Genomic DNA, 107,450 nt, shown 5'->3' with positions numbered 1-107,450 from the left:
GATCGCATCCGGCACCGCGAGCAGCGCCCGCGCGCAGGCCAGGTAGCTGAGGTCGGTGTGGTGCTTGTGCGTGAAGACCGGGTAGTACGGCAGCCCGAGTTCCTGCGCCCGCTTGATCTCGGCGTCCCAGTAGGCGCCCTTGACCAGCCGGCACATCAGCCGCAGCCGGTGCTTGCGGGCGATCCCGGCGACGTGCTCGATCAGTTCCAGTGCCCGCGTCTGGTAGGCCTGCAGCGCCAGCCCGAAGCCGCGCCACTGCGGCTTCTCGGCCGCCACCTGTTCGGCCAGCGCCTCGAAGACGTCGAGCGAGAGTTCGAGCCGGTCGACCTCCTCGGCATCGATCGTGAGGTTGAGCCGGGCGTCGGCCGCCAGCAGGCACAGCTGCCAGACGCGCGGCACCAGCTCGCGCATCACGCGCGCGTGCTGGGCGTCTTCATAGCGCGGATGCAGCGCGCTGAGCTTGATCGAGATGCCGTCGTTGTGCTCGGGCGTGCCGTCAGGGTCGGCGCCGGCGGCGATCGAGCGGATCGCGTTGACGTAGCTGTCGAGATAGCGCAGCGCATCGGCGTCGGTGCGCGCGCCCTCGCCCAGCATGTCGTAGCTGAAGCGCAGCGCGGAGTGCTTCCTGTGGGCCGAGCGGGCCTCGGCCATGCCCTCCTCGATGGTCTGGCCGAGCACGAACTGGCGGCCCAGCAGCTGTACCGCACGCAGGGTCGCGGCGACCACGGTGCGGGCGCCGAGCCTGGCCATCAGGCCCGGCTCGGCCTCCTGGCCGGGCAGGAACTTCTTCGACAGCGCGATCGCCGTGGACGACAGCCGCGCCAGGGTCGAGTCGGCGCTGCCGTCGAAATGGGCGCGCCCGAGCTGGTCGGCGGTCAGGGCGATCGCGGTCTCGGCGTCGGGCACCCGCAGCAGCGCCTCGGCCAGCCGCATCAGGGCCAGGCCCTCGGCGCTCGAGATCGGGTATTCGTGCAGCAGGCTCTCCATGGCCCAGAACGGCGGCGGGCTGTGGCGCACCGCGCGCACCCAGGGTGTGGCGAGGGGCACGATGGCCGCCCAGTCGAGGGCGCCCTTCAGCGCGGCGAGGCGGTGCGAGACGACGTCGGCTTCGGGCCGGTAGGGGCTGGGCAGGCGCATGGCGAACTCCGGTGATCCAATGCCTGCGATGCTCCCCCTTCCTTCGCCGAGTTATTCACCAAAATTCAATCATGGACCGGATAATTCGCTAGTGACGAATGAATCAACCACCGATCTCGACCGCATCGACATGAAAATCCTGAAGGTTCTTCAGGAAGACGGCCGCATCTCGAACCTCAAGCTGGCCGAGGCCGTGGCGCTGTCGCCGACCGCCGTGCTGGCCCGGGTGCAGCGCCTGGCGCGCGACGGCTTCATCCTCGGCTACGAGGCCCGGCTCGATCCGCACAAGCTGGGCCGCGGCTTCACCGTCTTCGTCGAGGTGCTGCTCGACCGCACCACGCCCAACGTCTTCGACGAATTCAAGGCCGCGGTGCAGGTGCGCGAGGAGATCATGGAATGCCACATGGTCGCGGGCGGCTTCGACTACCTGCTCAAGACCCGCATGGCCGACATGGCGGCCTACCGCGACTTCGCCGGCACGGTGCTGTGGCAGCTGCCCGGGGTGCGCGAGACGCGCACCTATGCGGTGATGGAGGAAGTGAAGAGCAGCGCGCGGATCCCGCTGCCGGGCTAAGGCCGGCCGAGCAGGAAGTCGACGAACACGCGCACCCGCAGCGGCACGAAGCGCCGGTGCGGATACAACAGGCTGTGCGGCCGCGAACGGCCGCCGAAGTCCTGCAGCAGCTCCACCAGCCGGCCTGCGCGCAGGTCCTCCTCGACGACGAAGCGATAGGCCTGGAACACGCCGGCGCCATGCCGCGCCAGGGTGGCGCCGGCGGTCACGTCGTCCGAACACGCATAGCCGCCGGCGGTCTGCAGCTCGAGCTCCTGGCCGTCGCGCCGAAACAGCCACGGAATGGCGCGCCCGCTGCTGGGCAGCTCGAACTGGATGCATTCGTGGGCCTGCAGCTGGTCGAGGGTCGACGGCGTGCCGTGGCGCCGCAGGTAGTCGGGCGAAGCGACGACCACCAGCGGCGTGTCCTCCAGATGGCGCGAGACCAGGCTCGAGTCGGCGGTCGCGCGCGCCCGTATCGCCAGGTCGTAGCCCTCCTCCGCGAAGTCGATGTTGCGGTTGCTGACGTTGACCTCGACCTTCACGGCCGGAAAGCGCTCGCGGAAGGCGGGCAGCAGCGGCAGCAGGCGGTAGTGGCCGTAGGTGGTCGGGGCACTGATGCGCAGCAGGCCGGACGGCGCAAGCTGGTGGCCGGAGGCCACCCGCTCGGCTTCGACCAGCTGGTTCAGGGCTTGCCGGCACTGCTCGAAATACCCGCGCCCGGCCTCGGTCAGACGCATCTGGCGCGTCGTCCGCGTGAAGAGCCGCACGCCCAGCCGCTCCTCCAGCCGCGAGACCGAACGGCTCACGGCCGCTGGGGTCACCGAAGCGGTCGCCGCCGCGGCCGTGAAGCTGCCCTGCTCGGCGGCGAGGCAGAACAGTTCGATGCTGCCCAGCATCACGTCGTCGAATTGTCGATTGATGGCATGTCGGTCCGTGGATGCATTGATTGATTCATTACATCATGTATTTGTAGATGTACATTGCAGATGGTTTATTCATCCAAACAACATCAATAAAGTCGAGTCCTCACTTCAAAAGGATTCGTCATGACAGAAAGCAATTCCAAGGTCGCCGTCATCACAGGCGCCTCCAGCGGCATCGGCGCGGCGCTGGTCAAGGCCTACCGCCAGGCCGGCTTCCGGGTCGTCGCCAACTCGCGGTCGATCGCCGCCAGCGCCGATCCGGGCGTGCTGGCGATCGCCGGCGACGTCGCGGACCCCGCAACGGCCGCGCGGATCTTCAGCGAGGGCGTGGACCGCTTCGGCCGCATCGACACGCTGGTCAACAACGCCGGCATCTTCACGGCCAAGCCGTTCACCGCGTTCACCAGCGAGGACTGGGCGGCGAACATCGGCACCAACCTCGCGAGCTTCTTCCACATCAGCCAGCTGGCCGTGGAGCGGATGGAAGCCCAGGGCTCGGGCCACATCGTCCAGATCACGACCAGCCTGGCCGACCAGCCGATCAACGGCGTGCCGTCGGTGCTGGCGTCGCTGACCAAGGGCGGCCTGAACGCCGCCACCAAGTCGCTGGCCATCGAGTACGCGTCGCGCGGCATTCGCGTGAACGCGGTCTCGCCCGGCATCGTCAAGACGCCGATGCATCCGCCCGAGACCCATGGCGCGCTCAGCGGCCTGCATCCGCTGGGCCGCATGGGTGAAATGGAGGAGATCGTCGACGCGGTGCTGTTCCTCGAGAACGCGAAGTTCGTGACCGGCGAGATCCTTCACGTCGACGGCGGGCAGGCCGCAGGCCACTGGTGATCCGCCATGCCCTACATCAAGATCGAGATCACGCGCGAAGGCGTGACCCAGGAACAGAAGAAGCAGCTGATCGCCGGCGCCACCGAGCTGATGGTGCGCGTGCTCGACAAGGAGCCGGCCAGCACTTTCGTCGTGATCGATGAAGTGGAGCTCGACAACTGGGGGGTGGGCGGCCGGCCCGTGGTCGAGTGGCGGCGCGAGCAGGCCGCGGCCCGGGGCGGCTGAGGGGGATCGAGGCCGGCGCCGCGCCTCAGCGCTGGCCGAAGATCGCCGTCCCGATCCGGACCATCGTGCTGCCCGCCGCCACCGCGGCCTCGAGGTCGGCGGACATCCCCAGCGACAGGGTGTCGACCTCGATCCCCGCCCCCCGGATCTGCTCGAAAACGGCCAGCGAGCGCAGGAAAAGCGCCCGCTGCGAATCGAAATCGGGCGCAGGCTCCGGGATCGCCATCAGCCCGCGCAGCCGCAAACGTGGCAAAGCCGCCACGGCCTGCGCCAGCGCCAGCGCGTCTTCGGGCGCCACGCCGGACTTGTTGGCGCCGCCATCCACGTTGACCTGCAGGCAGACCTGAAGCGGCGACAGGTGCGACGGCCGCTGCTCGGCCAGGCGCTCGGCGATCTTCAGCCGGTCGATGCCGTGCACCCAGTCGAAATGCTCGGCCACCACCCGCGTCTTGTTGCTCTGCAGGGGGCCGATGCAGTGCCATTCGAGTTCCGCGCGCAGGTCGGCCAGGGCCTCGATCTTGGCCACGCCCTCCTGCACATAGTTCTCGCCGAAGGCCCGCTGGGCGGCCGCATGCGCCGCGCGCACCGCGTCGGCATCGAAGGTCTTGGACACCGCGAGCAAGCGCACGCTCGCCGGATCGCGCCCGGCGGCCGTGCAGGCCGTCACGATCCGGGTCCGAACTTGCTGGAGCTTGTCGCCAATCATCGTCATAATCTTCAAAGTCGTATCAAAACGTCACCGAGGAACTGCGTGGACATTACCCAACTGCTCGCCTTCAGCGTCAAGAACAAGGCGTCCGACCTGCACCTCTCGGCCGGGCTGCCGCCCATGATCCGGGTCCACGGCGACGTGCGCCGCATCAATGTCGACGCGCTCGATCACAAGGCCGTGCACGCCATGGTGTACGACATCATGAGCGACACGCACCGCAAGCACTACGAAGAGTTCCTGGAAGTCGACTTCTCGTTCGAGATCGACGGCCTGGCGCGCTTCCGCGTCAACGCCTTCAACCAGTCGCGCGGCGCGGCGGCGGTGTTCCGGACCATTCCGTCCAAGATCCTCACGCTCGAGCAGCTCAACGCACCGAAGATTTTCGGCGATCTGGCGCTCAAGCCGCGTGGCCTGGTGCTGGTCACGGGCCCGACCGGCTCGGGCAAGTCGACCACCCTGGCGGCGATGATCAACTTCCTCAACGAGACCGAGTACGGCCACATCCTCACGGTCGAGGACCCGATCGAATTCGTCCACGACTCCAAGAAGTGCCTGATCAACCAGCGCGAGGTCGGGCCGATGACGCTGTCCTTCGCCAACGCGCTGCGCTCGGCGCTGCGCGAGGACCCGGACGCGATCCTGGTCGGCGAAATGCGCGACCTCGAAACCATCCGCCTGGCGATGACCGCCGCCGAGACCGGCCATCTGGTGTTCGGCACCCTGCACACCTCGTCGGCGGCCAAGACCATCGACCGGATCATCGACGTCTTCCCCGGCGAGGAGAAGGAAATGATCCGCGCCATGCTGTCGGAGTCGCTGCAGGCCGTGATCTCGCAGACGCTGTGCAAGACCAAGGACGGCCAGGGCCGCGTGGCGGCGCACGAGATCATGCTGGGCACGCCCGCCATCCGCAACCTGATCCGCGAGGGCAAGGTGGCGCAGATGTATTCGTCGATCCAGACCGGCAGCGGCCAGGGCATGCAGACGCTCGACCAGAATCTGACCGACCTGGTGAGGCGCAGTGTCATTTCCGCCGCCGAAGCGCGCGGAAAGGCCAAGATACCCGAGAATTTCCCCGGCTGACCCAGCCCTTTCGCAGCCGCACCGGAGCACCCTCATGGAACGCGATCAAGCCAGCCAGTTCATCAACGACCTGCTGAAGCTCATGGTGAGCCGCAACGGCAGCGACCTGTTCATCACGGCCGACTTCCCGCCCGCGATCAAGGTCGACGGCAAGGTCACCAAGGTGTCGGCCCAGGCGCTCGGCGCCCAGCACACGCTGGCGCTCACGCGCTCGGTCATGAACGACCGCCAGACGGCCGAGTTCGAGCGCACCAAGGAGTGCAACTTCGCGATCTCGCCGACCGGCATCGGCCGCTTCCGCGTCAACGCCTTCGTGCAGCAGGGCAAGGTCGGCATGGTGCTGCGGACCATCCCCGCCAAGCTGCCGACGATCGACGGCCTCGGCATGCCACAGGTGCTCAAGGACGTGGCGATGACCAAGCGCGGCCTGACCATCCTGGTCGGCGCCACCGGCTCGGGCAAGTCGACCACGCTGGCCGCGATGATCGACTGGCGCAACGAGAACTCCTACGGCCACATCGTGACGGTCGAAGACCCGGTCGAGTTCGTGCACCCGCACAAGAACTGCGTGGTGACGCAACGCGAGGTCGGCATCGACACCGACAGCTGGGAGGCGGCGCTCAAGAACACGCTGCGCCAGGCGCCCGACGTGATCCTGATGGGCGAGATCCGCGACCGCGAGACGATGGAGCACGCGGTGGCCTTCGCCGAGACCGGCCACCTCTGCATGGCCACCCTGCACGCCAACAGCGCCAACCAGGCGCTCGACCGGATCATCAACTTCTTCCCCGAGGAGCGCCGCGCCCAGCTGCTGATGGACCTGTCGCTGAACCTGCGCTCGCTGGTCTCGCAGCGGCTGATCCCGACCGAGGACGGCCACGGCCGCATCGCGGCGGTCGAGATCCTGCTGAACACGCCGCTGATCTCCGACATGATCTTCAAGGGCGAGGTCGGCGAGATCAAGGAGATCATGAAGAAGAGCCGCAACCTGGGCATGCAGACCTTCGACCAGGCGCTGTTCGACCTCTTCGAGGCCAACGCGATCGGCTTCGAGGACGCGATCCGCAACGCCGACTCGGCCAACGACCTGCGGCTGCAGATCAAGCTGAACAGCCAGCGCGCCCGCACCACCGACCTTTCGGCCGGCACCGAGCACTTCGCGATCGTCTAGGGCCGAGGGGCGCTAAGCTAGCGCCCATGAGCAGCCTCAACCCCAAAACCTACGACCCCGTCCCTTCGCAGAAGGTCGCCTTCCTCGGCCTCGGCGTGATGGGCTATCCCATGGCCGGCCACCTCGCGCTCGCCGGCCACCACGTCACGGTCTACAACCGCAGCGCGGCCAAGGCCCACGACTGGGAGACCGAATTCGCGCCCCAGGCTTCGGCGTCGGTGAGCCACTCGGCCACGCCGCGCGGTGCCGCGTCCAATGCCGACATCGTGTTCTGCTGCGTCGGCAACGACGACGACCTGCGCTCGGTGGTGCTGGGCGAGAACGGCGCCTTCGCGGGCATGGCCCCGGGTGCGGTGTTCGTCGACCACACGACCGCCTCGGCCGACGTGGCGCGCGAACTGTCGAAGGCGGCGCTCGAACGCGGCCTGCAGTTCATCGACGCCCCGGTCTCGGGCGGCCAGGCCGGCGCCCAGAACGGCGCGCTGACCGTGATGTGCGGCGGCGATGCCGCCACCTTCGACAAGGTCAAGCCCGTGACCGCCGCCTTCGCCCGCGCCGTCACGCTGCTGGGCGCCAGCGGCGCCGGCCAGCTGGCGAAGATGGTCAACCAGATCGCGATCGCGGGCCTGGTGCAAGGGCTGTCGGAAGCCATCGCCTTCGGCCAGCGCGCCGGCCTCGACATGAACGAGGTGCTGGCCGTGATCGGCAAGGGTGCGGCCCAGAGCTGGCAGATGGACAACCGCGGCAAGACCATGATCGAAGGCAAGTTCGACTACGGCTTCGCGGTCGACTGGATGCGCAAGGACCTGGGCCTGGTGCTCGACGAAGCCAAGCGCAATGGCGCCCGGCTGCCGGTCACGGCGCTGGTCGACCAGTTCTATGCCGACGTGCAGCAGGCCGGCGGCCGGCGCTGGGACACCTCGAGCCTGATCACGCGGCTGAAATAAGGGCTTCGCTTCAGCGCACCGGCGAAGTCGTCACGCCGCCGCCAGCCGGCGGCGTCGACGACGAAGGCACCGGGGCCAGTGGCTCCATCGGCGGCAGCGGCACGTTCGAACGCGAAGCCGGCGCGCTGCTGCCCGAAGCGCCGGTGCCGCCGGGCTGGGATTGCTGCTGTTGCTGTTGCTGCTGCTGCTGCAGCTCGGCCTCGCTGACGATCTCGACCACGCGCACCACCTTCGTCACGCCGGAGACGCCGCGCGCGATGTCGGTCGCGCGATCGGTCTCGCGGCGGGTCGCGATGCCCAGCAGGTAGACCGTGCCGCGCTCGGTCACGACCTTGAACGAGTTGGCGAAGATGTCCTTGGCATCGAGCAGCGAGGCCTTGACCTTGCCGGTGATGAAGGTGTCGTTGGAGCGTTCCTGGAAGGTGCTCGGCGGCCCGACCACCAGCTCGTTGACCACCGAACGGACATTGTCGACGCGCCGCACCACGTCCTCGACGCGGCGCTTGTCGGCCTCGCTGCCGACCGTGCCGGTCAGCAGCACCTGGCGGTTGAAGCTGGTGATGCTCACGTACATGTTGTCGTTGGCGATCTCGCGCACGCGGGCGGCGCCACGCAGCTCGATCGCCTGGTCGTCGACCTGCGCGCCCGAACTGCGCCGGTCGGTGGCCACCATGCCGACGCCGGCCGCTGCCGCCCCGCCCACCACCAGCGGCACGCAGGCAGTGAGGCCGGCGACCAGTACGGCGCCTGCGGTCAAAGCCATCGCGATGCGTTGAGTGGATGTGGTCTTCATGGGTGGTGGCCTTCCAGTGCGTTGTGTCCGCGGCGAGTTTAGCCCAGGGTATTGCGCCCTCCGTTACCGGCTGTCATGGCCGAGCGTCCCATCGGCAGGTCGCGCCTCTTGCCTACAATTCGCCGCGGTGGATGGCGCATATGTTGCATGGTCCGCATCCGGCATTCGAATTCGACCCGCTCGAGCAAGGAAGGCATCGTGATTCAATCCATCGCGCAATCAGCATCCCTGCGTCGGATGGCGACCGCCGTGGCCGCCCTGCTGCTGGCCGGGTGCAATGCGCTGGCCCCCGTCAACCCGCCGATCGCCAAGGTCGACTTCGACAGCGGCTACCGGGTCAGCCAGTTGCTGAAGCGCCAGCACGAGGGCGTCACCAACGACCCGCACACCCTGTTCATGCTGACCTTCTCGGGCGGCGGCACGCGGGCGGCGGCCTTCTCGTACGGCGTGCTCGAGGAACTGCGGCGCACCGATGTCGTGGTGCAGGGCGTGCAGCGCAATCTGCTCGCCGAGGTGGATGCCATCTCGGGCGTCTCGGGCGGCAGCTTCACCGCCCTGGCCTACGCGCTCTACGGCGACCGGCTGTTCACCGAGTACGAGCCGCGCTTCCTGAAGCGCGACGTGCAGGGCACGCTGACCTGGCGCGCACTCAATCCGCTCAACTGGTTCAGCCTCGGCAGCGGCCTGTATGGACGCTCCGAACTGGCGGCCGACTACTACGACGAGATCCTGTTCAACGGCGCCACCTTCGCCGACCTGCTCAAGCTGCCGACGCCGGTGACCGCGGTCACCGGCACCGACCTCTCGACCGGCGCCCGCTTCCAGTTCTCGCAGGAGCAGTTCGACCTGATCTGCTCCGACCTCGGCACGGTGCGGCTGGCGCGGGCGGCCGCGACCTCTTCGGCGGTGCCCGCGGTGCTGTCGCCGGTCACCTACTACAACTACGGCGGCCAATGCGGCGCCACCATGCCGCCCTGGGTGCGCGACGTCACCCGGGCCGACTCGCCCGCGCGCCCCGCCGGGCGCGCCCTGCTGCGCTTGCGCGACATCAAGAACTTCGAGGACAGCAAGAACCGGCCCTACCTGCACGTGGTCGACGGCGGCGTCTCCGACAACCTGGGGCTGCGCGGCCTGCTCGAGGCCCTCGAGGAGCTCGAGGCCAGCCCGTCCTTCCAGCGCCAGGCGGGCTTCGACGAGATCCGTCGCATCGTGGTCGTGGTGGTCAATTCGCGCTCGGCGCCGGCCACCGACTGGGACCGCAAGGCGCGCGCACCCGGCATCGTCGCGCAGCTGCTGCAGTCGTCGAGCGTGCCGATCGACCACTTCTCCTACGAGTCGGTCGAGCTGCTGAAGGACATCGCCCAGCGCTGGGCCGACAAGCGCGACCTGAAGGTGGCCGAGCTGCGGCTGTCCGGCAAGTCGCGCGCGCAGGCCGAGGCCGCGGTGCCGACGCTGAGCTTCGATGCCATCGACGTCAGCTTCGACGCCATCGAGGACCCCGAGGAGCAGCGCTACTTCATGAACCTGCCGACCAGCTTCGTGCTGTCGGCCGAAGAGGTCGACCGGCTGCGCGCCCTGGGCGGCAGGCTGCTGCGCGAGTCACCGACCTATCGCGAGCTGATGGACCGCCTCAGCGACCCCAAGGCGGCCGCCAAGGCCGGGGCGCAGCCACAGTAGCGCAGCGGCCGGGCGCGCTCAGGGCGACGAAGAGTCGCTGTCCTGGTCGCCGAGCAACTGCGCATCGACGCCGTCGCACAGGCAGTGCAGCACCAGCAGGTGGATCTCGTGGATGCGCGCCGCACGCTCGTGCGGCACGCAGACCTGGACGTCGGTCTCGCGCAGCGCCCGGCCCACGGCACCCCCGGTGCCGCTGCCCGAAGGCGCGGCATTGCCGAGCAGGGCCACCACCGTCATGTCGCGCGCATGCGCGGCCTCGACCGCCGCCAGCACGGCGGCGGACTGGCCGCTGACGCTCAGCACCAGCAGCACGTCGCCGGCCTGGCCCAGGGCGCGCACCTGGCGCGCGAAGCGGTCGGCGCCCAGCGATTCGGCCGTGTCCGCGGCGGGGTCGGTGGCATCGCCGGGCAGCGCGATCGCGGCCAGCTCGGGGCGGTCGCGCTCGAAGCGGCCGACGAACTGGGCCGCGAACTGCGCCGCCAGGAAGCCGGACACGCCAGCCCCGCAGGCGAGGATCTTGCCGCCGCTGGTGACGCAGGCCAGCAGGGCCTGCATGGCTTGGGAGATCGGTTTGCCGAGCAGTGGCCCGGCCTGGTATTTGAGGTCCGCACTGTCGATGAAGTGCTGCTGAATCCGTTGCTCTAGCATTTGGCCCGGATGATAACTGCGGGTTTGCACCCCACGACTGAAACAAAACGTGAGCTGCCGCCGGCTCAGCCGGCATCGAACGCGGCCTGGATCCACTCGACGCGTTCTTCGACCAGCACGACATCGAAGCGGCAGGGCGGCAGCGTGCGCAGGCGGCTGATGTAGTGTCGGGCCGCGAAGACGATGCGACGCTGCTTCACGCCCGTGATGCTGCCGCCGGCGCCGCCGTGCGTGGCGCTGGCGCGCCCGCGGACCTCGACGAACACCAGCGTGCCGTCGCCCGGGTCGCGCATGATCAGGTCGATCTCGCCGCCGCCGCGGCCGGGGGTTCGATAATTGCGCGCGACCAGCCCGAGGCCGGCCGCCTGCAGGTGTTCGAGTGCGGCGTCTTCGGCCGCGTCGCCGCGCTGCTTGGTCGTCGGCAGCGATGTCCGCCCCGCCGCCTTGTTCTGGAGATAAGCCATTGACTTCCATCGCTCCCGCTTCGTTCGGCGCCGCCCTGCTCGCCGCGCGCGATGCCGCGGGCTCGCAGCATTATCCGCAGGCGACCCTGTACGTGGTCGCGACGCCGATCGGCAACCTCGCGGACATCACGCTGCGCGCCCTGCACGTGCTGCAGCTGGTCGATGCGGTCGCCTGCGAGGACACGCGCCACACGCAGAGCCTGCTGCGGGCCTATGGCATCGACCGCCCGGGCGCGCAGCTGCTGGCGCTGCACCAGCACAACGAGAGCGAGGCCGCGCAGGCGGTGATCGCGCGGCTGGCCGCGGGCGAGCGCATCGCCTACGTCAGCGACGCCGGCACGCCCGGCGTCAGCGACCCGGGCGCGCGACTGGTGGCCGCGGCCCGTGACGCCGGCCATCGCGTGCTGCCCCTGCCGGGCGCCAGCAGCGTGACCACGCTGGTCGGCGCAGCCGGGCTGGTCGCTGCCGGCGATGCGGGGAGTGCCTTCGTGTTCGGCGGCTTCCTGCCGAGCAAGGCGGGCGAGCGCGATGCCGCGGTGCTGCTGCTGGCCGACGAGCCCCGCAGCGTCGTGCTGCTCGAGGCGCCGCACCGCATCGAGGCCCTGGCCGGCGCGCTGGCCCGCCTCGGCGAGCGCAAGGTCACGGTCGGGCGCGAGCTCACCAAGCAGTTCGAGGAGATCGCGACCGTCGCCGCCGCCGCCCTGCCCGCCTGGTTCGCCGCCAGCCGCGACCGCACGCGCGGCGAGTTCGCGCTGGTGCTGCATCCGAAGCCCGCGGCGGTCGACGACGGCATCGAGGGCGAACGCGTGCTGCGCCTGCTGCTGGCCGAACTGCCCGTGAAGACGGCGGTGCGCATCGCGGCCGAGATCAGCGGCGCACCGCGCAATGCGCTCTACGAAGCCGCGCTGCGCCTGCGCAAGGCAGGGGACGCGGCCATCGAGCCGTGACGCGCGCAGGCCGCCCGGCGGCGCCTGCGCTCAGCCGTCGAGCTCGGGATAGGCGCGGAAGATCCCATCCTCGTTGAAGGCGATCCGGCGCGGGCTCTGCAGATAGTCGTGCACCCGCTGCCGGCGACCGACGTTGGCATGCAGCTTCGCGACCGCCGGCGTGTCGGCCAGCGCCCGCGCAGCGGCCTTGGGGAAGGCATAGCGCAGCCCCGCGACCAGCTGGAACAGCGAGAGGTCGGCGTAGGTCAGGACATCGCCGACCAGGTGCCGGTCGCCGGAGGGATTGCGCCTCAGCACCGTCTCGAACCAGTTCAGAAATTTCGGAATGCGCTCCTCGCGAAAGGCGGTGGCGCGCGCCAGCGCGGCTTCGCGCTGGTCTTCGTAGTAGCGCCCGGTCGACAGCGGATGGTGGGTGTCGTGCGCCTCGGCCACGCAGTCGGCGATGGTCAGCTGCAGCTGGTGCGTCCAGAGCCCGTCGGCCTCGCCCACGCCCGCGAGCCCGAGGCGCGGACCGAGGTACAGCAGGATCGCGGCGGTCTGGCCGACCACGACGTCGCCATCGACCAGGAAGGGCGGCGCGAACGCCGGCCGGGGGTTGTCCGGATCTTCGAGCCGGCGCCCGAGATTCGATTCGCCGCCGCCGCGGGCCGGCGGCTCGCGCGCCACGTCGACATAGGCGGCGCCCGCGGCCTCGAGCGCCAGGCGGACGAATTCGCCGCGGCCCTGGATCGTGGGCCAGTAGTGAAGCTGATAGGCCAAGCGTCCTCCGCATGAAGGGGGTGGAACTCGAAGGATACGGGAGTCGCGCGCGTCCCCCTGCCGCTACACTGCCGCCCATGCGTCCATCGACCGTGATCCGCCCGCCAGCCGCAGATTCCTAGGCCCGGCAGTCCGCTTCTTCCCTTTTCAGCGCACCTTCTCGACCGCCGGGCATCCAAGCCGCGCATCAGCGACCGTCTCCCCCGGAAGGCGGTCCGCGTTCGAATGGAGAAGCTCCCGTGATCCTCACGCTGCCCATCGGCCTGCCCCCCTGGCTGTCACGCCTGGCGGAACTGCGCATCGACGTCCACCATGGCCCGAAGCGCCTCGACGGCGAGATCAGTTCGATCTACGACCGCATCCAGACACCCGGCGACCGGCTGCACGGCATGCCGCGCATCGCGCTGGGCGACCCCGAACTCGTGGTCCGCCATCGCGAGGCCGACGGCGAGTTCTATGTCTATGTCGAAGACATCCGCCGCCGGCAGCTGGCCGGCTACACCGTCTTCAACCGGCTGATCGAAGTGCACCGCCGGGCCGATCGCTACGTGCGCGCCCCGCATTCCAAGTACGACCCGCAATACCAGCGGCGCGGGCTGGCCACGGCGATCTACCGCTGGGGGCTGGACGCGGGCCTGTGCCTGCTCACCGGCGCCCGCCAGTCGCCCGCCGCCCACGCGCTGTGGCACAAGCTCGCCGCGAACTACCCGCTCGGCTACGTCGACCTGCGCGACAAGACCTTGACCTGCCTCGGCAGCGAAGTCTCTCCCCAGGTGCTGGGCGAGCTGCACACGCGCATGCTGCTGCTGGGCCGAGGCTGGACGCTCGGCAAGTTCATGGCGGCCACCGGCATGCGCTGAGCCGCACGGCGCGGCCGGCGCCTGCCGCCCCTCAGTTGCGAACGATCGCGTAGGCCGCCACCCCCGCCACCACGCCGGTGCGGCGCGCCCGGTCGCGCGCGCGCATCTCGTCGTCCCAGCGGCGGCGGTCGCACTCCCAGGTGTTGCCGGTGATCCAGAGGCAGTCGGCGTGGCGCTGGTCGGCGCGCTGGCGCTCCGCCGAACCCGCGACCCCGCCCGCCAGCACGCCCGTCACCACGCCGGCGCGCTGGGCGTCGCGGCGGTTGTGCCAGTCGTTGTTCCAGTGGTTGTTGTTCCAGCCGCTGTTCCAGTGGTGCGGCGGCGGGCGGTGGCGCGAAGTGTGGCGCTGCGCATCGGCCGCGCCTGCCGCCACCAGCAGCGCGGCGGCGACCAGCGCCTGCAGCGTCTTCATGGCTTCTGCACCAGGTCGACGATGCGCGTCGTGGCCGGGTTGGCGGCGGCCGCGCATTCCTTGCCGAGGCGGGTGACCTGGGTGCTGATCCAGTCGCGGGTCAGCTTGCCGACCGCCGGGCCGTTGCGCCCGGTGAGATAGCCGTGCAGCCAGACCATGCCGCTGCCGAGGTAGTCCTGCGCCTCGACGGCGCGCCGCCGCTGGGCCTCGGTGGCGCTCTGGCCGGGCAGCACCTGCGACGCGGCGGCATTGAAGTCGGCGCACGACAGGGCGGACGCATCGTCCGGCTCCCGCGGCGCCTGCGCCAGCGCGGCCTGCCCCGCGACGAAGATGCCGATCGCTGCCAAAGCCTTGAGTCGATGCATGTCTGCTGCTCCTTGGGCGGCTGCCGCCTTCGCGAACATCCTAGGAAGTTCGGCCGTGCGCGTCCACCACTTCGACTTGGCCGAGAATCCGGACCGATGCGCGTGACGACGATTCGAATCCTGGCGGCCCTGATCGGCGGGCTGGTGCTCGCCGGCCGCAGCGCCGCGGCGCCGGCCGATCAGGGCCTGGCGCTGGCCCGGGACAATGGCTGCATGGCCTGCCATGGCATGGTCCACAAGCAGGTCGGCCCCGGCTTCGCCCAAGTGGCGGCGCGCTACCGCGACGACCCGGCCGCGCCGGCGCGGCTGGCCGGCAGGATCCGCAGCGGCAGCGTGGGCACCTGGGGCCGCGTCATCATGCCGCGCCAGTCCCGGGTCGACGAGGCCCAGTCGAAGCTGCTCGCCGACTGGGTGCTGTCGCAGCCAGCGCCCTGAAGAAAATCGACCCTCCCGCGCCTCCCACTTATTGAGGAGGAACCGAAGCCCCGGGCCCGTGCGCGCTTGCCGGCCGCAATCGGTCCATCACACAATGCCAGCCACACCATGGAGGCGAAGCGATGAGTAGCGGGGCCGATGCGAAGGTATCCATCGAATACGACGCATCCCCCGATGCACTGTTCCATCCAGAGAAGCGGCCCACGTCGTTCGTCGGGCGCCCGGATGTCACATTGCCCGGACTGGCGGTCGAAGCAGCGCGCCTGGCCTACCTGCATGCCGAGTCGGATCCGGCCGAATCGCGCAGGCTGGCGGACGCGCTGCGCCTGGCGGGTTTTGCGCAACCCGCCCATTTCGTCGACCGCGCCACCGGGGCCTATGGGTACGCGTCGCTGCGCGCCCGGGATGGCCTGGCGATGATCGCCTTTCGCGGCACCCAGCCCGACGATCCGAAGGACCTGATGGCCGACCTGGCCTTGCTGCCGACGCCCTGGGCCGGGGGCCGCGTGCATTCGGGATTCGGCCGGGCGGCCGAGTCGCTGGAGACGCAGGTGCTGCAATGGCTCTCGAACGGCGCCCCGCAGCGCAGGCGGCTGCTGCTTTGCGGCCACAGCCTGGGAGCCGCCCTGGCGACGATATTCGCCGGGCTGGTCGAGCCCACCGACGTCGTCACGATCGGTTCGCCGCGCGTCGGCGACATCGACTTCATCGATTCGCTGCCGGCGCGCGCCATGACCCGCATCGTCAACTGCGCCGACGTCGTGCCGACCCTGCCGCCCGGCATCACCTCCTACCACCATGTCGGCAGGCTGCTCTACATCGACAAGGACGGCGTGCTGCACGACAACCCGGAAACCCCGTTCGTGCTCAAGGACCGGCTCACGGGACAGGCCGCGCACGCCGCGCGCGTGCTTGCGCAGCCGCGCCCGGATGCCCTCCCGGCCCGGGCCCTGACCGACCACGCGCCGGTCAACTACCTGCGCGCCTTCTTCTGACCCGCCATGCTCGCCGCCTACGCCCAGGCCGCCCCGTCCGACACCCTTCAGCTGTGGATCGGCATCTTCGGCAGCCCGGCGCCGGCGCAGCCGTCGATCGCGATCAAGGCGCTCCCGAACCCGGACATCGCGGTGATCGACCCGGTGCGGCCGATTCGCGACGGCATGACCGACGCCCGGGGCAATGACCTCAACCATCGGACCATCGTCCGGATCACGGGATTGACGCCGGGCCAGCCCTACAGCCTGGTGGTCAGCCTGGCCGGCGAGACGCCCGTGCCGCTCGAGCTCAAGACCCTGCCGCAGCAGTTGCCACAGAAGCTCGACGGCTGGTTCAACATCCTGCTGTGCTCCTGCTATTCGCAGCCCGAGGATGCGGCAGGCCGGCTCGGCAAGGTGGTGCAGAACAAGATGGCGCGCCCCGACCTGACGCTGATGCTGGGCGACCAGATCTACGGCGACCTGCCGCTGACCGAAGACCTGCCCGGCGACCCGGTCGGCATCGCGCGCAAGCTGGGCACGAAGTACCTGCGCAACTGGGCATCGCGCGACCTCGAATCGGGCGGGCTGGCCGCGGTGCTGGCGCGGGCGCCGGTGCTCTGCGTCGCGGATGATCACGAGTACTGGAACAACTACCCGTTTTCGCAGGCCCAATTGCCGCTGACCTACACCGACGACGGGCGGCGGGCATGGACCCGGGCGGCGCGCGAACTCTACGAGGACTACCAGCTGGCCACGGCGGCCGGCTCGGCGCAGCGCCTGACCATCGGCGCGCTCGAGATCCTCAGCGTCGACATGCGCAGCGACCGGGACGACGACTGCCAGACGCTGATGAATCCCGCCACCGCGCTCGAACTGAAGGCCTGGGCCGATGCGCTGAAGGCCGCCCGCGCGCTCGGCAAGCCGAGCTTCGGGCTGCTGAGCTCGGGGCAGGCCCTGTTCGTCAAGCCGAAGCCGCCCGCGATGCGCAAGATCACGGATGCCGAGATGGGCAACTACCGGCAGTTCGACGAGCTGGTCGTTCCCCTGCTCGAAGAACTCGCCGAGGCCGGCATCCCCGTGCTGTACGTCACGGGGGACGTGCACTGGGGACGCATCTCCCAGGCCGTCAACCGGCAAAACGGCCAGCCGATGATCTTCGAGGTCATCTGTTCGCCTTCGCGCCTCATCCGCAGCCCGGGGGATTCCTTGAAGGAACTGAAGGCCGGCGCGGCCGGACTGTTCGGCCAGCGTCCGTCGTGGCCGCGGCATTCGGATGCGCAGCCGGTCCCGGACAAGCTGGGCAACAGCACCCGCTTCCAGTTGATGTGCAACCTGCAGACCCGGCAGGGCTACGGGCGCCAGGGCGACCAGGTGGCCATGCTGTCGCTGTGCAATGCGGGTGGCGGCATCGACTTCAAGGTGACGTACTACGCGGTGGCGGACGACGGCGCCCCCGACAGTCCGCACGTCAGCCGCGACTACCCGCTGCGCAACCTCTAGCGAAACGCCAAGGAGAAGCCCCATGGTCTACACCACCCGCTCGAGCGCCGCCAAGCCGAACCCGGACTTCACGGCGTTCGCGCGACAGCCCGGCGAGGGCAACCTGGCCTGGGGAGAGCGTGCGGCCGTGGACATCGGCCAGGTCGACCCCGACGAATGCACCTACCTCGTGCTGCTGGGCGGCGCCGACACCCTGGCCTTCAGGGTGCGCGTGGCGCAGGCGCACCTGCGGCCCGACATGCTGCCGTCGCTGTGGTCGCATTCGCTGCTGGTGAAGCTGCGCGGCCCCTCCCTGCGCAACGCGCAGGCGATCTCGGTGCCCCTGGTCCAGCCGGGCGGCCCGGCCTACCCGCCGTACGAGAACGGGGTCGTCGAAACCCGGCTGACGGACTTCGACGACCCCGAGCGCTTTCCGAACATCGCCATTGCCGCGCTGCCCATCCCCCAGAGCCGCATCCTCCAGCGGGTCGACGTGTTCCGCAGCGCGCGGTCCTCGCTCGACGGCCTCGAGCACGTGCTGCGCTGGCTGGCGTTCTCGTGGGGCGTGGCCCGCACCGGCAATCCCCTGCACGAGAACTACGGCCTGCCGTCGGCCTGCATGCTGGAGATCGTCTGTGCCGCCGAGGACTTCGAGCTCACGCCCGGCCTGGAGTCGCGGGTGTCATGCCCCGAGGCGATCTGGGCATCGCTGCGCCACTGGCACGAGTACTACGAGAAGACCGGCGACAGGAAGGTGCCCTACGGCAGGTACTCGGCCGATCACTGGTACCCGATCCTCGAGCCCCGGGACCGGCATCCGCCAGCGCCCCCCCAAGGGCCGCGGCGCCGGGCGAAGAAGCCGCCCCGCTGAGCCTCAGCTTTCGTTGTGCGCGACCTGCACGCGGCGGCGGGTGCGCGCCGCGACGTCGTAGATGTTGAAGTCCTTCATCGTGCGCCCGTACAGGTGCAGGCTGACGGCCCGCGCGCGCTCGGCGGGAACGCCCGTGACGTGGATGTGGTCGGGGTTCGGCACGAAACTCGTCACCGCGCCGCGCGTGAGCAGCTGGAGGCCGCCGCGCGCCAGGTCGATGTCTTCATCGCCGCCCTCTGGCGAGACCCGCAGGTAGCTGCGCTCCTCGAGCACGCCTTCGACGATGCCGACCACGCCCCAGCTGCCGTGGTCATGCACCGGCGTCCATTGGCCGGGGCGCCAGACCAGGGCGTAGAGAGACAAGCCGTGGTCGGGGTCGTCGCGGATCAGGTTGCGCGTGTAGCCCTGCGGGTCGCTGCGGTAGTGCTGCGGCGCCAGGAAGCTCGCGGCTTCCTCGACCAGGTCCAGCATCAGCGGCGCCAGCGCGAGCACGCGATCGGCGGCGAGCGAATGGGCGCGCGTGCAGGCCGCGGCTTCGGCGATGAAGCGATCGAGGGCGGGCGAGGTCATGGGCGGATTATCGGGCGCACGAGAACGCGGCCCGGAGACCTCCGCGCCGCAGGCTCACTTCGACGCTGCCGGCGTCACCCGCAGCGCCACGGATTCCGTGATGTTGGCCACCACCTGGTCGCCCACCTTCACGTCTTGCAGGGCCTTCGGATCGCGCACGTGGACATCGACCAGCTGGCCGCTGGCGCCCCGCAGCGTGACGATGTTCTTCTTGCGATTGATCGAGAAGACGTTGGCCACGAGCGTGGTGCGGTTGACGGCGACGCCGCCCGGCCGCGCGCCCTTCTCGGCCACCGCGGCCGCATCGGTCTCGACCCGCTGGCGAATGCCGTCGCCGCCCTTCACCAGCGCCACGGCGACGCCGATGCGGTAGCTCAGGCGGACCCGGTCGCCGACCTTGACCTGCTCGAGATTGCGCACCGCCGGGTCGACCCGCAGGTCGTTGATGTTGCCCCTCGGACCCTTGATCGAGACGATGCGGTTGGCGACATCCACGGCGGTGATCTCGCCGGTGACGGAGAGCACCGCCGAGCCGCCCCGGGCGTCCTCGACCTCGATGCTCCTGCGGGGAGCCTCGGTCTGCGCGCTGGCGACGCCGGCGCAAAGAGTCAGCGCGGCGCACGCCGCGAGCAATGCCTGTCTTTGGAGGGTGTTCATGTTGGACCTGCGTTGTTGGAGGAAGCCGAAGCGACCATACGCGGGCCGAGGCCGGCTGTCACTTGCACTTAAGTGCAGTGCGGGCCGTGGCGTGCCTCACTTCTTGGGTGCGGGATTGGTCTCGGCCGAGGTCTGGTTGGAGCTCGGCGGCGAAGCGGCGGTGGTCGCCGGCGAATGGGCGCCCGAGGCTTCGATCGGCTTCACCTCCTCGGTCGGCGGCGCGAAGGCGAAGGGGCCCGGGTCGGTGCACGGCGGCGTCGGCGTGGCCGCCGGCACGGGCTTGCCGGCGGCAACCAGGCCTTCACGGACATGGTCCGCGACCCGGGTCTGCGCCTGGCAGAGTTGGAAGCTGTCGACCTTGGCGCTCCAGGCGGTCCTGGCCGCCGTCTCGGCCGCCTTGGCCTTGGCTTCGGGCGTGGCAGGCGGTGCGGGCAGCTTGGCCAACGCAGAGGATGCGAATACCAAGGCCAGCAAGAGGCCGCAAAGTTTCAGCGCGTTGTTCATGAGGGGCTTCCTTCGACGCGGACGTTCGGGACCGGCGCCTGGGCGCTGCGCTGCGCCGGGATCTTGCCGGCCGCGATGTCGTCGTACCAGAGCGGATGATGTTCCTTGGCCCAGGTCTCGTCGACCGAGCCCTCGCGCATGGCGGCATAGGCGCCCTTCATGCCCAGGGTGCCGATGTAGATGTGGCCCATGATCAGCGCCATCATGCACAGCGTCGCGACGGCGTGGATCATGTGGGCGATCTGCATCTCGCCGCGCGTGTAGACGAAGCCCGGCAGCAGCTTGTCGAGGAACAGCCCCGAGCCGATGACCAGGCTGCCGAGAAACAGCACGCCACCCCAGAACACCAGTTTCTCGCCGGCATTGAATCGATGCGAAGGCGGCTCCTTGCCGCCGAACAGGCCGCCCCCGTGCCTGAGCCAGGTCAGGTCGTCCTTGCTGGGCCAGTTGCTGCGCATGAAGGTGAAGATCATGAAGATGGTCGTCACCACGAACAGCGGACCCACGAAGTTGTGCACGGTCTTGAGCACGTAGGCCAGGTAGCCGAACAACGCGCCGCCCAGCACCGGCAGCAGGAAGAACTTGCCGAAGGCCATCACGAGGCCCGAAATGGCCAGCACCACGAAGGCGCCCGCATTCGACCAGTGCGTGGCCCGCTCGAAAGGCGTGAAGCGCTCGATCTTGCGGCCGGTCTCGCGGCCGTGCAGCCCGATCGTTCCGCGGGTGACATAGAAGATCGCCAGGGCGAGCAGGGTCACGAACAGCAGCGCGGCGCCGTAGGGAATGATCCAGTTGTTGCGCACCTGGCGCCAGGCTTCGCCGGCATTGGTGTAGTGCGAGCCCGGATACTGGACGAAGCGCTGGATCAGGTTGCCGGCCTCCGGCGCTTCGCTGGCCGGCAGGCTGCTGAAGCCGGTCACGCCGCCGCTCACCTGGCGCCACATCGGCGCGTTGTTGCCCGGCTGGACCCGCTGGCGCTCGCCGTTGGTCTGGTTGAGGTAGTTGGCGTCGGCGCTGGCTTCGGGCTTGACGTCGAAGATGTTCTGGCTGCGGATGCCGCCCGCGGCCGGCGCGGGTGCAGCGGCGGCCGGTGCGGTGGCGGCCGACGGGTCGGGCGTCTGGGCATGGGCCATGCTGCAACCCAGCACAGCGGCCATCGCCAGGATTTGAAGCGCTTGTCTCATGCAGCCTCCGGCTTCAGTTGATCCGGTTGTATTCGTTCTGGTTCTGGGCGCGCGTCTTGAGGTGCTGCTCCCAGGACGACCGGTCGCCGATCTGCCAGCCGCCGGCGGTGAACGCCGTTCCCGTGTCGGGCTTGGTGCCGGTGCCGGTCCACGGGGCGGCATCCAGGCGCACGCCGTGGGCATTGGTCTGCGGCTTCTCGCCGCAAGCCGCCAGCAGCACCAGGGCCGAGACCAGCGCGACCGTGCCGAGTGCGCGCCTCATTTCGTGACCCCGTTGGTCGGCGTGCCGGCCGTCTGCGAGCCGTAGGCGGTGCCCCAGCCCCACACTTCGGCGCCCTTGCCGCGATGGACCACGCGGGTGCGGAAGATGTCGGCGACGACGTCGCCATCGCCCGCCAGCAGGGCCTTGGTCGAGCACATCTCGGCGCAGGCCGGCAGCTTGCCTTCGGCCAGGCGGTTGCGGCCGTACTTCTCGAACTCCGCCTGGGAGCCGTTTTCTTCCGGGCCGCCGGCGCAGAAGGTGCACTTGTCCATCTTGCCGCGGGCGCCGAAGGTGCCTTGCGACGGAAACTGCGGCGCGCCGAACGGACAGGCGTAGGAGCAGTAGCCGCAGCCGATGCAGACGTCCTTGTCGTGCAGCACCACGCCTTCTTCGGTGCGGTAGAAGCACTGGACCGGGCAGACCGCCATGCAGGGCGCATCGGAACAATGCATGCAGGCCACCGAGATGGAGCGCTCGCCGGGCACGCCGTCGTTGAGCGTCACCACGCGGCGGCGGTTCACGCCCCACGGCACCTCGTTCTCGTTCTTGCAGGCCGTGACGCAGCCGTTGCACTCGATGCAGCGTTCGGAATCGCAGACGAACTTCATTCTTGCCATACAGACTCCCTTATGCCTTCTCGACGTTGCAGACCGTCGTCTTCGTTTCTTGCATCATCGTGACGCTGTCGTACCCGTAGGTGGTGCTGGTGTTGATCGCCTCGCCGCGCACGATCGGATGCGCCCCCGCCGGGTAGTACCCGAGCATGTCCGCCCCCTGCCAGTGGCCGGAGAAGTGGAAGGGCATGAAGACCGTGTCCGGGCCGACGCGCTCGGTCACCAGGGCCTGCACGTTGAGCCGCGCCCCGGTCGGCGTGTGGACCCAGGCGCGCTCGCCGTTGCGGATGCCTTTCTCGGCCGCCACCCGCGGATGGATCTCGATGAACATCTCTTGCTGCAGTTCGGCCAGCCAGGGGTTGGAACGCGTCTCCTCCCCGCCGCCCTCGTACTCGACCAGCCGGCCGGAGGTCATGATGAACGGGAACTTCTCCGCGATCTTGTCCGCGATGTTGCGCTGCTGCACGCTCTTGTAGAGCGTGGGCAGGCGCCAGAAGGCCATCTTGTCGTCGTGCGTCGGGTACTTCACCGCCAGGTCCGGCCGGGTCCCGTAGAGCGGCTCGCGGTGCTGCGGAATCGCATCGGGGAAGTTCCACACCACGGCGCGCGCCTTCGCGTTGCCGAAGGGATGGCAGCCGTGGTTGCGCATGAACACGCGGATCATGCCGCCCGAACTGTCGGTCTTCCAGTTCTTGCCGTCGGCCTTGGCTTTTTCCACCTCGGTGAGCTCGTCCCACCAGCCGAGCTTCTTCAGCAGCAGGTGGTCGAGTTCGGGGTAGCCGGTCGTGATGGCGGCGCCGAGCGAATGCGATCCGTCCTCGGCCAGCAGGTTCTTGCCGTTGCGCTCGACGCCGAAGTTGGCGCGGAAGTTGCCGCCGCCGTCCATGACGTGCTTGGAGGTGTCGTACAGGTTGGGCGATCCGGGGTGCTTCAGCTCGGGCGTGCCGTAGCAGGGCCAGGGCAGGCCGAAGTAGTCGCCCGCGATGTCGTAGCCGTTGACCTTGTCCTTGACCGAGCCCTTCGCCCGGAGCGTGCGCACGTCGAAGGCCGCCATGTTGCGCATGTGCGCCTGCAGCCGTTCGGGGCTCTGGCCGGTGTAGCCGACCGCCCAGCAGCACTTGTTGATCTCGCGCAGGATGTCGTCGGGCACGGGCTCGTCCATGCCCTTGACCTTCTGCATCCTGTAGTTCTTGGACAGTTCCTTGCCGAAGCCGAGACGGTCGGCGAACTGCTGCATGATCATGTGGTCGCTGCGGCTTTCCCACAGCGGCTCGATCACCTTCTCGCGCCACTGGATCGACCGGTTCGATGCTGTCACCGAGCCGCTGGTCTCGAACTGCGTGCAGGCCGGCAGCAGGTAGACCGCACGCTGCGGGTTGAGGTCTTCCGCCCGGCCGGGCATGGCGGCCATGGCCGCGGTCGCCGACGGGTACGGGTCGACCACCACCAGCAGGTCGAGCTTGTCCATCGCCCGCTTCATCTCGAGGCCGCGGGTCTGGGAGTTGGGCGCGTGGCCCCAATAGACGACGCCGCGCAGGTTCGAGTCCTGGTCGATCAGCTCGTTCTTCTCGAGCACGCCGTCGATCCAGCGCGAGACGGTGATGCCGGGCTTGCTCATCATCGCGGGCGAGGCGAAGCGGCCTTTGATCCAGTCGAAATCCACGCCCCAGGTGGCCGCGAAGTGCTTCCACGATCCTTCGACCAGGCCGTAGTAGCCGGGCAGCGAATCGGGGTTCGGGCCCACGTCGGTGGCGCCCTGGACGTTGTCGTGGCCGCGGAAGATGTTGGTGCCGCCGCCCGCGGTGCCGACGTTGCCCAGCGCCAGCTGCAGGATGCAGGAGGCGCGCACGATCGCGTTGCCGATCGTGTGCTGCGTCTGGCCCATGCACCAGACGATGGTGCCCGGACGGTTCTCGTTCAGCCAGGTCGCGACCTTGAGCACCTGCGCCTCGTTGACGCCGCAGGCCTCCTCGACCTTGTCGGGCGTCCACTTGGCCATGACCTCCGCGCGCACCTCGTCCATGCCGAAGACGCGGTCGTTGAGGTACTTCTTGTCTTCCCAGCCGTTCTTGAAGATGTGGTGCAGCACGCCGAAGAGGAAGGGGATGTCGGAGCCGGAGCGGATGCGCACGTACTCGTCGGCCTTGGCCGCGGTGCGCGTGAAGCGCGGATCGACCACGATCATCTTGCAGCCGTTTTCCTTGGCATGCAGCATGTGCAGCATGCTCACCGGATGGGCCTCGGCCGCGTTCGAGCCGATGTACAGCGCGACCTTGGCGTTGCGCATGTCGTTGTACGAATTGGTCATGGCGCCGTAGCCCCATGTGTTCGCAACGCCCGCGACGGTGGTCGAGTGGCAGATGCGCGCCTGGTGGTCGCAGTTGTTGCTGCCGAAGAAGCTCACGAACTTGCGCATCAGGTAGGCCTGTTCGTTGCTGTGCTTGCTGGAGCCGATCCAGTAGACCGCGTCGGGGCCGCTGGCCTTCGAGAGCTCCTTGAGCTTGGCCGTGATCTCGTCGAGCGCCTGATCCCAGCTGATGCGCTCGTACTTGCCGTTGACCAGCTTCATCGGATAGCGCAGGCGGTATTCGCCGTGGCCGTGCTCGCGCAGGGCGGCGCCCTTGGCGCAGTGCGCGCCGAGGTTGATCGGCGAATCGAACACCGGTTCCTGGCGGACCCAGACGCCGTTCTCGACCACGGCGTCGGACGCGCAGCCCACCGAGCAGTGCGAGCAGACGGTGCGGCGGACCTCGACCTTGCCCGCCCCCACGGCGGTCGGCCGGCCTTCGGCCGCGTTGGATTTGCGTACCAGCGTGAGCTGGCCGGCCGCGAGGCCGGCGCCGACGCCCAGGCCCGAACGGCGCAGGAAGGCGCGTCGGTCCATGGTCGGCAGCGCGTTCGAGAGACCGCGCCGCAGGCTGTGGACGAGGGACGACGCGGCGGCAGGGGCGCCGCCATGCGCGGCACCAGGTGCTTTTTTGGTCAGTAGCATCGCAGTTGCCTTCGTTCTCAGTCCGACGTGGTCTTGTAGTAGCGCTTGACGTGTTCGCTCAGCGAATAGCCGCCCCCGTTGCGGGGCGGCGGCGGCAGCTCGGGCGCCGCCGTGGCGGCGGGCGCCGGGGCGACCTTAGGCAGCACGGCGACGGCTGCGGCGGCGGCGCCGACCGTGGCGGCGCCGAAAAAGAATCCTCTTCGCGACCCCGGCTGGGGGGCGGCGGTTTGGCTGTCCTGCATGTCAACTCCAGGAGTGGCTGGGCGAACCCACATATGAAACCAGTTGCGTACGTCTGGATACTAGTCCTGACCCTAATAAGCTCGAAGTCTATGTCCTTGGATCTCAGTCCAGCATGTCGAAGCCCTGTCGTTCGACCTCCGCGAAGGCCAGGGTCAGGCCGGCCAGGGCGGCGTAGAAGCGCGCCTTGGGGTGCTGCGCCACGGCGTCGCACACCGCCGGCAGCCAGGGCTGCACGTGGGTCGAAAAGAAGGCCTGCTGGGCCGTGAGGTTGGCCACTTCGACGTCTTCGCCGGCGATCAGATAGCGCATGACCTCGAAAAGACAGGCGATGTGGTCTTCGGTCTCGGGCATCGATTCGTCGCGCGCGAGCCCGATCCGCGCGAGATCGCGGCGCAGGGTCACCAGCGGCTTGTCGTTGAGGAATCCGCTCAGGTAGTGCGAGCCGAACAGATAGACGTCCGGCTTGCCGATGCCGCCGAAGAGCGCGTCGTATTCGTTGCGAAGCGCCGCCGCGTCGGTGCCGCGCGCCGCGCCGACCAAGGTCCGCCACGGCTCCTCCAGGAAGCCGCCCGCGGCCGGCGCCTCGGTCGGCGCGACCTGCACGGCGGCCAGCAATTCCGCGTCCGGTGCGGCGTACCAGAGGCGCGCCAGCAGGCCGTAGAGTTCGGCGCGGGCGATCTCTTCGTCGAGCGCCGAGGAAGCGGGGAAGCGTTGGCTCATAGGTCGGTGATCTTCGTTTCGCCCTGCGCGCTGTACAGGTCGATCACCCGGCAGTCGCTGCACATCTTGAGCCGCTCCAGGGCTTCGCCCTGGAACATGGCATGGCCGGCCAGCTTGCCGAGCATCGCTTCGATCGCCTTCTGGGTGCCGAAGGGCTTCGCGCAGCGGATGCACGACCAGGGCCTGGCCTCGTTGAGCACGACCGGCTGCTTGCGCTCCGGCGCCACCAGAAGCCGCGGCACCAGCGAGATCGCGCGCTCGGGACAGGTGGTTTCGCACAGCCCGCACTGGACGCAGTTCTTCTCGATGAAGCGCAGCTGCGGCGCGCTCTGGTTGTCCTGCAGGGCGCCGGCCGGGCAGGCGCCGACGCAGGCCAGGCACAGGGTGCACTTGTCCTTGTCCACCGCGAGGCTGCCGAAGGGCGAGCCGGGCGGCAGCGGGATGGCGATCGGCGTGTCGGACTGCGTTTTCAGCGCCGGGGCCGCCGCCACCAGATGATCGAGCGCCAGTTCGAGCGTGCTGCGCTTGTCGCCGCCGACCGCGAACCGGGCCGCCTTGGCGGGCACCTGTGCCCGCGCGTCGCGCCACGCGCCGAGCGCACCGTCGAGCGCGGCGACCGACGCCGCCTCGACGATGCGAAAGTGGGTGCCCGCATAGCCCAGACCGTGCAGCAGCGACTGGGCGAGCGCCGCCTGGGTCTTGAGCGCGGCGAGGTACTGCGGCGCCTCCTCCCCGGTGACCAGCACGCCCACCTGCGACGCGCCGAAGGCGACGGCGCTCAGCCACAGGTCGATGCCGGTGCTCGCCGCGTGGAAGAGCCCGACCGGGATCACGTGCGCCGGCACCCCCCGGGCCTTGCCGAGCTGGGCCTGGCGCCCCAGCTGCGCCACCAGCGCCTGGCCGCCCGCCTCGCTGTGCAGCAGCAGCGCCCCGTCGCGCCCGCCCGCAGCCGCATAGGTGGACAGCAGCGTGCGCAGCCTGAGCCCCTGGTCGGGCGCGCGCGGATAGGCGTAGCCCAGCGCGCCGGTCGGGCAGACGGTGGTGCAGGCGCCGCAGCCGACGCAGAGGTGGGGATTGACGACGATGCGCTGGCGCTTCGTGTCGCTGCCCACGGCGTGGGCCGAGCAGACGTCGATGCAGGCGCTGCAGCCGACGACCTCGTTGCGGCTGTGGGCGCAGAGCTTCTGGTCGTAGTGGAAGAACCTGGGCTTCTCGAACTCGCCGACCATGTCGCGCAGCCGCAGCAGGGTCTGCAGGCCCTGCGGATTCGCCATGCCGCCCGGCAGGTGGAAATAACCCTGCGGCGGCGCATGCCAGTCGATCCGCGGCGCCGCGCCGAGATCGAGCACGAGGTCGAAATCGCCGTCGAGCGATGCCGGCGCCCGGTCGAAGCGGATCGCACCGGCCGCGCTGCAGACGCGCTCGCAATCGCGGTGCGAGGTGCATCTGGCGTTGTCGATCTGGTAGTCCAGGCCGATGGCCTGTTCGGGGCACGCCGCCACGCAGGCATTGCAGCGGGTGCAGAGGTCGAGGTCGATGGCGTTGTCGCGGGTCCACTGCAAGCGGAAGGCGCCGAGCCAGCCCGCCAGCGAATCGATGCGCCCGGCGACCACCGGCCAGCGCCGCTCCTGCGCGCCGCCGGCCGCGCCGGCGCCTTGCGAGAAGATCGTCACGTCGAGGGTGTCGGCGAGCAGCGCCGCCGCCTTCTCGGCCTCGTCCAGCGGACCGACGATCAGCAGCCGGCCCTGGCTGGCGTAGCTGACGGTCGCGACCGGGTCGGGCTCGGGCAGCCGGGCGGCGGCGAGGAGGGCCGCGATCTTCGGCATCGCGCTGCCGGCCTCGCGGCTCCAGCCGCCGGTTTCGCGGATGTTGACGAAGCGGATCGGCGACGTGGCCGCCGGCACCTGCGCCGCCAGCTCCGCGAACAGCCGCTTCTCCTGCGTGCAGGCGACCACCACCTCGTCGCCGGACTGGATGGCTTGCTGGAAGGAAGCCGCCTCGCGGCGGCAGAGCGCGGAATGAAGGGGCAGTGACTCAGCCAGCGCTGTCCCGAGCGTCTTCGGCTCGAGCGGCATCGTCTTGTTGCAGTCGCAGATCAGCGTGGTGGTCATCGGTCGCTTGGCTGGCAGGTTGCGCATCGGCAACCGGCTGGCTGGAAAGGTCTCCTGGATCACTCGACTGTGCCACGTCTTGCGATCCCTCATCCCGAGGTGTTGGATCGGGGCTTTCGTCGAATAGATTCAGAAATTTCGCGCTCGCCATCTGGCGCAGCACGCTCTCGGGCAAGGGCGAGGGCTTGGAATAGTCGTCAATGTAGGTGTCCAGGCCGTCCATCACGTTGAAGTGGGGATCGGCGAACAGCTTCTTGAAGGCGGCGTTCTTGACTTCGGGCGCCACGTCCCCGGCGACGAAGGGCCTGAAGTCGGAGTGGATGGTGAGCGCCTGCGCGTCCGCCAGCGTGAGCGGCGGCGGTTCCGGCGCGGGATCGGCGGGCGTCGTGCCCGCGACGAGCGGCGCAGGCGCCGCGTCCGGCGGTGGCGCCTGCGGTGGCGCCTGCGGTGGCGCCTGCGGCTCTTCCGGCACCTGGCCGGCGCGCTCGGCCTGCTTGCGCCGCGACCACCGCCCCAGGAATCCCTCAGACATCGCCGGCTCCCGGTCCTCGTTTCTTCTCGGTCGTCACGCTGGCGGCGTTGCCGAAGCGATCGACCAGCGGCCGGAAGCTTTCGGGGCGCCGGCGGCGCTTGGGCTCGATCACGTAGTGCGCGTCCACGAAACCGCGCACCCAATCGACCACCTCGGGCGGGGCCGGCACCTGTTCGACGGTTTCCTGCGCATCGAGCCAGCGCCCGGCTTCGTAGTAGCTGAGCGTGACGACGACCGGGCGCGGAATCGGCTCGGGCCCGAGCGTCGCCTCCTCGTCCATGCGCCAGAGCACGAACCAGCAGGGGGCCGGGGTGGTCGCGTTCAGGTGGTAGCCCTCGGCTTCGTCGCGGAACAGTTCGACCTTGTAGCCGGGATGCAGCCATCGCTGCGCGCCGTCGTCGTCGTGCAGCAGCCGCGGCCCGGTGCCGAAACCAGGCTCGTCGGGGATCACGCTGTCGAGCGTCCAGCGCCAGGGCTGCCAGTGGCTCGACGGGCCGTGCAGGCGCTCGCGGCGCATCACGACCGCCACGTCGAGCGTCGGGCGGCCGCTGGCGCCAGGCGCAGGGAAATCGGAAGAAGGCATGTGCGCACCATAGCGGATTGCTTCGCACCGTGGGGTAGCATGGCGCTGGTCAGGGCCTTCACCTGCGCGATCGAGCCTGCGCGGCACCATGCAGACGTCCGCCGTGGTGCCCCTGGACGCGAGGGCAGATGATCGCCACCATTTCCGCCGTCATGCGCGAACGCCTGCGGCGCTTCGCGCGCATCGTGGCCATGGCCGCCGTCATCGGTGCGGGCGTCGGTGCCGTCTACGGCGGCGCGATGGCCGGACCGGGCGCTCGCTCCCTGCTCGCCTCGCTGATGGTCTCCATGCCGATCGGCGTCATCTCCGCCCTGCTCATCGCGCTGTCGATCGCCGGCATCGAGATCTTCCTGCTGCCTCGTGCGTCCATGCGATGGCTCGACGCGCTGCCGTTCGCCGCGGTGTTCGTCCTGAAGACGCTGGTCTACGGCGCCATCGCAGGGGCGGTCCTCGCCGGCCAGCCGGGAGAGCGCTTGATGGGCGTCGTCAGCGTCTACAGCGCGCGCACCGGGCTGATTGCGGTTTGCCTCGCGCTCGTGCCGGTCGCCGTCGTGGTGATGATGTTCCAGGCCGCGGGCCTCGTCGGCTACCGCACGTTCATGGCCCTGCTGCTTGGAAAATACCGCCGGCCCTACGCCGAACGACGCTTCTTCCTCTTCGTCGACATCGTGGGCTCGACCGCGATCGCCGAGCGGCTCGGGGCGCTGGCGTCACACCGCTTCCTCGCCGCGGTGTTTTCGGCCGTCGCCGAACCGATCGAGATGTGCCGCGGCGAAATCTACCAGTACGTCGGCGACGAGATCGTCATCACCTGGGTCGAGGCCGGCGGCGTTGCCGATGCGCGCGCGCTGCGCTGCTTCTTCGCGATGCGCGCGGCGCTCGCCGCGGACGCCAGCCGGTTTGCCCAGCGCTTTGGCGTGCAACCGGCGTTGCGTGCGGCCCTGCATCTGGGCGAGGTGATCGCCGGCGAGGTCGGCCAGGTGCGCCGTGCGATCGTCTTCCACGGCGACGTCATGAACACGACGGGGCGCCTCGAGCAGGCGACCCGCGACGTCGGATGCTTGTTCATCGCGTCGGCGGAAGCGCTCGCCGCCCTGGGGCCGCTGCCCGAAGTGCGTACCCACGACCTCGGGGTGCTGGCGCTGCGCGGACGCGTCGAGCCCATCCATGCGTTCTGCGTCGAGCCCTCGGAAATCCGGGTTTCGGCGGCTGGCGATGCTCGGTGACCGTGCCCGGAAAACGAAAAAGGCCGGAAGCACTTGCATGCTTCCGGCCTCGAATTTGGTCCCGCCGCCAGGAATCGAACCTGGATCTCAGCCTTCGGAGGGCCGAATTCTATCCGTTGAAATACAGCGAGAGGAGCTTCCGAAACATCGGAAGCCCTCCATTATCGCCTATCGGACGGCGTCTGGCGAAGATGGTGTAAATCCGAGCCCGGAGAGGTACACCCGGAAGGTCTGGCGCCCGGTCGCCACGAGGTCGAAGGCGGCCGGGTCCAGCAGCCAGTTCTGGATCAGGCCGCTGATCAGCGCATGCAGACCCTGGGCCGCCGCCGGCGCCGGGATCGGCAGGCGCTTGCGGGTGCGGCGGGCGTCGGCCACCATGGCCTTCTCGAACTCGGTCACGCAGCCGTTGCGCGCCGACAGGTGGCGCTGCTGCACCGATTCCATGTCGTGGGTGTACTCGACCTTGTGGGTCGCGATATCGAACACCCGGCGCACCTGCATGTCGCTGGTCATGAGCTTCAGCGCCTCGATCATCTGGTGCTCGACCTCGTCCATCGGCTCGGCGCCGCTGCCGGCGGAGGCCCGGGCCACCTCGGCCTCCAGCGGCAGCGTGACGCGGTCCATCATGGCGTTGAAGAGCGCCGCCTTGTCCTTGAAGTGCCAATAGATCGCGCCGCGGGTCGCGCCGGCCTGGTGCGCAATTTGCTGCAACGACGTCTGCGACACGCCCTGGGCCTGGAACAGGACCTCCGCCGCATCGAGCAGGCGGTTGCGCGTCTCCTGGGCCTCTTCCTTGGTTCGTCTGACCATTTTTAGAGACTCCCTTCTTAAAATCCATCGGCTGGGAAAGGTCACACTATACATTCATGAATGTATGTAAGATAGAGCCCTTTCCCCGATAGTCAAGATCGCCCCGATGCCGTAGGCACCCGCGCGGTCGCGCCAATCTCCCGTCCTCCCTTCAAAGGAATCACATGCCCGACCTGCATGTCTCGCGCCATTCGTTGTTCTCGCCGCGCCCCGCGACCCTTGCCGCCGCCGTCATGCTGCTCGCGCTGACCGCCTGCGGCAAGGGCGAGGCCCCGAAGGCCGCCGGCGGAGGCGGCCATCCCGCGCCCGAGGTGGGCGTGGTGGTCGCGACCCCGACCAACGTCGGGCTGGTGACCGAACTGCCGGGCCGGCTCGAAGCCACGCGGGTGTCCGAGGTGCGCGCCCGGGCCGCCGGCATCCTGATGCAGCGCGTGTTCCAGGAAGGCAGCGACGTGAAGGCCGGCCAGGTGCTCTACCGCATCGACCCCGCCCCCTACGCCGCTGCGGCGGCCAGCGCCGAGGCCAGCCTGGCGCGCGCCGAGGCCAACGCGGTGCAGGCCCGGGCCCTCGCCGAGCGGTACAAGCCGCTGGTCGAGGCCAATGCGGTCAGCAAGCAGGAATACCTGAACGCGGTGGCGGCGGCCAAGACCGCCGACGCCGACATCGCGGTCGGCCGCGCGGCGCTGCAGACCGCCAAGATCAACCTCGGCTACGCGACCGTGACGGCCCCGATCTCGGGCCGCATCGGCCGCTCGCTGGTGACCGAGGGCGCGCTGGTCGGCCAGGGCGACGCCACGGCGCTGGCCGTGATCCAGCAGATCGATCCGCTGTACGTGAACTTCACGCAGTCGGCCACCGAGGTCCTGCGGCTGCGCCGCGCGCTGCAGGACGGCCAGTTCAAGCGCGCCGCCGGCGGCGAGGCCGCCAGCGTGCGCATCGCCCTCGAAGACGGCACCGAATACGCGCACCCGGGCCGGCTGCTGTTTTCCGACCTGACGGTCGACCAGACCACCGGCCAGATCACGCTGCGCGCCGAAGTGCCGAACCCGAAGGGCGACCTGCTGCCGGGCCTGTACGTGCGCGTGCGCCTCGAGCAGGCCCAGGCCACCAACGCGATCACGGTGCCGCAGCAGGCGGTCACGCGCACCCAGCAGGGCGACACCCTCACGGTGGTGGGCGCCGACGGCAAGCTGAGCAAGCGCACGGTGAAAATCAGCGCCGCCCAGAACAACCAGTGGGTGGTGCTCGACGGCCTGAAGGCCGGCGAGCAGGTGATGGTCGACGGCTTCCAGAAGCTGCAGATGATGCCGCCCGGCACGCCCGTGAAGGCGGTGCCGTGGACCGGGCCGCAGGGCGCCGCCGCCCCGGCTGCGGCTGCTTCCGCTGCGGCCGCCCCGGCTGCGGCCGCGAAGTAAGGAGCCCGCCCGCATGGCCAAGTTCTTCATCGACCGTCCGATCTTCGCGTGGGTGATCGCACTGTTCATCCTCGTGGTGGGCGGCGTGGCGATCACGCAATTGCCGATCGCCCAGTACCCGCCGGTGGCCCCGCCGGCCATCGTCATCAACGCCGCCTACCCCGGCGCTTCCGCCCAGACGCTCGAGGACAGCGTGCTGTCGGTCATCGAGCGCGAGATGAACGGCTCGCCCGGCATGATCTACATGGAGTCGGTGGCGCAAGCCGACGGCACCGGCGCGATCACCATCAGCTTCGCGCCCGGCACCGACGCCGACCTGGCGCAGGTGGACGTGCAGAACCGGCTCTCGCGCGCCACGCCGCGGCTGCCCGCCGCGGTGACGCAGCAGGGGGTGCGGGTCGACAAGTCGCGCTCCAACTTCCTGCTGTTCACGATCCTCTCGTCCGACAACCCGGCCTTCGACCCGATCGCGCTGGGCGACTATGCGTCGCGCAACGTGGTGCCCGAACTGCAGCGCGTCAAGGGCATCGGCCAGGCGCAGCTGTTCGGCACCGAGCGGGCGATGCGGGTCTGGATCGACCCGGCGAAGCTGCAGGGCTTCAACCTGTCGTCGAGCGACGTCACCAACGCCATCAAGGGGCAGAACGCGCAAGTGGCCTCGGGCACCATCGGTGACCTGCCGAACGTGGCCGGCCAGGCGATCGCGGCCACGGTGGTGGTCAACGGCCAGCTCACCAATGTCGAGCAGTTCGGCAACATCGTGCTGCGCGCCAACACCGACGGCTCGGCCGTGCGGCTGCGCGACGTCGCCCGCATCGAACTCGGCGGCCAGGCCTATTCGACTTCGGCACGCCTGAACGGCGAGCCGGCGGTCGGCATCGGCGTCCAGCTGGCGCCCAGCGGCAACGCGCTCGAATCGGCCAAGCTGGTGCGCGCCAAGATGGAGGAGCTCTCGCGCTTCTTCCCGCAGGGCGTGAAGTGGGAGATCCCGTACGACAGCTCGCGCTTCGTCAAGATCTCGATCTCGCAGGTGGCCGAGACGCTGGTCGAGGCCGTGGTGCTGGTGTTCCTGGTGATGTTCCTGTTCCTGCAGAACTGGCGCTACACCATCATCCCGACCATCGTGGTGCCGATCGCGCTGCTGGGCACCTTCGGCGTGCTGCTGGCGCTGGGCTTCTCGATCAACGTGCTGACCATGTTCGGCATGGTGCTGGTGATCGGCATCGTGGTGGACGATGCGATCGTGGTGGTCGAGAACGTCGAGCGCATCATGAGCGAGGAAGGACTCCCACCGCTGGAGGCCACGCGCAAGGCGATGAAGCAGATCTCGGGCGCCATCATCGGCGTGACCGTGGTGCTGATCTCGGTGTTCGTGCCGCTGGCCTTCTTCGCCGGCTCGACCGGCAACATCTACCGCCAGTTCTCGGCCGTGATGGTGGCGTCGATCGGCTTCTCGGCCTTCATGGCGCTGTCGCTCACGCCGGCGCTCTGTGCGACCTTGCTGAAGCCGGTCGAAGCCGGCCACCACCACGAAAAGGGCGGCTTCTTCGGCTGGTTCAACCGCGGCTTCTCGCGCACCGCCAAGGGCTACGAGGGCCTGGTGGCGCGCATCCTGCGCCGCGCCTTGCGCTACCTGGTGATCTACGCGGCCATCATCGGCGTCGTCGTGATCGCCTACCTGCGCGTGCCGACCTCCTTCCTGCCGCAGGAAGACCAGGGCAACATCATCGTCAACGTGCAGCTGCCGCCGGGCGCGACCCAGGAGCGCACGCTCGACGTCATGAAGCAGGTCGAGGGCTTCATCCTCAAGCAGCCCGAGGTGCAGAGCATGGTGGGCGTGATGGGCTTCAGCTTCTCGGGCCAGGGCCAGAACGCCGGCCTCGCCTTCGTGACGCTGAAGGACTGGAAGGACCGCAAGGGCGAGGGCGAATCCGCTTCGGCCCTGGCAGGCCGCGCCTTCGGTGCGCTGTCGGGCGTCCGCGATGCCTTCATCTACCCGCTGAGCCCGCCGCCGATCCCTGAACTGGGCAATGCCAGCGGCGTGACCTTCCGCCTGCAGGACCGCTCCGGCGCCGGCCACGAGGCGCTGGTCAACGCCCGCAACCAGTTGCTGGGCATGGCCGCGCAGAGCAAGATCCTGACGCAGACCCGGCCCGACGGCCTGGAGGACGCGCCGCAGCTGCAGATCGACATCGACCGCGACAAGGCGAATGCCCTGGGCGTGACCTTCGATGCCATCAACGCGACGCTGTCGACCGCGCTCGGCTCGAGCTATGTCAACGACTTTCCGAACCAGAGCCGCCTGCAGCGCGTGGTGGTGCAGGCCGACGCCCCGGCGCGGATGCAGCCCGACGACCTGCTCAAGCTGAACGCGGCCAATGCGCAAGGCAAGCCGGTGCCGCTGTCGGCCTTCGCGACCACGCGCTGGATCACCGGCGCGCAGCAGACCGTGCGCTACAACGGCTACCCCGCGATGCGCATCAGCGCCGACGCGGCGCCGGGCTACAGCACCGGCGCGGCGATGGCCGAGATGGAGAAGCTCGCCGCGCAGCTGCCGCCCGGCTTCGGCTACGAATGGACCGGCCAGTCGCGGGAAGAGAAGCTCGCCGGCTCGCAGGCCATCATCCTGTACGGCTTCGCGATCCTGGCGGTGTTCCTGTGCCTGGCGGCGCTCTACGAGAGCTGGTCGATCCCGCTGGCGGTGATCCTGGTGGTGCCGCTGGGCGTGCTGGGGGTGCTGCTGGCGACGATGCTGCGGGCCTACTCCAACGACGTGTACTTCCAGGTCGGGCTGATCACCATCATCGGCCTGTCGGCGAAGAACGCGATCCTGATCATCGAGTTCGCCAAGGACCTGCAGGCGCAGGGCAAGGGCGTGGTCGAGTCGGCGCTGGCGGCCGCGCACCTGCGGTTCCGCCCGATCATCATGACCTCGCTGGCCTTCGGCCTGGGCGTGATGCCGCTGGCCTTCGCCACCGGGGCCGGCTCGGCGAGCCAGCGTGCGATCGGCACCGGGGTGCTCGGCGGCATGGTCACGGGCACCACCCTGGCGGTGTTCTTCGTGCCGGTGTTCTTCGTGGTCGTGCGCGGATTCTTCAAGGGCAGCGCCCGACAGCACGAGGCCGACAAGCGGCACGCCCAGGCCGCCGGCATCGAGGAAGACAAACATGACTAAGCGATTCATCACCACCGCGCTGGCAGGCGCCGCCGCCCTGATGCTGGCGGGCTGCTCGCTGATCCCGACCTACGAGCGTCCGGCGGCCCCGGTGCCGGCGACCTTCCCGAACGCGGCGGCAGCGCCGACCGCGCCCGGCCAGCCGACGGCCTCGACCGTCGCCTGGCAGGACTACTTCACCGATCCGCGGCTGCAGAAGCTGGTCGACACCGCGCTCAAGAACAACCGCGACCTGCGGGTGGCGATCCTCAACATCGAGCAGGCGCGCGCGCAGTTCCAGATCACGCGCTCGGCGCTGTTCCCGGCGCTCGACGCCAGCGCCAGCGGCTCGCGCCAGCGGCCCTCGCTGCTTGGCGATGGCGTGGCTTCGAGCTATTCGGTCGGCCTGGGCGTCACGGCCTGGGAGCTCGACTTCTTCGGCCGCGTCGCCAGCCTGAAGGACGCCGCGCTGGGTCAGTACCTGGCCACCGAGGAAGCCCGCAAGGCGACCCAGATCAGCCTGGTGGCGGCGGTCGCCAACGGCTGGCTGGCCGTGCTGGGCGACGACGAGGCGCTGGAGATCACACGCCGCACCATGGTCACGCGCGACGATTCGCTCAAGCTGACCAAGCTGCGCTTCGACAACGGCGTGGCGTCCGAGATCGACTACCGCTTCGCAGAGGCACAGGCCGAGACCGCGCGCGCCGCCTATGCCCAGCAGCGCCGGCTGCGCATGCAGGACGAGAACGCGCTGGCCTTGCTGCTCGGCGCGCCGGTGCCGCCCGAGGCCACCACCGGCAGCGAGCAGGGCCTGCAGGCGCTGGCGCCGATGCAGGATCTGCCGGCCGGCCTGCCGTCCGACCTGCTGGCCGAGCGGCCCGACATCCGCGCCGCCGAGCAGCAGCTGATCGGCGCCAACGCCAACATCGGTGCCGCGCGGGCGGCCTTCTTCCCGCGCGTGACGCTGACCACCTCGATCGGGACCACCAGCACGGAGTTCTCCAACCTGTTCAGCAGCGGCACCAAGGCCTGGGCATTCGCGCCGCAGATCACGCTGCCGATCTTCAACGCCGGCGCCAACCAGGCCAACCTGGATTCGGCGCGCGCCGGCCAGCAGATCGCGGTCGCGCAGTACGAGAAGTCGATCCAGACCGCCTTCCGCGAGGTGGCCGATGCGCTGGCCGGCCGCGCGACCTACGACGAGGAGCTGCGCGCGGCGACGGCCCAGTCGCAAGCCGAGCAGACGCGCTTCCAGCTGTCGGACATGCGCTACCGCGGCGGCGTCTCCAGCGGGCTCGACCTGCTGGATGCCCAGCGCTCGCTGTTCACCTCGCAGCTCGCGACCGCCCAGATCCGGCAGGCGCGGCTGCAGAACCAGGTCGTTCTCTACAAGGCGCTGGGCGGCGGCTGGGCCACCAAGTAAGGCCGCGGGACGCCCCGGGTCCGGCCTGCGGCGGCCGGGCCCGGGGGCCTCTCTATAATCCGCCGTTGATCCGAATAAAGCCCCCGATACTGAGGACGCAATGAGCGACGACCCGCACTACCAGGCCACAGAAGAAGCCCACACCGGCCCGATCAAGAATCCGAAGCAACTGCTGCTGGCGGTCTTTTTCTCCTTCATTGCGCCTATCCTGATCATCGTCGGCCTGGTGTCGTTCGTCGTCTCGGGCACCCATCCCTCGGGTTCGGCGCAAGGCGACAGCATGTCGCTCTACGGCGTCTCCAAGGACACTCGCGACCGCGACATCGCCGACCGCCTGAAGAAGGTCGGCTCGATCGAGATCCGCGACGCCAACCGGCCGCTGGCCACCGGCGAGGCCGTGTTCAAGGCCCAGTGCGTGGCCTGCCACGGCGCGCCGGGCATCCCGGGCGCCCCGCACTACGGCGACGCCGCAGCCTGGGGCCCGCGCATCGGCCAGGGCTACGCCACGCTGGTCGAGCACGCGCTCAAGGGCAAGGGCGCGATGCCGGCCCAGGGCGGCGGCGACTTCGACGACATCGAGATCGGCCGCGCGGTGGTCTACATGGCCAATGCGGGCGGTGCCACCTTCCCGGTGCCCGACCGGCCGGCCGCAGCGGCCGAAGGCGCCGCGCCCGCCGACGCCGCCCCTGCAGTGGCCAGCGGCAAGTAGCCCGCCCAACCCCGACCCGAAGCCCGCGCGATGCGGGCTTTTTTCATGGTCAGCGCGCCGGCTGGCCGGCGGCCGGACTCAGCACATGGCCGAAGCGGGCCGGCAGGTCTTCGGCGCGGACCTCCTCGGGCACCCAGCGCCCCTGCTCGACTGCCTCGGCCGCCAGCCCGACGTCCTGGGTGTGGACCAGGCCGAGGCCGATGTCCGCCACCAGGTAGAGCCGGCCTTCGCCGTCGAGCAGGCAGGCCGTGGGCTCGATCGGCAGGCCGGAATGCGAGCGGACCGACAAGTCCTCGGACACCCGCCAGATCCACGGCGCGGCCTCGAGTTCGACGTAGACCCGCTGGGGCCCGTTCTGGAAGAACCACTGGCCCTGGTCGTCGTGGTCGTAGTTGCGCTGGATGAAGTCGATCAGCTTGTCGTGCCGCAGCTGCGAGCCCCTGGCCTGGCGAAACGGCCCCAGGGCCTGGGTGCGGTCGTCGCGCAGGAACCAGTTGCCGCGGGCGTCGAGCCCCAGCCAGCCGTAGCAATGGGGCACGTTGGGCCACTTGGCCAGGGCCTTCAGAACGATCTCATCCATGGCGCCATTCTGCGCCGTGCGGGGCTGTGCAATCAGCGGTGGTCGTCGAGCCAGGCCACCACGCGCTCGGGCATGACCCGCACGTGACCCGGGGGGGCGCCGAGCGGGAAGCCCACGTGGCCGCCGTGCGCCGGTTGCCAGAGCGTCACGTGGCGGCCGACCTCGCCCTGGCGCGGCAGGCTCGCGGCCGGCACGAACGGGTCGTTGGCGGCATTCACCACCAGGGCCGGGATCCGGATGCGGTGCAGGTGCGGCTTGGCCGAGCCCCGCGACCAGTAGTCGTCGGTGCCGCGAAAGCCGTGCAGCGGCGCGGTGAAGACATCGTCGAAGGCGTACAGGTCGCGCGCCGCGAGCAGCTTGTCGCGGTCGAACAGGCCCGGGTGCTGGGCCAGCTTGGCCAGGGCCTTGGGCTTCATGGTCGACAGGAACATGCGCGTGTAGACCAGCCGGTTGAAGCCGCGCCCGATGGCGGCGCCGCCGGCGGCGAGGTCCAGCGGGGCCGAGATCGCGGCCGCCGCGCTGGCCAGCTTCGAGGCCTCGGACCCGGCCTCCTCGGCCCAGCGCATCAGCGCATTGCCGCCGAGCGAGACACCGGCCGCCAGCAGCGGCTGGGCCGGGTCGCGCCGGGCGCGCAGGCGGGCCAGGATCCAGCCGATCTCCTCGAAGTCGCCCGAGTGGTAGGCCCGCGGCGCCAGGTTGAGTTCGCCGCTGCAGCCGCGGAAATGCGGCACCGCATAGTCCCAGCCCCGGGCATGGGCGAAGGCGCCGAAGACTTCCGCATAGTGGCTTTTCGACGACCCCTCGAGGCCGTGGAACAGCACCAGCAGCGGCTTCGGGCCCGCCACCGCGGCATCCAGAAAGTCGACGTCCAGGAAGTCGCCGTCGGGCGTGGCCCAGCGCTCGCGCCGGTAGGCCGGCAACGGCGCCTGGGCGCGCCGCGCGTACAGCGCGGGCCAGATGGTCTGGAGGTTGCCGCCGGGCAGCCAGCGTGGCGCGACGTACTGCATGGGCGCGGTCAATGCAGCGTCTGCGGCGCCTCGCTGGCGTCGCCGGGCTCGTGCGCGCTACCCGGGCTCGCGTGGTGCGCGACCATGCGCCACCCCTGCGCCGTGCGGTGATAGACGTTGGTGGCCAGCACGAAGGCATGGCGCGGCCCCTCGGCGGTCAGCACCTCGATGCGCTCGAGCACATTGTGGACCGCACTGGCGAGCGATTCGACCTTGCGCACCCGCGCCGGCGTGGCCTGAATGGCGCCGTTGCCGAACATGTGCTCGAAGGCGGCACGGATCGCCTCGGCCCCGACCAGCCGCGGGCCGCCCGGATGGACGCAGAACACCTCTTCCTCGTCGGCCCAGCAATCCATGAGGGCGTCGACGTCGCCCCGCTGCAGGGCTTCGTAGAAGGCGGCTTCGACATCGTCGGCGGTGCCGCCGATGGTGCTGGCGCGGAGTTTGGCTTTGGTGGACATGGTGGTGCTGCCGGAGGGAGCGATTTTGCCTCGGTCGCGTGTCGCCTCAAGGGCTGGCGGCCACCCAGCCCTGCACCACCGCGCGCAGCTCGCCCTGGGTGGCACGCCAGACCAGATCGGGCGCCGCCACGTGCACCCCGGGGGGCGCCAGCGCCAGCGCGACGTCGACCAGTTCGGCCACCTTGGAGGCCCGCGCCGGCTGCTCGCTGGGAGGCACCATGAAGCGGGTGATCGACAGCATCCAGGCCGCCAGCCGCTCGCCGGGATGGGCCAGGCGTCGCGCCACCGGCTTCTGCGCCGAACGCACCAGCAGCACGCGCTCGAAGCCCAGCGCCACCACCGCCTGCTCGTCGAGGCTGGCCAGGCCGCGCTTGAGCGCCTCGGGCAGCCGGCCCTGGTCGTGCGGCAGCACCACCGCCAGCGTCTGCACGCCGCACGAGCGCAACCAGCCGGCCAGCGCCGGCAACTGCGCCGGCTCGGGTGTCCACAGCGCCCGCTCGCGGTCGTAGAAAAGCCGCGGCGGCTCGAACAGCACCAGCGCCGTGCCGGCGGCCACCGGCGGCCATTGGGCCATCGGCAGGTCCGGCACCTGCACCGTCTCGACGCCGGGCAGGCCGTCGCGGATCGGTTCGCGCGCGAGCACGTAGGTATGGTCGAAGCGATGCCGGCCCGCGAGCCGCCGCACCAGCTCGTGGCCCAGCACGCCGGTGGCGCCGGCGATCAACAGCGCGCCCCTCGACGGCCGGCCGTCGAAGGGTCGCCGGTTCGCGGCCTGCAGGGCCTGGAGCGGATCGGGCGCCATCCTTCTATGCTACCTTTGTCGACTTCGCACAGAGAGGACTCGGACATGATGAAACGCTGGCTACTGATCTTCATCGCGGCGCTGTCGCTCGCGGGCTGCGGCTACAACGACTTCCAGCGCCTCGACGAGGCCAGCAAGTCGGCCTGGAGCGAGGTGCTCAACCAGTACCAGCGGCGCGCCGACCTGGTGCCCAACATCGTCGCCACGGTCAAGGGCGAAGCCAACTTCGAGCAGGAGACGCTCACCAAGGTGATCGAGGCGCGGGCCAAGGCGACCTCGATCCAGGTCTCGCCCGAGACCCTCAACAACCCCGAGGCCTTCGCCCGCTTCCAGCAGGCGCAGGGCGAGCTGTCGGGCGCGCTGTCGCGGCTGATGGCGGTGTCAGAGCAGTATCCGAACCTGAAGGCCAACCAGGCCTTCCGCGACCTGCGCGTGACGCTGGAGGGCACCGAGAACCGCATCACGGTGGCGCGCAACCGCTTCATCCAGACGGTGCAGGAGTACAACGTGCTGGCGCGCAGCTTCCCGACCAACCTGACGGCCAAGGTGATGGGCTACCCGCCCAAGCCCAACTTCACGGTCCAGAACGAGGCCCAGATCTCGGCGCCGCCGACGGTCGATTTCAGCGCCCCGAAGAAGTAGGCGCGGCGGCCAGGCGATGACGGCGGCCCGCATCCGGCAGGCACTGACGGCCCTCCTCCTGATGGCGGCGGCGCTGCTGGGCGCGCGGGCGCAGGGCCTGCTGCCGGTGCCCGCGCTCGATGCCCGCGTGATCGACCAGACCGGCACCTTGAGCGCCGCGCAGCGCAGCGCGCTCGACGCCAAGCTGGCCGCCTTCGAGCAGAAGAAGGGCTCGCAGATCGTGATGCTGATGGTCCCGACCACGCAGCCCGAGGACATCGCGAGCTACGCCAACCGGGTCGGCAACGCCTGGAAGATCGGCCGCAAGACGGTCGGCGACGGCATCCTGGTGGTGGTCGCCAAGGACGACCGCAAGATGCGCATCGAGGTCGCCAAGGCGCTCGAAGGCGCGGTGCCGGACCTGGCGGCGGCCCACATCATCGACGAGGCGATGAAGCCGCGCTTCCGCCAGAACGACTTCGCCGGCGGCCTCGATGCCGCGGCCGACCAGCTGATCGCCCGCGTCAACGGCGAGGCCCTGCCCGAGGTCGACGCCCGCGGCGGCGACTTCGGCGAAGTCCAGCGCGGCGGCAGCGGCTTCAACTGGCAGGATCTGGGCATCTTCCTGTTTGCGGTGGTGCTGGTGGGTGGGCCGATCGCGCGCCGCATCCTGGGCAAGATCCCGGGCTCGCTGGCGCTCGGCGGCTTGACCGGCGTGGTGGTGATGGTGCTCACGTCGAGCCTCGTGATCGCGGTGCTGGCCGCGCTGGGCGCCCTGCTCTTCACGCTGTTGTCGACCGCCTTCGGTGCCGGGCCCGCGATCGGCCGCAGGGGCGGTGGCGGTTTCGGCGCCGGCCTGGGCGGCGGATTGGGCGCCGGCGGCCTGGGCGGCTGGGGTGGCGGATCTTCCCGGGGCGGCGGTGGCTTCGGCGGCGGTTTCGGCTCCGGCGGCGGTGGCGATTTCGGCGGCGGCGGCGCCTCGGGAGACTGGTAGCCATGACTTTGTTCGCACGTCTCGCCCGCATCTGGCGCCATCGCTGGACCGACGAAGCCGATGTGCGCCGCGCACTGCCGGCCGACCTGCTCGACCGCCTGACGCGCCGCGTGTCGGCCAGCGAACGGCGCCACACCGGCGAGATCCGCATCTGCGTCGAGGCCGGCCTGCCGCTGTCCTACCTGTGGCGGGATGCGCCGGCACGCGAGCGGGCCATCATGCTGTTCGGCAAGCTGCGGGTCTGGGACACCGAGCACAACAACGGCGTGCTGGTCTACCTGCTGCTGGCCGAGCACGCGATCGAGATCGTCGCCGACCGCGGCATCGATGCGCGGGTCGACGACGCGCAATGGGCCGCGCTGGCGCAGCGCATGGGCGCCGCCTTTCGCGAGCAGCGCTTCGAGGATGGGCTGACCCAGGCGCTGGAAGAAGTGTCGGCGCTGCTGGTCGAGCACTTTCCGCTGGCCGAGGGGCAGGCGGACCGCAACGAACTGCCCGACGCGCCGGTCGTTCTCTAGGGCTCCAGCAGCATCAGGCCCGAGGCCGTGTTCGAGATCGGCAGGTGGTAGTTTCGATGCAGGCAGCGGGCGCTGGCACCGAGGGCACCGCGGGTGGCCAGCCACATCAGCAACTCCACGCCCTGGGTGCCGGCTTTCTCGACCAGCTCATGGGTCGTGAACTGCGTCGCCCATTTGGGGTCGTGGACCAGGCTCTCCATGAACTGCAGGTCGAAGTCCTTGTTGATGAAGCCGGCCCGCTGGCCATCGAGCTGGTGCGACAGGCCGCCCGTGCCCATCACGGCGACCCGGGCGTCGCTGTCCCAGCTGCGGATGGCGCGGCCGACCGACTCGCCCAGCGCGTAGCAGCGCCGGGCCGAAGGCAGCGGGAACTGGACCGTGTTGATGCACACCGGCACCACCTTCACGGGCCAGGCCTGGTCGGGCCACAGCAGCGCCATCGGCAGGGTGAAGGCGTGGTCGACCTGCATCTCCTGGCAGCTGGTGATGTCGAACTCGTCCTGCACCAGCGCGTCGATCAGCTGCCACGACAACCCCTGCTCGCCCTCGAACGAGGCCATGACCGGGAGGCCCCAGCCTTCGTCGGCGCCGCTGTAGACCGCAGCGGCGCCGACCGCGAAGGTCGGCATCTTGTCGAGGAAGAAGTTGAGGCCGTGGTCGTTGTAGAAGACCACGAGCACGTCGGGCCGGGTCTGGGCCAGCCAGCGGTGTACCGGCGCGAAGGCCTCGAAGAAGGGGCGCCAGTAGGGCTCCTGCTGCAGGTTGCGGGCGATCGCGCGGCCGATCGCCGGCACGTGGGAGGTGGTGATGGCACCGACGAGATTGGCCATGGCGGGGGTCTCCGGGCGGGTCAGCCGGCGGCGGCAAGGAGCCGGGCCTGGAACTCGGCCTTGGTCAAGCCGGTCTGCTGGGCGCCGATGTCCTGCATGTCGAGGCCGAAGATGCCGGCGAACTTGGCCAGGTAGTAGGCGTTGCCGCCGGCCTCGATCAGCTGCAGCACATCGCGCGCGCGGATGGCTTCGCGCTGCGGCGCGGTCAAGCCGTAGCGGGCGCAATAGGCGTCCTCGTCCCGCACGAAGGCCTCGCGGTTGGCGGCTTCGTTGAAGGAAAAGCACATCTTGTTGAGCGCGTAGCCCTTGCGGGCCTGGCGGCCGTCGAACAGCGTGGTGCCGGGAATGTCGGGGGTGCACATGGGGGTCTCCTGGAGGGGTCGGGGCGAAAGCTTGATCTGGATCAATCGCGTGCGCTCCAGACCGGCACCCGCAGTGTTCCGGCAATCGACACACCGATAAAGCCCGACATACTCATCGCATCCATGAGCGGAATCGATCATTTGGACCTCGACGGCCACCTGCTGCGCCTGCTGCTCGCGGTGCACGAGGAAGGCTCGATCACGCGCGCGGCGCAGCGCCTGGGCGTCACCCAATCGGCCGTGAGCCATCTGCTGGACAAGCTGCGCGCCATCGTCGGCGACCCGCTGTTCGTCAAGTCCGGCCGCGGCATCGTCGCCACCGCGCACGCCGATCTGCTGGCCGCGCGCGCCCGCGTTGTGCTCGACGAATTGCGCGCCTTCAGCACGGCGGCCGGCTTCGAGCCCGCCCGGCTCGCGGCCTGCTTCACCGTCGCCGCCAACGACCTGCAGCGCGACCTGCTGGTGCCGGCACTGCTGCGCCGCCTGCGGGCCGAGGCGCCCGGCGTGACCCTGCGCGTGATCGCATCGGGCGCGCCGGTGCCCGCGATGCTGCGCGAACAGGCCTGCCAGTTGATCATCACGCCGCGTCCGCCCGAGGGCTCGGACATCCTGCAGAAGCGGCTGTTCGAGGACCGCTACCGCGTCTACTTCGACGCCGACTGTCGCGCCGCGCCGGCTACCGAGGCCGACTACCTGGCCGCCGAACATGTGACCGTGCTCTACGAACCGCGACGGCGGCTCGACATCGACGACTGGTTCGTGCAACGCCATCTGGAGCGCCGCATCGTGGCCAGCGTGCCCGGCATGGCCGGGCTGGGCGCGCTGGTGCGCGGGGGGCCGTGGCTGGCCACCGCGCCCTCGCTGCTGGCCGAGGGCGCGCTGCGCGGGCTGGCATCGGCGGCCGTGCCGCTGCACACGCCGGCGATGCCGATGTACATGGCGTGGCACCAGCGCCACCAGGTCGATCCGATCCACCGCTGGCTGCGTACGCAACTCGAGGCCGTGGTGGCGGCCACCCTGGCGGGGACCCCGCACCTGTCCTGAGCTCCACCTCTCAGCCGATGCCGGGCAGCGCCCACACACCGTCGCCGCCGACCACGTAGAAGCGTCGCCCGGGCGCCGCCTCCACCTGCCAGCCGCCGGTGAATTCGCCGAAGGCGGGCAGGATCAATTGCGCGTCCTCGCGCACGAAGCAGGGCATGCGCAGGCTGTCGCGGCCACGGCCGTGCAGCCTGCAGGCCGGATGAAGATGGCCGGCCAGCACGACCTGCGTCGGGTGGCGCTGCGGGTGATGGCAGGCCGCGAAGGGGCCGATCCGATGCGGCTCGTCGAACAGCTCGAAGCGCAGCGCGGCCGGCGGGTCGCCGGCCCGGCTGTCGTGGTTGCCGCGCACCAGGGTGCAGGCCAGCGCCGCGTGGCGGCCGCGCCAGGCCTCGACCGCCGCCAGCAGCGAGGCCGTGCGAGCCTGCGCCGCATGCAGGAAGTCACCGAGAAAAACGATCTCGCGCGGTGCCAGCCGCACGATCAGCCGGTCGAGCCGCGCCAGGTTCTCGTGCGTGGTGCCGCCGGGGACCGGCTGGCCCAGCGCGCGGTAGGTGGCCGCCTTGCCCAGGTGCAGGTCGGCCACGAACAGCACGCCGGCCGCCGGCCACCAGACGGCGCGCTCGGGCAGCAGTTCGACGGTTTCGCCGGCCAGTTCGATCCGGCAGGCAGTGGGCGGCGAGGTCACGGTTCGAGTGTCCCAAAAATTGGCGCGGCGGTTTCAATGACCCGCGGCCGCGCGCTCGAACTGCTGGACCATGCGCGCGATGCGGTCGGCCACGTTCTCGTTCGACAGCTTCTCGCGAAAGCGCTCGACCATCAGCGGGAAAGCGAAGGGCGTGGGCTTGGCGAGCATGCGCAGCACCAGCCGCTGCGCTCGCATGCGCGCCAGGCTGGCCCGCAGGCGGCCGATCTCGAGCTCCTGCGCCAGCAGTTCGGCCTCGGCCTGCTGCAGCAACCGGTTGGCCGGGTCGTACTTGCGGAACACTTCGTAGAACAGCGACGACGATGCCTGCAGTTGCTTGTTGCTTCGCTTCTCGCCCGGATAGCCCTGGAAGATCAAGCCCGAGACCCGCGCGATCTCGCGAAAACGACGGCGCGCCAGTTCGGTGGCGTTCAGCGACGCCAGCACCTCGTGCAGCAGCGCCGTGCGCTCGTCGTCGTGCGCGATCGCGTCCAGCGCCGCGCTGTCGTGCCCCGCCACCAGCACCTGCGGCAGCAGCGCCGGCCAGTCGACCTCGGTGGCGCTGAGCAGTTCGAAGCCGTAGTCGTTGACCGCGATCGAGAAGGTGCGCGGCTGGTGCTGCGCGATGCGCCAGGCGATCAGGTTCGCGAGCCCGAGATGCACCGGCCGGCCGCCGAAGGGGTAGAGGAACAGGTGCCAGCCCTCGCGCGACTTGAGCACTTCGGCCAGCAGGGTATCGGGCGTCGGCAGTGCCGACCAGCGCTGCTGGATCTCGAGCAGCGGGCGCACGCATTGCAATTCCGGCGTCTCGTAGCGGCCCTGGTCGGCGAGCGCGAGCTGCTGCACCACGGCATCGGCCAGCGTGCTCGACAGCGGCATCCGCCCGCCGTTCCAGCGCGGCACCGCGGCGCGCTTGCCGCTGGCGCGCCGCACCCAGGCGGTCATGTCGTGGATGCGCACCAGTTCGAGCAGCCGGCCGCCGAACAGGAAGCAGTCGCCGGGCTTCATGCGGGCGACGAAGCCCTCCTCGACGCTGCCGATCCTGGCGCCGCCGAGGAACTGCACCGACAGGCTGGCATCGCTCACGATGGTGCCGATGTTCATGCGATGGCGGCGCGCCAGCCGCGCATCGGGCACGCGCCAGACGCCTTGCGCATCCGGCACCGCGCGCCGGTAGTCCGGGTAGGCGGCCAGCGAGGCGCCGCCCTGCGAGACGAAGTCCAGGCACCACTGCCAGCTGTCGCGCGAGAGCGCCGCATAGGCGGCGGTGCTTCGCACTTCCTCGTACAGCGCCTCGGGCACGAAGCCGCCGCCGAGCGCGACCGTCACCAGGTGCTGCACCAGCACGTCCAGCGGCTGCTCGGGCGAGCTGCGCGACTCGATGTGGCCGGCCGCGATCGCGGCGCGCGCCGCCGCGCCTTCGACCATCTCGATGCTGTGGGTCGGCACCAGCGTGATGCGCGACGGCCGCCCCGGCGCATGGCCCGAGCGGCCCGCGCGCTGCAGCAGCCGCGCCACGCCCTTGGGGGAGCCGATCTGCAGCACGCGCTCGACCGGCAGGAAGTCGACCCCCAGGTCCAGGCTCGAGGTGCAGACCACCGCCTTGAGCTCGCCGCTCTTGAGGCCCAGCTCGACCCATTCGCGCACCGAGCGGTCGAGCGAGCCGTGGTGCAGCGCGATCTGCCCGGCCCAGTCGGGTCGCGCCTCGAGCATCGCCTGATACCAGATCTCGGACTGCGAACGCGTGTTGGTGAAGACCAGCGTGGTCGGGCTGGCGGCGATCTCCTCGATCACCTGCGGCAGCATCATGAGGCCCAGGTGGCCACCCCAGGGAAAGCGTTCGGCACGGCCCGGCAGCAGCGAATCGACGACCAGCTGCTTCGGCACCTCGCCTTGCACCAGGACACCCTCCTGCGGACCCAGCAGCGTTCGCATGGCTTCCTCGAGGTTGCCCAGCGTGGCCGACATGCCCCAGACGCACAGCCCGTCGTTCCAGCGCCGCAGGCGCGCCAGTGCCAGCTGCACCTGCACGCCGCGCTTGTTGCCGAGCAGCTCGTGCCATTCGTCGACCACCACCATGCGCAGCGTGCCGAGCACCTCTCGCGCATCGGCGCGCGCGAGCAGCAGCGACAGGCTCTCGGGCGTGGTGACCAGCACGGTCGGCAGGCGCTGGTTCTGGGCACTGCGCTCCGCCGAACCGGTGTCGCCGCTGCGCGCGCCGGCGCTCCACGGTTGCATCTCGGCAGCGGCGGCGTCGAGGGCCTGCTGCAAGGCACGCAGCGTGTCGGCCGCAAGGGCTCGCATCGGCGTCAGCCACAGCACCATCAGCGGCGGCGCGACCGGTGGCCGCTTGCCGCCGGGACGTTTGGGCGGCGCCCCGAAGGCCAGCAGCGCGCCGAGCCAGACGGCGTAGGTCTTGCCGGCGCCGGTGGTCGCGTGCAACAGGCCCGAACGGCCCTGCGCCACCGCCTTCCAGACGGCACGCTGGAACTTGAAGGCCTTCCAGCCACGCGCCGCGAACCAGGCATCGAGCGCTTGTTTCGTCGTCATCACGAAGGCAGCAGCGCCGCCAGCGTCTGCAGGCTGTCGGCGTCTTCGACGGTCTTGTCCTCGCGCCAGCGCAGCATGCGCGGGAAGCGCACCGCGATGCCGCTCTTGTGGCGCGTGCTGCGGGCGATGCCCTCGAAGCCGAGCTCGAACACCAGCGTCGGCCGCACGCTGCGCACCGGCCCGAAGCTCTCGATGGTGGTCTTGCGGATCACCGCATCGACCCTCGCCATCTCGGCATCGGTCAGGCCGGAGTACGCCTTGGCGAAAGGCACGAGCTTGCGCTGTTCGTCTCCCGGCAGGCCGTCCCACACCGCGAAGGTGTAGTCGCTGTAGAGACTGGCGCGCCGGCCATGGCCGCGCTGGGCGTAGACCAGCACCGCATCGATCGACAGCGGGTCGATCTTCCACTTCCACCAGGTGCCGACATCCTTGGTGCGGCCGACGCCGTAGCGGGCATCGCGCTGCTTGAGCATCATGCCTTCGACGCCCATGGCGCGGGCCGCCTCGCGCTGCCGTGCCAGGTCCGGCCAGTCGGCGCCGTGCAGCATCGGGCTGGCGATCAGCGACGGATGCTGCACGCTCGCGAGCAGCTCGTCGAGCAGCTCGCGGCGCGCCTGCTGCGGCATGCCGCGCAGGTCGCGGCCCTGCCATTCGAGCAGGTCGTAGGCCAGCAGGACCACCGGGATCTCGCGCAGCAGCTTGGCCCCCAGCGTCTTGCGGCCGATGCGCTTCTGCAGCTCGGCGAAGGGCTGCACGCGGTCGTCGCGCCAGACCACGATCTCGCCGTCGAGCACCGTGCCGTCGGGCAAGGCATCGCCCATCACGGCGAGCTCGGGAAAGCGGTCGGTCACCAGCTCCTCGCCGCGAGACCAGAGCCAGACCTGGCCCGCTCGCTTGACCAGCTGGGCCCGGATGCCGTCCCATTTCCATTCGACGATCCATTGCGCGGGCGGACCCAGCGCGGCGTCGAACTGGGCGAGAGGCAGGTTGAACGGATGCGCCAGAAAGAAGGGATAGGGCTGGCCGCTGGTCTTCTGGTCGCGCTCGCTGGTGCTCTCGGGCGAGATCAGCGCCGCATAGTCGGCGGCCGTCGGCTGGCCGCTGATGTGCGTGTAGCCCATCAGCCGCTGGGCCACGCGCTTGGGGTCGAGCGCGCCGACCGCGGCCAGCGCCTGCGTGACCTGCAGCTTCGACACGCCGACACGGAAGCCGCCCGTGATGAGCTTGAAGTAGACCAGCCGCTCGTCGGTGGCGAGGCGCTGCCACTGGGTGCGTAGCGCATCGGGCAAGGCCTCGGGCGCCAGCTTGCGCAGCGGCAGCAGATGCGCTTCGATCCACTCTGCCAGGCCCATGTCGTGGACGTCGGTCGGCGCCGGCAGCAGCAGCGAAATCGTCTCCGCGAGATCGCCGACCGCTTCGTAGCTTTCGTCGAACAGCCACTCGGGCAGGCCCGCGGCCTCCTGGGCGAGCAGCCGCAAGAGCTTGGCGGGCACCAGCTGGCGCGGCTTGCCGCCGGCGAGGAAGTACACGGCCCAGGCCGCGTCCGGCGCCGGCGCATCCTGCAGATAGCGTTGCAGCGCGGCCTGCTTGGCGAGGCTGGAGGTGGTCGCGTCGAGTTCGCGGTAGAGCGCGGCGAACTGCTTCATGGCACGGCCGCGACCGGCTCCGTGTCTTCGTCGCCGTATTCGGTCTTGAAGCCCTGCGCCTGGAGGCCGTTCTCGGTCAGCCAGCGCACCAGCACGGCCACGCTGCCGTGCGTCACGAACACCCGCTCGGCGCCGGTGCCGGCGATGGCCCGCTGCAGGCCGGGCCAGTCCGCGTGGTCCGACATCACGAAGCCGCGATCCACCCCGCGCCGCCGCCGCGTGCCGCGCAGCTGCATCCAGCCGCTGGCGAAGGCGTCCGAGTAGTTGCCGAAGCGCCGCAGCCACGGCGTGCCCTGGGCCGAGGGCGGCGCCAGCACCAGCGCGCGCCGCAGCAGCGCCGCGTCGACGCCCGGGTCGGTCACGCGCAAGGTGGGCGGCAGGGCCACGCCGGCTGCGCGGTACACGGCATTCAGCGGTTCGACCGCGCCATGGACCACGATCGGGCCGATGGCCGGGTCCACGCCATGCAGGATGCGCTGGGCCTTGCCGAAGGCATAGCAAAGCAGCACCGAGGCCCGGCCCTGCTCGGCGTTGGCGCGCCACCAGCCGTTGATCTCGGCGAACAGTGCGGCCTGCGTCGGCCAGCGATAGATCGGCAGGCCGAAGGTCGACTCGGTGATGAAGGTGTCGCAGGGCACCGGCTCGAAGGGCGTGCAGGTGCCGTCGGGCTCGGTCTTGTAGTCGCCCGAGGCGACCCAGACGCGGCCACCGTGTTCGAGCCGCACCTGGGCCGAGCCCAGCACGTGGCCGGCCGGATGCAGCGACACGCGCACGCCGTTCTGCACGATGGACTCGCCATAGGGCAGCGTCTGCAGGGTGATCTCGCCAAGGCGGGTGCGCAGCGTGCCTTCGCTGTCGGTGTGTGCGAGGTAGTGGCCATGGCCGACGCGGGCATGGTCGGAGTGGGCATGCGTGATGACGGCGCGGTCGACCGGGCGCCACGGGTCGATGTAGAAATCGCCCGGCGGGCAGTAGAGGCCTTCGGGGCGGGCGACGACGAGGTCGCTGGAGGAGGTGGGCGGCGCGGTGACCATGGCGCCCTCCATGGTAGGCCGCGCAACGGCCGGTGCTGCCGTGACGCGAGCCCGACGCGATGTGGGCCGGGGCCTACGCGCGCGCCAAGGGCCCTACCAGGCCGTCCATTTCTGGTCGCTGCCCGTCGAGGCCACCGTGCGCTCGATGAACCGCACGCCGCGGGCACCGTCCTCGACCCGCGGGTAGTCGGCCGCGAGCGGGTCGGGCGGCTGGCCCGCGAGCCGCGCCCGGATATCCGCCGCCACCCCGCCATAGACATTGGCGAAGGCCTCGATGAAGCCCTCCGGATGCCCGCTCGGCAAGCGACTGGCGCGCCGCGCGGCTTCGCAAAGCCACGGTGCGCCGCGCGTGAAGACGCGCTTCGGGCCGTCGTGCGGCAGATGCACGAGGTCGCTCGGCCGTTCCTGCCGCCAGACCAGCGTGCCGAGCGTGCCCGAGACCCGCAGCCGCAAGTCGTTCTCCAGCCCCGTGTTGACCTGCGAGGCGATCAGCACCCCGCGCGCACCGCCACGGAATCGCAGCAGCAGGCTGCCATCGTCGTCGAGCGGCCGCCCGGGCACCAGCGAACTCAGGTCGGCGCAGAGGCTCTCGATCTCCAGGCCGGTGACGGTCGCCACCAGGTTCTCGGCATGGGAGCCGATGTCGCCGATGGCCCCGGCGGCGCCGCTGCGCGCCGGGTCGCTGCGCCAGGCGGCCTGCTTGTTGCCCTCGCCCTCGAGCCGGGTCGCGAGCCAGCCCTGGTTGTATTCGACCACCACCTTGCGGATCTCGCCGAGTTCGCCCGCGCGCACCATCTCGCGTGCCTGGCGGACCATCGGGTAGCCGGTGTAGTTGTAGGTGACGCCGAACACCGTGCCCCGGCGCGCCACCGCCGCGACCAGCGCATCGGCCTGCTGGCGCGTGTGCACCAGCGGCTTGTCGCAGACGACGTGGAAGCCGGCGTCGACGAAGGCCTGCGCGACGGGGTAGTGGACATGGTTCGGCGTCACGATCGAGACGAAGTCGATGCGTTCCCCCGCCGGCCGCTTCAGCTCGTCGTCGAGCAGCGCCTGCCAGTCGCCATGGTTGCGGTCGTCGGCCAGGAACAGGTCGCGCCCCGAGGCGCGCGCCTTCTCGGCGCTCGAGGACAGCGCGCCGGCGACCAGCTCGACCTGTCCATCGAGCGCGATCGCATGGCGATGCACCGCGCCGATGAACGCGTCGCGCCCCCCGCCGACCATCGCGTAGCGCAGCTTGCGACGAGAGGTCTCCGGGGCCATCAGAATGGCGAGTCGGGGTGGTAGAAGGACTTGGCGTTGTCCTTGGTGATCAGCACCGACGGAATGATCGTCGTCGCCGGCAGCTTCTCGCCCTTCAGGCGCGCTTCGGCCGTGAGCTTGATCGCGTCGTAGATGAACTTCGGCGAGTAGCTCACGTCGGCGTCGATGCGCTTGTCCTTGCCGTCCATGATGGTCTTGACCATGCCCTTGGCGCCGGCGCCGCCGAACACGATCTTGATGTCGTCGCGCTTGGCCTGCTCGATGGCCTTCAGCACGCCCACCGCCATGTCGTCGTCGGCGGCCCAGATGGCGTCGATGTTCTTGAAGCGCGTCAGGTAGTCCTGCGTGACCTTGAAGGCATCGTCGCGGTTCCAGTTGGCGTACTTGGCGTCCAGCAGCGTGATGCCGGGGTAGTTCTTGAGCACGCTGTTGAAGGCGTCCATGCGCTCGTTGTCCAGCGTGGTCGCGATGCCGCGCAGCGCCACCACGTTGCCCTTGCCGCCCAGCTTCTTGGCGATGTATTCGGCCGGGATCTTGCCGAAGGCGGTGTTGTCGCCGGCCACGTAGGCATCCTGCGCGCTGGTGTCGGTCAGGCCGCGGTCGACCACCGTGACGTAGGCGCCCTTGGCCTTGACCTGGGCCACCGGCTTGGTCAGCGCCGCCGACTCGAACGGGAACACGACCAGGGCGTTGATCTTGGTCACGGTCGACAGGTCCTGCAGCTGGTTGGCCTGCTCGGGCGCGTTGGCCGCGGTCTTGATCGTGATCTTCAGGTCCTTGTGCTCTTTCTCGAGGTCCTTCTTGGCCTGGTTGGCCCAGTAGTTGATGCCGCCCATGAAGCTGTGCGTGGCGGCCGGGATCGACACGCCGAGGTTGACCGTCTCGGCGGCCGCCAGCACCGGGAAGGCCGCGATACTCGCGGCGGCAATGGCGCCGAGCGCCAGGCGTCGTGTGAGGGAAGTCATGCTGCTTGTCTCCTGTTGTGAAAGAAGTGGAACGGACGGGAAAGCGGAATGGGGCCTAGCGCTTGCCGCGCTGCAGGAAGGCCACGACGATGATCACGATGCCCTGCACCGCGGCATTCAGGTACACGCTGATGATGCTGGTGAGGTTGAGGATGTTGCTGATGACCGACAGCAGGATCGCGCCGATCACGGTGCCCGTGATGCTGCCGGCGCCGCCCTTGAGCGCCGTGCCGCCGACGATCACCGCCGCGATCGCCTCGAGCTCCCACAGCAGGCCGGTGGTGGGCGAGGCCGAGCCGAGCCGCGGCACGTACAGCAAGGTGGCGATGCCGACGCACACGCCCAGCAGCACGTAGGTCATGATCTTCACATGGTCGACGCCCACCGCGGCATAGCGCGCCACCTGCTCGTTGGAGCCGATGGCCTGCACGTAGCGCCCGTAGGCGGTGCGGTTGAGGATCAGGCCGCCGATCACCGCGACGATGAAGAACACCCACACCGGCACCGGGATGCCCAGCAGGCTCGCGTAGTACACCGGGGCGTAGAGGTCCGACAGCTCGTTGTCCAGGGTCAGCGCGCCGCCGTCGGCGAAGTAGGTCAGGTAGGCGCGGAAGATGCCCAGCGTGCCGAGCGTCACGATGAAGGGCTCGATCCGCCCCTTGGTGATCAAGAGGCCGTGCGCCAGGCCGAACACGGCGCCGAGCACCACCGCCAGCACCGCGCCGAGCACCACCGCGAGCAGCGGCGAGCCGAGCGCCGGGCCCATCGCGTTGATGAACATGATCACGCAGCCCGCGATCAGCGCTGCCATCGAGCCGACCGACAGGTCGATGCCGCCCGAGATGATCACGAAGCACATGCCGACCGCGATGATGCCGATGAAGGCGGTGCGCGTGAGCACGTTCATCGCGTTGTCGAGAGTGGCGAAATCGCCGTTCAGCAAGGTGCCGGCGATGCACAGCAGCACCAGCCCGATGACCGGGCCGAAGCCGTGCAGGCGCTCGGTCCAGCGCGGCTGGACGACCGGGCGGTGCGCGGCCTGGGGGTCGGCGCTAGGAAGCGGTTCCGGTGGCATGAGCGATGAGCTCCTCTTCGGTGAGATTCTCGGCATCGAGCGTGGTGACCAGCCGGCCGGCGCGCATCACGGCGACGCGGTGGCACAGGCCGATCAACTCCATCAGCTCGGACGAGACGACGATCACGGCCAGCCCCTGTCGGGCCAGCCGCTGGATCAGGAAATAGATGTCGCGCTTGGCGCCGACGTCGACGCCGCGGGTCGGCTCGTCGAGCACCACCACCTTGGGCCGCGGCTGCAGCACCTTGGCCAGCGCCAGCTTCTGCTGGTTGCCGCCGGACAGCGAGGAGGCGCGGGCGTCGAGGTCGCCGGTGCGGATGCCGTAGTCCTTCACGGCCTCGGCCAGTGCGGCGCGTTCGGCGTCGGGCTTGAGCCAGGGCTGCGCATAGCGCTCCAGCGCCATCAGCGTGAGGTTCTGGCGCAGGCCCAGGTGGACGTGCAGGCCCTTGCCCTTGCGGTCCTCGCTCAGGTAGGTCAGGCCATGGCGGGCGGCATCGCGCGGATTGCGGAAGCTGCGCACCTGCCCCTCGATCTCGACCGAGCCGCTGGCAGGGCGCAGGCCCAGCACGCCCTCGAACAGCTCGGTACGGCCGGCGCCGACCAGCCCGGCGAAGCCGAGGATCTCGCCGGGACGGACGTCGAAGCTGGCGTCCCGGGCCCAGCCTGGCACGACGAAGTCGCGCACCCGCAGCGCCGGCGCCATGGCCGTGACCACCACGTCGCGCGGCGGATAGAGATCGGCGAGCTCGCGCCCGACCATCAGGTTGGCCATCTGCTGGCGCGTCAGGTCGGCGGTCGGCGCCCGGGTGACGAAGCGGCCGTCGCGCATCACGATCACCTCGTCCGTCACCTGCTCGACCTCGTCGAGCTTGTGCGAGATGTAGACGATGGTGACGCCTTCGGCCCGCAGCTGGGCGATCAGCTTGAACAGGCGCTCGGTCTCGCCGGGCGTCAGGGTCGCGGTCGGCTCGTCCATGATGAGCAGCCGGGCATGGCGAGAGATCGCCTTGGCGATCTCGACCAGCTGCTTCTCGGCCACGATCAGCCGCCGCACCTTGGTCTTCGGGTCGACATCGAGGCCGACCGCGGCCAGCGCGCTCGCCGCATCGCGGTCCATGGCGGCGTCGTCGAGCAGCCAGCCCTTCTTCTTTTCGTGGCCCAGGAAGATGTTCTGCGCCACGCTGAGGTCTTCCGCCAGGTTGAACTCCTGGTGGATCAGCACGATGCCGAGCGCCTCGGCGTCGCGCGAGCTGGCGAAATGGCGCGCCTCGCCGTTCACGCGCAGCGTGCCGTCGGTGAGCGATTCGTAGCCGGCCAGGATCTTCATCAGCGTCGACTTGCCGGCGCCGTTTTCGCCCAGCAGGCCGTAGACCCGCCCGGGCTCGAGCGCGAAAGACACGCCGTGCAGCACCTGCACCGGGCCGAAGGACTTGCGCACCTGCTCGAACGAGACCGACACGCCCTTCATGGCGCCACCCCCCGCACCTTGAGCGTCTCGTGCATCGCCAGCACGCCGGCGCCGATCAGTCCGGCCTGGGCGCCCAGCGGCGTGTACTGGATCTCGAGGTGGCGCGTCGACAGCGCCAGCGAGCGCTGGTAGACGCTCTGGCGCACCGCGGCCAGGAACAGCGGGCCGATGCGCGTGATGCCGCCGCCGATGAACACATGCGATGGATTGAAGAAGTTGACGATCGAGGCCAGCATCTGGCCGATCAGGCTGCCGGCGCGCTGGACGATCGCATTGGCCGACGCATCACCGGCGCGGCTGGCCTCGCCGACATCGACGGCGTCGATCCGGCCCTGGGCGCGCAGGCATTCCGCCAGCGCGGCGCTCTCGCCGGCGGTGGCCGCCTCGACCGCCATCCGCGTGATCGCCGGGCCGGCCGCCATCACCTCGACGCAGCCCAGGTTGCCGCAATGGCAGCGCGGGCCCTCCTGGTCGACGCAGATGTGGCCGACATCGCCGGCCGAGCCGGCGGCGCCGCGGTAGACCTCGCCGTGGCAGACGATGCCGCAGCCGATGCCGGTGCCGACCTTGATCACGAGGAAGTTGGTGAGCGAGCGCCGCAGCCGCCACAGCTCGCCGAGCGCCATCAGGTTGACGTCGTTGTCGACGAACACCGGTGCGGCGTATTCCTCGCGCAGGTAGTCGCGGATCGAGAAGCTGTCCCAGGCCGGCATCAGCGGCGGATTCACGAGCTGGCCGATCTCGAAATTGACCGGGCCGGGCACGCCGATGCCGATGCCGATCACGTGGCGCGGCTCGAAGCCTGCGCGCGACAGCAGTTCGCGCACCAGCACCCGCACGCGCGCCAGCACCACGCCCGGGCCTTCGCGCACGTCGGCCGGCTCGCCATGGTGGGCCAGCACGGCCAGGTCGGGGCCGAGCACCGCCACATCGACGCTGGTGGCGCCGATGTCGATGCCGACCACCACGCCCAGGCCCGCATGCAGCTGGAGGTTTTCGGGCCGGCGTCCGCCCGACGAGCGCTGCAGCCCGGCTTCCGCCAAGAGGCCCTGCTCCACCAGGCCGGCGATCAACGCGTTGGCCTTGCTCTTGGAGAAGCCCAGTTGCTCGGCCATGCCGTGACGCGACCCGCCGGCCGACCAGAAGGTGGTCTCCAGCAATTGCATCTCGTCCGCGGTCAATCGGCTCCAGGGGGCCAAGTGCTTGTCTCCGGTATTCGTTCTTCTGTCGCGCATGGCCGAGGCCGGCCGCAACGATGGCGAATACTAGGGGTGCGGCTTCAGCCAAACAAGTCCCATCTTCGACCAAAAACAGTCCGAAGTCGCCGGCTGGCAGGCGCTGAAATGAAAAAGCCGCCCGAAGGCGGCTTTGGACTGGCAGGCGCGGGGGCCTACTTTTTTTGCCGGTACTTGCGCAGGGCGGCCAACTGGGCGGCCATCACGGCCAGTTCCGACTGCGCCATCGCGATGTCGATGTCGGTCTTGGCGCTCTTGAGTGCTTCTTCGGCCGCGGCCTTGGCGGCGTTGGCCTTTTCGCTGTCGAGGTCCTTGCCGCGGATCGCGGTGTCGGACAGCACGGTCACGGTGGTGGGCTGCACTTCGAGAATGCCGCCGGCCACGAAGACGAATTCCTCGCCGCCGTCGGCCGTCTCGATGCGCACCGCGCCGGGGCGGATGCGCGTGATCAGCGGCGTGTGGCGCGGGTAGATGCCGAGCTCGCCGGCTTCACCGGGCAGAGCAACGAACTTGGCCTCGCCCGAGAAGATCGACTCCTCGGCGCTGACCACGTTGACGTGAATGGTGCCTGCCATGGGGATTCCTTAAGCGACCTTCTTGGCCTTTTCGAACGCTTCGTCGATGCTGCCCACCATGTAGAACGCTTGTTCCGGCAGGTGGTCGGCTTCGCCGTTCACGATCATCTTGAAGCCGCGGATGGTCTCGCTCAGCGGCACGTACTTGCCGGGCGAGCCGGTGAACACTTCGGCCACGTGGAAAGGCTGCGACAGGAAGCGCTGGATCTTCCGGGCGCGGGCCACGGCCAGCTTGTCGTCGGGAGCCAGTTCGTCCATGCCCAGAATGGCGATGATGTCGCGCAGTTCCTTGTAGCGCTGCAGCGTGCCTTGCACGGCGCGGGCCACGTTGTAGTGCTCTTCGCCGACCACGTTCGGGTCGAGCTGGCGCGAGGTCGAGTCCAGCGGGTCCACGGCCGGGTAGATACCGAGCGAAGCGATGTCGCGCGACAGCACCACGGTGGAGTCCAAGTGGGCGAAGGTGGTGGCGGGCGACGGGTCGGTCAAGTCGTCGGCCGGCACGTACACGGCCTGGATCGAGGTGATCGAGCCGACCTTGGTCGAGGTGATCCGCTCTTGCAGGCGGCCCATTTCCTCGGCCAGCGTGGGCTGGTAGCCCACGGCGGAAGGCATCCGGCCCAGCAGTGCCGACACTTCGGTACCGGCCAGTGTGTAGCGGTAGATGTTGTCGACGAAGAACAGCACGTCGCGGCCTTCGTCGCGGAACGACTCGGCGATGGTCAGGCCGGTCAGCGCCACGCGCAGACGGTTGCCCGGGGGCTCGTTCATCTGGCCGTAGACCATGGCCACCTTCGACTCGCCGAGGTTCTCGAGGTTCACGACGCCGGAGTCGGCCATCTCGTGATAGAAGTCGTTGCCTTCGCGGGTGCGCTCACCGACGCCGGCGAACACGGACAGGCCCGAGTGCGCCTTGGCGATGTTGTTGATGAGCTCCATCATGTTCACGGTCTTGCCGACGCCGGCGCCGCCGAACAGGCCCACCTTGCCGCCCTTGGCGAACGGGCACACCAGGTCGATCACCTTGATGCCGGTCTCGAGCAGGTCTTGCGAAGGCGAGAGTTCGTCGTAGGCCGGGGCCTTGCGGTGGATCGAGGCGGTCAGGGTCTGGTCGACCGGGCCGCGCTCGTCGATCGGCGAACCGAGCACGTCCATGATGCGGCCCAGCGTGCCCTTGCCCACCGGCACGGTGATCGGGGCTTGCGTGTTGGTCACGATCAGGCCGCGGCGCAGGCCGTCGGAAGAACCCAGCGCAATCGTGCGGACCACGCCGTCGCCGAGCTGCTGCTGCACTTCGAGGGTCAGTGCGCTGCCTTCGAACTTGAGCGCGTCGTAGATCTTCGGCATCTGGTCGCGCGGGAATTCCACGTCGACCACGGCGCCGATACATTGAACGATCTTGCCTTGAACTGCTTCTGCTTGAGCCATGTCTGCTCCGATAAAAATTTAAATCTGTTGAGGGCCGAAAGGCTCAGACGCCGGCGGCCGCCGCGGCGCCCGAGACGATTTCCGACAGTTCTTTGGTGATGCCTGCCTGGCGGGTCTTGTTGTAGACCAGCTTGAGCTCGTCGATCACGTTGCCCGCGTTGTCGGTCGCGGCCTTCATGGCCACCATCCGGGCGGAGTGCTCGGACGCCATGTTCTCGGCCACGGCCTGGTACACCAGCGATTCGACATAGCGCACCAGCAGCTCGTCGATCACGCTTTGCGCATCGGGCTCGTAGATGTAGTCCCACGAGTGATGGCCCGACTCGGTGCGAAGCGTGTCCGCGGCCAGGGGCAGCAATTGCTCCACCACCGGCTCTTGCTTGATGGTGTTGATGAACTTCGTATAGCAGAGGTGCACGGACGAGATCTTGCCTTCGGCGTAGGCGTCGAGCAGCGCCTTGACCGGCCCGATGAGCTTGTCGAGGTGCGGCGTGTCGCCCAGGTGCGTGACGTGCGAGACGACGCGCGCGCCGATGCGGTTCAGGAAGCCCAGGCCCTTGCTGCCGATGGCGACCGAGTCGATCGTCTTGCCGGCGGCTTGCGCCTCGCGCATCTTGGCGGTCACGGCGCGCAGCAGGTTGGTGTTCAAGCCGCCGCACAGGCCCTTGTCGCTGGTCACGACGATGAACCCGACCGCCTTGGCCTCGCTCGTCTTCATGAAGGCGTGCGTGTACTCCGGGTTCGCCTGGCCGAGGTTGGCCGCGATGTCGCGGATCTTCTCGCTGTAGGGGCGGGCCGCGCGCATGCGTTCCTGCGCCTTGCGCATCTTGGAAACCGAGACCATTTCCATGGCCTTGGTGATCTTCTTGGTGTTCTCCACCGATTTGATCTTGCCGCGGATTTCCTTACCAGCTGCCATGAGCGTTCCTTCCTTGGTCGTCGATCAGGCGAACGACTTCTTGAACGCGGCGACCGCCGTGTTCAGTTCGGCTTCAGCGTCCTTGTCGAGCGCCTTGGACTGCTCGATCTTGTCGAGCAGCGGGCCATGGCTGGACTTCAGGAACTGGTGCAGGCCGTGTTCGAAGGGCAGGATCTTCTTGATCTCGATGTCGTCCATGAAACCCTTGTTGACCGCGAACAGCGTGGCACCCATCAGCGAGATGGGCAGCGGGCTGTACTGGGTCTGCTTGAGCAGTTCGGTCACGCGGGCGCCGCGGTCGAGCTGCTTGCGGGTCGCTTCGTCGAGGTCGGAGGCGAACTGCGCGAACGCGGCCAGTTCACGGTACTGCGCCAGGTCGGTACGGATACCGCCCGACTGGCCCTTGATGACCTTGGTCTGCGCCGACGAACCCACGCGCGACACCGAGATACCGGCGTTGATGGCGGGACGGATACCGGCGTTGAACAGGTTGGTTTCCAGGAAGATCTGGCCGTCGGTGATCGAGATCACGTTGGTCGGCACGAAGGCCGAGACGTCGCCGGCCTGCGTCTCGATGATCGGCAGTGCGGTCAGCGAGCCGGTCTTGCCCTTGACTTCACCCTTGGTGAAGGCTTCGACGTAGTCGGCGTTGACGCGGGCCGCGCGCTCGAGCAGGCGGCTGTGGAGATAGAACACGTCGCCGGGGTAGGCTTCGCGGCCCGGCGGGCGGCGCAGCAGCAGCGAGACCTGGCGGTAGGCCACGGCCTGCTTGGACAGGTCGTCATAGACGATCAGCGCGTCCTGGCCGCGGTCGCGGAAGTATTCGCCCATCGTGCAGCCCGAGTAGGCGCTGACGTATTGCATCGCGGCCGATTCCGAAGCGGAGGCGGCAACCACGATGGTGTATTCCATCGCGCCGGCTTGTTCCAGGGCGCGCACCACGTTCTTGATCGACGAAGCCTTCTGGCCGATCGCGACGTAGACGCAGGTCATGTTCTGACCCTTCTGGTTGATGATCGCGTCGATCGCCACGGCGGTCTTGCCGGTCTGGCGGTCGCCGATGATCAGCTCGCGCTGGCCACGGCCGATCGGCACCATCGAGTCGATCGACTTCAGGCCGGTCTGCATCGGCTGGTCGACCGACTTGCGGGCGATCACGCCCGGGGCGACCTTTTCGATCACGTCGGTCATCTTGGCGTTGATCGGACCCTTGCCGTCGATCGGCTGGCCCAGCGCATTCACCACGCGGCCGATCAGTTCGGGGCCGACGGGCACTTCAAGAATACGGCCCGTGCACTTGACGGTGTCGCCTTCGGAGATGTGCTCGTACTCGCCCAGGATCACGGCGCCGACCGAGTCGCGCTCGAGGTTCAGCGCCAGGCCGAACGACGGCGTGCCGTCGGCCGACGGCGGGAACTCGAGCATTTCGCCCTGCATCGCGTCCGACAGGCCGTGCACGCGCACGATGCCGTCGGTCACCGACACCACGGTGCCTTCGTTGCGGATGTTCGCGCTGACGCCGAGGCCCTCGATGCGGCTCTTGATCAGTTCGGAAATTTCTGCGGGATTGAGTTGCATGACTCTTTCCTTCTTTCTTTGTAAGGGGCTGGCGGCCTCAGGCGGCTGCCAGCGCAACTTTCATTTGTTCAAGGCGCGCTTTGACGGAGGTGTCGAGCACTTCGTCACCGACCACCACACGAATGCCGCCGATCAGCGACGGGTCCTGCTGGACCGTGAACTGCAGCTTGCGGCCGAAACGCTTTTCGAGCGCGGCGGAAATGTTGCCCAGGGCGGCACCGTCGATCGGGAAGGCGCTGTACACCACGGCGTCCGACGTGCCGCTCTGCGCGCTGGCCAGCACGCGGAACTGCCTGGCGATCTCGGGCAGCGCGGTGAAGCGGCCGTTCTCGAGCAGCGCCATCAGAAAGTTGTTCGCGTGCGGCGGCAGCGGCGAACCGTGCGCGGCAGCGACAACCCCGAGCACCTGCTCGGGCGTGGCCTTGGGGTTGTCCGCGAACTGCAGCAGCTCGGGACTGCCGGCGATGGCGGCGACGTTGTCGAGCCAGGCACCGGTTCCGGCGAGGTCGGACGACGACGCCTTGAACAGCGCTTCGGCGTAGGGACGTGCGATGGTGGCGAGTTCGGCCATGGCGTGATCAGAGTTCGGTCTGCAGGCGGGCCAGCAAATCGGCGTGGACGGCCGGATTCACTTCCTTGCGCAGGATCTGCTCGGCGCCCTTGACGGCCAGCGCGGCGACTTGCTCGCGCAGGGCCTCGCGGGCCTTCACGGCCTGCTGTTCGGCTTCGGCGCGGGCGGCCGCAACGATCTTGTTGCCCTCTTCCGTGGCGCGGCCCTTGGCCTCTTCAACGATGGCCTGCGCACGACGTTCGGCATCTGCAAGACGCTGGGCGGACTCGTTGCGCGCCTGGCCGAGCTCGACTTCCACGCGCTTGTTGGCGGCGGACAGTTCGCTCTTGGCGCGGTCGGCGGCTGCGAGGCCTTCGGCGATCTTCTGGGCACGTTCGTCCAACGCCTTGGCGATCGGCGGCCACACGTATTTCATCGTGAACCCGACAAGGATCAGGAACACGATCATCTGGACGATCAGGGTACCGGTAATGCTCACTTTTCACCCTCTCTTTGGGAATGAATCCGAGGCCATTCAGCGCGGAACGACATGGGTTCGACGAGAAAGCCTGGACCCGATTACTTCGGCAGGTTGGCGATTTGCGAGAGGAACGGGTTGGCCGTTGCGAACCACAGCGCGATACCGGTGCCGATGATGAACGCGGCGTCGATCAGACCGGCCAGCAGGAACATCTTGGTTTGCAGTTCGCCCATCAGCTCGGGTTGACGGGCAGCCGACTCGAGGTACTTGCTGCCCATGATGCCGATGCCGATACATGCACCGACAGCGCCCAGACCGATGATCAGGCCGGCGGCCAGTGCGACAAAGCTGATAACTTCCATGATGACTCCTAGAGGACTTTGGTTGAAGAGAAAAGAAAACGAAAACGGAAAGAACGAATGATCAGTGGTGATCGTGCGCCTGGCCGATGTAGACCAGCGTCAACATCATGAACACGAAGGCTTGCAGCGTGATGATCAGGATGTGGAAGATGGCCCAGGCCGTGCCCGCGATGATGTGGCCCAGCGCCAGGAAGATGCCGGTGGCGGACAGCGTCCAGGCGCCGCCCATCAGGGCGATCAGCAGGAAGATCAGCTCGCCGGCATACATGTTGCCGAACAACCGCATGCCGTGCGAGACCGTCTTGGCGACGAACTCGATCATCTGCATGGCGAAGTTGAAGGGGTACAGCGCCCAGTGGTTGCCGAAAGGCGCGGTGAAGAGCTCGTGGATCCAGCCGCCCAGGCCCTTGATCTTGATGTTGTAGTACAGGCAGATGATCAGCACCGTGACCGACATGCCCATCGCCACCGAGAGGTCGGCGGTCGGCACGACGCGCAGGTAGGCATGCTCCGGGTCGTGGCCGGCGATGCCGAAGATCTTGGCCCAGATGGCCGGGAACAGATCGACCGGGAACAGGTCCATCGCGTTGAGCATGAAGATCCACACGAAGATCGTCAGCGCCAGCGGCGCGACGTACTTGCGGCTCTCGACGTTGTGCACGATGCCCTTGGCCTGCTGGTCGACGACCTCGACCAGGATCTCGACCGCGGCCTGGAAGCGCCCGGGAACGCCCGAAGTCGCCTTGCGCGCCGCCCGCCACAGGATCCAGCAGCCCAGCACGCCGAGCAGGATCGAGAAAAACAGCGAGTCGAAGTTGAAGACGGAGAGATCGGCCACACCTCCAGGCTTGGAGCTTTGCAGGTGCGTCAAGTGGTGAACGATGTATTCACCAGCGGTCATACCGTGTTCCGCAGCGTTTTCAGCAGCCATCCGTTACTCGTCTCAAAGTTTCAGGCGCCTGGGGGCCAGCATCACCGCCACCCAAGCCGCCTTCATTGTCACCACCAAGCCCACCAGCATCGCCGGCCAGCTCAGCGCCGTAATCAGCCTTGGCGCGGCGATCAGCATCGCCACCGTCAAGGCCATCTTGACCATTTCCCACAAGAAGAACCCGAACACCGCAGTACCCGGATTCAGGGATGCAAAACGTCCGGTGAGCCCCCGTGCGAACACCGCCGCCGGAATGACCACCGCCAGCGCGCCGTATCCGGCGGACCACCCCAGATTTTGCCTCCCTGTCAGACCCCAGGCAGCCAATGCTGCCAGCAGCCCCCCAACGACCTGAATCGCGATCACCCGCCAGGGCGAGATCAGCGGCTTCCGGTCGCGCAGCCGCTGGGCCTCTTCGGCGGTCAGCGGCTTGAACTCGTCTTCCGGGCCGTCGATGTCCTCAGGGACCTCTTTCGATGCGTTGCGGGCGATTGTTTTCATTTCGAATGAAGCCCGGATGACGACCCAGAATTTCTACAAAGCCATTGATTATAAGTAAAAACCCATGGCGTTCCGCCAGCCCACACGGTCGTGGAGGAAAAGTTCCCTGGTCCGGCGCCGGGGCGCTCCGATACCGCTTGGGAAAGCGCTGCGCGCCCCCACCATAATTCTCCATGCACCCGATCGCCCACGCCCTCCCCGACAACCTCTGCTACCTCGACGGCAGCTACACGCCGCTGCGCGACGCCAAGATCAGCGTGCTCGACCGCGGCTTCATTTTCGGCGATGGCGTCTACGAGGTGGTGCCGACCTACGACGGCCAGCCCTTCTGCTTCGAGCTGCACATGGCGCGGCTCGAGCGTTCGCTGGCCGAGCTGCAGATCCGCAACCCGTTGACGCCCGCGCAATGGCGCGACATCGCGATGCGGCTGGTCGAGGCCGCGCCGCCGGCCCAGCGCGCCGCCATGCAGGGCATCTACATCCAGGTGACGCGCGGCGTGGCGCCGCGCGACCACGCGATGCCGCAGGGCCTGACGCCCACCGTCTTCGTGATGGTGAACCCCATGAAACCGGTCGCCGACGCGGTGCGCGCCCAGGGCGTGGCCTGCGTGAGCGCGCCCGACTTCCGCTGGCAGAAGGCCCACATCAAGGCCACCAGCCTGCTCGGCGCGGTGCTGGCGCGGCAGATCAGCGTCGAGGCCGGCGCCGCCGAAACGATCATGTTCCGCGACGAGGGGCTCAGCGAGGCCTCCTCCAGCAACGTCTGGGTGGTGAAGGACGGCATCGTCAGCGGACCGCCCAAGGACCAGCTGGTGCTGGCCGGCATCCGCTACGGCCTGATCGAGCAGATCTGCGCCGACGCCGGCATCCCGTTCACGCTGCGCCGCGTCGCGCGCGAGGAGGTGTTCGGCGCCGACGAGCTGCTGCTGTCTTCCGCCAGCAAGGAGGTCCTGCCGGTGGTGACGCTCGACGGACAAACCATCGGCGCCGGCCGACCCGGCCCGATCTACCAGGCGCTCTACGCCGGCTACCAGCAGGCCAAGGCCCGCAGCACGCAACGACAAGGACTTCAAGGAGTACCCGCATGACCCAAGCCCCCGACACCCCGATCGACGCCCGCAAGGAATCGCTGATCGAGTACCCCTCCAAGTTCCCGATCAAGGTGATGGGCGCGAAGGCCGATGGCTTCGTGCATGCCGTGACGCAGATCGCCGAGCAGTTCGATCCGGCGTTCGACGCCACCACCGTCGAGCTGCGCAACAGCAAGGCCGGCAACTACCTCGGCGTGACCATCACCGTGACCGCCACCAGCCGCGAGCAGCTCGACGACCTCTATCGCGCGCTGTCGAGCCATCCGATGGTCAAGGTGGTGCTCTGACCCCAGCGCTCGCGCCGACGCTGCTCGGCCGCGTCGACTACGCCCCGACCTACGCCGCCATGCAGCAGGCGACGCAGGCGCGCAGCCCCGACAGCCCCGACCAGCTGTGGCTCTGCGAGCATGGGCCGGTCTACACCCAAGGCCTGGCCGGCAAGGCCGACCATGTGCTGAACCCGGGCCCGATTCCCGTGGTGCAGACCGATCGCGGCGGCCAGGTGACCTACCACGGCCCCGGCCAGGTGGTGGCCTACCCGCTGATCGACCTCAAGCGGGCCGGCTACTACGTGAAGGAATACGTCTACCGGATCGAAGAGGCCGTGATCCGCACGCTGGCCCAATTCGAGGTCACGGGGCACCGCGTGGCCGGTGCGCCCGGCATCTACGTGCGGCTGGACGACCCGTTCTCTCATGCCGCGCTGACCGGGCCGATGCACCCGGCCGACCCGTTCCGCGGGCTCGGCAAGATCGCCGCGCTGGGCATCAAGGTCAGCCGCCACTGCACCTACCACGGGGTGGCGCTCAACGTGGCGATGGACCTGGAACCCTTCACCCGGATCAACCCTTGCGGCTACGCAGGGCTTGAAACCGTCGATCTTTCTACAATCGGCGTTCGAACAACCTGGGACGAAGCCGCGCAGGTGCTGGGCCGCAAGCTGGCCGCGTACCTGGCGCCCTGAGCCCCGTCAAAGAGAGTTGCCATGAGCACCGTCGAAGTCGTCCGCGACGCACAAGGCCCCGAAAACTACAACCCGCTCGCCAAGCAGAAGGCCGCGGCCAAGCTGTCGCGCATCCCGGTCAAGGTGGTGCAGGGCGAGGTGCTCAAGAAGCCCGAGTGGATCCGCGTCAAGGCCGGCTCGCCGACCACCCGCTTCTACGAGATCAAGCAGATCCTGCGCGAGAGCAACCTGCACACGGTGTGCGAGGAAGCCTCCTGCCCGAACATCGGCGAGTGCTTCGGCAACGGCACCGCCACCTTCATGATCATGGGCGACAAGTGCACCCGGCGCTGCCCGTTCTGCGATGTCGGCCACGGCCGGCCCGACCCGCTCGACAAGGACGAGCCGCTCAACCTCGCCAGGACCATCGCCAAACTGCGCCTGAAGTACGTGGTGATCACCAGCGTCGACCGCGACGACCTGCGCGATGGCGGCAGCCAGCATTTCGTCGACTGCATCCGGAATATCCGCGAGCTCTCGCCGCTGACGCAGATCGAGATCCTGGTGCCCGACTTCCGCGGCCGCGACGACCGCGCGCTCGAGATCCTCAAGGCCGCGCCGCCGGACGTGATGAACCACAACCTCGAGACCGCGCCGCGCCTGTACAAGGAAGCGCGCCCGGGCAGCGACTACCAGTTCAGCCTCAACCTGCTGAAGAAGTTCAAGGCGCTGCACCCCGCGGTGCCGACCAAGAGCGGCATCATGGTCGGCCTCGGCGAGACCGACGAAGAGATCCTGCAGGTGATGCGCGACATGCGCGCCCACGACATCGACATGCTGACCATCGGCCAGTACCTGTCGCCCAGCAACAGCCACCTGCCGGTGCGCCGCTACGTGCATCCCGACACCTTCAAGATGTTCGAGGAAGAGGCCTACAAGATGGGCTTCAGCCACGCGGCGGTGGGTGCGATGGTGCGCTCGAGCTACCACGCCGACCAGCAGGCCCACGCGGCCGGCGTCTAGGCTCCTTCGCCCAGCCGCAGCGCGAGGAACGCCAGGATCTCGTCGCGCGCGGCGATGGTGGGCTGCCCCGCTTCGTCGATCAGGTGGGCGGTCACGACGCTGTGCGGGCTGGCGACCACCTGGGCGAAGAAGGGCGGCAGCGCGTGGCGATTGGCCGCGCTGTCGGGCAGCACGCGGGCCACGAAGCGCTCCCCCAGGGCATCGGCATAGGCGGCGAAGCGCTGGGCGGTGCAGAACCGGTCGCCTGCGAAGCGATAGGCCATGACGGTCAGCTGGTCACGCTCCAGGCGCTGCCGAACCGCCGCGAGTTCGTCCGGCGGGCTTTCGAGGGCCGCCGGCTGGTCCAGCGGCAGCGACGGCTGGCACAGGACCGGCGCGAGCACCGCCGCCTCCAGCGCCATCGTCAGCGCGAAGTTCCCCGTGAAGCACATCCCGATCGCGCCGACGCCCGGGCCGCCGCACTGCCGATGGGCCAGGCGCGCGAGGGCGCGCAGCCACTGCGTCACGGGGCTGGCCCGGTCGGCCGCGAAGGCCCGGAACTCGGCGCTGACGCAGGCTCGACGGACGGTGGCCGTGCCCTCCTCGACCTCCGGCACCGCCCCGTCGCGGCCGAACAGCGAGGGCATGTAGACGGTGAACCCCGCGTCGCGGACCCAGCGGGCGAAGCGCGCGACATGCGGACTGATGCCCGGCATCTCGGCCATGACGATCACGGCCGGGCCGGTGCCGGCCACGTGCACCACCCTGGCGACGCCCTCCAGCGTGATCTCGCGCGGATCGAAGTCGTCCAGCGGGTCGGGCAGGTTCGGGTTGCGGTCCGCTTTCATCGGGCCTCCTGACCATGGTCGACGAGATGCTGCAGATGGGCGAAGCCGGCCGCCCGGGCAAAGTCTGCCAACGACCAGATGGCTCCGCCGACACCCCAGCGGCCGTCGGCCACCTCCTGCAGAAGCACCGACGTGACGAGGCGCCGCCGGTCGTCGGCAGGAAGCGCTTGTTCGAACGATGCGTGCACCCATTGCACGTAGCGGGCCCGCGACGTCTCATCCAGAACACCCGATGGCAAGTAGATCCTGGCGCTGCAAGGCAGCAGTTGCGAAGTCAGGTCGACACCGCCGCAGGTCCAGCCACCGCCGGCCACCTCGTTCACGAGGACCCAGCACAAGGACCGTTGTCTCGGAACGGCCGGGATCTGCCCGGCCGCCGCGGCGGCTGCGTTGAGGCCGCCAACCAGCGCAGCGCGGGCGGCACCGGGGAAGGCGTCTTGGGGGATGTCGACGAGGATCGTGGGCATGGGCGTCCTTTTTCTGGGTTGCGGATCGCCATTGCAACCTGCGCCGTCTTAGACTGCCAGTGTCCAATTAACCCTATTTCAGGCGTTTTCAGCCATGCACGACTTCACGATCCTGGTCCTGCCCGGCGCCTACGGCAGCAGCGTGGCGGTGACGCTCGACATCCTGAATGCCGCCGTCGCGCTGGCGCCGCGTGCCAAGTCGCCGCGACCGACGTGGCGCGTGATGTCGCCGGACGGCGGCGCCGTGGCCCTCGGCAGCGGCTTGCGGGTCGACACCGCGGCGTTGCCCAGGCGCTCGCGCGCCGATGCCTCGACCTGGATCCTTCCCGGCCTGGGCGTGGACGACCCCGCCCAATTGGCGCGCCGGCTGGCGAGCGCCGACATCGCGCCCACGATCGCCGCCGTCAGGCGGCACGGCGGGCGAGGCGGCGCGGTCGCCGCATCCTGCTCGGCGGTCTTCCTGCTGCAGGCCGCGGGCCTGCTGCGGCAACGGCGGGTGACGACGTCGTGGTGGCTCGCGCCCGAACTGCGGCGCATCGAACCGGGCTGCGTCGTCGATGCCGATCGCATGGTGTGCGCCGACGGGCCGGTGACGACCGCCGGTGCCGCCTTCGCGCAATCGGACCTGATGCTCCACCTGCTGCGCACGCGCTTCGGCACGGAACTCGCCGACGCGGTCGGTCGGGTCCTGCTGATCGACGGGCGCCAGGCGCAGGCGCCGTTCGCGCTGCCCTCCATGATGTCCAACGGCAACCCGCTGGTGGCGCGCCTGACGCAGTGCATCGAGTCGGCCCTGCCGCACCCGCCCAGCGTGGCGGCACTGGCCGAGCGATTCGCCATGTCGCAGCGGACGCTGGCGAGGCAGGTGCGCGCCGCGACCGGCCAGGGCGCCCTGGCGCTGGTGCAGAGCGTGCGGCTCAACCGGGCTCGCATGCTGATCGAGTCGAGCCGGATGACGGTCGAGCAAATCGCCGCCGAGGTGGGCTACGAGGACGCGACAGCCCTGCGCCGGCTCATGCGCAGGGCGGCCGGCGCCGCGCCGAGCCAGTTTCGCTCGGGTCGGCGATCGGCTGGCGCCGGCCCGGCCCCGGCCGTGCGCGACGCGTAAGATTCATGCGGCCCCTCGCGGCCATCGCCCGACCCCCAGAAGCTGAAGAGACCATGAGCAATTTCGAGGCAGCCATCCAACGCGACTTCGGCCTGATCGCCGACCTGATCGCCATCCACGCGCAGCAGGCGCCCGACCGGCCCGCCCTGGCCGACGCCACGCAGGCACTGAGCTACGGCGCGCTCGACACTTTGATGGACCGCATCGCGGCCAGCCTGCAGCGCGACGGCCTGGCGGCCGGCGATGCGATCGCGATCTGCGCCGCATCGAGCGTGAACTACGCCGCGGTGTTCCTCGGCGCGCTGCGCGCCGGCGTCGCGGTCGCGCCGCTGGCGCCCGGCTCCACACCCGCCAGCCTGGCGCGCATGATCGAGGACGCGGGCGCCCGCATCCTGTTCGTCGACCAGGCGGCGGCCGAGGTGATCGGGCCCGCGGCGCCGGGCGCCATCCCGCGCCTCGCGCTCGACGGCTCGGCCGCTGGCGGCGGCTTCGAGGCCTGGCTCGCACCGGCCGGCACGCGGCCGGCCCGGGTCGAGCTGCAGCGCGCCTCGCCCTTCAACATCATCTATTCGTCCGGCACCACCGGCGAGCCGAAGGGCATCGTGCAGGGCCACGGCATGCGCTGGGCGCACGTGCAGCGCGGCGCCAGATACGAGTACCGCCCCGAGACGGTCACGCTGCTGTCGACCCCGCTCTACTCCAACACCACGCTGGTCGTGTTCTTCCCGACCCTGGCCTTCGGCGGCTGCGTGCTGCTGATGCCGAAGTTCGATGCGGCCGCCTACCTGAAGCTCGCCGAAAGCCGGCGCGTGACCCACACCATGCTGGTGCCGGTGCAGTACCAGCGCCTGATGGCGCGCCCCGATTTCGGTGCCCACGATCTCGCGAGCTTCCAGTACAAGTTCAGCACCAGCGCGCCCTTCAACGCGGCGCTCAAGGCCGACGTGCTCCAGCGCTGGCCCGGCGGCCTGATCGAGTTCTACGGCATGACCGAGGGCGGCGGCACCTGCATCCTCGAAGCCCACCTGCATCCGGACAAGCTGCACACCGTCGGCCAGCCGGCCGAGGGCAGCGACATCCGGCTGATCGACGAGGCAGGCCGCGAGGTGGCGCGCGGCGAAGCGGGCGAAGTGGTCGGGCACTCGGCCGGCATGATGGTCGGCTACCACCGCCAGCCGGCCAAGACGCGCGAGGCCGAATGGTTCGACCCGAGCGGCAAGCGCTTCATCCGCACCGGCGACGTCGGCCGCTTCGACGACGACGGCTTCCTGACGCTGTTCGACCGGAAGAAGGACATGATCATCAGCGGCGGCTTCAACATCTACCCGAGCGACCTCGAGACCGTGGTGCGGGCCCATCCGTCGGTGGCCGACGTGGCGGTGGTCGGCGTCGCCTCGGAGCAATGGGGCGAGACGCCGGTGGCCTTCGTGGTGCGCCGCGCCGGCGACGACACCGCCGCCGAGACGATCCTGGCATGGACCAACGACCAGCTCGGCAAGACCCAGCGCCTGGCGCGCCTGCAGTTCATCGACGAATTGCCGCGCAGCGCCATCGGCAAGGTGCTCAAGCGCGAACTGCGTGAACTCGTCGCGCGCTGAATCCGCGCCGGAGGGCGCGCCGCACGAAGGCGGCGGCAACGGCCTGCTGTGGGTGCTGGTCGCCGCGGCGATCCTGTTCGCCCTGGTCCGGCCGCGCGCGCCGATGGACTACCTCCGGCTGGTCGACTGGCAGACCATCGGGGCACTGGCCGGGCTGCTGGCCATCACCCAGGGCGTCGAGCGCAGCGGCATGCTGCAGGCGGCCGCGGCACGGCTGCTGGCACGCACGCACGACCTGCGCAACCTGGTGCTGCTGCTGGCCGCCAGCGCGGCCGTGCTGTCGGCCCTGGTCACCAACGACGTCAGCCTGTTCCTGCTGGTGCCGCTGACGCGCGTGCTGGCGACCCAGGCCCACCTGCCGCTGGCGCGGCTGGTGGTGATCGAGGCGCTGGCGGTCAATGCCGGCTCGGCGCTGACGCCGATCGGCAACCCGCAGAACCTGTTCCTCTGGCATCGCTCGGGCGAGAGCTTCATCGGCTTCGTGGCCATGATGGGGCCGACCGTGGCGGTGATGCTGTTCTGGCTCTTCGCCGCCATCTGGTTCGGCGTGCCGCGGGCACCCATCACGCTCAAGCCATCGGGCGACCCGGCGCCGGTGCAGCCGCGCCTGCTGGCTCTGTCGGGCCTGCTGTTCGTCGGCTTCGTGGTCGCGCTCGACCGGCACTGGCTGCTGGCCGGCCTCGGGGTGGTGTTCGGCGCCTTCCTGCTGCTGCGCCCGCGGGTGCTGCTGGGCGTCGACTGGGCCCTGCTGGCCATCATCGCGCTGATGTTCGTGGACCTGCGGCAGCTGGCCGAACTGCCCGCGGTGGCGACCCTGCTCGGCGGCCTGCCGATCGGCGAAGGCTGGCGTGCCTACCTGGCGGCGATCCTCACCTCGCAGTTCATCAGCAACGTGCCGGCCACCATCGTGCTGGACCCCTTCGTGCACGACCTGCCGGCGCTGGCCGCGGGCGTGAGCGTCGGCGGCTTCGGCTGCGTGCTTGGCTCGCTGGCCAACCTGATCGCGCTGCGGCTGGCGAAGCTGCCGAACGGGCTGCGCGAATTCCATCGCCTCAGCATTCCGTTCCTGCTGGTCTGCGGAGCCTCGGCGCTGCTGCTGCGGCTGGGGTGAAGTGCATCATCGGCGCGCACCGGCGCAGCCCTTAAGCTCGGCGCCCATGTCCCCGACCCTCAACGCCCTTGTCGCCATCGCCCTCTGGGCCACCCTCGCCTCGCTGGGCACGGCGCTCGCCCACCTGCCGCCCTTCCTGCTCACCGGCCTGGCGCTGATCATCGGCAGCGTCATGAGCTGGCCGCTGGCGCTGCGCGACCGCAAGGCCTGGGCGATCCCGCCGCGCACGCTGGCGCTCGGCGTCTACGGCCTGTTCGGCTTCCACTTCCTGCTGTTCATCGCGCTGCGCCATGCGCCGCCGGTCGAGGCCAACCTGGTCAACTACCTCTGGCCGCTGTTCATGGTGGTGCTGGCGCCGGTGCTGCTGCCCGGCATGTCGCTGCGGCCGCTGCACCTGGTGGCGGCCGTGCTGGGGTTCGCCGGCGCGGCCATCGCCATCCTCGGCGCGCGCGGCGGCGCCAGCGCATCGGGCGTGACCTCGTACTGGGGCTTCCTGCCGGCGCTGGGCTCGGCCTTCATCTGGGCCAGCTATTCGCTCTGGACCCAGCGCGTGCCGCCCTTCCCGACCACCGCGATCGGGCTGTTCGGCCTGCTGTCGGGTGCGCTCTCGCTGGGCTGCCATGCGCTGCTCGAGCCCTCGGTCGCTCTGTCGCCGCGCGACTGGCTGCTGGTCGTGCTGTGCGGGCTGGGCCCGCTGGGCGCCGCCTTCTACTTCTGGGACCTGGCGCTCAAGCGCGGCGATGCGCGGCAGATCGGCATCCTGAGCTACCTGACGCCGCTGGCCTCGACCGCGCTGCTGCTGCTCGTCACCGGACGGCCGCTGAGCTGGAGCATCGCGCTGGCCGCGGTGCTGATCATCTCTGCCGCCGTGATGGGCACGCGGGCCCGCTGACGGGGATCAGTCGGCGACCTTGAGCACCAGCTTGCCGAAGTTCTGGCCCGTGAAGAGGCGACCCAGCGCCTCCGGGAAGGTGTCGAGGCCCTCGACCACGTCCTCGCGGCTCTTCATGCGGCCGTCCTTCAGGTAGCCCGACAGCTCGGCCACCGCCTCGCCGTAGCGGTCGGCGTAGTCGAACACCACGATGCCCTGCATCCGCGCGCGGTTGACCAGCAGGCTCAGGTAGTTCTTCGGGCCCTGGACCGGCGTCGTGTTGTTGTACTGGCTGATGGCGCCGCAGATGATGATCCGGGCGCCGCGCGCCAGCTTCGCGAGCACGGTGTCGAGGATGTCGCCGCCGACGTTGTCGAAGTAGATGTCGACGCCTTTCGGGCAATGGGCCTTCAGGCCCTCGCGCACGGCCGAGGGTCCGGCCTTGTAGTCGATGCAGGCGTCGAAGCCGAGTTCCTTCACGACCCAGTCGCACTTGGCGGCGCCGCCGGCGATGCCGACCACGCGGCAGCCCTTGATCTTCGCCAGCTGGCCCACGGTCTGGCCGACCGCGCCGGCCGCCCCCGACACCACGACGGTCTCGCCGGGCTTCGGCTGGCCGACGTCCATGAGGCCGAAGTAGCCGGTCATGCCGGGCATGCCCAGCACGTTGAGCCACTGGCCGATGGTGCCGGCGCGCAGGTCGATCTTGACCAGGCCGTTGCGCTGGATCTCCTCCTGCGGGATCAGCGCGTACTGCTGCACGCCGAGCGTGCCGTACACGGTGTCGCCGACCGCGAAGGCCGGGTTGCGCGATGCCGCCACGCGGCCGACGCCGCCGGCCCGCATCACGGCGCCGATCTCGACCGGCGCGATGTAGCTCTTGCCTTCGTTCATCCAGCCGCGCATCGCCGGGTCGAGCGAGAGCGACAGGGTCTGGACCAGCACGCCGCCTTCGGCCGGTTCGCCAACCGGCTCGTCGGTGAACTGCCAGTTGTCGCGCGTCGCGGCGCCTTCGGGCCGCTGGGCCAGGCGCACCTGGCGATTGTTGAGGGTGCTCATGCGCGGGTCTCCTTGGGGTGTCTGATGCCGGCGCATCGTAGCCCCAAGCCGCCCGGCGGCCGGTAGCGCAGGCGACAACGCCCGCGCGGTTCAGAAGGGGTAGTGGCGCGGCGTGGTCTGCACCGTGATCCAGCGCAGTTCGGTGAAGGCCTCCACGCCGGCCTTGCCGCCGAAGCGGCCGTAGCCCGAGGCCTTGACGCCGCCGAAGGGCATCTGGGCCTCGTCGTGCACCGTCGGGCCGTTGACGTGGCAGATGCCGGCCTCGATGCGGCGCGCCACGTTCCAGGCCCGCGCGACGTCGCGCCCGAACACCGCCGACGAGAGGCCGAACTCGTTGTCGTTGGCGGTGGCGATGGCCTCTTCGACGCCGTCGACCCGCACCACGGCCTTCACCGGCCCGAAGGACTCCTCGCGGTAGATCTGCATCGCCGGCGTCACGTGGTCGAGCACCGTGGCCGGCATCAGCGTGTTCTGCGCCTTGCCGCCGCAGACCAGCGTGGCGCCCTTGGCGAGCGCATCGTCGATCAGGGCGTTGCAGCGCACCACGGTGGCCATGTCGACCACCGAGCCCAGCACCACCGGCCCCTCGCGCGGATCGCCGAGCGGCAGGCTCTGCGCCTTGGCGGCGAAGCGGGCGACGAATTCGTCGGCGACCTGGCGGTCGACCACGATGCGCTCGGTCGACATGCAGATCTGGCCCGAATTGGCGAAGGCGCCGAAGGCGGCGCCGGCCACGGCGGCGTCGATGTCGGCATCGTCGAGGATGACCATCGGGGCCTTGCCGCCCAGCTCCAGCACCACCGGCTTGAGGTACCTGGCGCAGGTCTGGGCGATGATCCGGCCGACCTTGGTCGAGCCGGTGAAGTTCACGCGCCGCACCGCCGGATGCGCCACCATCGCCTCGACCACCGCGCCCGCATCGGCCGGCGCATTGGTCACGAAGTTGACGACGCCGGCCGGCAGGCCCGCCTCCTGCAGCGCCTCGATGATCAGCCCGTGGGTGGCCGGGCACAGCTCCGAGCCCTTGAGCACCACCGTGTTGCCGCAGGCCAGCGGCGTCGCGATGGCCCGCACCGCGAGGATCACCGGCGCATTCCACGGCGCGATGCCCAGCACCACGCCGGCCGGCTGCCGCACCGCCATCGCCAGGCTGCCCGGGACGTCGGAGGGGATCACCTCGCCATTGATCTGGGTCGTCAGCGAGGCTGCCTCGAGCAGCATGCCGGCGGCCAGGTGGACGTTGAAGCCGGCCCACATGCCGGAGGCGCCGGTCTCGGCCGCCATCGCCTCGGCAAAGGCCGCGCCCTTGGCCTCGAGCGCGACGGAGGCCTTGAGCAGCAGGCCGCGGCGCTCGCCCGGGCCCATCGCGGACCAGGCCGGGAAGGCGGCCGCGGCGGCCTCCACGGCGGCGACCGCGTCGGCCGGGCTGGCCGCCGGGGCGACGGTGGCGACGCTGCCGTCCAGCGGGTTGCGGCGCTCGAAGCTGGCGCCGCCCTCGGCCGAGCGGCGCTCGCCGTTGATAAGCATCGAAATGGAGGTCATGGGTCAGGTGGTCCTTGAAAGAAAGGGTTGTCAGGCGACGCCGAGGTAGGCCTTGCGGATGGCGTCGGATTCGAGCAGCGCCCGCGCCTCGCCGGCGGCGACGATGCGGCCGCGCTCCAGCACGTAGCCGCGGTCGGCGGCCTGCAGCGCCTTGCGCACGTTCTGCTCGACCATCAGCACGGTCACGCCCTGGGCCGCGATGCGCCGGACGATGGCGAGCAGTTCGTCGACCATGCGCGGCGCCAGGCCGAGCGAGGGCTCGTCGAGCATCAGCAGGCGCGGCCCGCTCATCATGGCGCGCGCCACCGCCACCATCTGCTGCTCGCCGCCGCTCATCGTGCCGGCCAGCTGCGCGGCGCGCTCGCGCAGGCGCGGGAAGTCGTCGAAGGCGCGGGCCAGGCGTTCGCTGCGCAGGCGCGCCGGCGTCAGCCAGCCGCCGAGTTCGAGGTTCTCGGTGACGCTCATCTGCGGAAAGAGCTGCCGGCCTTCGGCGACCAGCGCCAGCCCCTGGCGCACGCAGGCCGTGGCCTCGCCCGAAGGCAGCGCGACACCGTCCAGCGCGGCTTCGCCGGCCCGCGGCAACAGCCCGGCCAGCGCCTTCAGCAGCGTCGTCTTGCCGGCACCGTTCGGCCCCAGCACGACCGTGATCCCGGGCCGGACGTCGAGATCGAGCCCCTGCAGCACCTGGAAGCCGTGGTAGCCGGCCGAGAGGCCGCGCACCGTCAAGCTGGCACTCATTCGGCCGCCTCCATTTCATCGCCGAGATAGGCCTCGACCACCTCCGCATTGCGCACCACCTCGGCCGGCGTGCCGTCGGCGATCTTGCGGCCCTGGTGCAGCACCAGCACCCGCTCGACGTACTTCAGCAGTGTGGTCACCGCATGCTCGATCCAGACCACCGTGAGGCCATGGTCGTCGCGCAGCGCGCGGATGCGGCGCGCCATCGCGTCGACCTCGGCCTCGGTCAGGCCGGCGGCGACCTCGTCGAGCAGCAGCACGCGCGGCCGGGTGCCGAGCGCCATGCCGATCTCCAGCAGCCGCTGCTGCGAGGGCGTCACGTCGGCTGCGAGCTGGTCGGCGAGCGCGCCCAGGCCCAGCAGGGCGAGGATGTCGCCCTCGGTGCGCAGGCCGGCGACCGGCGTGCGGTGGCGGCCCGCGAACTGCATGCCGAAGCGCACGTTGTCGGCCAGCGTCATGTCGGCCATCACGCGCGGCGTCTGGAAGGTGCGCGCGATGCCGTGCGCCGCATACTTGTGCGGGCCGCGGCCCGTGAGGCCGATGCCGCCCTGCACCAGCAACTGGCCCGAGGTCGGCGCGACGACGCCCGAGATCGCATTGAAGAAGGTCGTCTTGCCGGCGCCGTTCGGGCCGATGATGCCGACCAGCTCCCCCTGGTGCAGGCGGACGTCGACCGCATCGACCGCGGTCAGGCCGCCGAAGCGCACGGTGAGCGCGCGGGCCTCCAGCAGCAGCTCAGCCATGGCTGCGCCCCTTTGCCGCGGCCCGGCGCTGCCACAGCGACGCCAGCCCGTTGGGCAGGTACATCACGCACAGGATCAGCAGCAGGCCGAGCACCATCATGTAGCCGTAGGGCAGCTGCAGCCGCAGCGTCTCGGCCAGCAGGCTGAAGACGATGGCCGCCAGCACCGGCCCGCCGATGCTGGCCGCGCCGCCGATCAGCGCGATCAGCACGGTCTGGAAACCGATGAAGGGGCTGAACACCGCGGCCGGCTCGATGTAGGTCCAGCGCACCGCCATCGCCGCGCCGACCGCGCCGGCAAAGGCGGCGGTGAGCGCGAAGCCCGCGATCTTGATGCGGCGGGTGTCGACGCCCAGCGTCTGGGCGCGCTGCTCGTCGGCGCCGATGCCCGCCAGCGCCAGGCCGAAGCGGCTGCGCTTGACGACGATCGCGGTGGCGATCGCGCCGCCGGCGATCGCCAGCACCGTGAGGTACACCGTCTCGTTCGACGGCGCCACCGTGAGCACGCGGCCCACCGTGCCCGAGACCTGCTTCTCGACGAAGGTGACGGCATGGCGGATCAGCTCGGTCATGCCGAAGGTCAGCACCGCGAAGTAGGTGCCGCGCAGGTGCAGCACGGCCGCGCCCATGAGCACCGCGACCGCGCTCGCGATCGCCGCGCCGCTCAGGATCACCAGCGGCCAGGGCAGCAGCTCTAGAAGGGTGGCGCTGGCATAGGCGCCGAGCCCGAAGAAGGCCGAGGTCGCGAGCGACAGGTAGCGCGTGGCGCCGCAGAACAGCGACCAGCTGGTCGCCAGCGCGATGTACATGAGGCAGCTGAGCGCCACCGAGGCGACGAAGTCGGAGGCGATCCAGGGCAGGCAGCCCGCGCCCGCCGTGCCGATGCCCAGCCACAGCCAGGGCTTGTTCGCGCGTTGGGTCTTCATCGGGAGAACAGTCCGTTGGGGCGCCAGATCAGCACGCCGATGAACACCGCGTACGACAGCAGCATCTTGAGCGAGGGGCTCGTGAAGTGCATGCCCAGCGCCTCCACCACGCCCAGCAGCAGCCCGCCGAGCAGGCTGCCCGCGATGCTGCCGAAGCCGCCGAGCGTGATCACGATCAGCGCCGTCACGGTGTAGGGCTCGCCCATCGAGGGCGAGATCTCATAGGTCATCGACAGCAGCGCCCCGGCCACGCCCGACAGGCCAAGGCCGATGCCGAACATCAGCGGATGCAGCCGCTTGGTGTTGATGCCCACCAGCTGCGCGCCGACCGGCGACTGCATCAGCGCCCGCACGGCCTTGCCCAGCAAGGTGAGCTTGAGCAGCGCGATCAGCGCGAAGCTGAGCGCCAGCGCGACGCCGAACAGCACCAGCTTGTTGGCCGTGAAGCGCATCTCGCCGAACTGCACCGGCTCGGCCAGGTACTCGTAGCCGCGCAGGTCGCCGCCCCAGATCAGGAGCGCCGTGTTCTGCACGAAGAACATCAGGCCGAAGCCGACCATCAGGCTGCGGGCCTCGAACACCTCCACGCCAGGCGCGCGCGCCGCCACCTGGCGGAAGCACAGCCAGTGCACCGCCATGCCGAGCGCCATGAGCGCGACGAAGGCCACCGGGAGGAACAGCAGGGGCGAGATGCCCAAGGCGGTGTGGGCCCACCAGGTCAGGAAGGCGCCGAGCATCAGGAACTCGCCGTGCGAGATGTTCATGATGCGCATCAGGCCGTACTGCAGGTTCAACCCGATCGCCACCAGCGCGTAGATGCCGCCGGTGATCAATCCGCCGGCCAGCAGCTCGGCCCATCCGCTCAGCGACACGCTACGTCCACGCCGGCTTCGGCTTCAGCTGCGCGGTGGCGCGGTCCTTGGGCCAGACCACCTCGAACTCGCCGTTCTGCCATTGCGCGACGGTGCCCGGGATCGAGGCGTTCTCGCTGCCGTCGAAACGGATCGGCCCGAGGATGGTCTTGAACTCGCTCTTGGCGATGTTGTCGCGCAGCGCCTTGCGGTCGAGCCCGACCTTGGCCACCGACTGCTGCAGGATCTCGAGCCCCGCCCAGGCGTGGCCGCTGGCCCAGCGGTCGGGCTCCTTGCCGAACTTCTTGCTGTGGGCCTCGAAATAGGCCTTGGCCTCGGGGCTGGTGTTGGCATTCCACGAGCCCATCCCGATCACGCCCTCGGCATTGCCCGCCATCACGTTCTTGTAGAGCTGGAAGGCGGTGCCGACCGAGGCGTAGAAGAACTTCGGGTTGAAGCCCACCTCGCGCGCCTGCCGGCTGGCCAGCAGGGTGTCCGGCGGGTAGGTGATGCCGATGAAGGCGTCCGGGTTCAGGTCCTTCATGGTGCGCAGCACCGGCGCCAGGTCCTTGACGCCGAGCGGATAGCTCTTGCGGTCGACCACCTGGATCGAGGTCTTCTTGAGCGCGCTGTTGAGGGCGGCGAAGTTCTCCAGCCCGAACAGGTCGTCCATGTAGACGATGGCGATGGTCTTGACGTTGTTCGCGACCATCATGTCGACCAGTGCGCCCATCATCTTGTCGGGCTGCTGCAGCAGCGAGAAGAAGTACGGCAGGCGCATGTCGATCAGCTTGCGCGACAGCGCGGTCGGCGCCAGCAGCGGATAGCCGAAGCGGTTGGCGAGCGGCGCCACCGCGAAGTTGGCGCCCGAGCCCCAGGGCGGCAGGATCAGGTCGACCTTGTCGCTGCCCATCAGCTTCTCGAAGGTGCGCACGCAGGTCTCGGTCTCGCTGCGGTCGTCGTAGCCGATCAGCTCGATCGGCCGCTTGGCGCCCTTGACCGAGAGCCCGCCGGCGGCATTGACCTGCTCGGCCCACAGCAGGTAGTTCGGTTCCTGGCTGACCTGGGCGCCGGCGGCCCAGGGGCCGGTGCGGGCGATGGCATAGCCGATGCGCACCGGCGCACCCTGCGCCCACAGGCGGGGCGCGACGGCGGCGGCGCCGAGCGCGGTGGCGGTGCCCTGGATCCAGCGGCGGCGATTGGCGAGGTTTGGCATGCGGTCTCCTTCCGGGCGTCGTTTGCGTCCGGTCCCGCCATCGTAGGAAGCGAGGCGCCCGGGCGCTGTGCCCGCTGCGCACAATGCGCTTGTCGCAGCGTGCACGCCGCTAGTGGTTAACCCGCAAGTCGGGACCGGCGCGGCGGGCCGGAAAATAGCCGCTGTTCATCCCAGCCAACCCCATGACCGCCTCCCTGGTTCTGTCGACCGACGAAGTCCCGCCGCGCGAGCGTGCGCCGGTCTGGCGCGAGTGGGTCTGGCGCCATTTCGGCGGGCTCGATTCCGACCTCTACGGCGACAGCGACTTCGACGGCCACCTCGCCGCCTCGCAGGCCGGCGACGTGATCCTGACGCGGCTCGAGGCCAACCGCCACCGCGTGCTGCGCACCCCGCAGATGGCCCGCAGCAGCGAGGCCGCCTACCTGAAGATCGTGGCGCCCTGGCAGGGCTCGGCCGAGGTCGCCCAGCGCGGCCGCGAAGCCGCAGTGCGCGCCGGCGGCTGGACGCTCTACGACACCACCGCCGACTACACGGTCGCCAATCCCGAGCGCAGCGACCACCTGATCGTGATGCTGCCGAAGCAGCAGCTCGCGACGCCCGGACTGCCCCTCGACCAGCTGATGGCGCGCCGCGTCGGCGGCGGCAGCGGCATCTCGCGGGTGGCGCTCGAGACCATGCGCCACACCTACCTCGAGCTGCCCCACATGAGCGAGGCCGCTGCGCGCGGGGCCGGCGACCTGATCATCCAGCTGGTGCGGCTGTCGCTCATGGAGCTGGCCGGCCAGGAGACGCCGCAGACCCAGCGCGAAGCGCTCAAGGACCGGATCCGCCAGCACGTGGCCCAGCACCTGCGCGACCCCGCATTGTCGATCGACGGCATCGCCCAGGCCCTGCGCTGCAGCAAGCGCCACCTGCACAACGCCTTCGCCGGCGACGACGACACGCTGACCGGCTACATCCTGCAGCAGCGGCTGGCCTGCAGCATCCGCGAGCTGCTCGACCCCGCGAACGCGGCGCGCCCGATCACCGACATCGCGCTCGCCTCGGGGTTTTGCAACCTCTCGCATTTCAGCCGGGTGTTCCGCGAACACACCGGCGGCAGCCCGAGCGACTTCAGGCGCCGGGCAGCCACACGCTGACCGCCAGCCCCGGCTGCGCATTGCGCACCGCCAGCCTGCCGCCGTGCGCCTCGGCCACCAGCCGGCACAGGTACATGCCGAGGCCGACACCGCCGGTGGCGCGCTGGCGCGCACCGTCGGTGCGGTAGAAGGGCTCGGTCAGGTGGACCAGCTGCGCCGGGTCGACGCCGGGCCCGAAGTCGCGCACTTCCAGCTCCACGCCCGCCTCGCCGCGGCGCAGGGCGATGCGCGGCGGCTGGGCCGCGTCGGCACCGTGGCGCAGGGCGTTGTCGAGCAGGTTGCGCACCAGCACCCTGAGGCGCGAACGGTCCAGCGCCAGCGTCGGCAGGCCCTCGGCCAGCTCCGCGGCCACGCGGCTGCCGTCCGGATGCTCGCCCACCACCTCGCGCACCAGCGCCGCCAGGTCGACCGGCTCGCGCTGCAGCGCGGCATGCGGGCTGGCCAGCCGCTCGCTCTCGAGCAGGTCGCTGATCAGGTCGCGCATCTCGGCCAGGTCGCGCAGCAGCGCGGCGCGCTCGGCCGCGCCCTCGGGCGTCGCCGGCAGCAGCTCGGCATTGAGCCGGGCCCGCGTCAGCGGCGAACGCAGCTCGTGGCTCAGCGCCAGCAGCAGGCCGCGCTTGGCGTCGAGCATGGCCTGGATGTCGTGCGCCATGGTGTTGATGCGTTGCGCCAGGTCGCCGAGCTCGTCGCGCCGGCGCAGCGGGATCGGCGTGTCGAAGGCGCCGCGGCCGAAGCGCTCGGCGCCGGCCCGGATGTCGTCGAGCGGCCGCAGCAGCCTGCGGACATAGGCATAGGCCAGGGCGATCAGGGCCAGCAGCAGCGCCAGCGTGATCCAGCCGATGCCCTGGGGCTCGCGCTGCCAGGGCAAGGTGCCGATGCCGAAGCTCACGCGGTGGCCGTCCGCGGTGCTGCGGCTGAGCCAGTCGCCGCGCGGGCCGAAGCCGTAGCGATGGCGGTCGGGGTGCGAATCCCAGTTGACGGCCGGCCCTTCGATGCGGATCGAGATCGGCAGCCGCTCCACCAGCGCCTGGGCGCGGGCCACGTCGGGCGGCGTCCCGAGCTCGGCGACGATCCGGTCCATGTAGTCGGCCACGACCGGCCGGGCCGCGTCGCGCCAGCCGGTCGAGAAGGCCCGCTGCGCGCCGCCGAGGAACACCGCGGTCATCGCCAGCGCCAGCAGCACGAACACCACGATCAGGCGCACCCTGAGCGAATGCCGCAGGCTGTGGCGCCAGCGGCGCGAGCGCCTCGGGCCGGCCGGCCTCACGGCGGCGTGCTCCGCCCAACGGCCAGGGCGTAGCCGGCATTGCGCAACGTCTTGATGCAGTCCAGCGGCTCCAGCTTCTTGCGCAGCCGGCTGACCACGATGTCGACCGCGCGGGTGTAGAGTTCGGCCTCGTGGCCGCGCAGCCGGTTCAGGATCTCGTCGCGGCTCCAGACCCGCCCCGGCGGGTCGGCCAGCAGGGCCAGCAATTCGAACTCGGTGCCGGTCAGTTCGACCCGCTCGCCGTGGCGCAGCACTTCGCGCTTGTCGAGGTCGATCGCCAGGCCCTCGAACAGCCGCTGCTGGGGCGCCGCCGCGGGAGCCGCCACGGCGCGCTGGCGCCGCAGGATGGTCTGGACGCGCGCCACCAGCTCGCGCGGCTCGAAGGGCTTCGGCAGGTAGTCGTCGGCGCCGATCTCGAGGCCGACGACGCGGTCCATCACGTCGCCGCGCGCCGTCAGCATGACGATCGGGATGTCGCTCTCCCGGCGGATCTCGCGGCACAGCGCGAAGCCGTCCATCTCGGGCAGCATGACGTCGAGGATCGCAGCGTCATAGTGCCGGGCGCGCAGCTTCGCCAGGCCCTCGCTCGGCCGGCTGGCGCTGTCCAGCTCGAAGTCGAAGCGCGCGAAGTAGCTCGCCAGCGGGGCGCCGAGGTGCTCGTCGTCGTCGATCAGGAGGATGCGCATGCGCTGCATTCTGGCCCACCGCCGGCGCCGCTCACCAGGGGTCCGCGGGGCCGATGCGGCCGAGGTGGGTGTGGCCGAAGCCGCTCGCGTACTTGAGCCCGTAGCCCAGCATCCGGTCGAAGCCGATGTGGGCGCTCCAGACCAGCCCGAGCGCCAGCGCCACCGGCAGGCCGCCCAGGCCGCCGAGCGCCAGCAGCGCCACCGGCCCGAGGTAGGAATGGGCCGCGTTGTAGGCCGCCGCGCCCTGGCGCGGGCCGGCCAGGTAGGCCAGCCACGACAGGTCGGGCAGCAGGATCGTCAGGGCGAAGGCGCCCCAGCCGGCGCCGAGCTGCGAATAGCCGGCCAGCGAGGCGGCCAGCACGACGAGGCCTTCCAGCCGCAGCAGCAGGCGCACCCCACCGGAGGCGGCGCCTGGCGCCGGCGGGGCAAGGGTTCCGGCCCGGCGCGGACGGCGCCCGGCCGCCCCCCAGGCGACAGGGGCCTCAGCCACGGCGGCCCCAGCGCGGACGGTCCATGAAGTCACGCACCTTCTGCTGCTGGGCCGGGTTCAGGTTGTCGAAGAAATCCGCCGCCGCGGCGATCACCTCGGGACTGCCCGCCTGCACCGCGGCGGTCTTGTCGTCGACCAGCTGCCTGGCCCGGGCCTGGTCGAGCTTGGCGCCGGCGAACAGGCTGCGGAACTCGGCCCGCGGGTCGCCGCCGCCGCGCAGTGCCGCCCGCTGCGCCTGCAGCTTCTCGGCGAGGACGGTGAGCTTCTGCTTCTGCGCGGCGTCGAGTTCGAGCTTGCTGCCCACGCGTTCGACCATCCGGGCCCGGAACTCGGCCCGGTCCTGCTCGGAGCCGCTCCAGCCGTGGCGGTGGCCGCCGCAGCCGGCGAGGCTGCCGGCCACAAGGGCGGCGCCGGCGATGCCGAAAAGAGAGCGTTTGAACCAGCGTTTCATGAGAGTCTTCCTTCAGAGGGGATCGGGGTGATCCGGAAGACTCGATGGTCGGCGAGGGGCCCGCCGAAGTCCTTTCGCGGCGGTTTCGCTCTGTTTCGCTTTATTGCAGCAATGGCCCCCACGCTCCTCACTGCGTGTGTCGCTGCCCCCCGAGGGGGCCGCAGGCCGCCTTGGGGCGGCCCGGCGCCGGCCTGATGCCGCTACGTACGCACCAGCGCCGCCGCCGGGTTCTCCGACTCCAGCACCTCCTGCGCCCAGGCTTCGAGCTTGCTGGTGTCGGCCCGCAGCACCTCCTGCTTGACCGCCAGGATCTGCGACGGATGCATCGAGAAGCTGCGCAGCCCCAGGCCCAGCAGCAGCCGGGTGAAGACGACGTCGCCGGCCATCTCGCCGCAGACGCTGACGCCCTTGCCCTGGCGCCGGCACTCGGCGATGGTCTCGGCCACCAGGCGCAGCACCGCCGGATGGGCCGGGTCGTAGAGGTGCGCCACCGATTCGTCGGCGCGGTCGATCGCCAGCGTGTACTGGATCAGGTCGTTGGTGCCGATCGACAGGAAATCGAAGTACTTCAGGAAGGTCTTGAGCGTCAGCGCGGCGGCCGGGATCTCGATCATCGCGCCCAGCTTCACGTTGCCGTGCACCGCCCCGCGGTTGTCGAGTTCGGCGCGCGCGAAGTCGATCAGCGACAGGGTCTGGCGGATCTCGCTGACGTGCGCCAGCATCGGGATCAGCAGGTGGATCTCGCCGTGCGCCGCGGCCCGGAGGATGGCGCGCAGCTGGGTCAGGAACATCGCCGGGTCGGCCAGGCTCCAGCGGATCGCGCGCAGGCCCAGCGCCGGGTTCAGGTGGTAGTCCTCGCGCTGCTGCTTGCCGTCCAGCGGCTTGTCGGCGCCGACGTCGATGGTGCGGATCGTCACCGGCATGCCCTTCATGCCGTCGACCGCGCGCCGGTAGGCCTGGTACTGCTCCTCCTCGTCGGGCAGCCGCGCCAGGTTGTGGGCCTCGCGCCCCATGAACAGGAACTCGCTGCGGAACAGGCCCACGCCGACCGCCCCGGCCTTGACCGCGCCGATCGTGTCCTCGGGCATCTCGATGTTGGCCAGCAGGTCGACCCGCTGGCCATCCAGCGTCACGGCCGGCTTGTGGCGCAGCCGCGAGAGCCGGCCGCGTTCGAGGTCGCCCTGGCGCTGCTTGAAGCCGTACTCGGCCAGGATGATCGGCGACGGGTCGACGATCATCACGCCGGCATCGCCGTCGATGATGACCCAGTCGTCCTGGCGCACCAGCTGGCTGGCGCTGCGGGCGCCGACCACGGCCGGGATGTCCATGCTGCGGGCGATGATCGCGGTGTGGGAGGTGCGGCCGCCGACGTCGGTCACGAAGCCCGCGAACACGCTCTTCTTGAACTGCAGCATGTCGGCCGGCGAGAGGTCGTGCGCGATCAGCACCAGCGGCGCATCGAAGGCGTCGCCGGCTGTCAGGTCGTGCTGGTCGTCCTCGTCGGCGGTGCGCTTGCGCCGCGGCGGGGTCGGCGCCAGCACCGCCGCCGTGCCCTTCATGCGGTGCAGCAGCCGCTCGACGACCTGCTCCAGGTCGGCCTTGCGCTCGCGCAGGTATTCGTCTTCCATCTCGTCGAACTGGCGCGCCACCACCTCGAGCTGGGTGGTGAGCGCCCACTCGGCGTTGTAGAGCCGCTCGACGATCCAGTGCTTGACCCCGCCCGTGAGCACCTCGTCCTGCAGCAGCATCTGGTGCACTTCGAGCAGGGCGGCGAGTTCGTGCGGCGCGTCGTTGGGGCCCATCAGGGCGACGCTGGCCTGCAGCTTCAGCAGCTCCTCGGCCACCGCATTGCGGGCGATCCGGACCCGGTCGATCTCGGTCTCGATCTGCTCCGGCTTGATGAAGTAGTGAGCCACGTCGATGCGGCTCGAGACCACCAGCACCGCCCGCCCGATGGCGATGCCGCGGGCAACGGGAAGGCCGTGGACGACGAAGGTCACTCGCCCTCGCCGAATTTGTCGTTCATGAGGGCGACGATGGCGTCGAGCGCCTCCTGCTCGCGCTCGCCGAGGGTCTCGACGTCGACCGTGACGCCCATGCCCGCGGCCAGCATCATGACGCCCATGATGCTCTTGGCGTTGACGCGGCGGTCGCCGCGCGACAGCCAGACCTCGCACGGAAAGCTGCCCGCGAGCTTGGTGAGTTTCGCCGAGGCGCGCGCATGCAGGCCCAGCTTATTGCTGATGGTCACGGATGTCTTGGTCACTGTGCTTTCTTCTTGCCTGGTTCTGCGGCGCTGCCACGGCCACCTGCATGACGCCGGCCGTGCCGCCGGTGACGGCCCGCTGCACCAGCGTATCGAGCGGCTCGTTGCGGTAGCTCACCGCGCGCAGCAGCATCGGCAGGTTGACCCCCGCCACGAGACGCGAGCGGACGCCGTCGACCAGCTTCTGCGCCACGTTGCAGGGGGTGGCGCCGAACACGTCGGCCAGCACCAGCACCTGGGCGCGCGGAGCGGTCTGGAGCTGGGCCAGCATGATGCGGGCGGCGGCGAGGGTTTCGTCCGGCGATACGTTGGGCAGCACGTCGAGCGCGACGATCGACGCCTCGCTGTCGGGAAAGACATGCAGCGCGCACTGGCGCAGCGCCTGGGCGAGCGGCGAGTGGGCGATGATGAAGATGCTGGTCATGCGGATCGGTGGACGGCCTGTCGATTATGCGGGGGCGGGCTCATGAGGCAACCTCGACAGTTCATGGCACGCGCAGGCCCTCGAAGAAGGTGGCGAGCGCGTCGGCCGACGATGGCCTGCCCAGCACGGTCGCCTGGTAGAGCGAGACGCCGTCCGGGCGCTGCTGCGCGAACCACAGCACGTGGAGCCCGTCGGCGGCCTCGGGCGTGTCGAGCCGGACCGGCGCCGGCGTGGGCGCCGCCCGCGGCAGCTCGGCCGGGCCCTCGGTCGCCGGGGCCCTGGCCAGCTGGCTGCGCGTCGCTGCCCGCCAGGCCCGGGCCCAGCCTTCGGCCTGGGCCGGGCTGCCGGCGACGGCATGGGCCACCGCGAAGGTGGCGCCGCCGGCCTCGCAGCCGGCCATGTCCACCGTGACCGCCTCCACACCCAGCGGCAGCGCGCGCGTCGCCCGGTCCGGCTTGCAGGGCAGCAGCACGATGACGCCCTCGCTGCCGATCGGCACTTCGCGCCAATTGAAGGTCGGGCTGCAGCCAGCGAGCGCGCCGGCCATGGCCAGTGCCAGCGCGACGGCGTGGGAACGAGTGGACAGGGGCATCGGGAGCCCGATTATCGAACCGCGGCCGATCGGAACTAAAATCCGGCGGCCCGCTCCATCCCTCGCCCATGAAAAAAGTCATATCCGCCGCCGCCGTCGCGCTCGCCCTGGCGGTCGGGGTCGGCGTCTACCTGAACACCGGCGTCTCGGCGGCGCCGGCCTCGACCTTCGTGCTGCTCGACGGCAGCAAGAAGAGCACCGAGGACCTCAAGGGCAAGGTCACGCTGGTCAATTTCTGGGCCACCAGCTGCGTCACCTGCGTCGGCGAGATGCCCAAGGTCATCGCCACCTACGACAAGTACAAGGGGCGCGGCTACGACACGCTGGCGGTGGCCATGAGCTACGACCCGCCCAGCTACGTGGTCAATTTCGCCGAAACGCGCAAGCTGCCGTTCAAGGTCGCGATCGACAACACCGGCGCCGTCGCCAAGGCCTGGGGCGATGTCCAACTGACGCCCACCACCTACGTGGTCAACAAGCGCGGCGAGATCGTCAAGCGCTATGTCGGCGAACCCGATTTCGCCGAACTGCACAAGCTGATCGAGAAACTGCTCGCCGAAGCGTAGCCGCGGTCTTCAGCGGCTGCGGAAGGTGTCGTGGCAGCTCTTGCAGGTTTCGCCGATGTTCGCCACGGCGGCTTTCACGGCATCCAGGTTGCCGGCCTTGGTGGCGGCCGCGAGCTTGTCCGTCTCGGCCATCAGGCGCTCGTTGAGTTCCTTGAACTTGGCCTGCTCCTTCCAGATGTCGGGCTTGGCCTTGCCGCCCTCGGTGCCCGGCCCGAAACCGGCCCAGGGCAGCTTCGAGATCATCGCCAGCAGTTCCGCATTGGCGGTCGCAGCCGCCGCGTCATAGGGCACGCGTCCGCTCGCCATCGCCGCGATGCGGCCGAAATGCTGGCTCTGGATGAACATCGCGCTCTGGCGGTACTTGACCGCATCCTCGGTCTTGGCGAACTGCGCTGCGGCTGGCAGCGCCAGCGCGAAAGAGGCGGCCGCCAGGGCCAGCAAGGCTGAATTCTTCATTCGTGGGTCCTTCTTCGGGGCGCGGGCGATGCCGCCGGGCCAGTTTAGGGATTTGCGTCCGCATACGACTAGAGACAACCCGCAGGTCTGGGGGCCCCGGAAGTTTGCTAATCTGCGCATCCAGCCGCTTCTTTCCGACCGATGACCGCTTCCATCCCGGCCCCCGCGCAGCGCGCGGGGCTGGACGCCAAGCCCGCCGCGCAGACCCGCATCTGGGACCTCCCGACGCGGGTGTTCCACTGGGCGCTGGCGACGGCCGTGATCGCCCAGATCGCGACCGGCTTCGGCGGCGCCATGGAATGGCATTTCCGGATCGGCTATGCGCTGCTGGCGCTGCTGCTGTTTCGCGTCGCCTGGGGCTTCGTGGGCGGGCGCTGGTCGCGCTTCTCTTCCTTTCTCTATTCGCCGCGCGCGCTGGTCGACTACCTGCGCGGGCGCGCCCATCCCGACCACTTGGTCGGCCATTCGCCGCTCGGTGCGCTGTCGGTGTTCGCCCTGCTCCTGCTGCTGGCGGTCCAGGTCGCGACCGGCCTCGTGTCCGACGACGAGATCGCCGCCTCCGGCCCGCTCGCGCGCTTCGTTTCCGGCGCCGTGGTCGGCGCAGCGAGCTTTTGGCATGCGGTGCTCGGCAAGTGGATCGTGATCGGCCTGGCCACCCTCCATGTGCTGGCAGTGCTGTTCTACGTGGGGGTGCGGCGCCAGCGGCTGGTGCGGCCGATGATCACCGGCGACAAGCGGCTCGCCGACGGCGGCACGGCGCCGAGCCGCGACGACGCCGCCTCGCGCCTGCTGGCGATGGCAGTGTTCGCCGCCTGTGCCGCCTTCGCGACCTGGATTGCGTCGCTGCGGCCATGAGCCCATGCCCGGCCGCTCCGAAGGGGGCTCGCACCGCAGTGCGAAGCGCGGAGGTTATCCAATGAGCCATTCCTTGTCGCGTCCGCTGCCCCTGGCAGACACGCCGGAGATCGTCATGATCACGCCGGACGAGCCGCGGGAGCTCGATGCGGTGCGCGCGATCTTCCGCGACTATGCCGATTCGCTCGGCATCGATCTGGGCTTCCAGAATTTCGACCAGGAACTGGCCAGCCTGCCCGGCGAGTACGCGGAGCCGCGCGGTGCCTTGCTGCTGGCGGTGGTCGATGTCGGCGAGGTGGCGGTGCCGGTCGATGCCGCGCCGCTGGCGAGGGCGCAGGGCCAACTGGCGCACGTGGCCGGCTGCTGTGCGCTCCGGCCGCTCGACACGGCCGACTACCCCAACGCCGCCGAGATGAAGCGGCTCTATGTCCGGCCGCAGTTCCGGGGCGTGGGGCTCGGCCGCCAGCTCGCCGAAGCCATCCTGGATGCCGCCCGCGGCGCCGGCTATGCCTGCGTGCTGCTCGACACCCTGGACGACATGGAGTCGGCCCGGGCCCTCTACGAGGACCTGGGCTTCGCCGAGGTGCCGCCCTACTATCACAACCCCATCGCGGGGTCGCACTACCTGAAAGTGGACCTTTAGGCCTTGGCTTGGGCCAGCAGGGTGTCGGCGTCGCTGACTTCGAACTTGCCCGGGCCTTCGACATTGAGGGTCGCGACCTTGCCGTCCTTCACCAGCATCGAGTAGCGGTTGCTGCGCACGCCCATGCCGCGCGAAGTCAGGTCGAGCGTGAGGCCGGTGGCGGTGGCGAAGGCCGCGCTGCCGTCGGCCAGCATCCGGACCTTGGCGCCGGTGTTCTGGTCGCGCGCCCAGGCGCCCATCACGAAGGCGTCGTTGACGCTCACGCACCAGATCTCGTCGACGCCGGCGGCCTTGAAGTCGTCGAAATGCTGCACGTAGCCCGGCACGTGCTTGGCCGAGCAGGTCGGCGTGAAGGCGCCGGGCAGTGCGAACAAGGCAATGGTCTTGCCCGCGGCCGCCTTCGTGACGTCGACCGGGTTCGGGCCGATGCTGCACGCCTCGCCCTCCACCTCGGAATACTCCTGCAGGGTGGCCGAAGGAAGTGCGTCGCCGACTTTGATCATGTGAATGCTCCTGAAAAAGAAAAACGGCCCACATTGTGGGCCGCTTTCGGTTCGGGCGTGTGCCGCGGGGATCAGACCAGGACGGCCTTTTGCACGAGGCGGGTCACGACCCAGTTCTTCGACTTCGAGATCGGCCGGCTTTCGGTGATCTCGATGGTGTCGCCCAGCTTGTACTCGCCATTTTCGTCATGGGCGTGGTACTTGCTGGTCTTGGCCACGATCTTGCCGTAGAGCTCGTGCTTGACACGACGCTCGACCAGCACGGTCACGGTCTTCTGGCGCTTGTCGCTGACCACCTTGCCGATCAAGGTGCGCTTGAGGGATTTTTTAGCTTCCGTCATGGTCACTCCTTACTTCGCGGCTTCTTGCTGCTTCTGAGCAAGAATGGTCTTGGCGCGCGCGATGTCGCGGCGGGTGACGCGCAGCGTCGAGGTGTTCGACAGCTGTTGCGTGGCCTTCTGCATGCGCAGGCCGAAATGGGCCTTCTGCAGGTCCTTGATTTCGGTTTGCAGGCCGGCGACGTCCTTGTCGCGAAGCACTGCGGCCTTCGAAGTCTTGGCCGGAGCCGCGACTTCCTTCTTTTTACGTGTTGCCATGGTGTTGTCCTCGATCAGGCGCCGAGCTGGCGTGCGACGAAGGTCGTGCGCAGCGGCAGTTTGGCAGCGGCCAGACGGAAGGCCTCGCGAGCGAGTTCTTCGGGCACGCCGACGATCTCGTAGATCACCTTGCCAGGCTGGATTTCGGCGACGTAGTACTCGGGGTTGCCCTTGCCGTTACCCATCCGCACTTCGGCGGGCTTGTGGGAGATCGGCTTGTCGGGGAACACACGAATCCAGATGCGGCCACCGCGCTTGACGTGACGCGAGATCGCGCGACGTGCGGCTTCGATCTGGCGGGCCGTCAGACGGCCGCGGTCGATCGACTTCAGGCCGAAGTCACCGAACGACACTGCGTTGCCGCGCGTCGCGATGCCGGTGTTGCGGCCCTTTTGTTCCTTGCGGAACTTTCTGCGTGCAGGTTGCAGCATTTTTGTTACTCCGTAGTTCTAAGACCGATCACTCGGTCTTGGCACCGTCAGCTGCTGCAGCTGGCGCGGCTTTGCGTACGCGCTTAACGGCGGGTTTCGAGTCTGCACCTGGTTGAGCCGGAGCTCCGCCAGTGGCTTCTGCGGGCTTGTCGCTGCCATCGGCCGGTGCGGTGTTGCCACCGATCGGGCCACGGGCACCGGCGCGCGGGCCAGGACCGCGACGGTCCGAACCCGGACGGTCGCCACCCGGGCGGCCATCGCGACGCGGGCCGCGGGGGCGGCGCTCGTCGTCGGGACGCGGCGTTTCGACGGCCGGCAGGTCGTTGCGACCCAGCGTGTCGCCCTTGTAGACCCAGACCTTGACGCCGATGACGCCGTAGGTGGTCTTGGCTTCCGAGGTGCCGTAGTCGATGTCGGCGCGCAGCGTGTGAAGCGGCACGCGACCTTCGCGGTACCACTCGCAACGCGCGATTTCGATGCCGTTCAGGCGGCCCGACGACATGATCTTGATGCCGAGGGCACCCAGACGCATGGCGTTCTGCATGGCGCGCTTCATGGCACGGCGGAACATGATCCGCTTTTCGAGCTGCTGCGTGATGCTGTCGGCGATCAGCTGGGCATCGATTTCGGGCTTGCGCACTTCTTCGATGTTGACCGCGACCGGCACGCCGAGCTGGCGGCCGAGTTCACGCTTGAGGTTCTCGATGTCTTCGCCCTTCTTGCCGATCACGACGCCCGGACGTGCCGAGTAGATCGTGATGCGGGCGTTCTTGGCGGGACGCTCGATCAGCACGCGCGAAACGGATGCGTTCTTGAGCTTCTTCTTCAGGTACTCGCGCACCTTGATGTCTTCGGCCAGCATGCCGGCGAAGTCTTTGTTGCTTGCGTACCAGCGGCTGGACCAGTTACGGCTGACCGCGAGGCGGAAGCCGGTAGGGTGGATTTTCTGTCCCATATTTCTTCCAGCCTTAATTGCCAACCGTCACGTACACATGGCACGTGGGCTTGCTGATGCGATTGCCGCGACCCTTGGCGCGCGCGGTGAAGCGCTTGAGCGTGGCGCCTTGCTCGACGTAGATGGTCTTGACCTTCAGTTCGTCGATGTCGGCACCGTCGTTGTGCTCGGCGTTGGCGATCGCCGACTCGAGCACCTTCTTGATGATCACAGCGGCCTTCTTCTGCGTGAACTGCAGAACGTTGAGCGCTTGATCGACCTTCTTGCCGCGGATCAGGTCTGCGACCAGACGGCCCTTGTCGACCGAGAGGCGGACGCCGCGGAGGACTGCACGTGTTTCAGACATGGTCGTTCCTTACTTCTTCTGGACTTTCTTGTCCGCGGGGTGCCCCTTGAACGTGCGCGTGAGCGCAAATTCGCCGAGCTTGTGGCCGACCATCTGGTCGGTGATGTACACGGGCACGTGCTGCTTGCCGTTGTGCACGGCAATGGTCAGGCCGATGAACTCGGGCAGGACCATGGAGCGACGCGACCAGGTCTTGATCGGCTTCTTGTCCTTGGTCGTCACGGCCTTGTCGGCCTTGGCCACGAGGTGGTGATCGACGAACGGACCCTTTTTGAGAGAGCGAGTCATGTGCTAACCCTTACTTCTTGCGACGCGACACGATGAAGACTTGCGTGCGCTTGTTGTTACGGGTGCGATAACCCTTGGTCAGATTGCCCCATGGGTCGACAGGATGACGGCCTTCGCCGGTCTTGCCTTCGCCGCCACCGTGCGGGTGGTCGACCGGGTTCATCACCACGCCGCGAACGGTCGGGCGGATACCCATCCAGCGCTTCACACCGGCCTTGCCGAGCTGGCGCAGGCTGTGTTCTTCGTTGGCGACTTCACCGATGGTGGCGCGGCATTCGACGTGCACGCGGCGCACTTCACCCGAGCGCATGCGCACCTGGGCGTAGACGCCTTCGCGAGCCAGCAGCGTGGCGGACGTGCCCGCCGAGCGAGCGATCTGCGCGCCCTTGCCGGGTTGCAGTTCGATGCAGTGGATGGTCGAGCCGACCGGGATGTTGCGGATCGGCAGCGTGTTGCCGGCGCGGATCGGGGCTTCCGAGCCGCTCAGCAGCGTTGCACCGGCTTCCAGACCGCGCGGGGCGATGATGTAGCGGCGTTCGCCGTCGGCATAGCACACGAGCGCGATGTGGGCGGTGCGGTTCGGGTCGTACTCGATGCGTTCGACCTTGGCCGGGATGCCGTCCTTGTTGCGCACGAAGTCCACCACGCGGTAGTGGTGCTTGTGGCCACCGCCCTTGTGACGGGTCGTGATGTGACCGTTGTTGTTGCGGCCGGCCTTCTGGAATTGCGGTTCCAGCAGCGCGGCGTGGGGGGCACCCTTGTACAGGTGGTCCCGCGAGATCTTCACCGCGCCGCGTTGGCCCGGCGAAGTGGGTTTCATCTTGATGACGGCCATGATTAAGCGCCTTCCCCGACGAGGTTGAGCTCTTGACCAGCCTTCAGCGTGACGTAGGCCTTGCGAACGTTGTCGCGACGACCCATCGACTTGCCGAAGCGCTTGGACTTGCCCTTGGTATTGAGCACCGACACGCCCTTGACTTCGACCTTGAACATCAGTTCAACGGCGGCCTTGATCTCTGGCTTGGTGGCGTCCTGCAGCACCTTGAAGGTGACGGCGTTGGACTTCTCGCCGACCATCGTGGCCTTTTCGGACACGACCGGGGCGACCAGCACGTTCATCAGGCGACCTTCGTCGAACTGACGCTGCTTGGGCGTAGGGTTCATGCGGCTCATGCGAACATCTCCTTGAGCTTGTCGACCGCACCCTTGGTGACCAGCACCTTCTTGTAGTGGACCAGCGACACCGGATCGGCGTAGCGCGGCTCGACCACGAGCACGTTGACGAGATTGCGCGAGGCCAGGTACAGGTTCTCGTCGACTTCTTCGGCGATCACGAGCACGGACTCGAGGTTCATCGCCTTGAACTTGGCGGCCAGCGCCTTGGTCTTGGGCGAATCGACGGTCAACGAATCGACCACGGCCAGACGGCCTTCGCGAGCGAGCTGCGAAAAGATCGACGCCATGCCGGCGCGGTACATCTTCTTGTTGATCTTCTGCGAGAAGTTTTCGTCAGGCATGTTCGGGAAGATCCGGCCACCCCCGCGCCACAGCGGCGAGGACGTCATACCGGCACGGGCGCGGCCCGTTCCCTTTTGCTTGAAAGGCTTCTTGGTCGAGTGCTTGACCTGCTCGCGGTCCTTCTGGGCGCGCGTGCCTTGGCGGGCGTTGGCCTGGAATGCGACGACGATCTGGTGGACCAGGTCTTCGTTGTAGTCACGGCCGAACACGGTCTCGGGGGCGTCGTACTTCGACGCGGCCTGGCCTTGTTCGTTCAGGAGTTCGAGTTCCATTACTTGGCTCCTTCAGCGGCTTGCGGCTTGGCCTTGACGGCCGGACGCACGGTGACGAAGCCACCCTTCGAGCCGGGGATCGCGCCCTTGATCAGGAGCAGTTGACGTGCTTCGTCGATGCGGATCACGTCGAGGTTCTGGGTCGTCACGGTGACGTCGCCGAGGTGGCCCGTCATGCGCTTGCCGGGGAACACGCGACCGGGATCCTGCGCCATGCCGATCGAGCCGGGGACATTGTGCGAACGGCTGTTACCGTGCGATGCCCGCTGCGACGACATGTTGTGGCGCTTGATCGTGCCAGCGTAGCCCTTGCCGATCGAGGTGCCTTGCACGTCGACCTTCTGGCCCACCGCGAACACGCTGCCTGCGGCAATGACGCCACCGGCCTTGTGCTGACCGGCCGTATCGGCGGTCACGCGGAATTCCTGGATGATTTCACCGGCTTCGACACCCGCCTTGGCGAGGTGGCCTGCGGCCGGCTTGGTCACGCGCGATGCTTTGCGCGAACCGAACGTCACTTGCAGGGCGACGTAGCCATCGGTCTCTTGGGTTTTGATCTGGGTCACGCGGTTGTTGGACACATCCACCACCGTGACAGGAACTGCGTCCCCGTCATCGGTGAAGAGACGCATCATCCCCACCTTGCGGCCCAGCAACCCGAGGGAGTTGCTCAGACTCATTTGTTTTCTCCAAAAAATGGAAGTCCTCTTCCGCCGCTGCCACTTCAATTGGCGACAGCGTTGGGCCGGCGACGAACGTTGGCCCACGAAAGAGGGTTGGTAAAGTTCTGCTCCAACCCGCGTCCATTAGACGCAAGTTAGGCAGAGCCGAAGATTATAGCCCGCGAACGGGAGATGACGCAAGAGGGGCCGGCGCAAGCCCCCCCAGGCGCCCTATTTCACCTGCATCGGCAGGATCTTTTCGCCGTCGGTCGACTGCTTGAGCGAGCCGCTGGCCGGCATGGTGGCGGACGGCTTGCCGACCGACACCGGGATCGACGTGGCGCTGGTCGCGCCGGCCTGGGTCGTGAACACGTTCAGGTAGCCGATGCCGCTGGCGGCCGGCACCACCTCGACCGTCCAGGTGGCGGCCTGGCCCGCCGGCAGGCTGCGGGTGGTTTCGGCACTCGACAGCGTCAGGCCGCCCTCGGTCGCGAGCCGGACCGTGGCGCCCGCGGCGGCGATGCCGTCGAAGGCCAGCACCACCGCCACCGGACGGCCGGCCTCGGGCGTGCCGTCGACCCGGTACTGGACCTGGACGCCCGAGCCGTTGGACTTCATCGGCGCGGTCGTCATCGGCTTGCCGGCGGGACCGGCCGCGGTCGCGGCCAAGGGCAACACCAGCGCCAGGGCGCAGGCCAGGGCTGCCGCGATTTTCACTGGATGCTGACGTTGAAACATGTGTTGGCCGAGGAGTTGTTGTAGTCGTTGATCACCAGAACGTTGTCGCCAGCCGGCAGGCTGACCGCCTTGGTCTCGCTGCTGCCGAAACCTTCGCTTTCGTCGACTTGGCGGCCGGCGTAGAGCGCGAAATCCGGGTCGGCGGCGCTGGGACCGGTGACCGTGATCGTACGGTTTCCGGCGCTCGGCAGCGAAAAGCGCAGGTAGACATAGCTGCCGAGCTTGTTGCCGGCACCCGCCACGTTGGTGACGCAGGCCGTGGTCGAGCCGCCGACGGTGGCCGACCGGTACATCGGCAGCACGCCGCTCACGCCGCCGTCGTTCGTTTCGTTGACGCCGAAGGGATCGTTGGCCGAGGCGTTGATCTGCTCGCCGCTCAGCAGGCCGGCCAGCACCGAGACGCTGCCCGGCGCCGCGAGCCCGAAGGCGGCGGTGAAGGGATGGATCGACGTCACGGCCACGCCGCTCTTGAACGCGGCGCTGGTCAGGGTGTCGTTGATCGGCTTGAAGCCCACCTGGCTGTTCAGGCGCCAGAGGAGCGAATGGACGGAGGCCTCGCGGAACCATCCGGGGCCGGCGACACCGCTGGCCGTCAGGTCGATGTTGGCGCCCTGCCCCTGGGCCTGGCCGACCGAATCGGTGTAGTTGCTGCGCGCCAGGGCGATGCCCGACCAGGCATTGCCCCAGCCTTCGGAAAAAGCCGCACGCCGGTCGAGCCTGTCGGTCAGGGCGTGGCTGCCGCCGGGGGAGTCGTCGCGGCTGAAGGCCGACTGGTAGTAGTGCCCCCATTCGTGGGCGACGACCGAGGCGTCGTATTCGTCGGTGTCGACGTTTTCCCTGCCCAGCACATAGATGGCCCGCGCGCCATTGCTCATCGTGAACGAGGTGGTGCCGATCTGCCCGAGCGCCGGATTGCCGACCGCAGGCACATTGTTGGTGCTCCAGTAGAGCTTCAGCGCCGGGAAGGCGGTGGCCGGCGCGACCGCGAGCATCTTGGCCTGCGCCGCGTAGACGGTGTCGAGCACGGCGAAGGGCGCCGCCACCCGGGTCGAGGCGTAGCGGCTGCCGTCCCAGCCGGAGGGCGCCTGGACGTCGCGCGTGCTGGCGGCGGCGCCGGTGGAGAACGACGGCGTCTCGAGCGCGAAGATGGCGTCGGACTGCGTGTTGTCGCGCACCGTGACGTCCCAGGTGGGGCCCGAGCCGCCCTGGGTCATCTGCGCCTTGACCCGGACCAGGACCTGGGTGCTCGAGGGCAGGCTGACCGAATAGGCACCGCTGGCATCGGTGGTCGCGGTCGCGATCACCGCCGCGGAAGCGCTGTTGACGATCTCGACGCTGGCGCCGCGGATCGGCTTGGGCGCGGCCGCCGTATAGACCAGGGCCCCGTTGGGGTTGGGGATCGACACATAGGTCGCCGTGCCGCTCAGCGTGACGGTGCTGGCCGCCGGCAGCCCGACGAAGCCTCCGCCGCCGCCGCCACCACCGCCGCCACCGCAGGCCGCGAGCATCGCCACCGCCGTCACTGCCACGCTTCGCCTTGCCCACACTGCCTGCATTCGGAACTCCCTGATGAAATTTTCGACTTATCTTCCATCAATATCCGAAAATTCCTAATTCACACTTCCCCCAATCCTATCAAATTTCAGACTTTTCTGGATTTTTAGACACTTTTCGACACTTTTTTGTCGAGTTATTTGGTTTTCAAGGCCAAGTGAGAATTGTGTCGATGCGTGCCTGTTGCATGGAAATCACACGCACGGCCCCGCCGCGCCGGGTGTCGTCGGCAGGTGTGGGGAAACGGGGCTTGGCGCGCCCTGACTGCGTCAGGCGTCCGGCACGAACATATAGCCGGCGTTGCGAACCGTGCGGATGCAGCGCGGTTCGCCGGCGGGCTCGGGCTCGACCTTGCGACGCAGGCGGCCGATGCGGATGTCGATCGAGCGATCGAAAGGCTCCCACTCGCGGTTGCGGGTGTGCATCAGCAACTGGTCGCGCGACAGCACGCGGTTGGGGTTGGAGAGGAACACGCGAAGCAGCTCGTACTCCATCGCGGTCATGGCCACTTCCGCGCCGTCGGACTCGAACAGGCGGCGCGCGTCGAGATCGAGTTCGCAGCGGCCGAAACGCTGCCGCGCCCCCTTGGGCGCCGCCGTCGGCACCGGGGCCTCCGCCGGCGGCTTGGCCTGCAGCCGGCGCAGCACGCTCTTCACCCGCGCCAGCAGCTCGCGCGGATCGAAAGGCTTGGCGATGTAGTCGTCGGCGCCCAGCTCCAGCCCGACCACCCGGTCGATCACGTCGCCCGAGGCCGTGACCATGATGATGCCGAGGTCGTAGTGCTCGCGCAGGTACCTCGCCAGGCTCAGCCCGTCCTCGCCGGGCAGGCGGACATCGAGCAGCACGGCGTCGGGCAGCTCGCGCTCGATGCTCTCGCGCATCTGGGCGCCGCTGCCGGCCTCCGCGACGCGGAAGGCGTGGTCCTCGAGGTACTCGCGCAGCATCGCGCGCACCGACGGATCATCGTCGACGATCAGCAGACGGGCGATCGCGTCCATGGCGCGATTCTGCGCGAGGGGTCGCGGTTGCACCAGTGGTGCTACGCGCCGGCTACACAGCAACGCCCGGCGGATGCACGCCCGATACCCGCGGCCCGCACAGTGGCCCCATGCCACGCACGCCCCAGCCCGACACCGAATTCGACGATGCCGCAGCCGCCGCGGCCTGCCGGCAGGCGCTCGACCTGCTGCACGCCGGGCAGGGAAATCCGCAGGCCGTCATCGACCCGGTGCTGCGGGCCCGGCCCGACTTCGCCGCCGCGCACTGCCTGCGCGCGGCGGGCCTGGTGATGGCCTCCCGCGAGGACCTGCTGCCGGCGCTGGGCGCCACCTTGCAGGCGGCCCGTCCGCACCTGGCCCGGGCCGGCGCGCGCGAGCGGGCCCATCTCGCCGCCGCCCAGGCCTGGCTGGACAAGGACATGGCGCGATCGCTGCGCCTGTACGGCGAGATCGCCGCCGCCGACCCCAAGGACACGCTGGCCTTGCGCGTGGCCCATTTCGGCGATCTCCAGTTCGGCCGCACCGAGTGCCTGCGCGAGCGCATCGTCGCCGCCTTGCGGCACTGGCATCCCGACGAGCCCGGCTACGGCCACGTGCTGGCGATGTACGCCTTCGGCCTGGCCGAGACGGCCGACCCGGTCTCGGCCGATGCGGTCGGGCGCGAGGCGCTGCGGGTCGAGCCCCGCCAGTGCGGCGCGGTGCACGCCGTGGCGCACGCGCTCGAGATGCAGGGGCGCAGCGCCGACGGCGCCGCCTGGCTCAAGCACACCCGCGGCGTCTGGGCCGGCAGCCCCGCCTTCGCCACCCACCTTTCGTGGCACGAATCGCTGTTTCGCCTCGACCAGGGCGAGCTGGCCGCGGTACTGGGCATCCTCGACCGCCGGCTGATGGACGGCCGCGATCCGGACGTCGCCACCTTGGTCGACAGCTCGGCCCTGCTGTGGCGGCTGCATCTGCGGGGCCAGGACGTGGCCGAGCGCTGGCAGCGGATCGCCGACGCCTGGGAGGATCGCGCGATCACCGGCCTGCGGCCCTTCAACGACGTGCACGCCATGCTCGCCTTCGTCGCCACGCAGCGCTGGGCCAGCGCCCGCCGCCTGCTCGACGCGCTGCGCGACTGCGCGCGGAAGGCGCCGGACCTGCGGCGGGCGGTGCACGATGCGGCGCTGCCGGTGTGCGAGGCCTTCATCGCCTTCGGCCGCCGGCGTTACGCGGCCGCGGCACGGCAGCTGCAGGCGCAGCAACGGCTGGCACGCGGCTGCGGTGGCAGCCGCGCGCAATGCGACCTGCTGCACCTGACCTGGCTCGAAGCGGCGCTGCGCAGCCACCAGCCGGCGCTGGCGCAGCGCCTGCTCGGCGAGCGCGTCGCCAGCCGGCCGCAGAGCCCCTTCAACGCCCGCCTGCGCGAACGCATCGCCCAGGCGCTGTCGCGGCCGCTGGCGCGGCCCCGCTACACAACGGCGACACAGCCGCGATCCACGGATGCACGGCGGATACCGGTGCCGACCAGACTGCCCGCCATGCCTTGACCCGGCGGCGCCGAAGCGCCCCGGGGCGGCATGCCCCCCGGGGACCCCACGCGGCAGGGCACGGCCCCGCCATTTCCATCAGCAAAGGAGCATCACCATGTCGACATCCACCCCCACCGACCGCTACGCCAAGGTCATCGAGGTGTCCAAGCGCGTGCGCTGGGACATCGAGCGCGACGTCATTCGCGGCCGCCAGTTCGACTACGCCAGGACCTTCCTGCCGAAGGGCCTGACCCTGGCCGACGAACTGACGTTCCTGAGCCCGGACGACGAACGGCTCCTGAGCCAGGTGCAAGGCCGCACCTACGCCAACATCTTCGGCCTGGTCGAACGCTTCATCGCGTCGAAGGTCATCGACCTGAGCCGCGAGCACGTCTTCGGCGACCAGGTGGCGCTGGAAGCGCTGGTGCGCATGGCCGACGAGGAAATCAAGCACCAGGCGCTGTTCCGCTGCCTGGAGGAGATGATGGCGGCCGACATGCCGGCCGGCTACGTCATGGCCGCGCAGCCGAATGCGGTGGCGCAGGCCGTGCTGGGCAAGAGCACCTGGGCGGTGCTGGCGCTGACGCTGGACATCGAGCTGTTCACCTTGGCCCACTACCGCGCCAGCATCGAACCGGATGCCAACCTCTCGCCCCTGTGGAAGGACGTGTTCCTGTTCCACTGGCGCGAGGAGTCGCAGCACGCGATCCTCGACGAGTTGGAGTTCGTCGCCGAAAACGCGCGGCTCGGCGCCGCCGAGCGCGATGGCGCGGTCGACGACCTGATCGCGCTGGTCGGCGCGGTCGACGGCATCCTGCAGGCGCAGGCCATGGCCGACGCGCGCTATTTCTGCACCATCGCCGGCACGCTCTTCAGCGACGCCCAACAGGCGCAGATCCACGACACGGTGCTGAAGGCCTACCGCTGGCAGTACATCGTCTCGGGCGTGATGGCGCCGCGCTTCCAGAAGGTGCTGTTCCCGATGCTCGACGACGCCCAGGGCGAGCGCATCAAGAGCGCGCTGGCACCGCTGGCCTATGCGATGCCGCGGCATCCCGAGATGGCGCTCCCGATGGCCGCCTGATCCCCCCGCCCTGCCACGCCCAGCGACCCCGGGCGTGGCAGGCGAATGGCTCAGGCCTTCGGCAGGATGTTCTGGTTCTGGCTGAAGAGGTTGGCCGGGTCGTAGCGGGCTTTCAGCGCCGCCAGCCGCGCATAGTTCGAGCCATAGGCGCCGGTCGCCACGCGCTGGGCCTCGTCCTCGGGCATGAAGTTCACGTACACGCCACCTGTGGCATGCGGCGTCAGCGCATCGAAGAGGCCGCGCGCCCAATCGATGCACCGGCGGTCGTCGCCGGCGTCGCGCCAGCGGGTGTGGACGTTGAGCACGAACTCGGCGTCGCGGTGCGGGTAGGCCGTGTCGGCGACGGCCGTCCGGTTGACCTGGCCGCCCAGGTGCCCGATGAAGGCCTCGCATTCCTCGGTCGGCAACTTGGCGATGGCGTCGCACAGGATGCGCTCCACATCAGCGTTCAGCATCTTGAAGTCGTGCGACTTCCAGTAGTTGCGTGCGCCCGGCTGCAGCAGCGGGTCGAAGGCGGTCTGCCAGCCGGCGAAGGGCATCGCGCCCACGTGCTCGCCGGCGGGCGTGCCGAAGCTGCGCAAGGTCTGGGCCAGCGCCTCGCCCTGGGCAGGCTCGCCGAGCCAGCAGAAGGCGACCACGACCACCTCCTTGCCATGCACCTCCGCCGGCAGGAAGGGCAGCGGCGGCGCCTTGCGCATCACCATCCAGGCCGTCATGTCGTCGCTCGCCGCGGCGGTGAACTTGCGATAGCCGTCGAACACCTGCCTGGCCTGGGCGAACGGATAGACGATCAGCCCCGCCAGCACCTGCGGCCCGAGCGGATGCAGGCGGTACTCGAACGAGGTGACGATGCCGAAGTTGCCGCCGCCGCCGCGCACGGCCCAGAACAGGTCGGCGTTCTGCGTCGCGCTGGCCTGCACCAGTTCGCCGGACGCGAGCACCACGTCGACGGATTGAAGGTTGTCGATGGTCAGCCCGCGCTTGCGGCTCTGCCAGCCGAAGCCGCCCCCGAGCGTGAGCCCGGCCATGCCGGTGGTCGAGTTGATGCCGGTCGGTGTCGACAGCCCGAAGGCCTGCGTCTCGCGGTCGAAGTCGGACAACAGCGCGCCGGGCTCGACCCGCGCCGTGCGGGCCACCGGGTCGACCCGCACCGATTTCATCGGCGACAGGTCGAGCATCAGCCCGCCATCGCACGCGGCCTTGCCGGCGATGTTGTGGCCGCCGCCCTTGATCGCGAGCAGCAACCGGTTCTGGCGCGCGAAGTTCACGGCCTGCATCACGTCGGCGGCGCCGGCGGCGCGCACGATCGCCGCCGGCCGGCGGTCGATCATGGCGTTCCACAGCGAGCGCGCGACGTCGTAGCCAGCGTCTTCGGGCAGCAGCAGGCTGCCGCGCAGCGAGTCGCGCAGCGTGGCGATGGGCGCGTCGGCAATGCCGATCGTGCCGCCCTGGGGGGTTTGAAAGTCGACCATGAAAACTCTCTCCTCGTCGGTGCGGCCGGAATCAGCGTTCGCGCATCGCGCAGCGTCCGGCCGCACTGCCGAAGCGAGCATCGCCGTCGTCCGGGCGGAATGCGCGGTGCCACGACGTGCAACGCAGTCTGCGAGGCCCCGGTATTCGCCGCGTGTCGCGGCGCCGTGCCTTTGTATCGGGCCGGTATCCGCCAGCCCCGGCCTCATGCGCCCGGGCAGGGGCTGCGGCGCGCCTTGTCGAGACACGCCTTCATCAGCGCATGCAGGGCCTGGTTGTCGACCGGCTTGTGCAGCACGCCGCAGACGCCATGGCGCCTGGCCGCCGCTTCGTCGATGCCGTCGGCGTTGCCGGTGTAGAGCAGCACCGGCAAGTCCGGCCGCAGGCCGGTGGCCCGCTGGGCGAGCTGCAGGCCGTCGAGCTGGGGCATGGTCTGGTCGGTGATCAGCAGGTCGAGCGGCTGGCTGCGGTCCTCCAGCCAGGACAGCGCGTGCAGCGGGCTGCGGTGGAGCACCACCTCGATGCCCCAGCCGGACAGCAGCTCGACCATGAAGTCGCCCACCATGACTTCGTCGTCGACCACCATCACGCGGGCGCAGAGCGCTTCGCCGCTCGCCGGCAGGTCCGGCGCGCCGGGCGCGTCCGACGCTGCGCCGGCGGCAGGCGGCAGCAGCACGCGGAACACCGAGCCGGCGCCCGGCGCGGTCTCGACGAGCACGTGGCCGCCGTGGTCGTGCACGATGCCGTGCACCATCGCCAGGCCCATGCCCGAGCCGCGGCCGACCTCCTTGCTCGAGGTGAAGGGCTCGAAGATGCGGTCGACCAGCTCCGGGGCGATGCCGCTGCCGCTGTCGGCGACGCTGACCTCGACCCAGTGGCCGGCCTCGACATGGGCACGGCACGATGCGCAGGTCCAGGCGCCGCCGCGACGCCCGAGCCGAACCCGGATCCAGCCCGAGCCGGTGATGGCGTCGCGCGCGTTGATGCACAGGTTGAACAGCACCTGCTCGAGCTGCACCGCATCGGCCGCCACCTGCAGCGCATCGCCGCCGGCCGCAGGCGCGGCGAAGTCCAGCGACACCGAGGCCGGCAGCGTGGCGCGCAGCAGCTGCAGCGTCTGGTCGACCAGCGGGCCCAGCGCCAGGGTGCGGCGCTGGCCGCGCTGGCGCCGCGCGAAGGCCAGCATCTGCGCGATCAGCTCGCGCGCGCGCTGGGCCGCGAGCTGCGCTTGGCCCAGCTGGCGCTGCAGCCGGGCGTCGCCCAGGGTCTCGGCGCGCTCCTGGCCCAGCACCAGGTAGCCGATGACGCTGGTCAGGATGTTGTTGAAGTCGTGCGCGATGCCGCCGGTCAGCTGGCCGATGGCTTCCATCTTCTGGGCCTGGCGCAGCTGGGCCTCGAGGCGCTCGCGTTCGGCTTCGGCCGCCTTGCGCTGCGTGATGTCCCGCGCCGCATAGAGCACGTGCGGCTCGCCCCGGTAGGTCAGCGGCATGCCGCTGACTTCCAGGTAGAAGGGGCTGCCGTCCTTGCGCACGCCCGGCACCTCGAAGCGCACCGGCCGGCCGGCCAGGATGTCGGCGTGCCGGGCCCGGTGGCGCTGCTGCAGCGCCGGGTCGGGCTGGGTCAGCACCCGGGTCGCGCTCAACACCTCGTCGCGGGTGTAGCCGCTCATCGCCAGGTAGGCCGGGTTCACGTCGACCGCGCGGTAGTCGGCATCGCGCACCACCAGCCCGTCGGCGGAAGCGTTGAAGATCGCCCGGTACTGCTCCTCGCTGTTGCGCAGCGCGCGTTCGGCGCGCTTGCTCTGCGTCATGTCGCGCCCGATGTAGAGCACGTGCGGCTCGCCGCGATGGAGCACCGGCACGCCGCGCAGTTCGAGGTCGTAGCGCTCGCCGTCGCGCCGCAGCAGCTCGGTCTCGAGCCGGACCGGCTCGCCGGCCAGCGCCTGCTCGTGCAGGGCACGGATCGTGGCCATGATCTCGGGCGGGTTGGCCAGCACCCGGTCCACGCCCAGCACCTCGGCCAGCCGGAAGCCGCTCATGCGCTCGTAGGTGGCGTTGGCATCGACGATGGCGAAGTTGGCGGCGCGCAGCACCAGCGCGTCGGCCGAGGCGTTGAAGATGCCGCGGTACTGCGCCTCGCTGGCGCCGAGCGCCGCCAGCGCCTCCTTGCGCTCCGTGATGTCGCGCGTGAAGGCCACGATGTGATGGCGGCCATCGATCATGGCCGGTTTCAGCCGCACCTCGTCCCAGCGCAGCGCGCCGTCGCGGCTGCGCCGATGCCACTCGAAGGGCGGGCAGCGCCCGAGCTTGGCCAGCTGCATGTGCGCCAGCCCCTGCTCGGCCGTGTAGGGTGCCTCGCCCGAGCGCAGGTCGGCCAGCGACAGCCGGCACAGTTCGTCGCGGCTGCAGCCGTAGGCCTCGCAAGCCTTCGGGTTGGCGTCGAGGATCTCGCCGCTCGACCAGTCGAGAATGAAGATCGCGTCCTCCGACGCTTCGAAGATGGCGCGGTAGCTGGCCTCCGAGCGCTGCAGCGCCTCACGGCCGCCCAGCTGCTCGATCTCGGCCGCGGCACGGCCGGCGAAGATCCGCAGCATCGACTCGATGCGCTCGAGATTGGTCAGCGCATGGCGCGAGACGATGCCGATGGTGCCGAGCGGCCGGCCGTGCGCATCGTTCAGGGGCAGGCCGGCATAGCCCTCGGCGCCGAGCAGCCGGTCGTCCTGGTCGAGCGCGAACAGCGCATGCAGATTCGACGGATAGGCGCAGAACTGCTGTCCCAGCACGTGTTCGCAGGGCGTGCCCTGGATCGGGTAGCGGTAGCCTTCGCGCACCTCGCCGTCGCTCACCATCGCCAGCATGTGCAAGGCGCTGGCGTCGTCGGACTGGTGGCGCGAGATGAACGCCATCTCGACTTCCAGGATGGTCGCCAGGTAGCGCGCCAGCTCGGCGAACACCGACCGGCCGCTGGCCGCCGAGACGGCCAGCGCCGCCGCGCGCAGCGCCTCGTCGGCGCTGCTGCGCTCGATCTCGGCGATCAGGCGGCTGGCGAAGATCTTCAGCAGGGCCTCGGCCAGCACCGCGTCCTCGATCGGCCGGGGGTCCATCGCCACCAGCAGCCCGAGCGGGCGGCCGTCGCCGTCGTTGAGCGGAAAGGCGGCATACGAATCCATGCCCTTGGCCGCGAACATCGTGCCCGGCGTGAATTCGCCGGCGACGCCGGAGGCGACGAAGCGGAAGGCCCGCCCGACCACCTGCGCGCAGGGCGATCCTTGCAGCGGGTAGTCGAAGTTGTGCAGCAGCTTGCCGTCGAGCACGGCGGCCAGGGTGCGCAAGGTGCTGCGCGTGCCGTCGGTGAAGACCGCCACGAAGACGGTCGCCACGCCCAGGATCTGCGCCAGCTCCTGGACCAGCCCCGCCATCGTGCCCGGGCCGTGGGCGCCGGCCACGGCCCGCGCGGCGCGATACATCGCCTCGGCCGCGTCGGTCCACGCGGGAGCGTCGGTGGCGCGAAGTCGGCGGTCCGGGGCAGCCATGCCCGCAGTCTAGGCCGCCAGGCGCGGGCGCGCTGCGACATTGCCTGGGGGATACCGCGCGGTTACATGACGGATACGCGTGCGGCCGCCGGAACGAAAAAGGCCCGCCCACATCGCTGTGGACGGGCCCTCTATGGAGGACAGGCTGTTACTGCAGCTTGATCTCGACGTCGACGCCGGCCGGCAGGTCGAGCTTCATCAGCGCGTCCACGGTCTTGTCGGTCGGATCGACGATGTCCATCAGGCGCTGGTGCGTGCGGATCTCGAACTGGTCGCGGCTGGTCTTGTTGACGTGCGGCGAACGCAGGATGTCGAAACGCTTCATGCGGGTCGGCAGGGGCACGGGACCCTTGACGATCGCGCCGGTGCGCTTGGCGGTGTCGACGATCTCGGCAGCCGACTGGTCGATCAGCTTGTAGTCGAACGCCTTCAGGCGGATGCGGATTTTTTGCTTGGTGGCCATGGTGACTCCTTGAGTAGCGTTCGAATCAGATGTCGAGGATCTTCGCCACGACGCCCGAGCCCACGGTGCGGCCGCCTTCACGGATGGCGAAGCGCAGGCCTTCTTCCATCGCGATCGGGTTGATCAGCTTGACCG

General features: G+C 69.4%; 118 protein-coding genes and 1 tRNA gene (1 of these 119 running past the window's edge). 36 read left to right on the top strand and 83 right to left on the bottom strand.

Features of this window, described 5'->3' with window-relative positions; translation table 11 throughout:
* A protein-coding gene (locus QTI33_RS13260) for an L-glutamate gamma-semialdehyde dehydrogenase (RefSeq protein WP_286506468.1) crosses the window boundary here: on the bottom strand, positions 1–1,137 show its start. The gene continues 1,818 nt to the left of window position 1, outside the view; 1,137 of the gene's 2,955 nt are visible here — the first part of the coding sequence; its start codon is at positions 1,135–1,137; its stop codon lies beyond the left edge, outside the window.
* A gap of 91 nt (positions 1,138–1,228) precedes the next feature.
* Between QTI33_RS13260 and QTI33_RS13255 the strand changes: the two genes are divergently transcribed.
* The gene (locus QTI33_RS13255; protein ID WP_286506467.1) at positions 1,229–1,711 is read left to right on the top strand and encodes an Lrp/AsnC ligand binding domain-containing protein; all 483 of its coding nucleotides are present in this window, start codon (positions 1,229–1,231) and stop codon (positions 1,709–1,711) included.
* Here the strand turns inward: QTI33_RS13255 and QTI33_RS13250 are convergent.
* Positions 1,708–2,613, bottom strand: a complete 906-nt coding sequence (locus tag QTI33_RS13250) for a LysR family transcriptional regulator (protein WP_286506844.1) — start codon at positions 2,611–2,613, stop codon at positions 1,708–1,710. The two genes, QTI33_RS13255 and QTI33_RS13250, sit on opposite strands and share 4 nt — an antisense overlap.
* Positions 2,614–2,739: 126 nt before the next feature.
* Here QTI33_RS13250 and QTI33_RS13245 point away from each other — a divergent pair, with 126 nt between their 5' ends.
* Positions 2,740–3,456: an SDR family NAD(P)-dependent oxidoreductase gene (locus tag QTI33_RS13245; RefSeq protein WP_286506466.1), complete on the top strand. Its 717-nt coding sequence runs from the start codon at positions 2,740–2,742 to the stop codon at positions 3,454–3,456.
* A 6-nt stretch (positions 3,457–3,462) separates the two neighbouring features.
* Positions 3,463–3,681, top strand: a complete 219-nt coding sequence (locus QTI33_RS13240) for a tautomerase family protein (protein WP_286506465.1) — start codon at positions 3,463–3,465, stop codon at positions 3,679–3,681.
* Between the two features lie 25 nt (positions 3,682–3,706).
* Here QTI33_RS13240 and QTI33_RS13235 read toward each other — a convergent pair whose 3' ends face one another.
* Positions 3,707–4,393, bottom strand: a complete 687-nt coding sequence (locus tag QTI33_RS13235) for a YggS family pyridoxal phosphate-dependent enzyme (RefSeq protein WP_286506464.1) — start codon at positions 4,391–4,393, stop codon at positions 3,707–3,709.
* Positions 4,394–4,432: 39 nt separating this feature from the next.
* On the opposite strand from QTI33_RS13235, the gene QTI33_RS13230 reads away from it, so the two are divergent.
* The 3 genes from QTI33_RS13230 to QTI33_RS13220 are packed head-to-tail and all read left to right on the top strand — an operon-like array spanning position 4,433 to position 7,594.
* Entirely contained in the window at positions 4,433–5,476 is a 1,044-nt protein-coding gene (locus QTI33_RS13230; protein WP_286506463.1) for a type IV pilus twitching motility protein PilT, read from the top strand.
* A 34-nt stretch (positions 5,477–5,510) separates the two neighbouring features.
* Complete coding sequence (locus QTI33_RS13225; protein WP_286506462.1) at positions 5,511–6,647, top strand: PilT/PilU family type 4a pilus ATPase; 1,137 nt, start codon at positions 5,511–5,513, stop codon at positions 6,645–6,647.
* Between the two features lie 26 nt (positions 6,648–6,673).
* Entirely contained in the window at positions 6,674–7,594 is a 921-nt protein-coding gene (locus QTI33_RS13220) for an NAD(P)-dependent oxidoreductase (protein ID WP_286506461.1), read from the top strand.
* A gap of 10 nt (positions 7,595–7,604) precedes the next feature.
* Here the strand turns inward: QTI33_RS13220 and QTI33_RS13215 are convergent, their stop codons facing one another.
* Entirely contained in the window at positions 7,605–8,387 is a 783-nt protein-coding gene (locus QTI33_RS13215; RefSeq protein WP_286506460.1) for a BON domain-containing protein, read from the bottom strand.
* Positions 8,388–8,585: 198 nt separating this feature from the next.
* On the opposite strand from QTI33_RS13215, the gene QTI33_RS13210 reads away from it, so the two are divergent.
* Positions 8,586–10,064, top strand: coding sequence for a patatin-like phospholipase family protein (locus QTI33_RS13210; protein ID WP_286506459.1), 1,479 nt, complete (start codon positions 8,586–8,588; stop codon positions 10,062–10,064).
* 18 nt (positions 10,065–10,082) lie between these two features.
* On the opposite strand, the gene QTI33_RS13205 is transcribed toward QTI33_RS13210, so the two are convergent.
* A complete protein-coding gene (locus QTI33_RS13205; RefSeq protein WP_286506458.1) occupies positions 10,083–10,712 on the bottom strand; it encodes an SIS domain-containing protein in 630 nt (209 codons plus the stop codon).
* 65 nt (positions 10,713–10,777) lie between these two features.
* On the bottom strand, positions 10,778–11,176 hold the full coding sequence (locus tag QTI33_RS13200; RefSeq protein WP_286506457.1) for a YraN family protein: 399 nt from the start codon (positions 11,174–11,176) through the stop codon (positions 10,778–10,780).
* On the opposite strand from QTI33_RS13200, the gene rsmI reads away from it, so the two are divergent.
* Positions 11,176–12,123: a 16S rRNA (cytidine(1402)-2'-O)-methyltransferase gene (rsmI, locus tag QTI33_RS13195; protein ID WP_286506456.1), complete on the top strand. Its 948-nt coding sequence runs from the start codon at positions 11,176–11,178 to the stop codon at positions 12,121–12,123. The two genes, QTI33_RS13200 and rsmI, sit on opposite strands and share 1 nt — an antisense overlap.
* Before the next feature lie 30 nt (positions 12,124–12,153).
* Here rsmI and QTI33_RS13190 read toward each other — a convergent pair whose 3' ends face one another.
* A complete protein-coding gene (locus QTI33_RS13190; protein ID WP_286506455.1) occupies positions 12,154–12,882 on the bottom strand; it encodes a glutathione S-transferase in 729 nt (242 codons plus the stop codon).
* A gap of 239 nt (positions 12,883–13,121) precedes the next feature.
* Here QTI33_RS13190 and QTI33_RS13185 point away from each other — a divergent pair, with 239 nt between their 5' ends.
* Positions 13,122–13,742 carry an N-acetyltransferase gene (locus QTI33_RS13185; protein ID WP_286506454.1) on the top strand — a complete coding sequence of 207 codons (621 nt, stop codon included), beginning with the start codon at positions 13,122–13,124 and terminating at the stop codon, positions 13,740–13,742.
* Positions 13,743–13,773: 31 nt separating this feature from the next.
* Here QTI33_RS13185 and QTI33_RS13180 read toward each other — a convergent pair whose 3' ends face one another.
* Together QTI33_RS13180 and QTI33_RS13175 are read right to left on the bottom strand one after the other, a co-directional pair.
* Positions 13,774–14,154 carry a hypothetical protein gene (locus tag QTI33_RS13180; RefSeq protein ID WP_286506452.1) on the bottom strand — a complete coding sequence of 127 codons (381 nt, stop codon included), beginning with the start codon at positions 14,152–14,154 and terminating at the stop codon, positions 13,774–13,776.
* Entirely contained in the window at positions 14,151–14,519 is a 369-nt protein-coding gene (locus QTI33_RS13175; RefSeq protein WP_286506450.1) for a hypothetical protein, read from the bottom strand. Before QTI33_RS13175 ends, QTI33_RS13180 begins: the two co-directional genes overlap by 4 nt.
* A 102-nt stretch (positions 14,520–14,621) precedes the next feature.
* On the opposite strand from QTI33_RS13175, the gene QTI33_RS13170 reads away from it, so the two are divergent.
* The 4 genes from QTI33_RS13170 to QTI33_RS13155 all read left to right on the top strand — a co-directional run bounded on the left by QTI33_RS13170 (position 14,622) and on the right by QTI33_RS13155 (position 18,281).
* On the top strand, positions 14,622–14,954 hold the full coding sequence (locus tag QTI33_RS13170) for a c-type cytochrome (protein WP_444814838.1): 333 nt from the start codon (positions 14,622–14,624) through the stop codon (positions 14,952–14,954).
* A 122-nt stretch (positions 14,955–15,076) separates the two neighbouring features.
* On the top strand, positions 15,077–15,949 hold the full coding sequence (locus QTI33_RS13165) for a lipase family protein (RefSeq protein ID WP_286506448.1): 873 nt from the start codon (positions 15,077–15,079) through the stop codon (positions 15,947–15,949).
* A gap of 6 nt (positions 15,950–15,955) precedes the next feature.
* Positions 15,956–17,431, top strand: coding sequence for an alkaline phosphatase D family protein (locus tag QTI33_RS13160; protein WP_286506446.1), 1,476 nt, complete (start codon positions 15,956–15,958; stop codon positions 17,429–17,431).
* Between the two features lie 22 nt (positions 17,432–17,453).
* Positions 17,454–18,281: a hypothetical protein gene (locus tag QTI33_RS13155; RefSeq protein ID WP_286506445.1), complete on the top strand. Its 828-nt coding sequence runs from the start codon at positions 17,454–17,456 to the stop codon at positions 18,279–18,281.
* 3 nt (positions 18,282–18,284) lie between these two features.
* On the opposite strand, the gene QTI33_RS13150 is transcribed toward QTI33_RS13155, so the two are convergent.
* The 12 genes from QTI33_RS13150 to QTI33_RS13095 all read right to left on the bottom strand — a co-directional run bounded on the left by QTI33_RS13150 (position 18,285) and on the right by QTI33_RS13095 (position 29,253).
* The gene (locus QTI33_RS13150; RefSeq protein ID WP_286506444.1) at positions 18,285–18,851 is read right to left on the bottom strand and encodes a cysteine dioxygenase family protein; all 567 of its coding nucleotides are present in this window, start codon (positions 18,849–18,851) and stop codon (positions 18,285–18,287) included.
* A 54-nt stretch (positions 18,852–18,905) separates the two neighbouring features.
* Positions 18,906–19,508, bottom strand: a complete 603-nt coding sequence (locus tag QTI33_RS13145) for a hypothetical protein (protein WP_286506443.1) — start codon at positions 19,506–19,508, stop codon at positions 18,906–18,908.
* 96 nt (positions 19,509–19,604) lie between these two features.
* Entirely contained in the window at positions 19,605–20,012 is a 408-nt protein-coding gene (locus QTI33_RS13140) for a hypothetical protein (RefSeq protein WP_286506442.1), read from the bottom strand.
* On the bottom strand, positions 20,009–21,196 hold the full coding sequence (locus tag QTI33_RS13135; protein WP_286506441.1) for a formate dehydrogenase subunit gamma: 1,188 nt from the start codon (positions 21,194–21,196) through the stop codon (positions 20,009–20,011). The genes QTI33_RS13140 and QTI33_RS13135 overlap by 4 nt, the downstream gene beginning before the upstream one ends.
* A 13-nt stretch (positions 21,197–21,209) precedes the next feature.
* Entirely contained in the window at positions 21,210–21,458 is a 249-nt protein-coding gene (locus QTI33_RS13130) for an LptM family lipoprotein (protein WP_286506439.1), read from the bottom strand.
* Positions 21,455–22,075, bottom strand: a complete 621-nt coding sequence (gene fdh3B, locus QTI33_RS13125; RefSeq protein ID WP_286506437.1) for a formate dehydrogenase FDH3 subunit beta — start codon at positions 22,073–22,075, stop codon at positions 21,455–21,457. The genes QTI33_RS13130 and fdh3B overlap by 4 nt, the downstream gene beginning before the upstream one ends.
* A 10-nt stretch (positions 22,076–22,085) precedes the next feature.
* Entirely contained in the window at positions 22,086–25,064 is a 2,979-nt protein-coding gene (locus tag QTI33_RS13120) for a formate dehydrogenase subunit alpha (RefSeq protein ID WP_286506436.1), read from the bottom strand.
* A 17-nt stretch (positions 25,065–25,081) separates the two neighbouring features.
* The gene (locus QTI33_RS13115; protein ID WP_286506435.1) at positions 25,082–25,306 is read right to left on the bottom strand and encodes a formate dehydrogenase; all 225 of its coding nucleotides are present in this window, start codon (positions 25,304–25,306) and stop codon (positions 25,082–25,084) included.
* A 103-nt stretch (positions 25,307–25,409) separates the two neighbouring features.
* Positions 25,410–26,027: a TorD/DmsD family molecular chaperone gene (locus QTI33_RS13110; RefSeq protein ID WP_286506433.1), complete on the bottom strand. Its 618-nt coding sequence runs from the start codon at positions 26,025–26,027 to the stop codon at positions 25,410–25,412.
* The gene (locus tag QTI33_RS13105; RefSeq protein WP_286506432.1) at positions 26,024–28,138 is read right to left on the bottom strand and encodes a 4Fe-4S dicluster domain-containing protein; all 2,115 of its coding nucleotides are present in this window, start codon (positions 28,136–28,138) and stop codon (positions 26,024–26,026) included. The genes QTI33_RS13110 and QTI33_RS13105 overlap by 4 nt, the downstream gene beginning before the upstream one ends.
* Entirely contained in the window at positions 28,062–28,670 is a 609-nt protein-coding gene (locus QTI33_RS13100) for a DUF3306 domain-containing protein (RefSeq protein ID WP_286506430.1), read from the bottom strand. The genes QTI33_RS13105 and QTI33_RS13100 overlap by 77 nt, the downstream gene beginning before the upstream one ends.
* Complete coding sequence (locus QTI33_RS13095) at positions 28,663–29,253, bottom strand: DUF3305 domain-containing protein (protein WP_286506429.1); 591 nt, start codon at positions 29,251–29,253, stop codon at positions 28,663–28,665. The genes QTI33_RS13100 and QTI33_RS13095 overlap by 8 nt, the downstream gene beginning before the upstream one ends.
* Before the next feature lie 128 nt (positions 29,254–29,381).
* On the opposite strand from QTI33_RS13095, the gene QTI33_RS13090 reads away from it, so the two are divergent.
* Entirely contained in the window at positions 29,382–30,479 is a 1,098-nt protein-coding gene (locus QTI33_RS13090) for an adenylate/guanylate cyclase domain-containing protein (RefSeq protein WP_286506428.1), read from the top strand.
* Positions 30,480–30,535: 56 nt separating this feature from the next.
* Here the strand turns inward: QTI33_RS13090 and QTI33_RS13085 are convergent.
* Positions 30,536–30,610, bottom strand: a tRNA-Arg gene (locus QTI33_RS13085).
* A 37-nt stretch (positions 30,611–30,647) separates the two neighbouring features.
* Positions 30,648–31,289, bottom strand: a complete 642-nt coding sequence (locus QTI33_RS13080) for a TetR family transcriptional regulator (protein ID WP_286506427.1) — start codon at positions 31,287–31,289, stop codon at positions 30,648–30,650.
* Between the two features lie 164 nt (positions 31,290–31,453).
* Here QTI33_RS13080 and QTI33_RS13075 point away from each other — a divergent pair, with 164 nt between their 5' ends.
* The 4 genes from QTI33_RS13075 (at position 31,454) to QTI33_RS13060 (ending at position 37,990) form a co-directional block, all read left to right on the top strand.
* Positions 31,454–32,704, top strand: coding sequence for an efflux RND transporter periplasmic adaptor subunit (locus QTI33_RS13075; protein WP_286506426.1), 1,251 nt, complete (start codon positions 31,454–31,456; stop codon positions 32,702–32,704).
* Positions 32,705–32,717: 13 nt separating this feature from the next.
* Positions 32,718–35,879 (top strand): efflux RND transporter permease subunit, encoded by a 3,162-nt coding sequence (locus QTI33_RS13070; RefSeq protein ID WP_286506425.1) that lies wholly within the window; start codon positions 32,718–32,720, stop codon positions 35,877–35,879.
* Complete coding sequence (locus QTI33_RS13065) at positions 35,872–37,281, top strand: efflux transporter outer membrane subunit (RefSeq protein WP_286506424.1); 1,410 nt, start codon at positions 35,872–35,874, stop codon at positions 37,279–37,281. The genes QTI33_RS13070 and QTI33_RS13065 overlap by 8 nt, the downstream gene beginning before the upstream one ends.
* Positions 37,282–37,381: 100 nt before the next feature.
* Positions 37,382–37,990 carry a c-type cytochrome gene (locus QTI33_RS13060; RefSeq protein WP_286506423.1) on the top strand — a complete coding sequence of 203 codons (609 nt, stop codon included), beginning with the start codon at positions 37,382–37,384 and terminating at the stop codon, positions 37,988–37,990.
* Positions 37,991–38,039: 49 nt separating this feature from the next.
* Here QTI33_RS13060 and QTI33_RS13055 read toward each other — a convergent pair whose 3' ends face one another.
* Genes QTI33_RS13055 through QTI33_RS13040 form a run of 4 tightly spaced genes read right to left on the bottom strand, consistent with a single transcriptional unit; the run spans position 38,040 to position 40,840 of the window.
* On the bottom strand, positions 38,040–38,570 hold the full coding sequence (locus QTI33_RS13055) for a DUF2946 family protein (RefSeq protein WP_286506422.1): 531 nt from the start codon (positions 38,568–38,570) through the stop codon (positions 38,040–38,042).
* 32 nt (positions 38,571–38,602) lie between these two features.
* A complete protein-coding gene (locus QTI33_RS13050; protein ID WP_286506843.1) occupies positions 38,603–39,577 on the bottom strand; it encodes a YheT family hydrolase in 975 nt (324 codons plus the stop codon).
* An 8-nt stretch (positions 39,578–39,585) separates the two neighbouring features.
* Positions 39,586–40,038, bottom strand: coding sequence for a YybH family protein (locus QTI33_RS13045; protein WP_286506421.1), 453 nt, complete (start codon positions 40,036–40,038; stop codon positions 39,586–39,588).
* Positions 40,039–40,084: 46 nt separating this feature from the next.
* Positions 40,085–40,840 carry a Rossmann-fold NAD(P)-binding domain-containing protein gene (locus QTI33_RS13040; protein WP_286506420.1) on the bottom strand — a complete coding sequence of 252 codons (756 nt, stop codon included), beginning with the start codon at positions 40,838–40,840 and terminating at the stop codon, positions 40,085–40,087.
* A gap of 45 nt (positions 40,841–40,885) precedes the next feature.
* On the opposite strand from QTI33_RS13040, the gene QTI33_RS13035 reads away from it, so the two are divergent.
* The 3 genes from QTI33_RS13035 to QTI33_RS13025 are packed head-to-tail and all read left to right on the top strand — an operon-like array spanning position 40,886 to position 42,973.
* The gene (locus QTI33_RS13035) at positions 40,886–41,482 is read left to right on the top strand and encodes a LemA family protein (protein ID WP_286506419.1); all 597 of its coding nucleotides are present in this window, start codon (positions 40,886–40,888) and stop codon (positions 41,480–41,482) included.
* 16 nt (positions 41,483–41,498) lie between these two features.
* Complete coding sequence (locus QTI33_RS13030; RefSeq protein ID WP_286506418.1) at positions 41,499–42,455, top strand: TPM domain-containing protein; 957 nt, start codon at positions 41,499–41,501, stop codon at positions 42,453–42,455.
* A 2-nt stretch (positions 42,456–42,457) separates the two neighbouring features.
* The gene (locus QTI33_RS13025) at positions 42,458–42,973 is read left to right on the top strand and encodes a TPM domain-containing protein (RefSeq protein WP_286506417.1); all 516 of its coding nucleotides are present in this window, start codon (positions 42,458–42,460) and stop codon (positions 42,971–42,973) included.
* Here the strand turns inward: QTI33_RS13025 and QTI33_RS13020 are convergent.
* Together QTI33_RS13020 and QTI33_RS13015 are read right to left on the bottom strand one after the other, a co-directional pair.
* Entirely contained in the window at positions 42,970–43,803 is an 834-nt protein-coding gene (locus QTI33_RS13020; protein ID WP_286506415.1) for a class III extradiol dioxygenase family protein, read from the bottom strand. The two genes, QTI33_RS13025 and QTI33_RS13020, sit on opposite strands and share 4 nt — an antisense overlap.
* A 20-nt stretch (positions 43,804–43,823) precedes the next feature.
* Positions 43,824–44,165: a protocatechuate 4,5-dioxygenase subunit alpha gene (locus QTI33_RS13015; protein WP_286506414.1), complete on the bottom strand. Its 342-nt coding sequence runs from the start codon at positions 44,163–44,165 to the stop codon at positions 43,824–43,826.
* Between the two features lie 123 nt (positions 44,166–44,288).
* On the opposite strand from QTI33_RS13015, the gene QTI33_RS13010 reads away from it, so the two are divergent.
* Entirely contained in the window at positions 44,289–45,209 is a 921-nt protein-coding gene (locus QTI33_RS13010; RefSeq protein WP_286506413.1) for a LysR family transcriptional regulator, read from the top strand.
* Positions 45,210–45,219: 10 nt separating this feature from the next.
* Here QTI33_RS13010 and pdeM read toward each other — a convergent pair whose 3' ends face one another.
* The 18 genes from pdeM to QTI33_RS12920 all read right to left on the bottom strand — a co-directional run bounded on the left by pdeM (position 45,220) and on the right by QTI33_RS12920 (position 64,446).
* On the bottom strand, positions 45,220–45,894 hold the full coding sequence (gene pdeM / locus QTI33_RS13005) for a ligase-associated DNA damage response endonuclease PdeM (RefSeq protein WP_286506412.1): 675 nt from the start codon (positions 45,892–45,894) through the stop codon (positions 45,220–45,222).
* Positions 45,895–45,927: 33 nt separating this feature from the next.
* Entirely contained in the window at positions 45,928–48,441 is a 2,514-nt protein-coding gene (locus QTI33_RS13000) for a ligase-associated DNA damage response DEXH box helicase (protein ID WP_286506411.1), read from the bottom strand.
* Positions 48,441–50,087 carry an ATP-dependent DNA ligase gene (locus tag QTI33_RS12995; protein ID WP_286506410.1) on the bottom strand — a complete coding sequence of 549 codons (1,647 nt, stop codon included), beginning with the start codon at positions 50,085–50,087 and terminating at the stop codon, positions 48,441–48,443. Before QTI33_RS12995 ends, QTI33_RS13000 begins: the two co-directional genes overlap by 1 nt.
* Positions 50,084–51,121 carry a ligase-associated DNA damage response exonuclease gene (locus tag QTI33_RS12990; RefSeq protein WP_286506409.1) on the bottom strand — a complete coding sequence of 346 codons (1,038 nt, stop codon included), beginning with the start codon at positions 51,119–51,121 and terminating at the stop codon, positions 50,084–50,086. The genes QTI33_RS12995 and QTI33_RS12990 overlap by 4 nt, the downstream gene beginning before the upstream one ends.
* A 93-nt stretch (positions 51,122–51,214) precedes the next feature.
* Positions 51,215–52,381, bottom strand: a complete 1,167-nt coding sequence (locus QTI33_RS12985; RefSeq protein ID WP_286506407.1) for a Gfo/Idh/MocA family protein — start codon at positions 52,379–52,381, stop codon at positions 51,215–51,217.
* Positions 52,381–53,346: a substrate-binding domain-containing protein gene (locus QTI33_RS12980; RefSeq protein WP_286506406.1), complete on the bottom strand. Its 966-nt coding sequence runs from the start codon at positions 53,344–53,346 to the stop codon at positions 52,381–52,383. The genes QTI33_RS12985 and QTI33_RS12980 overlap by 1 nt, the downstream gene beginning before the upstream one ends.
* A 55-nt stretch (positions 53,347–53,401) precedes the next feature.
* Positions 53,402–54,421 carry an ABC transporter permease gene (locus QTI33_RS12975; RefSeq protein ID WP_286506405.1) on the bottom strand — a complete coding sequence of 340 codons (1,020 nt, stop codon included), beginning with the start codon at positions 54,419–54,421 and terminating at the stop codon, positions 53,402–53,404.
* The gene (locus tag QTI33_RS12970) at positions 54,399–55,889 is read right to left on the bottom strand and encodes a sugar ABC transporter ATP-binding protein (RefSeq protein ID WP_286506404.1); all 1,491 of its coding nucleotides are present in this window, start codon (positions 55,887–55,889) and stop codon (positions 54,399–54,401) included. Before QTI33_RS12970 ends, QTI33_RS12975 begins: the two co-directional genes overlap by 23 nt.
* Positions 55,886–57,055, bottom strand: a complete 1,170-nt coding sequence (locus tag QTI33_RS12965; protein ID WP_286506842.1) for an ROK family protein — start codon at positions 57,053–57,055, stop codon at positions 55,886–55,888. The genes QTI33_RS12970 and QTI33_RS12965 overlap by 4 nt, the downstream gene beginning before the upstream one ends.
* A gap of 224 nt (positions 57,056–57,279) precedes the next feature.
* The gene (locus QTI33_RS12960; protein WP_286506402.1) at positions 57,280–57,699 is read right to left on the bottom strand and encodes a F0F1 ATP synthase subunit epsilon; all 420 of its coding nucleotides are present in this window, start codon (positions 57,697–57,699) and stop codon (positions 57,280–57,282) included.
* Between the two features lie 9 nt (positions 57,700–57,708).
* Entirely contained in the window at positions 57,709–59,124 is a 1,416-nt protein-coding gene (atpD, locus tag QTI33_RS12955) for a F0F1 ATP synthase subunit beta (protein WP_286506401.1), read from the bottom strand.
* A 43-nt stretch (positions 59,125–59,167) separates the two neighbouring features.
* Complete coding sequence (gene atpG, locus QTI33_RS12950; RefSeq protein ID WP_286506399.1) at positions 59,168–60,043, bottom strand: F0F1 ATP synthase subunit gamma; 876 nt, start codon at positions 60,041–60,043, stop codon at positions 59,168–59,170.
* A 24-nt stretch (positions 60,044–60,067) separates the two neighbouring features.
* On the bottom strand, positions 60,068–61,621 hold the full coding sequence (atpA, locus tag QTI33_RS12945) for a F0F1 ATP synthase subunit alpha (protein ID WP_286506398.1): 1,554 nt from the start codon (positions 61,619–61,621) through the stop codon (positions 60,068–60,070).
* Positions 61,622–61,658: 37 nt separating this feature from the next.
* Positions 61,659–62,192 carry a F0F1 ATP synthase subunit delta gene (locus QTI33_RS12940; RefSeq protein WP_286506396.1) on the bottom strand — a complete coding sequence of 178 codons (534 nt, stop codon included), beginning with the start codon at positions 62,190–62,192 and terminating at the stop codon, positions 61,659–61,661.
* Between the two features lie 7 nt (positions 62,193–62,199).
* Positions 62,200–62,670, bottom strand: coding sequence for a F0F1 ATP synthase subunit B (locus tag QTI33_RS12935; protein ID WP_286506395.1), 471 nt, complete (start codon positions 62,668–62,670; stop codon positions 62,200–62,202).
* An 80-nt stretch (positions 62,671–62,750) separates the two neighbouring features.
* Complete coding sequence (atpE, locus tag QTI33_RS12930; RefSeq protein WP_019657641.1) at positions 62,751–63,014, bottom strand: F0F1 ATP synthase subunit C; 264 nt, start codon at positions 63,012–63,014, stop codon at positions 62,751–62,753.
* 61 nt (positions 63,015–63,075) lie between these two features.
* Positions 63,076–63,945 carry a F0F1 ATP synthase subunit A gene (gene atpB / locus QTI33_RS12925; RefSeq protein ID WP_286506394.1) on the bottom strand — a complete coding sequence of 290 codons (870 nt, stop codon included), beginning with the start codon at positions 63,943–63,945 and terminating at the stop codon, positions 63,076–63,078.
* 12 nt (positions 63,946–63,957) lie between these two features.
* Positions 63,958–64,446: an ATP synthase subunit I gene (locus QTI33_RS12920; protein ID WP_286506392.1), complete on the bottom strand. Its 489-nt coding sequence runs from the start codon at positions 64,444–64,446 to the stop codon at positions 63,958–63,960.
* A 173-nt stretch (positions 64,447–64,619) separates the two neighbouring features.
* On the opposite strand from QTI33_RS12920, the gene QTI33_RS12915 reads away from it, so the two are divergent.
* From QTI33_RS12915 to lipA, 4 genes are read left to right on the top strand one after another with little or no spacing between them, the layout of a single operon-like run.
* On the top strand, positions 64,620–65,534 hold the full coding sequence (locus QTI33_RS12915; protein WP_286506391.1) for a D-amino acid aminotransferase: 915 nt from the start codon (positions 64,620–64,622) through the stop codon (positions 65,532–65,534).
* Positions 65,531–65,824, top strand: coding sequence for a YbeD family protein (locus QTI33_RS12910; RefSeq protein WP_286506389.1), 294 nt, complete (start codon positions 65,531–65,533; stop codon positions 65,822–65,824). The genes QTI33_RS12915 and QTI33_RS12910 overlap by 4 nt, the downstream gene beginning before the upstream one ends.
* Complete coding sequence (gene lipB / locus QTI33_RS12905; protein WP_286506841.1) at positions 65,821–66,501, top strand: lipoyl(octanoyl) transferase LipB; 681 nt, start codon at positions 65,821–65,823, stop codon at positions 66,499–66,501. Before QTI33_RS12910 ends, lipB begins: the two co-directional genes overlap by 4 nt.
* Before the next feature lie 21 nt (positions 66,502–66,522).
* Positions 66,523–67,503 (top strand): lipoyl synthase, encoded by a 981-nt coding sequence (gene lipA, locus QTI33_RS12900; RefSeq protein WP_286506388.1) that lies wholly within the window; start codon positions 66,523–66,525, stop codon positions 67,501–67,503.
* Here the strand turns inward: lipA and QTI33_RS12895 are convergent.
* Both QTI33_RS12895 and QTI33_RS12890 read right to left on the bottom strand, forming a co-directional pair.
* Positions 67,500–68,330 carry a dienelactone hydrolase family protein gene (locus tag QTI33_RS12895; protein ID WP_286506387.1) on the bottom strand — a complete coding sequence of 277 codons (831 nt, stop codon included), beginning with the start codon at positions 68,328–68,330 and terminating at the stop codon, positions 67,500–67,502. The two genes, lipA and QTI33_RS12895, sit on opposite strands and share 4 nt — an antisense overlap.
* Positions 68,327–68,797, bottom strand: coding sequence for a tautomerase (locus QTI33_RS12890; protein ID WP_286506385.1), 471 nt, complete (start codon positions 68,795–68,797; stop codon positions 68,327–68,329). Before QTI33_RS12890 ends, QTI33_RS12895 begins: the two co-directional genes overlap by 4 nt.
* 94 nt (positions 68,798–68,891) lie before the next feature.
* Between QTI33_RS12890 and QTI33_RS12885 the strand changes: the two genes are divergently transcribed.
* From QTI33_RS12885 to QTI33_RS12870, 4 genes are read left to right on the top strand one after another with little or no spacing between them, the layout of a single operon-like run.
* Complete coding sequence (locus QTI33_RS12885; protein ID WP_286506384.1) at positions 68,892–69,905, top strand: GlxA family transcriptional regulator; 1,014 nt, start codon at positions 68,892–68,894, stop codon at positions 69,903–69,905.
* A 53-nt stretch (positions 69,906–69,958) separates the two neighbouring features.
* A complete protein-coding gene (locus QTI33_RS12880) occupies positions 69,959–71,503 on the top strand; it encodes a class I adenylate-forming enzyme family protein (RefSeq protein WP_286506383.1) in 1,545 nt (514 codons plus the stop codon).
* Complete coding sequence (locus tag QTI33_RS12875; RefSeq protein WP_286506382.1) at positions 71,484–72,614, top strand: SLC13 family permease; 1,131 nt, start codon at positions 71,484–71,486, stop codon at positions 72,612–72,614. Before QTI33_RS12880 ends, QTI33_RS12875 begins: the two co-directional genes overlap by 20 nt.
* A gap of 46 nt (positions 72,615–72,660) precedes the next feature.
* Positions 72,661–73,506, top strand: a complete 846-nt coding sequence (locus tag QTI33_RS12870; RefSeq protein ID WP_286506381.1) for a DMT family transporter — start codon at positions 72,661–72,663, stop codon at positions 73,504–73,506.
* A 6-nt stretch (positions 73,507–73,512) separates the two neighbouring features.
* Here QTI33_RS12870 and QTI33_RS12865 read toward each other — a convergent pair whose 3' ends face one another.
* The 7 genes from QTI33_RS12865 to QTI33_RS12835 form a co-directional block, all read right to left on the bottom strand.
* The gene (locus QTI33_RS12865; protein ID WP_286506380.1) at positions 73,513–74,544 is read right to left on the bottom strand and encodes an NADP-dependent oxidoreductase; all 1,032 of its coding nucleotides are present in this window, start codon (positions 74,542–74,544) and stop codon (positions 73,513–73,515) included.
* A gap of 90 nt (positions 74,545–74,634) precedes the next feature.
* Positions 74,635–76,086 (bottom strand): aldehyde dehydrogenase, encoded by a 1,452-nt coding sequence (locus tag QTI33_RS12860; RefSeq protein ID WP_286506379.1) that lies wholly within the window; start codon positions 76,084–76,086, stop codon positions 74,635–74,637.
* A 30-nt stretch (positions 76,087–76,116) separates the two neighbouring features.
* The gene (locus QTI33_RS12855) at positions 76,117–76,824 is read right to left on the bottom strand and encodes an ABC transporter ATP-binding protein (RefSeq protein WP_286506378.1); all 708 of its coding nucleotides are present in this window, start codon (positions 76,822–76,824) and stop codon (positions 76,117–76,119) included.
* Positions 76,821–77,567: an ABC transporter ATP-binding protein gene (locus QTI33_RS12850; protein ID WP_286506376.1), complete on the bottom strand. Its 747-nt coding sequence runs from the start codon at positions 77,565–77,567 to the stop codon at positions 76,821–76,823. Before QTI33_RS12850 ends, QTI33_RS12855 begins: the two co-directional genes overlap by 4 nt.
* The gene (locus QTI33_RS12845) at positions 77,560–78,492 is read right to left on the bottom strand and encodes a branched-chain amino acid ABC transporter permease (RefSeq protein WP_286506374.1); all 933 of its coding nucleotides are present in this window, start codon (positions 78,490–78,492) and stop codon (positions 77,560–77,562) included. The genes QTI33_RS12850 and QTI33_RS12845 overlap by 8 nt, the downstream gene beginning before the upstream one ends.
* The gene (locus QTI33_RS12840) at positions 78,489–79,364 is read right to left on the bottom strand and encodes a branched-chain amino acid ABC transporter permease (protein WP_286506372.1); all 876 of its coding nucleotides are present in this window, start codon (positions 79,362–79,364) and stop codon (positions 78,489–78,491) included. Before QTI33_RS12840 ends, QTI33_RS12845 begins: the two co-directional genes overlap by 4 nt.
* Position 79,365: 1 nt before the next feature.
* Positions 79,366–80,559, bottom strand: coding sequence for an amino acid ABC transporter substrate-binding protein (locus QTI33_RS12835; protein WP_286506371.1), 1,194 nt, complete (start codon positions 80,557–80,559; stop codon positions 79,366–79,368).
* Positions 80,560–80,741: 182 nt separating this feature from the next.
* Between QTI33_RS12835 and QTI33_RS12830 the strand changes: the two genes are divergently transcribed.
* Entirely contained in the window at positions 80,742–81,698 is a 957-nt protein-coding gene (locus QTI33_RS12830; RefSeq protein WP_286506370.1) for an AraC-like ligand-binding domain-containing protein, read from the top strand.
* On the opposite strand, the gene QTI33_RS12825 is transcribed toward QTI33_RS12830, so the two are convergent.
* From QTI33_RS12825 to QTI33_RS12790, 8 genes are all read right to left on the bottom strand, one after another.
* Complete coding sequence (locus QTI33_RS12825; protein ID WP_286506369.1) at positions 81,673–82,965, bottom strand: HAMP domain-containing sensor histidine kinase; 1,293 nt, start codon at positions 82,963–82,965, stop codon at positions 81,673–81,675. The genes QTI33_RS12830 and QTI33_RS12825 overlap by 26 nt on opposite strands.
* Positions 82,962–83,651 (bottom strand): response regulator transcription factor, encoded by a 690-nt coding sequence (locus tag QTI33_RS12820; protein WP_286506368.1) that lies wholly within the window; start codon positions 83,649–83,651, stop codon positions 82,962–82,964. The genes QTI33_RS12825 and QTI33_RS12820 overlap by 4 nt, the downstream gene beginning before the upstream one ends.
* Before the next feature lie 31 nt (positions 83,652–83,682).
* Complete coding sequence (locus tag QTI33_RS12815) at positions 83,683–84,141, bottom strand: DUF4260 domain-containing protein (protein ID WP_286506367.1); 459 nt, start codon at positions 84,139–84,141, stop codon at positions 83,683–83,685.
* Positions 84,134–84,592: a Spy/CpxP family protein refolding chaperone gene (locus tag QTI33_RS12810; protein ID WP_286506366.1), complete on the bottom strand. Its 459-nt coding sequence runs from the start codon at positions 84,590–84,592 to the stop codon at positions 84,134–84,136. The genes QTI33_RS12815 and QTI33_RS12810 overlap by 8 nt, the downstream gene beginning before the upstream one ends.
* A gap of 200 nt (positions 84,593–84,792) precedes the next feature.
* The gene (gene ptsP, locus QTI33_RS12805) at positions 84,793–86,592 is read right to left on the bottom strand and encodes a phosphoenolpyruvate--protein phosphotransferase (RefSeq protein ID WP_286506365.1); all 1,800 of its coding nucleotides are present in this window, start codon (positions 86,590–86,592) and stop codon (positions 84,793–84,795) included.
* A complete protein-coding gene (locus QTI33_RS12800; RefSeq protein WP_286506364.1) occupies positions 86,589–86,858 on the bottom strand; it encodes an HPr family phosphocarrier protein in 270 nt (89 codons plus the stop codon). The genes ptsP and QTI33_RS12800 overlap by 4 nt, the downstream gene beginning before the upstream one ends.
* Entirely contained in the window at positions 86,827–87,282 is a 456-nt protein-coding gene (locus tag QTI33_RS12795; RefSeq protein ID WP_286506361.1) for a PTS sugar transporter subunit IIA, read from the bottom strand. Before QTI33_RS12795 ends, QTI33_RS12800 begins: the two co-directional genes overlap by 32 nt.
* A 61-nt stretch (positions 87,283–87,343) precedes the next feature.
* Positions 87,344–87,874, bottom strand: coding sequence for a hypothetical protein (locus QTI33_RS12790; protein WP_286506360.1), 531 nt, complete (start codon positions 87,872–87,874; stop codon positions 87,344–87,346).
* A gap of 68 nt (positions 87,875–87,942) precedes the next feature.
* On the opposite strand from QTI33_RS12790, the gene QTI33_RS12785 reads away from it, so the two are divergent.
* Positions 87,943–88,440: a TlpA disulfide reductase family protein gene (locus tag QTI33_RS12785; RefSeq protein ID WP_286506358.1), complete on the top strand. Its 498-nt coding sequence runs from the start codon at positions 87,943–87,945 to the stop codon at positions 88,438–88,440.
* Between the two features lie 9 nt (positions 88,441–88,449).
* Here QTI33_RS12785 and QTI33_RS12780 read toward each other — a convergent pair whose 3' ends face one another.
* Positions 88,450–88,896, bottom strand: a complete 447-nt coding sequence (locus QTI33_RS12780) for a c-type cytochrome (protein WP_286506357.1) — start codon at positions 88,894–88,896, stop codon at positions 88,450–88,452.
* Positions 88,897–89,037: 141 nt separating this feature from the next.
* Here QTI33_RS12780 and QTI33_RS12775 point away from each other — a divergent pair, with 141 nt between their 5' ends.
* Both QTI33_RS12775 and QTI33_RS12770 read left to right on the top strand, forming a co-directional pair.
* Positions 89,038–89,751, top strand: a complete 714-nt coding sequence (locus tag QTI33_RS12775; RefSeq protein ID WP_286506356.1) for a cytochrome b/b6 domain-containing protein — start codon at positions 89,038–89,040, stop codon at positions 89,749–89,751.
* Between the two features lie 61 nt (positions 89,752–89,812).
* Positions 89,813–90,394 carry a GNAT family N-acetyltransferase gene (locus tag QTI33_RS12770; RefSeq protein WP_286506355.1) on the top strand — a complete coding sequence of 194 codons (582 nt, stop codon included), beginning with the start codon at positions 89,813–89,815 and terminating at the stop codon, positions 90,392–90,394.
* Here QTI33_RS12770 and QTI33_RS12765 read toward each other — a convergent pair.
* The 14 genes from QTI33_RS12765 to QTI33_RS12700 form a co-directional block, all read right to left on the bottom strand.
* Positions 90,391–90,897 carry a peroxiredoxin gene (locus QTI33_RS12765; protein ID WP_286506354.1) on the bottom strand — a complete coding sequence of 169 codons (507 nt, stop codon included), beginning with the start codon at positions 90,895–90,897 and terminating at the stop codon, positions 90,391–90,393. The genes QTI33_RS12770 and QTI33_RS12765 overlap by 4 nt on opposite strands.
* Before the next feature lie 71 nt (positions 90,898–90,968).
* Positions 90,969–91,238, bottom strand: a complete 270-nt coding sequence (gene rpsQ, locus QTI33_RS12760; protein WP_286370949.1) for a 30S ribosomal protein S17 — start codon at positions 91,236–91,238, stop codon at positions 90,969–90,971.
* Positions 91,239–91,247: 9 nt separating this feature from the next.
* Positions 91,248–91,493 carry a 50S ribosomal protein L29 gene (gene rpmC / locus QTI33_RS12755; RefSeq protein WP_286370948.1) on the bottom strand — a complete coding sequence of 82 codons (246 nt, stop codon included), beginning with the start codon at positions 91,491–91,493 and terminating at the stop codon, positions 91,248–91,250.
* 14 nt (positions 91,494–91,507) lie between these two features.
* On the bottom strand, positions 91,508–91,924 hold the full coding sequence (gene rplP, locus QTI33_RS12750) for a 50S ribosomal protein L16 (RefSeq protein WP_028250943.1): 417 nt from the start codon (positions 91,922–91,924) through the stop codon (positions 91,508–91,510).
* A 28-nt stretch (positions 91,925–91,952) separates the two neighbouring features.
* On the bottom strand, positions 91,953–92,879 hold the full coding sequence (rpsC, locus tag QTI33_RS12745) for a 30S ribosomal protein S3 (protein ID WP_286371178.1): 927 nt from the start codon (positions 92,877–92,879) through the stop codon (positions 91,953–91,955).
* A 13-nt stretch (positions 92,880–92,892) separates the two neighbouring features.
* On the bottom strand, positions 92,893–93,225 hold the full coding sequence (gene rplV, locus QTI33_RS12740) for a 50S ribosomal protein L22 (RefSeq protein WP_007838134.1): 333 nt from the start codon (positions 93,223–93,225) through the stop codon (positions 92,893–92,895).
* A 9-nt stretch (positions 93,226–93,234) separates the two neighbouring features.
* Positions 93,235–93,513: a 30S ribosomal protein S19 gene (gene rpsS, locus QTI33_RS12735; RefSeq protein WP_007838132.1), complete on the bottom strand. Its 279-nt coding sequence runs from the start codon at positions 93,511–93,513 to the stop codon at positions 93,235–93,237.
* A gap of 10 nt (positions 93,514–93,523) precedes the next feature.
* Positions 93,524–94,348 (bottom strand): 50S ribosomal protein L2, encoded by an 825-nt coding sequence (gene rplB, locus QTI33_RS12730; protein WP_028250945.1) that lies wholly within the window; start codon positions 94,346–94,348, stop codon positions 93,524–93,526.
* A gap of 2 nt (positions 94,349–94,350) precedes the next feature.
* The gene (gene rplW / locus QTI33_RS12725; protein ID WP_286371177.1) at positions 94,351–94,677 is read right to left on the bottom strand and encodes a 50S ribosomal protein L23; all 327 of its coding nucleotides are present in this window, start codon (positions 94,675–94,677) and stop codon (positions 94,351–94,353) included.
* Between the two features lie 5 nt (positions 94,678–94,682).
* Positions 94,683–95,303 (bottom strand): 50S ribosomal protein L4, encoded by a 621-nt coding sequence (gene rplD / locus QTI33_RS12720; RefSeq protein ID WP_286370946.1) that lies wholly within the window; start codon positions 95,301–95,303, stop codon positions 94,683–94,685.
* The gene (rplC, locus tag QTI33_RS12715) at positions 95,303–95,983 is read right to left on the bottom strand and encodes a 50S ribosomal protein L3 (RefSeq protein ID WP_286506353.1); all 681 of its coding nucleotides are present in this window, start codon (positions 95,981–95,983) and stop codon (positions 95,303–95,305) included. Before rplC ends, rplD begins: the two co-directional genes overlap by 1 nt.
* Positions 95,984–96,196: 213 nt before the next feature.
* The gene (locus tag QTI33_RS12710) at positions 96,197–96,682 is read right to left on the bottom strand and encodes a hypothetical protein (protein WP_286506352.1); all 486 of its coding nucleotides are present in this window, start codon (positions 96,680–96,682) and stop codon (positions 96,197–96,199) included.
* Complete coding sequence (locus QTI33_RS12705; protein ID WP_286506351.1) at positions 96,679–98,259, bottom strand: hypothetical protein; 1,581 nt, start codon at positions 98,257–98,259, stop codon at positions 96,679–96,681. The genes QTI33_RS12710 and QTI33_RS12705 overlap by 4 nt, the downstream gene beginning before the upstream one ends.
* A 267-nt stretch (positions 98,260–98,526) precedes the next feature.
* Positions 98,527–99,255: a response regulator gene (locus QTI33_RS12700; protein WP_286506350.1), complete on the bottom strand. Its 729-nt coding sequence runs from the start codon at positions 99,253–99,255 to the stop codon at positions 98,527–98,529.
* Between the two features lie 110 nt (positions 99,256–99,365).
* On the opposite strand from QTI33_RS12700, the gene QTI33_RS12695 reads away from it, so the two are divergent.
* Entirely contained in the window at positions 99,366–100,784 is a 1,419-nt protein-coding gene (locus QTI33_RS12695) for a tetratricopeptide repeat protein (protein WP_286506349.1), read from the top strand.
* A 97-nt stretch (positions 100,785–100,881) separates the two neighbouring features.
* Positions 100,882–101,850, top strand: coding sequence for a hypothetical protein (locus QTI33_RS12690; protein WP_286506348.1), 969 nt, complete (start codon positions 100,882–100,884; stop codon positions 101,848–101,850).
* 50 nt (positions 101,851–101,900) lie between these two features.
* On the opposite strand, the gene QTI33_RS12685 is transcribed toward QTI33_RS12690, so the two are convergent.
* The 4 genes from QTI33_RS12685 to QTI33_RS12670 form a co-directional block, all read right to left on the bottom strand.
* Positions 101,901–103,322, bottom strand: coding sequence for an FAD-binding oxidoreductase (locus QTI33_RS12685; RefSeq protein WP_286506347.1), 1,422 nt, complete (start codon positions 103,320–103,322; stop codon positions 101,901–101,903).
* Between the two features lie 203 nt (positions 103,323–103,525).
* Positions 103,526–106,852, bottom strand: coding sequence for a hybrid sensor histidine kinase/response regulator (locus tag QTI33_RS12680; protein ID WP_286506345.1), 3,327 nt, complete (start codon positions 106,850–106,852; stop codon positions 103,526–103,528).
* Positions 106,853–107,000: 148 nt separating this feature from the next.
* On the bottom strand, positions 107,001–107,315 hold the full coding sequence (gene rpsJ, locus QTI33_RS12675; RefSeq protein ID WP_028250951.1) for a 30S ribosomal protein S10: 315 nt from the start codon (positions 107,313–107,315) through the stop codon (positions 107,001–107,003).
* A gap of 25 nt (positions 107,316–107,340) precedes the next feature.
* The coding region (locus QTI33_RS12670; protein ID WP_495574034.1) for an EF-Tu C-terminal domain-related protein at positions 107,341–107,450 on the bottom strand (110 nt) is incomplete at its 5' end.

This window comes from Variovorax davisae, from assembly GCF_030316845.1.
GTDB lineage: Bacteria > Pseudomonadota > Gammaproteobacteria > Burkholderiales > Burkholderiaceae_C > Variovorax > Variovorax davisae.
Note: the sequence above shows the minus strand (reverse complement) of the source record. Positions and strands in the feature narration are given on the sequence as shown.

Bases quoted from the DNA above. Each gene is read 5' to 3' on its own strand.
- QTI33_RS13160 (WP_286506446.1), top strand. From the start codon at position 15,956: ATGCTCGCCGCCTACGCCCAGGCCGCCCCGTCCGACACCCTTCAGCTG.
- lipA (WP_286506388.1), top strand. From the start codon at position 66,523: ATGAGCACCGTCGAAGTCGTCCGCGACGCACAAGGCCCCGAAAACTAC.
- QTI33_RS12780 (WP_286506357.1), bottom strand. From the start codon at position 88,896: ATGAAGAATTCAGCCTTGCTGGCCCTGGCGGCCGCCTCTTTCGCGCTG.
- QTI33_RS12940 (WP_286506396.1), bottom strand. From the start codon at position 62,192: ATGGCCGAACTCGCCACCATCGCACGTCCCTACGCCGAAGCGCTGTTC.
- QTI33_RS13080 (WP_286506427.1), bottom strand. From the start codon at position 31,289: ATGGTCAGACGAACCAAGGAAGAGGCCCAGGAGACGCGCAACCGCCTG.
- QTI33_RS12830 (WP_286506370.1), top strand. From the start codon at position 80,742: ATGACCGCCTCCCTGGTTCTGTCGACCGACGAAGTCCCGCCGCGCGAG.
- QTI33_RS12975 (WP_286506405.1), bottom strand. From the start codon at position 54,421: ATGCCACCGGAACCGCTTCCTAGCGCCGACCCCCAGGCCGCGCACCGC.
- QTI33_RS13180 (WP_286506452.1), bottom strand. From the start codon at position 14,154: ATGAAGACGCTGCAGGCGCTGGTCGCCGCCGCGCTGCTGGTGGCGGCA.
- QTI33_RS12990 (WP_286506409.1), bottom strand. From the start codon at position 51,121: ATGGTCACCGCGCCGCCCACCTCCTCCAGCGACCTCGTCGTCGCCCGC.
- QTI33_RS12890 (WP_286506385.1), bottom strand. From the start codon at position 68,797: ATGCCCACGATCCTCGTCGACATCCCCCAAGACGCCTTCCCCGGTGCC.
- QTI33_RS13140 (WP_286506442.1), bottom strand. From the start codon at position 20,012: ATGAACAACGCGCTGAAACTTTGCGGCCTCTTGCTGGCCTTGGTATTC.
- QTI33_RS12835 (WP_286506371.1), bottom strand. From the start codon at position 80,559: ATGCCAAACCTCGCCAATCGCCGCCGCTGGATCCAGGGCACCGCCACC.
- QTI33_RS12920 (WP_286506392.1), bottom strand. From the start codon at position 64,446: ATGAAAACAATCGCCCGCAACGCATCGAAAGAGGTCCCTGAGGACATC.
- QTI33_RS13065 (WP_286506424.1), top strand. From the start codon at position 35,872: ATGACTAAGCGATTCATCACCACCGCGCTGGCAGGCGCCGCCGCCCTG.
- QTI33_RS13130 (WP_286506439.1), bottom strand. From the start codon at position 21,458: ATGAGGCGCGCACTCGGCACGGTCGCGCTGGTCTCGGCCCTGGTGCTG.
- QTI33_RS13135 (WP_286506441.1), bottom strand. From the start codon at position 21,196: ATGAGACAAGCGCTTCAAATCCTGGCGATGGCCGCTGTGCTGGGTTGC.
- QTI33_RS12915 (WP_286506391.1), top strand. From the start codon at position 64,620: ATGCACCCGATCGCCCACGCCCTCCCCGACAACCTCTGCTACCTCGAC.
- QTI33_RS12680 (WP_286506345.1), bottom strand. From the start codon at position 106,852: ATGGCTGCCCCGGACCGCCGACTTCGCGCCACCGACGCTCCCGCGTGG.
- QTI33_RS12855 (WP_286506378.1), bottom strand. From the start codon at position 76,824: ATGAGTGCCAGCTTGACGGTGCGCGGCCTCTCGGCCGGCTACCACGGC.
- rpmC (WP_286370948.1), bottom strand. From the start codon at position 91,493: ATGGCAACACGTAAAAAGAAGGAAGTCGCGGCTCCGGCCAAGACTTCG.
- rplB (WP_028250945.1), bottom strand. From the start codon at position 94,348: ATGGCCGTCATCAAGATGAAACCCACTTCGCCGGGCCAACGCGGCGCG.
- rplP (WP_028250943.1), bottom strand. From the start codon at position 91,924: ATGCTGCAACCTGCACGCAGAAAGTTCCGCAAGGAACAAAAGGGCCGC.
- QTI33_RS13095 (WP_286506429.1), bottom strand. From the start codon at position 29,253: ATGCCTTCTTCCGATTTCCCTGCGCCTGGCGCCAGCGGCCGCCCGACG.
- QTI33_RS12795 (WP_286506361.1), bottom strand. From the start codon at position 87,282: ATGACCAGCATCTTCATCATCGCCCACTCGCCGCTCGCCCAGGCGCTG.
- QTI33_RS13225 (WP_286506462.1), top strand. From the start codon at position 5,511: ATGGAACGCGATCAAGCCAGCCAGTTCATCAACGACCTGCTGAAGCTC.
- QTI33_RS12685 (WP_286506347.1), bottom strand. From the start codon at position 103,322: ATGGTCGACTTTCAAACCCCCCAGGGCGGCACGATCGGCATTGCCGAC.
- atpD (WP_286506401.1), bottom strand. From the start codon at position 59,124: ATGGCTCAAGCAGAAGCAGTTCAAGGCAAGATCGTTCAATGTATCGGC.
- QTI33_RS13105 (WP_286506432.1), bottom strand. From the start codon at position 28,138: ATGACCACCACGCTGATCTGCGACTGCAACAAGACGATGCCGCTCGAG.
- QTI33_RS12970 (WP_286506404.1), bottom strand. From the start codon at position 55,889: ATGAAGGGCGTGTCGGTCTCGTTCGAGCAGGTGCGCAAGTCCTTCGGC.
- QTI33_RS13175 (WP_286506450.1), bottom strand. From the start codon at position 14,519: ATGCATCGACTCAAGGCTTTGGCAGCGATCGGCATCTTCGTCGCGGGG.
- QTI33_RS13050 (WP_286506843.1), bottom strand. From the start codon at position 39,577: ATGCAGTACGTCGCGCCACGCTGGCTGCCCGGCGGCAACCTCCAGACC.
- QTI33_RS12820 (WP_286506368.1), bottom strand. From the start codon at position 83,651: ATGCGCATCCTCCTGATCGACGACGACGAGCACCTCGGCGCCCCGCTG.
- QTI33_RS12885 (WP_286506384.1), top strand. From the start codon at position 68,892: ATGCACGACTTCACGATCCTGGTCCTGCCCGGCGCCTACGGCAGCAGC.
- QTI33_RS13070 (WP_286506425.1), top strand. From the start codon at position 32,718: ATGGCCAAGTTCTTCATCGACCGTCCGATCTTCGCGTGGGTGATCGCA.
- QTI33_RS13010 (WP_286506413.1), top strand. From the start codon at position 44,289: ATGAGCGGAATCGATCATTTGGACCTCGACGGCCACCTGCTGCGCCTG.
- QTI33_RS13015 (WP_286506414.1), bottom strand. From the start codon at position 44,165: ATGTGCACCCCCGACATTCCCGGCACCACGCTGTTCGACGGCCGCCAG.
- QTI33_RS13145 (WP_286506443.1), bottom strand. From the start codon at position 19,508: ATGAACACCCTCCAAAGACAGGCATTGCTCGCGGCGTGCGCCGCGCTG.
- QTI33_RS12845 (WP_286506374.1), bottom strand. From the start codon at position 78,492: ATGAAGACCCAACGCGCGAACAAGCCCTGGCTGTGGCTGGGCATCGGC.
- QTI33_RS13055 (WP_286506422.1), bottom strand. From the start codon at position 38,570: ATGGATGAGATCGTTCTGAAGGCCCTGGCCAAGTGGCCCAACGTGCCC.
- QTI33_RS13090 (WP_286506428.1), top strand. From the start codon at position 29,382: ATGATCGCCACCATTTCCGCCGTCATGCGCGAACGCCTGCGGCGCTTC.
- QTI33_RS13060 (WP_286506423.1), top strand. From the start codon at position 37,382: ATGAGCGACGACCCGCACTACCAGGCCACAGAAGAAGCCCACACCGGC.
- QTI33_RS13200 (WP_286506457.1), bottom strand. From the start codon at position 11,176: ATGGCTTATCTCCAGAACAAGGCGGCGGGGCGGACATCGCTGCCGACG.
- rpsS (WP_007838132.1), bottom strand. From the start codon at position 93,513: ATGACTCGCTCTCTCAAAAAGGGTCCGTTCGTCGATCACCACCTCGTG.
- QTI33_RS13245 (WP_286506466.1), top strand. From the start codon at position 2,740: ATGACAGAAAGCAATTCCAAGGTCGCCGTCATCACAGGCGCCTCCAGC.
- QTI33_RS13115 (WP_286506435.1), bottom strand. From the start codon at position 25,306: ATGCAGGACAGCCAAACCGCCGCCCCCCAGCCGGGGTCGCGAAGAGGA.
- rpsJ (WP_028250951.1), bottom strand. From the start codon at position 107,315: ATGGCCACCAAGCAAAAAATCCGCATCCGCCTGAAGGCGTTCGACTAC.
- atpB (WP_286506394.1), bottom strand. From the start codon at position 63,945: ATGGCTGCTGAAAACGCTGCGGAACACGGTATGACCGCTGGTGAATAC.
- QTI33_RS12985 (WP_286506407.1), bottom strand. From the start codon at position 52,381: ATGGCCCCGGAGACCTCTCGTCGCAAGCTGCGCTACGCGATGGTCGGC.
- QTI33_RS12895 (WP_286506387.1), bottom strand. From the start codon at position 68,330: ATGAAAGCGGACCGCAACCCGAACCTGCCCGACCCGCTGGACGACTTC.
- QTI33_RS13155 (WP_286506445.1), top strand. From the start codon at position 17,454: ATGGTCTACACCACCCGCTCGAGCGCCGCCAAGCCGAACCCGGACTTC.
- rplD (WP_286370946.1), bottom strand. From the start codon at position 95,303: ATGGAACTCGAACTCCTGAACGAACAAGGCCAGGCCGCGTCGAAGTAC.
- QTI33_RS13030 (WP_286506418.1), top strand. From the start codon at position 41,499: ATGACGGCGGCCCGCATCCGGCAGGCACTGACGGCCCTCCTCCTGATG.
- QTI33_RS12870 (WP_286506381.1), top strand. From the start codon at position 72,661: ATGTCCCCGACCCTCAACGCCCTTGTCGCCATCGCCCTCTGGGCCACC.
- QTI33_RS12910 (WP_286506389.1), top strand. From the start codon at position 65,531: ATGACCCAAGCCCCCGACACCCCGATCGACGCCCGCAAGGAATCGCTG.
- QTI33_RS13165 (WP_286506448.1), top strand. From the start codon at position 15,077: ATGAGTAGCGGGGCCGATGCGAAGGTATCCATCGAATACGACGCATCC.
- QTI33_RS12695 (WP_286506349.1), top strand. From the start codon at position 99,366: ATGCCACGCACGCCCCAGCCCGACACCGAATTCGACGATGCCGCAGCC.
- atpA (WP_286506398.1), bottom strand. From the start codon at position 61,621: ATGCAACTCAATCCCGCAGAAATTTCCGAACTGATCAAGAGCCGCATC.
- QTI33_RS13025 (WP_286506417.1), top strand. From the start codon at position 42,458: ATGACTTTGTTCGCACGTCTCGCCCGCATCTGGCGCCATCGCTGGACC.
- QTI33_RS13040 (WP_286506420.1), bottom strand. From the start codon at position 40,840: ATGGCGCCCGATCCGCTCCAGGCCCTGCAGGCCGCGAACCGGCGACCC.
- QTI33_RS13120 (WP_286506436.1), bottom strand. From the start codon at position 25,064: ATGCTACTGACCAAAAAAGCACCTGGTGCCGCGCATGGCGGCGCCCCT.
- QTI33_RS12995 (WP_286506410.1), bottom strand. From the start codon at position 50,087: ATGAAGCAGTTCGCCGCGCTCTACCGCGAACTCGACGCGACCACCTCC.
- QTI33_RS12810 (WP_286506366.1), bottom strand. From the start codon at position 84,592: ATGAAACGCTGGTTCAAACGCTCTCTTTTCGGCATCGCCGGCGCCGCC.
- QTI33_RS13045 (WP_286506421.1), bottom strand. From the start codon at position 40,038: ATGTCCACCAAAGCCAAACTCCGCGCCAGCACCATCGGCGGCACCGCC.
- QTI33_RS12705 (WP_286506351.1), bottom strand. From the start codon at position 98,259: ATGCAGGCAGTGTGGGCAAGGCGAAGCGTGGCAGTGACGGCGGTGGCG.
- QTI33_RS12960 (WP_286506402.1), bottom strand. From the start codon at position 57,699: ATGGCAGGCACCATTCACGTCAACGTGGTCAGCGCCGAGGAGTCGATC.
- QTI33_RS12765 (WP_286506354.1), bottom strand. From the start codon at position 90,897: ATGATCAAAGTCGGCGACGCACTTCCTTCGGCCACCCTGCAGGAGTAT.
- atpE (WP_019657641.1), bottom strand. From the start codon at position 63,014: ATGGAAGTTATCAGCTTTGTCGCACTGGCCGCCGGCCTGATCATCGGT.
- rplW (WP_286371177.1), bottom strand. From the start codon at position 94,677: ATGAACCCTACGCCCAAGCAGCGTCAGTTCGACGAAGGTCGCCTGATG.
- QTI33_RS12880 (WP_286506383.1), top strand. From the start codon at position 69,959: ATGAGCAATTTCGAGGCAGCCATCCAACGCGACTTCGGCCTGATCGCC.
- QTI33_RS13215 (WP_286506460.1), bottom strand. From the start codon at position 8,387: ATGAAGACCACATCCACTCAACGCATCGCGATGGCTTTGACCGCAGGC.
- QTI33_RS13240 (WP_286506465.1), top strand. From the start codon at position 3,463: ATGCCCTACATCAAGATCGAGATCACGCGCGAAGGCGTGACCCAGGAA.
- QTI33_RS12690 (WP_286506348.1), top strand. From the start codon at position 100,882: ATGTCGACATCCACCCCCACCGACCGCTACGCCAAGGTCATCGAGGTG.
- QTI33_RS12965 (WP_286506842.1), bottom strand. From the start codon at position 57,055: ATGCAATTGCTGGAGACCACCTTCTGGTCGGCCGGCGGGTCGCGTCAC.
- QTI33_RS13075 (WP_286506426.1), top strand. From the start codon at position 31,454: ATGCCCGACCTGCATGTCTCGCGCCATTCGTTGTTCTCGCCGCGCCCC.
- QTI33_RS12785 (WP_286506358.1), top strand. From the start codon at position 87,943: ATGAAAAAAGTCATATCCGCCGCCGCCGTCGCGCTCGCCCTGGCGGTC.
- QTI33_RS13035 (WP_286506419.1), top strand. From the start codon at position 40,886: ATGATGAAACGCTGGCTACTGATCTTCATCGCGGCGCTGTCGCTCGCG.
- QTI33_RS13235 (WP_286506464.1), bottom strand. From the start codon at position 4,393: ATGACGATGATTGGCGACAAGCTCCAGCAAGTTCGGACCCGGATCGTG.
- rpsQ (WP_286370949.1), bottom strand. From the start codon at position 91,238: ATGACGGAAGCTAAAAAATCCCTCAAGCGCACCTTGATCGGCAAGGTG.
- QTI33_RS13150 (WP_286506444.1), bottom strand. From the start codon at position 18,851: ATGACCTCGCCCGCCCTCGATCGCTTCATCGCCGAAGCCGCGGCCTGC.
- rplV (WP_007838134.1), bottom strand. From the start codon at position 93,225: ATGTCTGAAACACGTGCAGTCCTCCGCGGCGTCCGCCTCTCGGTCGAC.
- QTI33_RS12700 (WP_286506350.1), bottom strand. From the start codon at position 99,255: ATGGACGCGATCGCCCGTCTGCTGATCGTCGACGATGATCCGTCGGTG.
- QTI33_RS13000 (WP_286506411.1), bottom strand. From the start codon at position 48,441: ATGACGACGAAACAAGCGCTCGATGCCTGGTTCGCGGCGCGTGGCTGG.
- rpsC (WP_286371178.1), bottom strand. From the start codon at position 92,879: ATGGGACAGAAAATCCACCCTACCGGCTTCCGCCTCGCGGTCAGCCGT.
- QTI33_RS12850 (WP_286506376.1), bottom strand. From the start codon at position 77,567: ATGGCTGAGCTGCTGCTGGAGGCCCGCGCGCTCACCGTGCGCTTCGGC.
- QTI33_RS13110 (WP_286506433.1), bottom strand. From the start codon at position 26,027: ATGAGCCAACGCTTCCCCGCTTCCTCGGCGCTCGACGAAGAGATCGCC.
- QTI33_RS12860 (WP_286506379.1), bottom strand. From the start codon at position 76,086: ATGACCTCCATTTCGATGCTTATCAACGGCGAGCGCCGCTCGGCCGAG.
- rplC (WP_286506353.1), bottom strand. From the start codon at position 95,983: ATGAGTCTGAGCAACTCCCTCGGGTTGCTGGGCCGCAAGGTGGGGATG.
- QTI33_RS12775 (WP_286506356.1), top strand. From the start codon at position 89,038: ATGACCGCTTCCATCCCGGCCCCCGCGCAGCGCGCGGGGCTGGACGCC.
- QTI33_RS13020 (WP_286506415.1), bottom strand. From the start codon at position 43,803: ATGGCCAATCTCGTCGGTGCCATCACCACCTCCCACGTGCCGGCGATC.
- QTI33_RS13220 (WP_286506461.1), top strand. From the start codon at position 6,674: ATGAGCAGCCTCAACCCCAAAACCTACGACCCCGTCCCTTCGCAGAAG.
- QTI33_RS13205 (WP_286506458.1), bottom strand. From the start codon at position 10,712: ATGCTAGAGCAACGGATTCAGCAGCACTTCATCGACAGTGCGGACCTC.
- QTI33_RS12980 (WP_286506406.1), bottom strand. From the start codon at position 53,346: ATGACTTCCCTCACACGACGCCTGGCGCTCGGCGCCATTGCCGCCGCG.
- fdh3B (WP_286506437.1), bottom strand. From the start codon at position 22,075: ATGGCAAGAATGAAGTTCGTCTGCGATTCCGAACGCTGCATCGAGTGC.
- QTI33_RS12865 (WP_286506380.1), bottom strand. From the start codon at position 74,544: ATGAGCACCCTCAACAATCGCCAGGTGCGCCTGGCCCAGCGGCCCGAA.
- atpG (WP_286506399.1), bottom strand. From the start codon at position 60,043: ATGGCAGCTGGTAAGGAAATCCGCGGCAAGATCAAATCGGTGGAGAAC.
- QTI33_RS13100 (WP_286506430.1), bottom strand. From the start codon at position 28,670: ATGTCTGAGGGATTCCTGGGGCGGTGGTCGCGGCGCAAGCAGGCCGAG.
- QTI33_RS12770 (WP_286506355.1), top strand. From the start codon at position 89,813: ATGAGCCATTCCTTGTCGCGTCCGCTGCCCCTGGCAGACACGCCGGAG.
- QTI33_RS12790 (WP_286506360.1), bottom strand. From the start codon at position 87,874: ATGCCCCTGTCCACTCGTTCCCACGCCGTCGCGCTGGCACTGGCCATG.